This window comes from Amorphus coralli DSM 19760, assembly GCF_000374525.1.
GTDB classification, from domain to species: Bacteria; Pseudomonadota; Alphaproteobacteria; order Rhizobiales; family Amorphaceae; genus Amorphus; species Amorphus coralli.
The window spans coordinates 512860-626823 of sequence record NZ_KB894570.1; the positions used below are offsets into that span (position 1 = coordinate 512860).

General features: G+C 65.8%; 102 protein-coding genes, 2 tRNA genes and 3 pseudogenes (2 of these 107 cut by a window edge). 44 read left to right on the forward strand and 63 right to left on the reverse strand.

Annotated elements, in window-relative coordinates:
* The 5 genes from tgt to coaD form a co-directional block, all read right to left on the reverse strand.
* Positions 1 to 310 carry the 5' portion of a tRNA guanosine(34) transglycosylase Tgt gene (tgt, locus tag C507_RS0102305; protein WP_018698039.1) on the reverse strand. 833 nt of this gene lie to the left of the window's left edge, so 310 of the gene's 1143 nt are visible here — the first part of the coding sequence; the start codon lies at positions 308 to 310; its stop codon lies beyond the left edge, outside the window.
* Positions 307 to 1458 (reverse strand): tRNA preQ1(34) S-adenosylmethionine ribosyltransferase-isomerase QueA, encoded by a 1152-nt coding sequence (queA, locus tag C507_RS23405; RefSeq protein WP_018698040.1) that lies wholly within the window; start codon positions 1456 to 1458, stop codon positions 307 to 309. The genes tgt and queA overlap by 4 nt, the downstream gene beginning before the upstream one ends.
* Entirely contained in the window at positions 1455 to 1922 is a 468-nt protein-coding gene (locus C507_RS0102315; protein WP_018698041.1) for a peptidylprolyl isomerase, read from the reverse strand. The genes queA and C507_RS0102315 overlap by 4 nt, the downstream gene beginning before the upstream one ends.
* 51 nt (positions 1923 to 1973) lie before the next feature.
* The gene (locus C507_RS0102320) at positions 1974 to 2519 is read right to left on the reverse strand and encodes a peptidylprolyl isomerase (RefSeq protein ID WP_018698042.1); all 546 of its coding nucleotides are present in this window, start codon (positions 2517 to 2519) and stop codon (positions 1974 to 1976) included.
* A gap of 116 nt (positions 2520 to 2635) precedes the next feature.
* A complete protein-coding gene (gene coaD, locus C507_RS0102325; protein ID WP_018698043.1) occupies positions 2636 to 3139 on the reverse strand; it encodes a pantetheine-phosphate adenylyltransferase in 504 nt (167 codons plus the stop codon).
* Between the two features lie 183 nt (positions 3140 to 3322).
* Between coaD and C507_RS22965 the strand changes: the two genes are divergently transcribed.
* A complete protein-coding gene (locus C507_RS22965; protein WP_156829124.1) occupies positions 3323 to 3841 on the forward strand; it encodes a hypothetical protein in 519 nt (172 codons plus the stop codon).
* A 158-nt stretch (positions 3842 to 3999) separates the two neighbouring features.
* Here C507_RS22965 and gyrA read toward each other — a convergent pair whose 3' ends face one another.
* A complete protein-coding gene (gene gyrA / locus C507_RS0102335; RefSeq protein WP_245559642.1) occupies positions 4000 to 6729 on the reverse strand; it encodes a DNA gyrase subunit A in 2730 nt (909 codons plus the stop codon).
* 294 nt (positions 6730 to 7023) lie between these two features.
* On the opposite strand from gyrA, the gene C507_RS0102340 reads away from it, so the two are divergent.
* A complete protein-coding gene (locus C507_RS0102340; protein WP_018698046.1) occupies positions 7024 to 7743 on the forward strand; it encodes a MarC family protein in 720 nt (239 codons plus the stop codon).
* A 6-nt stretch (positions 7744 to 7749) separates the two neighbouring features.
* On the opposite strand, the gene C507_RS0102345 is transcribed toward C507_RS0102340, so the two are convergent.
* The 3 genes from C507_RS0102345 to C507_RS0102355 are packed head-to-tail and all read right to left on the reverse strand — an operon-like array spanning position 7750 to position 10386.
* The gene (locus tag C507_RS0102345; protein WP_018698047.1) at positions 7750 to 8595 is read right to left on the reverse strand and encodes a protein phosphatase 2C domain-containing protein; all 846 of its coding nucleotides are present in this window, start codon (positions 8593 to 8595) and stop codon (positions 7750 to 7752) included.
* A gap of 42 nt (positions 8596 to 8637) precedes the next feature.
* Positions 8638 to 9789, reverse strand: a complete 1152-nt coding sequence (locus C507_RS0102350) for an AAA family ATPase (protein ID WP_018698048.1) — start codon at positions 9787 to 9789, stop codon at positions 8638 to 8640.
* A 57-nt stretch (positions 9790 to 9846) separates the two neighbouring features.
* Positions 9847 to 10386 carry a single-stranded DNA-binding protein gene (locus tag C507_RS0102355; RefSeq protein ID WP_018698049.1) on the reverse strand — a complete coding sequence of 180 codons (540 nt, stop codon included), beginning with the start codon at positions 10384 to 10386 and terminating at the stop codon, positions 9847 to 9849.
* A gap of 489 nt (positions 10387 to 10875) precedes the next feature.
* Here C507_RS0102355 and uvrA point away from each other — a divergent pair, with 489 nt between their 5' ends.
* The 3 genes from uvrA (at position 10876) to C507_RS0102370 (ending at position 15529) form a co-directional block, all read left to right on the forward strand.
* On the forward strand, positions 10876 to 13758 hold the full coding sequence (gene uvrA, locus C507_RS0102360) for an excinuclease ABC subunit UvrA (RefSeq protein ID WP_018698050.1): 2883 nt from the start codon (positions 10876 to 10878) through the stop codon (positions 13756 to 13758).
* 237 nt (positions 13759 to 13995) lie between these two features.
* Positions 13996 to 14154, forward strand: coding sequence for a DUF1127 domain-containing protein (locus C507_RS22970; RefSeq protein ID WP_018698051.1), 159 nt, complete (start codon positions 13996 to 13998; stop codon positions 14152 to 14154).
* A 319-nt stretch (positions 14155 to 14473) separates the two neighbouring features.
* On the forward strand, positions 14474 to 15529 hold the full coding sequence (locus tag C507_RS0102370) for an AMP-binding enzyme (RefSeq protein ID WP_018698052.1): 1056 nt from the start codon (positions 14474 to 14476) through the stop codon (positions 15527 to 15529).
* A 69-nt stretch (positions 15530 to 15598) separates the two neighbouring features.
* Here C507_RS0102370 and C507_RS0102375 read toward each other — a convergent pair whose 3' ends face one another.
* A complete protein-coding gene (locus C507_RS0102375) occupies positions 15599 to 16354 on the reverse strand; it encodes a hypothetical protein (protein ID WP_210162072.1) in 756 nt (251 codons plus the stop codon).
* 75 nt (positions 16355 to 16429) lie between these two features.
* Between C507_RS0102375 and trmFO the strand changes: the two genes are divergently transcribed.
* Positions 16430 to 17839 (forward strand): methylenetetrahydrofolate--tRNA-(uracil(54)-C(5))-methyltransferase (FADH(2)-oxidizing) TrmFO, encoded by a 1410-nt coding sequence (gene trmFO, locus C507_RS0102380; protein ID WP_018698054.1) that lies wholly within the window; start codon positions 16430 to 16432, stop codon positions 17837 to 17839.
* 37 nt (positions 17840 to 17876) lie between these two features.
* Here the strand turns inward: trmFO and C507_RS0102385 are convergent, their stop codons facing one another.
* The 5 genes from C507_RS0102385 to yajC all read right to left on the reverse strand — a co-directional run bounded on the left by C507_RS0102385 (position 17877) and on the right by yajC (position 22333).
* On the reverse strand, positions 17877 to 18767 hold the full coding sequence (locus C507_RS0102385; protein WP_018698055.1) for a phytoene/squalene synthase family protein: 891 nt from the start codon (positions 18765 to 18767) through the stop codon (positions 17877 to 17879).
* Positions 18768 to 18890: 123 nt separating this feature from the next.
* Positions 18891 to 19316, reverse strand: a complete 426-nt coding sequence (locus C507_RS0102390) for an Mth938-like domain-containing protein (protein ID WP_018698056.1) — start codon at positions 19314 to 19316, stop codon at positions 18891 to 18893.
* A 2-nt stretch (positions 19317 to 19318) separates the two neighbouring features.
* Positions 19319 to 20263, reverse strand: coding sequence for a protein translocase subunit SecF (gene secF, locus C507_RS23385; RefSeq protein WP_018698057.1), 945 nt, complete (start codon positions 20261 to 20263; stop codon positions 19319 to 19321).
* Positions 20264 to 20288: 25 nt separating this feature from the next.
* Positions 20289 to 21899: a protein translocase subunit SecD gene (gene secD / locus C507_RS23390; RefSeq protein WP_018698058.1), complete on the reverse strand. Its 1611-nt coding sequence runs from the start codon at positions 21897 to 21899 to the stop codon at positions 20289 to 20291.
* A 98-nt stretch (positions 21900 to 21997) separates the two neighbouring features.
* Entirely contained in the window at positions 21998 to 22333 is a 336-nt protein-coding gene (gene yajC, locus C507_RS0102405) for a preprotein translocase subunit YajC (RefSeq protein ID WP_018698059.1), read from the reverse strand.
* Positions 22334 to 22660: 327 nt separating this feature from the next.
* On the opposite strand from yajC, the gene C507_RS0102410 reads away from it, so the two are divergent.
* Entirely contained in the window at positions 22661 to 23530 is an 870-nt protein-coding gene (locus C507_RS0102410; protein WP_018698060.1) for an ATP-binding protein, read from the forward strand.
* Between the two features lie 163 nt (positions 23531 to 23693).
* Here C507_RS0102410 and C507_RS20165 read toward each other — a convergent pair whose 3' ends face one another.
* Complete coding sequence (locus C507_RS20165) at positions 23694 to 24512, reverse strand: EAL domain-containing protein (protein WP_018698061.1); 819 nt, start codon at positions 24510 to 24512, stop codon at positions 23694 to 23696.
* 653 nt (positions 24513 to 25165) lie between these two features.
* Between C507_RS20165 and C507_RS0102420 the strand changes: the two genes are divergently transcribed.
* From C507_RS0102420 to C507_RS0102455, 8 genes are read left to right on the forward strand one after another with little or no spacing between them, the layout of a single operon-like run.
* On the forward strand, positions 25166 to 27601 hold the full coding sequence (locus C507_RS0102420; protein ID WP_018698062.1) for an ATP-binding protein: 2436 nt from the start codon (positions 25166 to 25168) through the stop codon (positions 27599 to 27601).
* Between the two features lie 36 nt (positions 27602 to 27637).
* The gene (locus C507_RS0102425; protein WP_018698063.1) at positions 27638 to 28009 is read left to right on the forward strand and encodes a response regulator; all 372 of its coding nucleotides are present in this window, start codon (positions 27638 to 27640) and stop codon (positions 28007 to 28009) included.
* Positions 28010 to 28055: 46 nt separating this feature from the next.
* Positions 28056 to 28391, forward strand: a complete 336-nt coding sequence (locus tag C507_RS0102430) for an Hpt domain-containing protein (RefSeq protein WP_018698064.1) — start codon at positions 28056 to 28058, stop codon at positions 28389 to 28391.
* Entirely contained in the window at positions 28388 to 30349 is a 1962-nt protein-coding gene (locus tag C507_RS0102435; RefSeq protein WP_156829125.1) for a cellulose biosynthesis cyclic di-GMP-binding regulatory protein BcsB, read from the forward strand. The genes C507_RS0102430 and C507_RS0102435 overlap by 4 nt, the downstream gene beginning before the upstream one ends.
* 4 nt (positions 30350 to 30353) lie before the next feature.
* Positions 30354 to 32246, forward strand: coding sequence for a glycosyltransferase family 2 protein (locus C507_RS0102440; RefSeq protein WP_018698066.1), 1893 nt, complete (start codon positions 30354 to 30356; stop codon positions 32244 to 32246).
* On the forward strand, positions 32243 to 33715 hold the full coding sequence (locus C507_RS0102445) for a hypothetical protein (protein WP_018698067.1): 1473 nt from the start codon (positions 32243 to 32245) through the stop codon (positions 33713 to 33715). Before C507_RS0102440 ends, C507_RS0102445 begins: the two co-directional genes overlap by 4 nt.
* Before the next feature lie 10 nt (positions 33716 to 33725).
* Positions 33726 to 34679 carry a response regulator gene (locus tag C507_RS0102450; RefSeq protein ID WP_018698068.1) on the forward strand — a complete coding sequence of 318 codons (954 nt, stop codon included), beginning with the start codon at positions 33726 to 33728 and terminating at the stop codon, positions 34677 to 34679.
* Positions 34676 to 35470, forward strand: coding sequence for a hypothetical protein (locus tag C507_RS0102455; protein ID WP_018698069.1), 795 nt, complete (start codon positions 34676 to 34678; stop codon positions 35468 to 35470). The genes C507_RS0102450 and C507_RS0102455 overlap by 4 nt, the downstream gene beginning before the upstream one ends.
* Before the next feature lie 130 nt (positions 35471 to 35600).
* On the opposite strand, the gene C507_RS0102460 is transcribed toward C507_RS0102455, so the two are convergent.
* Positions 35601 to 35674, reverse strand: a tRNA-Gln gene (locus tag C507_RS0102460).
* Between the two features lie 193 nt (positions 35675 to 35867).
* Positions 35868 to 36248 carry a gamma-butyrobetaine hydroxylase family protein gene (locus C507_RS0102465; protein WP_018698070.1) on the reverse strand — a complete coding sequence of 127 codons (381 nt, stop codon included), beginning with the start codon at positions 36246 to 36248 and terminating at the stop codon, positions 35868 to 35870.
* Between the two features lie 183 nt (positions 36249 to 36431).
* On the opposite strand from C507_RS0102465, the gene moaA reads away from it, so the two are divergent.
* The gene (gene moaA / locus C507_RS0102470) at positions 36432 to 37469 is read left to right on the forward strand and encodes a GTP 3',8-cyclase MoaA (RefSeq protein WP_018698071.1); all 1038 of its coding nucleotides are present in this window, start codon (positions 36432 to 36434) and stop codon (positions 37467 to 37469) included.
* Between the two features lie 13 nt (positions 37470 to 37482).
* Here the strand turns inward: moaA and pbfA are convergent, their stop codons facing one another.
* A complete protein-coding gene (gene pbfA / locus C507_RS0102475) occupies positions 37483 to 38820 on the reverse strand; it encodes a (R)-1-hydroxy-2-aminoethylphosphonate ammonia-lyase (protein ID WP_018698072.1) in 1338 nt (445 codons plus the stop codon).
* 236 nt (positions 38821 to 39056) lie between these two features.
* Between pbfA and C507_RS20170 the strand changes: the two genes are divergently transcribed.
* The gene (locus tag C507_RS20170) at positions 39057 to 40274 is read left to right on the forward strand and encodes a multidrug effflux MFS transporter (protein ID WP_018698073.1); all 1218 of its coding nucleotides are present in this window, start codon (positions 39057 to 39059) and stop codon (positions 40272 to 40274) included.
* Positions 40275 to 40290: 16 nt separating this feature from the next.
* Here C507_RS20170 and C507_RS0102485 read toward each other — a convergent pair whose 3' ends face one another.
* Positions 40291 to 41445, reverse strand: a complete 1155-nt coding sequence (locus C507_RS0102485) for an Mrp/NBP35 family ATP-binding protein (protein ID WP_018698074.1) — start codon at positions 41443 to 41445, stop codon at positions 40291 to 40293.
* A 107-nt stretch (positions 41446 to 41552) separates the two neighbouring features.
* Between C507_RS0102485 and mobA the strand changes: the two genes are divergently transcribed.
* Complete coding sequence (gene mobA / locus C507_RS0102490) at positions 41553 to 42200, forward strand: molybdenum cofactor guanylyltransferase MobA (protein WP_018698075.1); 648 nt, start codon at positions 41553 to 41555, stop codon at positions 42198 to 42200.
* 12 nt (positions 42201 to 42212) lie between these two features.
* Here the strand turns inward: mobA and cutA are convergent, their stop codons facing one another.
* Positions 42213 to 42542, reverse strand: a complete 330-nt coding sequence (gene cutA, locus C507_RS0102495; protein WP_018698076.1) for a divalent-cation tolerance protein CutA — start codon at positions 42540 to 42542, stop codon at positions 42213 to 42215.
* A gap of 271 nt (positions 42543 to 42813) precedes the next feature.
* On the opposite strand from cutA, the gene C507_RS0102500 reads away from it, so the two are divergent.
* The gene (locus C507_RS0102500; RefSeq protein WP_018698077.1) at positions 42814 to 43593 is read left to right on the forward strand and encodes an NAD kinase; all 780 of its coding nucleotides are present in this window, start codon (positions 42814 to 42816) and stop codon (positions 43591 to 43593) included.
* Positions 43594 to 43623: 30 nt separating this feature from the next.
* Complete coding sequence (locus C507_RS0102505) at positions 43624 to 44511, forward strand: HpcH/HpaI aldolase/citrate lyase family protein (RefSeq protein WP_018698078.1); 888 nt, start codon at positions 43624 to 43626, stop codon at positions 44509 to 44511.
* 7 nt (positions 44512 to 44518) lie between these two features.
* Here the strand turns inward: C507_RS0102505 and C507_RS0102510 are convergent, their stop codons facing one another.
* Entirely contained in the window at positions 44519 to 45094 is a 576-nt protein-coding gene (locus C507_RS0102510; RefSeq protein ID WP_018698079.1) for a nitroreductase family protein, read from the reverse strand.
* A 211-nt stretch (positions 45095 to 45305) separates the two neighbouring features.
* Here C507_RS0102510 and C507_RS0102515 point away from each other — a divergent pair, with 211 nt between their 5' ends.
* Entirely contained in the window at positions 45306 to 46322 is a 1017-nt protein-coding gene (locus C507_RS0102515; protein WP_018698080.1) for a hypothetical protein, read from the forward strand.
* Here the strand turns inward: C507_RS0102515 and C507_RS23645 are convergent.
* The 4 genes and pseudogenes from C507_RS23645 to C507_RS0102535 all read right to left on the reverse strand — a co-directional run bounded on the left by C507_RS23645 (position 46307) and on the right by C507_RS0102535 (position 50193).
* Positions 46307 to 47080 (reverse strand): annotated as a pseudogene (locus C507_RS23645) (GNAT family N-acetyltransferase). The gene C507_RS0102515 and the pseudogene C507_RS23645 sit on opposite strands and share 16 nt — an antisense overlap.
* 117 nt (positions 47081 to 47197) lie before the next feature.
* Positions 47198 to 49192 (reverse strand): threonine--tRNA ligase, encoded by a 1995-nt coding sequence (thrS, locus tag C507_RS0102525; RefSeq protein ID WP_018698083.1) that lies wholly within the window; start codon positions 49190 to 49192, stop codon positions 47198 to 47200.
* Positions 49193 to 49341: 149 nt separating this feature from the next.
* Complete coding sequence (gene yidD, locus C507_RS0102530) at positions 49342 to 49734, reverse strand: membrane protein insertion efficiency factor YidD (RefSeq protein WP_018698084.1); 393 nt, start codon at positions 49732 to 49734, stop codon at positions 49342 to 49344.
* A 9-nt stretch (positions 49735 to 49743) separates the two neighbouring features.
* On the reverse strand, positions 49744 to 50193 hold the full coding sequence (locus C507_RS0102535; protein WP_026318787.1) for an iron-sulfur cluster assembly scaffold protein: 450 nt from the start codon (positions 50191 to 50193) through the stop codon (positions 49744 to 49746).
* Positions 50194 to 50376: 183 nt separating this feature from the next.
* On the opposite strand from C507_RS0102535, the gene folE reads away from it, so the two are divergent.
* Genes folE through C507_RS0102550 form a run of 3 tightly spaced genes read left to right on the forward strand, consistent with a single transcriptional unit; the run spans position 50377 to position 52434 of the window.
* Positions 50377 to 50988, forward strand: coding sequence for a GTP cyclohydrolase I FolE (folE, locus tag C507_RS0102540; protein WP_018698086.1), 612 nt, complete (start codon positions 50377 to 50379; stop codon positions 50986 to 50988).
* A complete protein-coding gene (hisI, locus tag C507_RS0102545) occupies positions 50985 to 51410 on the forward strand; it encodes a phosphoribosyl-AMP cyclohydrolase (RefSeq protein ID WP_018698087.1) in 426 nt (141 codons plus the stop codon). The genes folE and hisI overlap by 4 nt, the downstream gene beginning before the upstream one ends.
* Before the next feature lie 13 nt (positions 51411 to 51423).
* A complete protein-coding gene (locus C507_RS0102550) occupies positions 51424 to 52434 on the forward strand; it encodes a patatin-like phospholipase family protein (protein ID WP_018698088.1) in 1011 nt (336 codons plus the stop codon).
* Positions 52435 to 52558: 124 nt separating this feature from the next.
* On the opposite strand, the gene C507_RS0102555 is transcribed toward C507_RS0102550, so the two are convergent.
* Both C507_RS0102555 and C507_RS0102560 read right to left on the reverse strand, forming a co-directional pair.
* Positions 52559 to 52990 carry a CBS domain-containing protein gene (locus tag C507_RS0102555; protein WP_018698089.1) on the reverse strand — a complete coding sequence of 144 codons (432 nt, stop codon included), beginning with the start codon at positions 52988 to 52990 and terminating at the stop codon, positions 52559 to 52561.
* 239 nt (positions 52991 to 53229) lie between these two features.
* Positions 53230 to 54024 (reverse strand): rhomboid family intramembrane serine protease, encoded by a 795-nt coding sequence (locus C507_RS0102560; protein WP_018698090.1) that lies wholly within the window; start codon positions 54022 to 54024, stop codon positions 53230 to 53232.
* Between the two features lie 378 nt (positions 54025 to 54402).
* On the opposite strand from C507_RS0102560, the gene C507_RS20180 reads away from it, so the two are divergent.
* Complete coding sequence (locus C507_RS20180) at positions 54403 to 55056, forward strand: transglutaminase-like cysteine peptidase (protein WP_018698091.1); 654 nt, start codon at positions 54403 to 54405, stop codon at positions 55054 to 55056.
* A 12-nt stretch (positions 55057 to 55068) separates the two neighbouring features.
* Here the strand turns inward: C507_RS20180 and C507_RS0102570 are convergent, their stop codons facing one another.
* From C507_RS0102570 to C507_RS0102585, 4 genes are all read right to left on the reverse strand, one after another.
* Positions 55069 to 55596: a gamma carbonic anhydrase family protein gene (locus tag C507_RS0102570; RefSeq protein WP_018698092.1), complete on the reverse strand. Its 528-nt coding sequence runs from the start codon at positions 55594 to 55596 to the stop codon at positions 55069 to 55071.
* A gap of 5 nt (positions 55597 to 55601) precedes the next feature.
* Complete coding sequence (locus tag C507_RS0102575; RefSeq protein ID WP_026318788.1) at positions 55602 to 55814, reverse strand: DUF3126 family protein; 213 nt, start codon at positions 55812 to 55814, stop codon at positions 55602 to 55604.
* Positions 55815 to 55888: 74 nt separating this feature from the next.
* On the reverse strand, positions 55889 to 56722 hold the full coding sequence (gene cysE, locus C507_RS0102580) for a serine O-acetyltransferase (RefSeq protein ID WP_018698094.1): 834 nt from the start codon (positions 56720 to 56722) through the stop codon (positions 55889 to 55891).
* Between the two features lie 172 nt (positions 56723 to 56894).
* A complete protein-coding gene (locus C507_RS0102585; protein WP_018698095.1) occupies positions 56895 to 57671 on the reverse strand; it encodes an alpha/beta fold hydrolase in 777 nt (258 codons plus the stop codon).
* A gap of 207 nt (positions 57672 to 57878) precedes the next feature.
* On the opposite strand from C507_RS0102585, the gene C507_RS0102590 reads away from it, so the two are divergent.
* The 4 genes from C507_RS0102590 (at position 57879) to gpt (ending at position 60674) form a co-directional block, all read left to right on the forward strand.
* Positions 57879 to 58124 carry a zinc-finger domain-containing protein gene (locus C507_RS0102590; RefSeq protein WP_018698096.1) on the forward strand — a complete coding sequence of 82 codons (246 nt, stop codon included), beginning with the start codon at positions 57879 to 57881 and terminating at the stop codon, positions 58122 to 58124.
* A gap of 15 nt (positions 58125 to 58139) precedes the next feature.
* Positions 58140 to 59315 (forward strand): FAD-dependent monooxygenase, encoded by a 1176-nt coding sequence (locus C507_RS0102595; protein ID WP_018698097.1) that lies wholly within the window; start codon positions 58140 to 58142, stop codon positions 59313 to 59315.
* A gap of 63 nt (positions 59316 to 59378) precedes the next feature.
* The gene (locus C507_RS0102600) at positions 59379 to 60131 is read left to right on the forward strand and encodes a competence/damage-inducible protein A (protein WP_018698098.1); all 753 of its coding nucleotides are present in this window, start codon (positions 59379 to 59381) and stop codon (positions 60129 to 60131) included.
* Positions 60132 to 60158: 27 nt separating this feature from the next.
* On the forward strand, positions 60159 to 60674 hold the full coding sequence (gene gpt / locus C507_RS0102605) for a xanthine phosphoribosyltransferase (RefSeq protein WP_018698099.1): 516 nt from the start codon (positions 60159 to 60161) through the stop codon (positions 60672 to 60674).
* Between the two features lie 27 nt (positions 60675 to 60701).
* Here gpt and C507_RS0102610 read toward each other — a convergent pair whose 3' ends face one another.
* The 18 genes and pseudogenes from C507_RS0102610 to C507_RS0102690 all read right to left on the reverse strand — a co-directional run bounded on the left by C507_RS0102610 (position 60702) and on the right by C507_RS0102690 (position 82561).
* Positions 60702 to 61730 carry a dipeptide ABC transporter ATP-binding protein gene (locus C507_RS0102610; RefSeq protein ID WP_018698100.1) on the reverse strand — a complete coding sequence of 343 codons (1029 nt, stop codon included), beginning with the start codon at positions 61728 to 61730 and terminating at the stop codon, positions 60702 to 60704.
* Positions 61727 to 62701, reverse strand: a complete 975-nt coding sequence (locus C507_RS0102615; protein ID WP_018698101.1) for an ABC transporter ATP-binding protein — start codon at positions 62699 to 62701, stop codon at positions 61727 to 61729. The genes C507_RS0102610 and C507_RS0102615 overlap by 4 nt, the downstream gene beginning before the upstream one ends.
* 2 nt (positions 62702 to 62703) lie before the next feature.
* A complete protein-coding gene (locus tag C507_RS0102620) occupies positions 62704 to 63612 on the reverse strand; it encodes an ABC transporter permease subunit (protein WP_026318789.1) in 909 nt (302 codons plus the stop codon).
* A gap of 19 nt (positions 63613 to 63631) precedes the next feature.
* Positions 63632 to 64639 (reverse strand): ABC transporter permease subunit, encoded by a 1008-nt coding sequence (locus tag C507_RS0102625; RefSeq protein ID WP_018698103.1) that lies wholly within the window; start codon positions 64637 to 64639, stop codon positions 63632 to 63634.
* Between the two features lie 107 nt (positions 64640 to 64746).
* A complete protein-coding gene (locus C507_RS0102630) occupies positions 64747 to 66345 on the reverse strand; it encodes an ABC transporter substrate-binding protein (protein WP_018698104.1) in 1599 nt (532 codons plus the stop codon).
* Positions 66346 to 66750: 405 nt separating this feature from the next.
* A tRNA-Leu gene (locus tag C507_RS0102635) sits at positions 66751 to 66837 on the reverse strand.
* Between the two features lie 82 nt (positions 66838 to 66919).
* Positions 66920 to 67957, reverse strand: coding sequence for a tyrosine-type recombinase/integrase (locus tag C507_RS20185; RefSeq protein WP_018698105.1), 1038 nt, complete (start codon positions 67955 to 67957; stop codon positions 66920 to 66922).
* Between the two features lie 2 nt (positions 67958 to 67959).
* Positions 67960 to 68322: a MarR family winged helix-turn-helix transcriptional regulator gene (locus tag C507_RS20190; RefSeq protein WP_018698106.1), complete on the reverse strand. Its 363-nt coding sequence runs from the start codon at positions 68320 to 68322 to the stop codon at positions 67960 to 67962.
* Positions 68323 to 68431: 109 nt separating this feature from the next.
* The gene (locus C507_RS20195; RefSeq protein WP_156829127.1) at positions 68432 to 69115 is read right to left on the reverse strand and encodes a hypothetical protein; all 684 of its coding nucleotides are present in this window, start codon (positions 69113 to 69115) and stop codon (positions 68432 to 68434) included.
* 251 nt (positions 69116 to 69366) lie between these two features.
* Positions 69367 to 70683 carry a hypothetical protein gene (locus tag C507_RS0102655; RefSeq protein WP_018698108.1) on the reverse strand — a complete coding sequence of 439 codons (1317 nt, stop codon included), beginning with the start codon at positions 70681 to 70683 and terminating at the stop codon, positions 69367 to 69369.
* Between the two features lie 209 nt (positions 70684 to 70892).
* Positions 70893 to 71450 (reverse strand): recombinase family protein, encoded by a 558-nt coding sequence (locus tag C507_RS0102660; RefSeq protein WP_018698109.1) that lies wholly within the window; start codon positions 71448 to 71450, stop codon positions 70893 to 70895.
* A 532-nt stretch (positions 71451 to 71982) separates the two neighbouring features.
* A complete protein-coding gene (locus C507_RS22660) occupies positions 71983 to 72306 on the reverse strand; it encodes a BRO family protein (RefSeq protein WP_083923340.1) in 324 nt (107 codons plus the stop codon).
* A 36-nt stretch (positions 72307 to 72342) separates the two neighbouring features.
* Positions 72343 to 72630, reverse strand: a pseudogene (locus C507_RS20200) (BRO family protein); the annotation flags it as partial.
* Between the two features lie 21 nt (positions 72631 to 72651).
* On the reverse strand, positions 72652 to 75840 hold the full coding sequence (locus C507_RS0102670) for a type I restriction endonuclease subunit R (protein ID WP_018698111.1): 3189 nt from the start codon (positions 75838 to 75840) through the stop codon (positions 72652 to 72654).
* Positions 75841 to 75866: 26 nt separating this feature from the next.
* Complete coding sequence (locus C507_RS0102675) at positions 75867 to 77999, reverse strand: GmrSD restriction endonuclease domain-containing protein (protein ID WP_018698112.1); 2133 nt, start codon at positions 77997 to 77999, stop codon at positions 75867 to 75869.
* On the reverse strand, positions 77996 to 79381 hold the full coding sequence (locus C507_RS20205) for a restriction endonuclease subunit S (protein WP_083923341.1): 1386 nt from the start codon (positions 79379 to 79381) through the stop codon (positions 77996 to 77998). The genes C507_RS0102675 and C507_RS20205 overlap by 4 nt, the downstream gene beginning before the upstream one ends.
* Positions 79378 to 80934, reverse strand: a complete 1557-nt coding sequence (locus C507_RS0102685) for a class I SAM-dependent DNA methyltransferase (protein ID WP_018698114.1) — start codon at positions 80932 to 80934, stop codon at positions 79378 to 79380. The genes C507_RS20205 and C507_RS0102685 overlap by 4 nt, the downstream gene beginning before the upstream one ends.
* Before the next feature lie 457 nt (positions 80935 to 81391).
* Complete coding sequence (locus C507_RS0102690) at positions 81392 to 82561, reverse strand: GGDEF domain-containing protein (RefSeq protein WP_018698115.1); 1170 nt, start codon at positions 82559 to 82561, stop codon at positions 81392 to 81394.
* Positions 82562 to 82895: 334 nt separating this feature from the next.
* Here C507_RS0102690 and C507_RS0102695 point away from each other — a divergent pair, with 334 nt between their 5' ends.
* The 3 genes from C507_RS0102695 to C507_RS0102705 all read left to right on the forward strand — a co-directional run bounded on the left by C507_RS0102695 (position 82896) and on the right by C507_RS0102705 (position 85317).
* Positions 82896 to 83543: a response regulator transcription factor gene (locus tag C507_RS0102695; protein WP_040400442.1), complete on the forward strand. Its 648-nt coding sequence runs from the start codon at positions 82896 to 82898 to the stop codon at positions 83541 to 83543.
* 116 nt (positions 83544 to 83659) lie between these two features.
* Positions 83660 to 84652: a carbon-nitrogen hydrolase family protein gene (locus tag C507_RS0102700; protein ID WP_018698117.1), complete on the forward strand. Its 993-nt coding sequence runs from the start codon at positions 83660 to 83662 to the stop codon at positions 84650 to 84652.
* Positions 84649 to 85317, forward strand: coding sequence for a pyridoxamine 5'-phosphate oxidase family protein (locus C507_RS0102705; RefSeq protein ID WP_018698118.1), 669 nt, complete (start codon positions 84649 to 84651; stop codon positions 85315 to 85317). Before C507_RS0102700 ends, C507_RS0102705 begins: the two co-directional genes overlap by 4 nt.
* Here C507_RS0102705 and C507_RS20210 read toward each other — a convergent pair.
* Positions 85271 to 86473: a GGDEF domain-containing protein gene (locus tag C507_RS20210; RefSeq protein WP_018698119.1), complete on the reverse strand. Its 1203-nt coding sequence runs from the start codon at positions 86471 to 86473 to the stop codon at positions 85271 to 85273. The two genes, C507_RS0102705 and C507_RS20210, sit on opposite strands and share 47 nt — an antisense overlap.
* 130 nt (positions 86474 to 86603) lie before the next feature.
* Positions 86604 to 87137, reverse strand: coding sequence for a MarR family winged helix-turn-helix transcriptional regulator (locus tag C507_RS0102715; protein ID WP_018698120.1), 534 nt, complete (start codon positions 87135 to 87137; stop codon positions 86604 to 86606).
* Between the two features lie 239 nt (positions 87138 to 87376).
* On the opposite strand from C507_RS0102715, the gene C507_RS0102720 reads away from it, so the two are divergent.
* The 5 genes from C507_RS0102720 (at position 87377) to C507_RS0102740 (ending at position 94977) form a co-directional block, all read left to right on the forward strand.
* Positions 87377 to 89152, forward strand: coding sequence for an N-acetylglutaminylglutamine amidotransferase (locus tag C507_RS0102720; protein ID WP_026318792.1), 1776 nt, complete (start codon positions 87377 to 87379; stop codon positions 89150 to 89152).
* A 206-nt stretch (positions 89153 to 89358) separates the two neighbouring features.
* Positions 89359 to 91164 (forward strand): N-acetylglutaminylglutamine synthetase, encoded by a 1806-nt coding sequence (gene ngg / locus C507_RS0102725; protein WP_018698122.1) that lies wholly within the window; start codon positions 89359 to 89361, stop codon positions 91162 to 91164.
* Positions 91152 to 92306, forward strand: a complete 1155-nt coding sequence (locus C507_RS0102730) for an osmoprotectant NAGGN system M42 family peptidase (RefSeq protein ID WP_018698123.1) — start codon at positions 91152 to 91154, stop codon at positions 92304 to 92306. The genes ngg and C507_RS0102730 overlap by 13 nt, the downstream gene beginning before the upstream one ends.
* A 48-nt stretch (positions 92307 to 92354) precedes the next feature.
* Complete coding sequence (gene rnd, locus C507_RS0102735) at positions 92355 to 93632, forward strand: ribonuclease D (RefSeq protein WP_018698124.1); 1278 nt, start codon at positions 92355 to 92357, stop codon at positions 93630 to 93632.
* A 148-nt stretch (positions 93633 to 93780) separates the two neighbouring features.
* Positions 93781 to 94977: an amidase gene (locus C507_RS0102740; protein ID WP_018698125.1), complete on the forward strand. Its 1197-nt coding sequence runs from the start codon at positions 93781 to 93783 to the stop codon at positions 94975 to 94977.
* 66 nt (positions 94978 to 95043) lie between these two features.
* Here the strand turns inward: C507_RS0102740 and C507_RS0102745 are convergent, their stop codons facing one another.
* The 5 genes from C507_RS0102745 to C507_RS0102765 form a co-directional block, all read right to left on the reverse strand.
* Entirely contained in the window at positions 95044 to 96582 is a 1539-nt protein-coding gene (locus C507_RS0102745; RefSeq protein ID WP_018698126.1) for a Ppx/GppA family phosphatase, read from the reverse strand.
* A 1-nt stretch (position 96583) separates the two neighbouring features.
* Positions 96584 to 98785 carry an RNA degradosome polyphosphate kinase gene (locus C507_RS0102750; RefSeq protein WP_026318793.1) on the reverse strand — a complete coding sequence of 734 codons (2202 nt, stop codon included), beginning with the start codon at positions 98783 to 98785 and terminating at the stop codon, positions 96584 to 96586.
* A gap of 104 nt (positions 98786 to 98889) precedes the next feature.
* On the reverse strand, positions 98890 to 99630 hold the full coding sequence (locus C507_RS0102755; RefSeq protein ID WP_018698128.1) for an HdaA/DnaA family protein: 741 nt from the start codon (positions 99628 to 99630) through the stop codon (positions 98890 to 98892).
* On the reverse strand, positions 99627 to 100781 hold the full coding sequence (locus tag C507_RS0102760; protein ID WP_018698129.1) for an AI-2E family transporter: 1155 nt from the start codon (positions 100779 to 100781) through the stop codon (positions 99627 to 99629). Before C507_RS0102760 ends, C507_RS0102755 begins: the two co-directional genes overlap by 4 nt.
* Positions 100778 to 101383: a CDP-alcohol phosphatidyltransferase family protein gene (locus C507_RS0102765; RefSeq protein WP_018698130.1), complete on the reverse strand. Its 606-nt coding sequence runs from the start codon at positions 101381 to 101383 to the stop codon at positions 100778 to 100780. The genes C507_RS0102760 and C507_RS0102765 overlap by 4 nt, the downstream gene beginning before the upstream one ends.
* Before the next feature lie 126 nt (positions 101384 to 101509).
* Here C507_RS0102765 and purM point away from each other — a divergent pair, with 126 nt between their 5' ends.
* Together purM and purN are read left to right on the forward strand one after the other, a co-directional pair.
* Positions 101510 to 102580: a phosphoribosylformylglycinamidine cyclo-ligase gene (gene purM / locus C507_RS0102770; RefSeq protein WP_018698131.1), complete on the forward strand. Its 1071-nt coding sequence runs from the start codon at positions 101510 to 101512 to the stop codon at positions 102578 to 102580.
* Positions 102580 to 103239, forward strand: a complete 660-nt coding sequence (gene purN / locus C507_RS0102775; protein WP_018698132.1) for a phosphoribosylglycinamide formyltransferase — start codon at positions 102580 to 102582, stop codon at positions 103237 to 103239. Before purM ends, purN begins: the two co-directional genes overlap by 1 nt.
* Before the next feature lie 20 nt (positions 103240 to 103259).
* Here purN and C507_RS0102780 read toward each other — a convergent pair whose 3' ends face one another.
* Positions 103260 to 103574 carry a hypothetical protein gene (locus C507_RS0102780; protein ID WP_018698133.1) on the reverse strand — a complete coding sequence of 105 codons (315 nt, stop codon included), beginning with the start codon at positions 103572 to 103574 and terminating at the stop codon, positions 103260 to 103262.
* 40 nt (positions 103575 to 103614) lie between these two features.
* Entirely contained in the window at positions 103615 to 105705 is a 2091-nt protein-coding gene (locus tag C507_RS0102785; protein WP_018698134.1) for a molybdopterin oxidoreductase family protein, read from the reverse strand.
* 262 nt (positions 105706 to 105967) lie between these two features.
* On the opposite strand from C507_RS0102785, the gene C507_RS0102790 reads away from it, so the two are divergent.
* Positions 105968 to 106990, forward strand: a complete 1023-nt coding sequence (locus tag C507_RS0102790) for a TerC family protein (RefSeq protein ID WP_018698135.1) — start codon at positions 105968 to 105970, stop codon at positions 106988 to 106990.
* A gap of 9 nt (positions 106991 to 106999) precedes the next feature.
* Here the strand turns inward: C507_RS0102790 and C507_RS0102795 are convergent, their stop codons facing one another.
* Together C507_RS0102795 and pcaD are read right to left on the reverse strand one after the other, a co-directional pair.
* A complete protein-coding gene (locus tag C507_RS0102795; RefSeq protein ID WP_026318795.1) occupies positions 107000 to 107494 on the reverse strand; it encodes an Lrp/AsnC family transcriptional regulator in 495 nt (164 codons plus the stop codon).
* 105 nt (positions 107495 to 107599) lie between these two features.
* A complete protein-coding gene (pcaD, locus tag C507_RS0102800; protein WP_018698137.1) occupies positions 107600 to 108388 on the reverse strand; it encodes a 3-oxoadipate enol-lactonase in 789 nt (262 codons plus the stop codon).
* A gap of 225 nt (positions 108389 to 108613) precedes the next feature.
* Here pcaD and C507_RS0102805 point away from each other — a divergent pair, with 225 nt between their 5' ends.
* The 4 genes and pseudogenes from C507_RS0102805 to C507_RS0102820 all read left to right on the forward strand — a co-directional run bounded on the left by C507_RS0102805 (position 108614) and on the right by C507_RS0102820 (position 112037).
* Entirely contained in the window at positions 108614 to 109531 is a 918-nt protein-coding gene (locus C507_RS0102805; RefSeq protein WP_210162088.1) for an AAA family ATPase, read from the forward strand.
* A gap of 10 nt (positions 109532 to 109541) precedes the next feature.
* Entirely contained in the window at positions 109542 to 110762 is a 1221-nt protein-coding gene (locus C507_RS0102810) for a vWA domain-containing protein (protein ID WP_018698139.1), read from the forward strand.
* A gap of 371 nt (positions 110763 to 111133) precedes the next feature.
* Positions 111134 to 111247 (forward strand): annotated as a pseudogene (locus C507_RS23410) (DUF1127 domain-containing protein); the annotation flags it as partial.
* 352 nt (positions 111248 to 111599) lie between these two features.
* The gene (locus tag C507_RS0102820) at positions 111600 to 112037 is read left to right on the forward strand and encodes a DUF1801 domain-containing protein (protein ID WP_026318796.1); all 438 of its coding nucleotides are present in this window, start codon (positions 111600 to 111602) and stop codon (positions 112035 to 112037) included.
* 201 nt (positions 112038 to 112238) lie between these two features.
* On the opposite strand, the gene C507_RS0102825 is transcribed toward C507_RS0102820, so the two are convergent.
* On the reverse strand, positions 112239 to 113255 hold the full coding sequence (locus C507_RS0102825; RefSeq protein ID WP_018698142.1) for an LLM class flavin-dependent oxidoreductase: 1017 nt from the start codon (positions 113253 to 113255) through the stop codon (positions 112239 to 112241).
* A 140-nt stretch (positions 113256 to 113395) separates the two neighbouring features.
* Positions 113396 to 113964, reverse strand: partial view of a serine hydrolase domain-containing protein gene (locus C507_RS20220; protein ID WP_018698143.1) — the 3' portion only. It continues 406 nt past the right edge of the window; the window shows 569 of its 975 coding nt (coding positions 407-975); its start codon lies off the right edge, out of view; it ends in the stop codon at positions 113396 to 113398.

Consider the following 113964-nt stretch of genomic DNA (forward strand, 5'->3'; position numbering starts at 1 on the left):
CCGCCAGCGACATCACCTGGAAGCCTCCGGAGTCGGTGAGAATCGTGTGCGGCCAGTTCATGAAACGGTGCAGCCCGCCGAGCCGTGCCACCCGTCCCGCGCCGGGGCGCAGCATCAGGTGATAGACGTTGCCCAGGACGACGTCAGCGCCGGTCTCGCGCACGTGCTCCGGCAGCATCGTCTTGACGGTCGCCTGGGTCCCCACGGGCATGAATGCCGGCGTTTCGACGAGGCCATGCGCCGTCTTGAGCCGGCCGCGCCGCGCCCGTCCGTCGGTCGCCAGGAGGGAAAAGTCGAAGCGCTCGGTCACCGGTTCGCTTTCGGAAAGAGAAGGCTGGAATCGCCGTAGGAATAAAACCGGTATCCCGTCTCCACGGCGTGGGCGTAGGCCGCCTGCATGGTCTCCAGGCCGGAAAAGGCGGACACCAGCATGAACAGCGTCGATTTCGGCAGGTGGAAGTTGGTCATCAACACGTCGACGGCGCGGAACCGGTAGCCCGGCCGGATGAAGATCGCCGTCTCGTCGGCGAACGCCCCGACAGTCCCATTCTCGTCGGTGGCTGATTCCAGCAGCCTGAGGCTGGTTGTTCCCACGCAGACAATGCGGCCGCCAGCGGCGCGCGCAGCGTTCAACCGCTCCGCTGTCTCGGTGCTCACGGTGCCGAACTCCGCATGCATCTCGTGGGCGTTGAGGTCTTCCGCCTTCACAGGCAGAAAGGTGCCCGCCCCGACATGCAGCGTCACGAACTCCGTGCCGATGCCCCGCTCGCCGAGGCGGCGCAGGAGATCGGGCGTGAAGTGCAGCCCTGCGGTGGGAGCGGCGACGGAGCCCGGAAGGCGGGCGTAGACGGTTTGATAGTCTTCGCGGTCGGCGGCGTCTTCGGGCCGGCGGCGGGCGATGTAAGGCGGCAGCGGCACGTGTCCGACGGCCAGCATCGCTTCTTCGAAGCTGGCCGCGCCGGGATCGAAGCAGAGTGTGGCCTCGCCACCCTCAAGGGCTGTCACGCGAGCCAAGAGGCCACCCTCGACCGGCTCTGCATCGGGACCGGATGCAAACCGGATCGTTTCGCCGACGGCCAGCCGCTTCGCCGGCCGCACGAACGCCTTCCAGGCGCCGTCACCGAGATCCTTGTGCAGCGTCGCCGAAATGCGTGCGACGGCATCGCCGCGAACGCGAACGCCGAAGAGCTGAGCGGGAATGACACGGGTATCGTTGAAGACGAGGACGTCGCCGGGAGCCAGGAGCTCCGGCAGGTCGGAGACGGTGCGGTCGGCCAGTTCCGGCGACGCGCCAGGCGTGACGGCCAGGAGGCGCGCGCTGTCGCGCGGTCGCGCGGGCCTGAGCGCGATCCGATCTCCGGGAAGCTCGAAGTCGTAGTCGGAAAGCGCGCCTCCGGGGGTGGAGGGGAAGCCATCAAGCTCCCCCTCGCCCGCCGGTTCGCGGGTTGGCGCGGTCACGCCGCGTCAGCGGCGATCCAGGCCTTCTCGATCCGGTCGGGATCGACGACGGGCTCGCCACGCTTGATCTGATCGACGGCGTCCATGCCCTCGGTCACCTGACCCCAGACGGTGTACTGCTTGTCCAGGAAGGTGTGGCGATCGAAGCAGATGAAGAACTGGCTGTCGGCGGAGTCCGGATCCGGCGTCCGCGCCATGGAAACGGTGCCGCGCTCGTGCGGGGCGTCGTTGAACTCCTGCTTCAGCTTCTTGCCGGACCCGCCGGTGCCGTTGCCCTTCGGGCAGCCGGTTTGGGCCATGAAGCCCTCGATCACCCGGTGGAACACGATGCCGTCATAGAAGCCGTCACGAACGAGCTCCTTGATACGGGCGACGTGATTGGGAGCGACGTCGGGGCGCAGCTCGATGGTGACGTTGCCCTTGGTCGTCTGCAGCACCAGGGTGTTTTCTGGATCGTTGGCCATCGGCTCTTTCTCCTGTTGAGACGCGGTGCGGGATCGGGTCAGAACCCGCTCTTACTGGTTGGCCTTGATGTAGGCCTTGGTGATCTGGTCGGGGTTGGACATCTGGCCGTTGGCGCTGCGCGAGCCCTTCTTGATGGCATCAACGACATCCATGCCGTCGATGACCTGGCCGAACACGGTGTACTGGCCGTCAAGGCTCGGCGTGCGGCCGAACATGATGAAGAACTGCGAGTTCGCGCTGTTCGGGCTCTGGGCGCGGGCCATGCCGACCGTGCCACGCTCGTAGGGCGTGTTCGTGAACTCCGCCTTCAGGTCCGGGTAGTCGGATCCGCCCGTGCCCGTCCCGGTCGGGTCGCCGGTCTGAGCCATGAACCCGTCGATCACCCGGTGGAACGGCACGCCGTCATAGAAGCCCTCGTTGGCGAGCGTCTTGATCCGCTCCACATGGTTCGGAGCAAGGTCCGGCCGCAGCGCGATCTCGACGGGCCCCTTGCTGGTCTCCAGCACGAGGATGTTGTCGGGGCTCGGGGCCTGCGCGGCGGCGGGGGCCGCAACAGCCAGCACGAGGGCGAAGACAGCAGCAAGACGTGCAATCATGGAAGACCTCTTGGAGAGACCGCCTGCGGCGTCGCGCGGGACGACATCTGGCGGGTGTGGATCGGGGTGCGCCGTCCGATGCCGAAGGACCGCTCGGGCCATCCGCGGGCGACGCGTCAGTCTGCGCGGCCTGTTCTTTCGGCCAGCCGCTGGGCAATGCCGTCCGGCACGAAATCCGCCGTTCGCCCGCCCATCCGCGCGATCTGGCGCACAAGCGTGGCTGTGATGTGACGCACCTCGGGGGATGCGGGAAGAAAGACGGTCTGGACCTCCGGCCGCAACGTGCGGTTCATGCCTGCCATCTGCATCTCGTAATCGAGGTCGGTGCCGTCCCTGAGGCCACGGATCAGGAGGCTCGCTCCGTGATCAACGGCGCAATCGATAACCAGATTGGAGAAGGACACCACCTGAAGCCTGTCCAGCTCATTGGCCGGAAGCAGGGTGCGGCCGACTTCGGCCAGCATCTCGACCCGCTCTTCGAAGGAGAACATCGGGGCCTTGCCCGGATGCACGCCGATGGCCACCACCACCCGATCGGCGATCCCGAGCGCGTGGGAAAGCACGTCGAGGTGCCCGTTGGTCACCGGATCGAACGATCCGGGATAAAGCGCAATTCGCATGTGGTCGCCGCCGTGATCCTGGGAATCGCCTCGCGCCGCGGATTTCCGGGCCAATCATGCAGGGCGCGTTGGTCTAGCCCCGCCCGCTGAATGCCGCAACCCCGCGGCTCGATTAACGCTTTCTATACCAGACCGGAACCGCCGAGGCTCGACTTGCGTTGTTGTGTCAGGAGGACGGCAACAATGCGTATGATCATCAACACTTCCAGTCACGCCGAAGACAACGTCAGCACCGTCGAGCGCGACCGTAGTCATGAGCAAGACGAGACGATCGTTAACAAAGCGTTTGACCGTGACGAGCATCACTCGCAGGCGGCCGAATTTGCCCCATCTCATCATCACCAGGGACGGTTTGCTCAGTCCAAACGGCACAAGGGGCCAGGGATGATGTTTGCGAAGCGCTTTTCCGCACGAATGATTGCCGCGTCTGGCATTGTCGGCATCACCGCCATTGCGGTGTCCGCAGGCGTCAACACCGCCGACGTCGCAACGGCACCGAACAAGACCGACCGGTTTGCCACCGTGGCCGAGCGCCTGTGCGCCGACCAGAACTGGCCGAACATTTCGCCGGGCTGCATCACCTGGCAGTCCGCCACCCCCGGCCCGCGCAAAGTCCGCTTCGTCACCCAGAAGACGACGGACACCGACAATAACGTGACGGTTCTGTCGCGCACCAAGGTCACGCAGATCGCGCAGCGCTGATTTCCATCCGGCTGGTCGGCAGGCCGGAACGCTGCTCACAGACGCCGTGGCAGTTTGCCCCCCTCCTTCCACGGCAAAGCCCCGCAGTGCCAAGCGCTGCGGGGCTTTTTCTTGCTTGGTCGTCGTGGCGGCCGCCGAATTCTGGGCCGGCTCGAGATCTAGTCCTCGGATGGTGCCTCGGGCGTGCCGTCGCCAGCGCCGTCGCGATCCGGGCCAAGATCGGGATCGGCACCGCCCTCACCCTCTCCTGCTTCGAGTTCGTCGAGATCGTCGTCCTCGACGTCACTGACCCGCTCGACTGACACGACCTTTTCCTCCGCGGCGGTGGAGAAGACGATTACGCCCTGGGTGTTGCGGCCGGCGAGCCGGATTCCGTCTACCGGGCAACGGATCAGCTGGCCACCGTTGGTCACCAGCATGATCTGATCGGCGTCCTCGACCGGGAAGGTCGAGACGAGCTGGCCGTTGCGCTCGTTCACCGTCATCGCGACGATGCCTTTGCCGCCGCGTCCGGTGACCCGGTACTCGTAGGCGGAGGTGCGCTTGCCGAAGCCGTTCTCGGAGATCGCCAGGATCACCTGCTCGCGGGCACTAAGTTCGGCGTAGCGGTCCGACCCCAGTTCCACGTCGCCGTTCTCTTCGAGCTCGGCGTCCATGCCGGCATCACCTTCGCCGGCAATGGCGCGGCGCATCTTCAGGTACGCGCTGCGCTCCGCAGGCGTCGCATCGACGTGACCCAGGATCGACATGGAAATGACCCGATCACCGGCTGGCAACGAAATGCCTCGCACGCCAGTCGAATTGCGTCCCGCGAAGACACGCACATCGGTCACCGGGAAACGGATCGCCTGGCCGGTTGCCGTCGTCAGCAGCACGTCGTCGTCGGGCGAACAGATCTGCACGCTGACGATGCCATCGCCCTCGTCGAGCTTCATGGCGATCTTGCCGGCGCGGTTCACCTGAACGAAGTCCGACAGCTTGTTGCGGCGGACCGTGCCCTTCTTGGTGGCGAACATGACGTCCAGCTCGCCCCAGCTCTCCTCGTCGTCGGTGAGCGGCAGGATCGAGGAGATCCCCTCGCCCTGCTCCAACGGCAAAATGTTGATGAGCGCCTTGCCGCGCGCCTGGGGCGCGGCGAGCGGCAGCCGCCAGACCTTCTCCTTGTATACGATGCCGCGCGAGGAGAAGAACAGGACCGGCGTATGGGTGTTGGCGACGAAGAGCCGGGTCACGAAATCCTCGTCGCGGGTCGACATGCCCGATCGGCCCTTGCCGCCGCGGCGCTGCGCCCGGTAGGTGGCCAGCGGCACGCGCTTCACGTACCCGGCATGGCTGACCGTGACGACCATATCCTCGCGCTGGATGAGGTCCTCGTCCTCCAGATCCGCTCCGCCCTCGACGATCTCGGTCCGGCGCGGTGTGGCAAATTCCTCGCGGACGGCCGTCAGTTCGTCCTTGATGATCTCCAGGACGCGGAGGCGCGAGCGCAGGATCTCCAGGTAGTCCTTGATCTCTTCCGCCAGCTTGTTGAGCTCGTCACCGATCTCGTCGCGTCCGAGCGCGGTGAGGCGCTGCAGGCGCAGGTCGAGAATCGCACGGGCCTGCTCTTCGGACAGCCGGCACGTTCCGTCGTCGGCAATCGCGTGGCGCGGATCGTCGATCAGCTGCACAAGCGGGATCATGTCGCGCGCCGGCCAATCGCGCGCCATCAGTTCCGCCCGCGCGGTGGCCGGATCGGGCGCGCTGCGGATGAGACGGATGACTTCGTCGATGTTGGCAACAGCAATGGCGAGACCGACGAGGACGTGGGCTCGGTCGCGCGCCTTGGACAGCAGGTACTTCGTCCGCCGGCTGACGACCTCTTCGCGGAAGCCGATGAAGGCGGTGAGGAAGTCCCGGAGCTGCATCAGCTCCGGCTTGCCGTAGTTGAGCGCGACCATGTTCGCGCCGAACGTCGATTGCAGCGGCGAGAACCTGTAGAGCTGGTTGAGCACCACGTCGGCAACCGCATCGCGCTTGAGCTCGACCACCACGCGCATGCCGTCGCGGTCGGATTCATCGCGCAGGTCGGAGATGCCCTCGATGCGCTTCTCACGGACCAGATCGGCGATCTTCTCCACCATCGAGGCCTTGTTCACCTGATAGGGAATCTCGGTGATGATCAGCGCCTCGCGGTCCCGGCCGGTCGTCTCCACGGCGACCTTGCCGCGCATGGTGACGGAGCCCCGGCCAGTCAGGTACGCGGAGCGGATGCCGGAGCGGCCGAGAATGATGCCCCCGGTCGGGAAGTCTGGCCCGGGCACGTAGTCCCAGAGCGCTTCGGCGGACAGGGCCGGATCGTCGATCAGCGCGACGACCGCATCGATCACTTCGCCGAGATTGTGAGGCGGAATATTGGTGGCCATGCCGACGGCAATGCCGCCGGCGCCATTGACCAGCAGGTTCGGGAAGCGCGCCGGCAGGACGACCGGTTCGCGCTCGGAGTTGTCGTAATTGTCCTGAAAATCGACGGTCTGCTTGTCGATGTCTTCGAGAAGCGCCGTTGCGACCTTCTCAAGCCGCACCTCGGTGTAACGCATCGCGGCCGGCGGATCGCCGTCCACCGAACCGAAGTTGCCCTGCCCGTCGACCAGCGGCAGGCGCATGGAGAAGTCCTGCGCCATGCGCACCAGCGCATCGTAGATCGCCTGGTCGCCGTGCGGGTGGTATTTACCCATGACGTCGCCGACCACGCGCGACGACTTCTTGTACGGCTTGTTCCAGTCGTAACCGTTCTCGTGCATCGTATAGAGGATGCGTCGATGCACCGGCTTCAGACCATCACGGACATCCGGCAGCGCCCGGCTCACGATCACGCTCATGGCGTAATCGAGATAGGACCGCTCCATTTCGTCGGTGATGGAGATGCCGCGCACGCCCTTCGGGTCGTCGCCCGGCGGCGGAACTTGCTCGTCACTCACAGGAAATCACGCTCGCGTCTTGGGTCGATTCTGAAGTCTATAGACGATTCCCGCACCCGGGGCCACTTCAACACCCTGTCGCATGCAGCAATAAGTGGATAGAAATCAATCGCTTAGGTTTGAGATTTCGGCTCGGGGAAAATGCCGTCCTTCCGACCTTCTCCAACCTGCGGAAATGGGGGTTGTGCGCCCCCCTATCAATGACGGCGAAACGCGGCCGAAATGGGGGACGCGACAGTGACGAATTATCTCCTCAACGCGCTCACGACGCTCTTCGTGACGGTCGATCCCATCGGGCTCGCGCCGATCTTTCTTGGCCTCACACCGGGCTGGTCGCGTGCCGCGCGCCGGGTCGCTGCCGTCAAGGCAACGATTGTCGCCTTCTGCATCCTGATCGCCTTCGCCCTCGTCGGCAGCCAGCTTCTCGGCTTCCTCGGTATTTCGCTGGCGGCCTTCCGTGTCGCCGGCGGTCTCCTGTTGTTCTGGATTGCCGCGGAGATGGTTTTCGGCAAGCGCACGGAGCGCAAGGCGACGTTGGCGCATGAAGCCACGCACGAGACCCCGGAGGATGGAGCGGACGATCCGGATTACGACGGCCCGTCGCGCGCCGTCCCGGCCGCGCGTCCGGGCGATGACGAAGAACATTCCGATATCGCCGTGTTTCCGATGGCCATCCCGCTGACTGCCGGACCCGGTGCCATCTCCGCCGTGATCCTGCTGGCCGACCACGCTCCGTCCAACGCTGCCTTCGGCGCGATGATTGCCACAATCGCACTGGTTCTGGGGGCCACGCTTGCGATCTTTCTGGCCGCCCCCCGGGTGGACCGGTTTCTGGGCGCCACGGGTCGGGCGGTGCTGACCCGCCTGCTCGGCGTCATTCTCGCCGCCCTAGCGGTGCAGTTCGTCGCCGATGGCATCATCGCCCTGGCCCAGACGGCATAAGCCGGCTCAGTCGGCGACCGAGACCAGCAGTGCCGTCGCATCGTCGGACGGCTTGAAACGCGGGAAGATCGTGCAGTCAGGGTCCTCGATTTGCTCGATGGCGCGAAGGTCCTCGCCGAGGCTGGCGAGGCCGCGCAGGCGTGCTGCCTCGACCAGCCCGCCCGCGTCGGTGCGGCCGTAATCCTGCACGAGCGCCGCGAAGCCGTCAGTGGCGAGAAGCGCAGTGAAGGGTGCGGCGAGCTCGAGCCGATGGCGGCGCACATGGGCCGCCGCCTCCCGCTCGACCCCGAACAGCCAGGCACCGTCCGGCGTGTTGCGCTTCGCGCGGCTCTCGCGCATCCGCCGGCGGACCTCCGGCGTTTTGAGGGTCGCGCCGTGAGCGATCATCAGCCGGGCCCCCTCGCGCTCCCTCGCCCGCCCTTCGGCATCGCTGCCGATGGTCGCCACCGTTCGATCCGCCGCCACCGCATAGAGCGAGCAGTCGCCAAGTTCGGCAATGTCGATGCCGCCCCCGTCGAAGCGCGCGACCAGCATGGAGGCGGTCGGGAGCTGGAACCGGCCTTCCGGCTGCCGCACGAGATCCCGCGCAAAGGCCTCAGCGGCGGCATCGATTGCGTGCGCGATCAACGCGGCCGGCTCGGTTTCGCCGACCGTGAGGCGCGCCGCGATCGCCATGTCGGCGGTTTCGGCAAGCCACGCCGCATCGCTGGGCCCGTCGAGGCATTCGAAATCGCCCAGCCCCGTGGCCCCGTCGATGACCCAGGCAAAGCACCCCGCTGCCCCGGCCCGATCCTCGTTGGGTCGCCCCTGATCGCCGGGCAGTGACAACCGGCCAAGCAGTTGAGCGTTCATGACGGCCCCTTCCCCGCATGTGCCTGAGGCACAGCAACCCTCTCATCGTTTCGGCCACTCCCACCGTGGCCGATCCTCACAGTCGACCGCGGTTTCGCCCAGCCGCTTCTCGAGCGACAGCAGTCGCGCGCCCTTGACCACCCCGAGCCCGTCGACCAGCGACGCGGCGTGGGTGACCACGATCACCTGCGTGGCGTCACAGGCCCGCGCGATCAGCCGACCCAAAGGGGCGATAAGGTCCGGGTGCAGGCTCGTCTCCGGCTCGTTGAGCACGAGCAGGGATGGTGGGCGCGGCGACAGAAGAGCGGCGACGAGCAGCAGATAGCGCAAGGTGCCGTCGGAAAGCTCGGCGGCGCCCAGCGGCCTCAGGAGGCCTTTCTGATGCATGCGTATCTCGAACAGTCCGCTTGCCTCGGTGACCTCCACCTCGCTGCCGGGAAAGGCATCGTCGATGGCCTCGTCCAGAGCGCCCGGATCACCGATTTCGCGGATGGTGGCGATGGCGGCGGCGAGATCCGCCCCGTCCGCTGCCAGGACCGGGGTACGCGTTCCCACGCGGGCACGGCGGGGCGGACCGTCCGCGTCAACGCGGAAATGATCGTAGAAGCGCCAGCCGCGCATTCGCTCGCGCAGGGCAAGAAGTTCCGGTGCGTGACGCGGGTCGGCCGCATGGGTCATCATGCTTTCGAAGCTCGGCAGGTCGGTCAGCACCGGCACCCGCTCGCCGCCGTCCTCCAGGATCTCGACAAGGGGACCTGTGCGGCGCGCGAGCACGTTGCCCCGCCGCATGACCTCACCGGCCCAGACCGCTTCGCACTTGATCTGCGGATCGCGTCCGAAAATGCCGCGGTCCTGAGGCAAGCCGAGATCGAGGGCGTAACCGTAGTCTTCGCTGGCGAAGCCGAGGCGCAGCTGGATCCGGTTGCGCCGGATCGTGCCCTGAAGCGGAACCTCGCCGATGCGCATGCGCCGGCTGACCTCTTCCGGGCCCGCCCACAGTGTCGATTGCAGGCCGCCCTCGGCGGCGAGCGATCCGATGACACGCCCCTGGGCGGTATCGGCCAAAAGCCGGATCGCCCGGTACAGGCTGGACTTGCCGCTGCCGTTTGGGCCGGTGACGATCGTCAGCCGGTCGAGCGGCAGGACCAGATCGCGCAGCGACCGGTAGCCGGAAACGGCAAGGGTGAGGAGCACGTCATCCCCTCCATCGCCTGACCGCCATCCCGGTCCGGATCAGAAGCCGCCCGTGCGTCAGAACGGGATCTCGTCGTCCAGGTCGCGACCATAACCACCGCCACCGCCGGACGAGCCGCTGCTACCGCCGCCGGAATCCATCGGGCCGGACTGGCCAAAGCCGCCACCACCGCCCGAGCCGCCGCCATAAGAGCCACCGCCGCCACCGCCCCCGAAGGAGCCACCACCGCCACCACCGCCGTCACCGCGGCCGTCGAGCATTGTCAGCGACGAGTTGAAGCCCTGCAGCACGACTTCGGTCGTGTAGCGCTTCTGGCCGGACTGGTCTTCCCACTCGCGGGTCTGCAGCTGGCCCTCGATGTAGACCTTGGAGCCCTTGCGCAGATACTGCTCGGCAATCCGGCAAAGACCTTCGTTGAAGATCACCACCCGGTGCCATTCGGTCCGCTCGCGCCGATCGCCGCTCGTCTTGTCGCGCCAGCTTTCGGAGGTTGCGATACGCAGGTTCCCGACCGGCCGGCCGTCCTGGGTGCGGCGGATTTCCGGGTCGGCACCGAGATTGCCGATCAGGATCACCTTGTTCACGCTGCCGGCCATGTCGTTCTCCTGGTTCGCTCGACCCGACTGTAGGTATCCGTCGCGCTTCAGGTGTGGCGCGGCGGCACGTCTCTCCTGCCCAAACCGGACGCTTGCGAGAGGCCGGGCGACCATAGCCGCCGCCATCGCCCCCGGCCAATGGCCTCGCGCACCCGTCCACCACTTTATCCAGCCAAAGCCACGCGGAATGTCCGGCCAGGCTGCAACGGAACAAGACAGGAACATTGTTAGCCGCTCGACTGACCGCCGACAACCCCTCTGGCAGATCGAGCCACGCTCCCTATGTGTTGTTTCGTTTCGCTCCCCGCCCGCACGCGAGGAGACTTGCATCTCCTCGACTTGCGGAACATAGATAGAACATCAAGAATCGCCGCGCGCGCACGCTCGTCCGGCGCGGGGTTTGCAGCCGATCCCCTTTGGGCGTTAGGTCGACGCACGTTTCTCTGACCTGCTGCCCCGTTGCCACCAGACCGGACCCGTTTTCCGCCCATGCACAAGTCGATCGCGATCAAAGGTGCCCGCGAGCACAATCTGAAGAACGTGGATCTGGAGATCCCGCGGGATTCGCTGGTGGTGTTCACCGGCCTGTCCGGATCCGGCAAATCCTCGCTGGCGTTTGACACCATCTATGCGGAAGGGCAGCGGCGCTACGTTGAAAGCCTGTCGGCCTACGCGCGCCAGTTCCTCGAGATGATGCAGAAGCCGGACGTCGACCAGATCGACGGCCTGTCGCCGGCCATTTCCATCGAGCAGAAGACCACGTCGCGCAACCCGCGCTCAACGGTGGGCACGGTCACCGAGATCTACGACTACATGCGCCTCCTGTGGGCACGCGTCGGCATCCCCTATTCGCCGGCGACCGGACTGCCCATCGAGAGCCAGACCGTCAGTCAGATGGTCGACCGGGTGCTCGCCCTGCCGGAAAAGACCCGGCTCTACCTCCTTGCGCCCATCGTGCGCGGCCGCAAGGGCGAGTACCGCAAGGAACTCGCGGAGCTGCAGAAGAAGGGCTTCCAGCGGGTCAAGATCGACGGCACCTTCCACGAGATCGCCGAGGCTCCGGCACTCGACAAGAAGATCAAGCACGACATCGACGTGGTGGTCGACCGCGTCGTGGTGCGCGAGGACATTGGCACCCGGCTGGCAGATTCGCTGGAAACGGCGCTCCGCCTTGCCGACGGCATCGCCTTCGTCGAGTACGCGGACGAGACGGACGAGACCGGGGCGCCGCGCCGGGTCGTCTTCTCCGAAAAGTTCGCCTGTCCGGTTTCCGGGTTCACGATCCCCGAGATCGAGCCACGGCTGTTTTCGTTCAACAACCCGTTCGGCGCCTGCCCGACCTGCGACGGCCTCGGAACGACCCTGTCCTTCGAGGCCGACCTCGTGGTTCCGGACGACAGCCTGTCGCTCAGGAACGGCGCGATCCTGCCCTGGGCGCGCACCGGCAACACCTCGCCCTACTACACCCAGACCCTCGAGGCGATCTGCAAGCACTACGACGTGCCAATGACCACGCCCTGGCGGGACCTGCCGGACGCGGTGCGCGACACCATTCTCTACGGCACGAGAGAAAAGATCGCTTTCGTCTATGACGACGGCCTCAGAAGCTACCAGACCAAGAAGTCGTTCGAGGGAGTGGTCACCAACATTGAACGGCGCTGGCGGGAGACCGATTCCCAGTGGGTGCGCGAAGAACTCTCGCGCTACCAGTCCGACAAGCCGTGCGAGGCGTGCGGCGGCTACCGGCTAAAGCCAGAAGCTCTGGCAGTGAAGATCGCCGGCAGCCACGTCGGAGAGGCCTCGCAGCTGTCGATCCGTGACGCGCATACCTGGTTCGGGGATCTCGACGCAAAGCTGACCGACAAGCAGAACGAGATCGCGTCGCGGATCCTGAAGGAGATCCGGGAGCGCCTCCGCTTCCTCGTCGATGTCGGGCTCGACTATCTGCAGCTGTCGCGCAATTCCGGCACGCTGTCGGGCGGCGAAAGCCAGCGCATCCGCCTCGCCTCCCAGATCGGGTCCGGTCTGACCGGCGTCCTCTACGTCCTCGATGAACCGTCGATCGGCCTGCACCAGCGCGACAACGCCCGCCTGCTGGAAACGTTGAAGCGCCTGCGCGACCTCGGCAACACGGTCATCGTGGTGGAGCACGACGAGGACGCGGTGCTCTCGGCGGATTACGTGGTCGATGTCGGTCCGGGCGCCGGCGTGCACGGTGGCCAGGTGGTTGCCCAGGGCACGCCCGAGGAGATCGTCGTCGACCCGGCCTCGCTCACGGGTCAGTATCTGTCGGGCGCACGGGAAATCGCTGTGCCCGGCGAGCGCCGCAAGCCGAAGAAGGCGCGCAAGATCAAGCTCAGCGGTGCGCGCGGCAACAACCTGAAAAACGTCTCCTTCGAGCTGCCACTCGGCACCTTCACTGCCGTCACTGGCGTCTCCGGCGGCGGCAAGTCGACATTGCTTCTCGACACCTTCTACAAGGCGGTTGCGCGGCGGCTGAACGGGGCGCGCGACGTCCCCGCCCCGCACGATTCCATCGAGGGCCTGGAACAGATCGACAAGATCATCGATATCGACCAGTCGCCCATCGGGCGCACGCCGCGCTCCAATCCGGCCACCTACACCGGCGCCTTTACGCCGATCCGCGAATGGTTCGCCGGCCTTCCGGAGGCCAAGGCGCGTGGTTATGGCCCGGGGCGCTTTTCCTTCAACGTGAAGGGCGGGCGCTGCGAGGCGTGCCAGGGCGACGGCGTCATCAAGATCGAGATGCACTTCCTGCCCGACGTCTACGTCACCTGCGACGTCTGCGAGGGCAAGCGCTACAACCGCGAGACGCTCGAGGTCACCTTCCGCGACAAGTCCATTTCCGATGTGCTGGAGATGACGGTCGAGGAAGGCTGCAGCTTCTTCGAAGCGGTTCCGCAGGTACGCGACAAGCTGGAGACGCTGAAGCAGGTCGGTCTCAGCTACATCAAGATCGGGCAGCAAGCGACGACGCTGTCGGGTGGCGAGGCCCAGCGCGTCAAGCTCGCGAAGGAACTGTCAAAGCGGGCGACCGGCCGCACCCTCTACATTCTCGACGAGCCCACCACCGGCCTCCACTTCCATGACGTGGCCAAGCTGCTTGAAGTGCTCCACCGTCTCGTGGAGACCGGCAACACGGTTGTCGTGATCGAGCACAATCTCGAAGTCATCAAGACCGCGGACTGGGTGATCGACCTCGGGCCGGAAGGCGGCGACGGGGGCGGCCGCATCGTCGCGATGGGCACGCCCGAGCAGATTGCGGCAAACACTGAAAGCCATACGGGACGCTTCCTGGCCGAGCTTCTGGCACGCCGGCCCAACGCACGGGCAGTCGCTGCTGCGGAATAGGGCAGCGACGCTTTTCCAATTGCGACCCAATCGTGTCGGAACCCGCGTGAAACTGCGGAAAAGGCAATGCATTCCGTGCAGGACTGACATGCCTTTTTATCTGATTACAAAAGGGTCAGGTTCGCACATATAGGGGTCAGTCGACGGTCGCGGCGGGCAGCCCTTCCGTCGGTTTTTTTCGTCCCCATCCACGTGGAAGGTTTGGCAACCGCACGTGCGTTTTCTTGGAGCGCCGCCATGTTCGACATTTTCGTTCGGACGTTTCAGTCCTGGAAGGACAACCGCAATCTCGTCGAGCTCAGCAAGCTCTCGCCCCGCCAGCAGATGGACCTGGGCCTGACTTCGCTGGACATCGAGAAGATCGTCGGCCGCTCCCGGGACTTTCATCGCCCTTGATTTTCCGGCCGGGCGAAACCAGTTGAGCGTCTCGCCCGCCACCCCCTTTCGTTTCGCCCTCGTCCGGAGGGCCGGGACGACACCAGATACGAGCCGGAATGTGCCCCTCACATTCGTCCGGCTCGGTAGCCGCGGCCACCCCCTCCCCTCGGGCCGCGGTGATATGGAACGCCCGCCGGCTCCTCCCTCCGGCGGGCGTTTTCCATTTCGGGACCGGCTTGCGCACGGTTTTCCCCACCAACGGTTTTTGCGACGCCTCAGGCTCCCTTCGGGCCCAAAATGATTTATTGAGGGCGCCAAGATGCCGGAGAGATCCCCCTTGCCCGCAACCGATTCCGCCTTCGAGGCCGATACCGTCCTGAAGAGCGACGTTTTCAGCCGCGTCACCCTGGGGCGGCTGGGCGATGAAACCGTGGTAGAGCGGGACGTGCGCCCGACACCGCTGTGGTCGAAGCCGCTGGCCTACTATCTCTTCTGGCGTGAGCGCCGGGCGTTGGAGCGCCTCTCCGACCTCGACTACGTGCCCCGCCTGGTTGGGACGGGGCAGCGGCGCCTCTACCGGTCCTGGCTGTCCGGGGTCCCGCTGCACATTGCCGAGCCGCATGGCGAGACTGCGTTCTTCCGCGAAGCCAAGCGCTGTCTTTATGCGCTGCACCGGCGCGGCGTGGTCCACAACGATCTCGCCAAGCAGCAGAACTGGTTGCGCCTGTCCGATGGGCGCCCCGCCCTCATCGATTTCCAGCTCGCCAGTGTGCATCCACGCCGCGGGAAGCTCTATCGGGTGCTGGCCTACGAGGATCTCCGCCACCTTCTCAAGCACAAGAAGCGCTACTGTTCCGATGCGCTGACGGCGCGCGAACGCAGGATCCTCGCCACCAAGAGCCTGCCCACCCGGCTGTGGATGGCCACCGGCAAGCGCGTCTACAACTCGGTCACGCGCGGTCTCTTCTCCTGGTCCGACGGCGAAGGCGGACATGACAGGCTCAAGGACTACGGTGCGAAGGTGGAAGAGCGACTTCAGGCCCATCCCGCCGTGCGGCGCTCAGCTGTGGCGAGCTATCCCTATCCGCGCCACGGCGCTGGGCTCTACGCTTTCGTGGAGACCGATGCGGCGGTTGAACCTGCGGAGCTTCAAGCCTGGTGCCGGGAGGAACTGGCCGGTCCGGGCACGCCGGACCTCGTGCAGATCGTCGAGGCACTGCCGGTGGATGCGAGCGGAAAGCCGCGCCGCGACCTCCTGACGCTCATCGCCCGCAACCTGCTGGATGACCTGGAAGCTGCCGACAAGGAGCCCGTCCAGGCCGAGGCGGCGCGCCGGATTGCGGCGGAGCGGCTCAACCTTTCCGACCGGACCTTCTCGGCCGGCGCCGCCTGAACACGAGCCCCTCGAACTTCATCCGGAAAGCCACTGATGTGCCGCCCGGTCGAGGTGTGACTGGCCCGATCAGCCAAACAGAGGATGGGTGTTGAACCAGTCCTCGAGCGACATGATTTCGGGACGCTCACCGTTGGCCTGCGGCCAGGAATCGACGGCGAAAGCCTTACCGGTCTCCGTTTCGCGAACCACCGCCGTTGCATGCGGGTAGCGTCCGTCGAGGAAGAAGCCGCGCGCCACGGGCCGTGCCACGGTGTGGTGCTTCAGGAAGCCGCGCTCTTCGGCAAACAGCAGGTAGCTCGTCGTGTTGGTGGATTCGTCGATGCAATCCATCTGGCCCGCGACGCCGGCATTGCGCAGGTCGAGCCCGGGCACATCGTCGTCGGATCCCACGGAAGGTGCCACGGTCTTTTCCATCCAGGCGATGGCCTCGCCGATGGCCTTGCGCTCGGCCGCCGGCGAAGAGCGTCCGCGCGCCAGCATCGCCTTGAAGGTACGGATGTTGCGCTTGCTCAGCGTCACCGACGTGCGCTGGACACAGCCGAAGCCGTGGCAGACCACAATCTTCGTTGCCGTCGGCGGCACCGCCTGATTCGCCGCATACCACATGGCCGGCTGCCCCTTCTGCTGCTGCATGCAGCCCGAGACGGCAAGGCCCGCGGCCAGGATCAGCGCCAGTTGTTTGAGCACCCGTCTGATTCTCCGCTCCTGCGACTGTCTCCGGTACTCTGGCACCGTCTTCATGACCAGTCCGTTTACGACAAATAAACCGTGATCGCGCCACTCGCCCTCAGCCTGTCGCGACCGTGCCACACCGCCGTCCACCCCGCTTCTGGCTTGTAACCCTCCCGGCCCATCCGCCTGTTGACCGGCAGGCCATCCCGGCCGCATAGGTGAGGCATGGAACCCGTTCACGTCGTCGGTGCCGGCCTAGCCGGAAGCGAAGCCGCCTGGCAGCTCGCCCTCGCGGGCGTGCCCGTCATCCTTCACGAAATGCGCCCGGTGCGCGGAACCCCGGTTCACAAGACCGGCGGCTTCGCCGAGCTTGTCTGCTCGAACTCGTTCCGCTCCGACGATGCGGAGATGAACGCGGTCGGTCTGCTGCACCACGAGATGCGCCGCGCCGGCTCGCTGATCATGCGCGAGGGAGACCGCCACCAGGTGCCGGCCGGTGCCGCCCTGGCTGTCGACCGCGACGGCTTCTCGGCCGCCGTCACCGAAGCGCTGGAGGCCCATCCGCTGGTCACCATCGACCGCACCGAACTCGCCGGCCTGCCGCCGGAGGACTGGAGCTCGGTGATTGTCGCCACGGGCCCGCTGACCTCGCCCTCCCTGGCCGAGGCAATCCTGGCGCTGACCGGCGAAACCTCGCTTGCCTTCTTCGATGCCATCGCGCCGATCGTGCACCTCGATTCCGTCGACATGGACAAGGCCTGGTTCCAGTCGCGCTACGACAAGCCCGGTCCCGGCGGCACCGGCGCCGACTACCTGAACTGCCCCATGTCGAAGGACGACTACGAGACCTTCATCGACGCGCTCATCGCCGCGGACAAGACCGTGTTTCGCGAGTGGGAGCTCGACACCCCCTATTTCGACGGCTGCCTGCCCATCGAGGTGATGGCCGAGCGCGGCCGCGAAACGCTGCGTCACGGCCCGATGAAGCCGGTCGGCCTCACCAATCCGCACGACCCGACCGTCAAGCCGCACGCCATCGTGCAGCTGCGCCAGGACAATGCGCTCGGCACCCTCTTCAACATGGTCGGCTTCCAGACGAAACTGACCTATGGCGAACAGGTCCGTGTCTTCCGCCTCATCCCGGGACTGGAGAACGCCCAATTCGCCCGCCTCGGCGGCCTGCACCGCAACACCTACCTGAACTCGCCGAAGCTCCTGGATGGAACGCTGCGACTGAAGGCGGCCCCTCGGCTCCGTTTTGCCGGCCAGATCACGGGCTGCGAAGGTTACGTGGAGTCGGCCTCCATCGGGCTCCTCGCCGGTCGGCTCGCGGCTGCCGAGCGCCTCGGGCAGACACTCGCGCCGCCGCCACTCACGACGGCGATGGGCGCGCTGCTCAACCACATCACCGGCGGCCATATCGAGGGTGAGGCTGTGGGCGGTGCGCGTTCCTTTCAGCCGATGAACGTCAATTTCGGGCTGTTTCCGCCAATGGAGGCGCCGAAGCATGACGCCGACGGCAAGCGGATCACCGGTACGGCGCGCGGGCAGGCCAAGAAGCGGCTGATGACTGCCCGTGCCCGCGCCGATTTCGATGGCTGGCTGGCCACGTCCGAGGCCGAGGCGGCGGAATAGGCCTCTCGGCCACACCTCGGCGGACCGGTCCTCCGCCCTATCCCTTCAGCCAGTCGGCCGTCGCGACCGTGCCGGATCGCACACCCGCACGCATCCGCCGCGAGCCCTGCCAGAGCCGCCACAAGGCGGAAAGCCGGGGCGTCTCCACGACGCTTGTCCACGGCTCATAGCTGCGCCGTTCCACACTCCGGAGCACTGGAGGCACGAGCACCAGCGGCAGGAAGGCCGGCGCCACGGCGGCAGGAACATGGGTCCCGATCTCGCGGCAACGCTGCAGATGGTGCCGACCGTGCTCGGCGAGCTCCGCCACGGCTGCCCGGGTTCCCGTCTCCTCCGGCTGGGCAACCACGCGATCCGCACTGGTGCCGTGTCGGACCAGCACGTCGGTTGGAAGAAAGACCTGTCCGCGTCTCAGATGATGCGGCAGCGCGCGGACCACAGCGGCGATCGCCTCCGCGACGCCGGCGTGGCCGGCCAGGGTGCCGGTGCCGGGATCCGCACCGTCGTTGAGCACGAGTGCAACGAGCTGGAAGAGCGCACCGTGGGTTTCCCCGGCGTAACCCTCGAACGCGTTCATCTCCGGCATCGGATCGTCGTAGAGGTCGAAGATGCGCGCCTCGGTCATCGCAACGAGCGGTGCCCGAGGCAGCCTGTAGCGCTCGATGGTCATCAAAAGGGCATCGGCGACGGGATGGCCCCGCACATCGCCGTGTCCCGCCCCGTCGAGGAGATCGCGCCACCACTGCAGGCGGATCTCGCCAGGCATCGGATCGTGGACCGTCTCCCTCACCCGGGCGAGCTCGAGGTGGAAGGCGTAGAGCGCCATGACCCCCGGGCGATGCGCCGGATCGCAATAAAGCGAGGCCGCGAACCGGTCCGGGTCGCGGTCCCTCAGGATCGCCTGGCACTGGTTGAACGAGTCGGACATGGCGGACGGAAAGCTAGGGCACTTGTCGAAAGATGGGAGGGGCATCGCAGAACGGCGGACGTTGAGGCTCAATGCGGAGCCTCGCCCGCTGTGAACGCGCGGTGGCGACGGTGGATCCCGAACTCAATCCACCACGATCAGCGCCGCCGCAACCGGCCGGTTCTCCGCCAGAAGCACGTTGAACGTTCTGACTGCGGGACCCGTGGCCATCACCTCGAAGCGCACGCCGGCATCGCGCAGCATCTGCTTGAGAGGCTCGGCAAGCGGATAGGGCAGCGAACCCATCCCGACGAGCAGCAGCTCGATGCCCTCCGCCTCATGAACCACCCGGGCGAGCGCGTCGGCGTCGATCTGATCCGGTGCCGCCGGCGCCCAGGCATAAATGCCCGACGGAACACACAGGATGGAGCCCCGGTGCGACATCTCAGCGAAGCGGAAGCCGCCGCCGCCGTAGGCATCCACCGGTGCCCGGCCCGGATAGTGGGCTTCCTTGAGCACGATACCGGCGGGCCGGGGCTCATCCCTCTCCGGATTGTCCGGCTCCGCCATTCCTAGGACGCGGCGGCTGCGGGTTCAGCCGTCCCGGCGGCGCTGTCATCCGGTGAGGACGGCCGCAGGCCGAACCAGATGAGCAGCGGTGCTGCCACGAAGATCGACGAGTAGGTGCCGATGAGCACGCCCCAGATCATCGCGAACGTGAACGAGCGGATCACCTCGCCGCCGAAGACGAATAGCGCGCCCAACGCAATCAGCGTGGTGATCGAGGTCATCAGAGTGCGCGACAGCATCTGGTTGATCGAGAGGTCGATCATCTCCGGCATCGCCATCTTCTTGTAGCGCCTGAGATTTTCGCGCAACCGATCGTACACGACCACCGTGTCGTTCAGCGAGTAGCCGACGATGGTCAACACGGCCGCAATCGTGGAGAGATTGAACTCCAGTTGCGTGACCGCGAATATCCCGATGGTGAGCAACACGTCGTGGAGCGTGGTGATCACCGCGCCGACGGCAAACTGCCATTCGAAGCGCAGCCAGATGTAGACCATGATGGCCAGCAGCGCGACGACGACAGCAATGATGCCGGCCTGGGCCAGCTCGCCGGAGACGCGCGGCCCGACCACCTCGACGCGGCGGAAGTCCACGGTGTCAGCGAACATGTCGCGCATCAGCTGAACGGCGCGCTGCTGGGCGTCCTCGCCGCCCGGCTGACGAACGACGCGGATCAGCACGGTGTCCGGCGCGCCGAACTGCTGGATCTGGACGTCGCCCAGGTTGAGCTCGCCAATCTCGCTGCGCATCTCGGCGATGTTGGCCGGACCGTCCTTGGTCTGGATCTCGACCAGCGTTCCGCCCTGGAAGTCGATGCCGTAGTTCAGTCCGACCACGAAGAACAGAACGATCGAGAGAACCGAGAGCCCGGTGGAGACAAAGAACCCGGCCTTCCAGAACTTCATGAACCGGAAGTGGGTGTCGCTGGGCAGCTTGATCAATCGCATGAAGGAGGCTCCGCCGATCCTGGCTTCAGAGAGGAACGGACGATGGCCGCTTCATCCGCACCCATTGGGCGACGAGGAAGCGGGTGAAGAAGAAGGCCGAGAACACCGTCGTCAGGATGCCGATCGCCAGCGTGACGGCGAACCCGCGAACGGGGCCGGAGCCGAGCTGGAACAGGATCACCGCAGCGATCAGGGTCGTGATGTTCGCGTCCAAGATGGTGCCGATGGCACGCGAGAAGCCGGCATCGATGGCCGTGATGGCCGAACGGCCGGCCTTCGCCTCCTCGCGTATGCGTTCATAGATCAGCACGTTGGCGTCCACGGCCATGCCCATGGTGAGCACGATGCCGGCAATGCCTGGCAGCGTCAGTGTGGCCCCCAGCAACGACAGCAGGCCCAGGATCAGGACGATGTTCACCACCAGCGCGACATTCGCGAAGATGCCGAACAGTCCATAGACCAGCAGCATGGCCACCGCGACGCCGATCGCCGCGATCACCGCCGCGGTCTCGCCGGCGGCAATGGAGTCCTCGCCGAGGCCCGGACCGACGGTGCGTTCTTCCACGATCGTCAGCTTGGCCGGCAGCGCACCGGCACGTAGCAGGATCGACAGGTCGTTCGCGGTCTGGACGGTGAAGTTGCCGGAGATCTGCCCCGACCCCTGCGTGATCGGCTCCCGGATGACCGGGGCGGAAATGACCTCGTTGTCGAGCACGATGGCAAACGGCCGGCCGACATTGGTCGTGGTCACATTGGCAAAGGTCCGCGCGCCGCCGGTGGACAGACGGAAGGTGACGATCGGTTCGTTGGTCTGCTGCTGGAACCCGGCCCGCGCGTCGACCAGGTCCTCGCCGGTCATCAACGGCGATTCCTCGACCACATAGGGCTGCGGCGGATCGTCCATCGAGTAGAGCAACATCTCGCCGGGAGGCGCGCGCGTTTCCAGGACCTGCTGCGGGTTGATCGACGTGTTGACCAGGTGGAAAGTCAGCTGAGCGGTCTGGCCAACGAGCGCCTTCAGGCGTTCGGGGTCATCCAGGCCGGGCGCCTCGACGAGGATCCGGTCCTCGCCCTGTCGCTGAATGTTCGGCTCGGTGGTACCGAGTTCGTCGACGCGTCGGCGGATCACCTCGATCGACTGCTGGACGATAGAGCGGATGCGCTGCGACAGGCCCTCGTCGGTGAAGGTGAGCCGGATGAGACCGTCGTCGCCGGTGGTCATCTCGAACTCGTCGACGGCGCCCTGCCCGAACAGCGTGGACTGCAGCGGCGTCACGAGCTCCCCGAGCCGCTCCTGCGCGGCGGTGAACTGGGCCTGGTCCCGGATGCGCACCTGGGCGCCATCGTCGGCCACGCCGAGGCCGGTGTAGCCGATCCGCGGCTCTTCGCGCAGCGCAGCCCGCATTTCGCCGACTACGCTCTTCAGGCGCTTGTCGATGTAGTCCTCGCGATCGACCTGATAGAGCAGGTAGGCACCGCCCTGCAGGTCGAGACCAAGCACGATCTGGCGATGAGGAATCCAGGACGGCCAATCCTCGACCTGGCTTTTGGGAAAGAGGTTCGGCAGGGCCGCCAGGATTCCGAGCACGGCGGCTCCGAGAATCAGGACGATCTTCCAGCGGGCGAAATACAGCATCTAGAGCCTATCGATCTTCACCGCGCCGGGCACTCGTTGCGAGTGTCCCGGCCACGGTGAGTGCGCGCCGCGTCAATTATCGAAGCGACGACGTCGCCTTACGCGTTGTCGTTGACCGGTTCGCCCTTGGAGCGGACTTCCGTCACGGTGTTGCGCATCAGCCGAACCTTGACGCCCTCGGCGAGTTCGACCTGCACCTCGTTCTCGTCCACCACCTTGGAGATCTTGCCGATCAGGCCGCCGGCGGTGACCACGGTATCACCGCGGCGCAAGGCGGAAACCATCTCCTGGTGCGCCTTCATGCGCTGGCGCTGCGGGCGCAGCACCAGGAAGTACATGATGACGAAGATGAGGATGAACGGGAGCAGCGAGACGATCAGCTCGCTGCCGCCGCCACCGCCGAATCCCTGGGCATAAGCTGGGGTAACGAACATGAACGGTTCTCTGCTCCGTGTGTACGGTCCGGCGGGCGGGATTTGCCCCTCGCCCCGGATATCCGCATTGATCCTGAAAAGCGGCGCGGACTATAGCTGCCGTGTGCGCCATTGCAAATGAAACCGGCGGGAGCATCGGGACCCGCCGGAGGGCCGCGCAGCGCGCCGGTTTCGGCGCCAACCCGACGCCCCGCTCCTGTAGCACACATTAGCGGTAACGGCGGCGAATTGCGGGAGCCGGCGCAATCGTCGATCTTGGCCCTCCGCTGGCGCGATTCTGTCGCACGCACACGGGCATCGCTGCCTTCGCCTCAAAGGAGACCATCGTTGGCCAATCCGGATTTCGACGCCCTCGCCGCGCGCCTCGACAGCCTGATCGCGCTTGTCGAGCGGGCCGTCCCGCCCGCCGCCGGCGAACCCGATTTCGACACAGCCGACGCCTTCGTCTGGCATCCCCGCCCGGCCCGGCTGGAGCCGGTCGCAAAGGTCAATCGCGTCGATATCGCTCTGCTACAGGGGGTCGACCGCATGCGCGACCAGCTGGTCGACAACACCGAACGCTTTGCACGCGGACTGCCCGCCAACAACGTGCTTCTTTGGGGCGCGCGCGGGATGGGCAAGTCGTCGCTGGTGAAGGCGGCCCACGCGGCGGTGAACCAATCGGCTGCCTCGCCGCTCAAATTGGTCGAGATCCATCGCGAAGACATCGAATCGCTGCCGGCCCTGATGGCGCTTGTGCGCGCCTCGACCCACCGCTTCCTTGTCTTTTGCGATGACCTGTCCTTCGACGGCAACGACGCGTCCTACAAGTCGCTGAAGGCCGTTCTGGAAGGCGGGATCGAGGGGCGGCCGGAGAATGTCCTCTTCTACGCCACGTCCAACCGCCGTCATCTCCTGCCCCGGGACATGATGGAGAACGAGCGCGCAACTGCCATCAATCCCGGCGAGGCCGTGGAGGAAAAGGTTTCCCTCTCCGACCGGTTCGGCCTCTGGCTCGGCTTTCACAAGTGCAGCCAGGATGAGTATCTCGCGATGGTCTCCGCTTATGCAGATCATTTCGATCTGGCTGTCGATGCGGATTCGCTCCGCGCGGAGGCGCTTGAATGGGCCACCACGCGTGGCGCTCGATCCGGCCGCGTGGCGTGGCAGTTCATCCAGGATCTGGCTGGTCGGCTCGAAACGCGCCTTGAAGGCTGAGGCCCCACGGCGTCTGCGACACGCGCTTTCCGTGTGACATCGCTCCGCAACCCCACGTCACCCGAACCACGCAGGCATAAACGCGCCCGACCCGCCGCCAGGTGATGCGCCGGGAGGGCGGACTGTGGTCCATTGCTCGGAACCGGAGACGAGGTCTGCGACCTCAGACGAGTTCGTCGATTTCCGACGCGGGCTGCGGGAAGAAGAAGTGATGGCCCTGGGCAAACTGGCAGCCGGCCTCGCGCAGCCAGACGAGCTGCGCCTCGGTCTCGATGCCCTCGGCGACCGTGGCCAGCTCGAAATCCTCGGCCAGCCGCAGGATGGAGCGCACGATCTTGCGGTTCTCGTCGCGCTCGGTGAGTGCCGAGACGAACGAGCGGTCGACCTTGAGCGAATCGAACGGAAGCTCGCGGAGATGGCTGAGATTGGCGTAGCCGGTACCGAAGTCGTCGAGCGCAAAGCTTACGCCCTCGGCACGCAGGTCCTGCAACGTCCGTGAGGCGCGCGCCCAGTCGCGCAGCGGCATGCCCTCGGTAATCTCGATCTCCAGGCGCGCCGGATCGAAGCCGGTACCGCCCAAGACGGACAGGATCTTGGAGGCCAGGAAAGGGTCGTGGAACTGTGCCGGCGAAACGTTGACGGAGACCTTGATATCCGTCCAGCGCAGGGCATCGACGCAGACCCGGCGCAGGATCTGGAAGAACAGGTCGCCGATGAAGCCACCGGTCTCGGCGGCCGGGATGAAGCGGTCCGGCCCGATCAGGCCGTTCGTGTCATCGATCCAGCGCGCCAGGGCTTCCACGCCGACAATGTCGCCGGTCGCGATGTCCACTATGGGCTGGTAGTGGGGAATCAGTTTGTCGCGACGGACCGCATCCCGAACCTGGCCGCTGAAGTCGACCGGCACCTCGCCGGGGCGCACGTGCAGCCCCTCGCCGTGCCGGACATCAGCACCGAGTTCGGTGATCTTGCTGGGATCCATATGCGAACCACCTTCGAACGCGCCAATTCCGGCTGCCCTGACCGCGTTGCCTGACACGCGGATCGGACGGTCCGGTGCTCTCACGAGCGTTTCCCCAAGTTTTCAGGTACGGCCCGCCCACTCGCGCGATCCAGACCGAAAGGCCAGCCGCGCGGGCGCTTGTTCAGGCGCGCCCTGCCCGGATGGGACGACTCCCAATACCAAAAAAGGGTGAACGGAAGACGTACAAATGCAAATGTGCGCACATCCCCAACGATTGCAAGCGAAACCCATTCCGAAACGGAGTGGTTGCTAAAAATTCTGAAGCAGACCGGCGAGACGACAGCGCATGCGAGGCCGGGCTTCACTGAGGTATCGCAGCCGCTGGTCGATGCGCCCCCGATCCCTTTCGGCGCGGCTGCTTAGAACGGGTCGGAAAGCGTCCTCCCGCGAAGCATCGTCCAGCGCACGCGCAAGCGGAACCTGACCGCGCTGCCCTGTCGTATTGCGATGAGCGCCCGTCGATTCGTGCAGCGAACGACAGCCCCGCGACATCTCCCTCCGATAAAGCTTGGCCCGGTCGACCGGGCGGATCGACAGCAGGACCGGGGTGGACACGCCGCCGGACCTCGCGCCGAGCCCGGTCAGTGGGCCCAAGGAGTGACAAGGTTGCCATGCTCGCAGTGATCGACTTGGTGGAAAGCGCGGCGGTGATCGTCCTGGCCGTGCTGTTCCTCGCCCTCCTCGGCAATCGCCTCGAAAACCGCCCGCTGGCACGCGGCGTTGCCATTGGGCTGGCGTTCGGTGCGGTCGGTATCGTCACAATGTTCTCGCCGGTCGAACTGGCACCTGGCTTCCGCGTCGATGCGCGCAACGTGGTGGTCGCGATGGCGGTGGCTGTTGGCGGTCCGGTGGCGGGCGCGATCACGGCCGTCGCCACGTCTCTGACGCGCGCCTACTTCGGCGGCGCCGGAGCCGTCCCGGGCACCGTCAGTATTTGGCTCGTGGCCATCTTCTCGACCTTGCTGTGGCTCTGGCAGAACCACAGCAGGCAGCGGCTCTCACCGGCCGTCGTCGCGGGCTACGCCGCCATCGCCGCCGCGGTGCCACTGATCAGCGTCCATTTCCTGACGCCCACCGCGAGCCCCGATCTGGCCCGCGCCATCCTCACCTACATCATGCCAACCAACTTCTTCGGCACCTTGTTTGCAGGCGCGCTGATCCTCGGAGAAATGCAACGGCGCTGGGCCGTTTCCGCACTGAAGGAGAGCCAGGCACAGCTGCAGACCATCGCCAACAACGCGCCCGGAGTCCTGTTTCAGCTCACTCTCGGGCGGTCGGGTTACGGTCGCTTCAAGTATGTGTCCGGCAGTTCCCGGCGTATTCTCGGCGTGGAGCCCGATGAGCTGACCGGCAACCCGGAAGCCATTCTGAGCATGATGTCGGCGGAGGACGTCGACACGGTGAACCAGCTCCTCCAGGAAACCGCGCGAACCGGCGAACCCTGGTCGATCGAGGCCCAGTTCCAACGGTCGGACGGACGGCACCTCTGGATGCTCGCCTCCGCCGAACCCCGCACCGATTCCGACGGGCGGCTTGTGTGGGACGGGTCTCTCTTCGACATCAGCGAGCGCAGGCAGAGCGAGCAGATGAAGACGGAGTTCATCTCAACTGTCAGCCATGAATTGCGCACGCCATTGACCTCAATCCGCGGATCGCTCGGCTTGATCTCATCCGGGGCTGCGGGCGTGCTTCCGGCCAAGGCGGAGCGGCTGATTGCGATTGCACACTCCAACAGCGAGCGGCTCGTTCGGCTGATCAACGACATTCTGGACATCGAGAAGATCGAATCCGGGCGAATGGTCTTCGACATTCGCCCACATGAGCTCGCGCCGGTCATCGCCCAGGCCATCGAGGCGAGCCGCAGCTACATGGTCGAACGGCAGGTCACCATCGAATTCGATGACGCGGCCCCCGGCGCAGTTGCAGCGGTCGATCCCGACCGGGTCAATCAGGTCATGCTCAACCTGCTGTCCAACGCCATCAAGCACGCCCCTCAGGCCAGCACTGTCTCGGTGGACCTGTTGCGAACCCAGGCCGGGGTGCGACTGTCGGTGCGCGACCGCGGACCGGGCATTCCGCTGGAGTTTCGAGACCGGATCTTCGGCCGGTTCGAGCAGGCCGACAGCACGGATGCGCGGTCGAAAGGCGGAACGGGTCTTGGGCTCAGCATCGTCAAGGCGATCGTTGGCCGGCTCGGAGGTACGGTCGGCTTTGAAACCGAGCTGGGCGCAGGAACCGTCTTTCACGTCGATCTTCCCGAGATCCGATCGGAACCGGCCGGCCTGAACCCATTCGCCGGAGGCGACGAAGCCGACGTCGCACCACGCGTCCTCATCTGCGAAGACGAGCCGGACATCGCCCAGCTGATCGCCATGACCCTCGCCGATGAGGGGCTGCAATCCGACATCGCTTTGGACGTCGACACGGCCAGAGCCATGCTTGCGAAGACGGCCTACACCGCGATGACCCTGGACATCCGTCTGGCGGGCGAATCCGGTCTCGCGCTGATGCGCGAAGTGCGCAAGACGGAGGCCGGAGCGCACCTTCCCGTGATCATCGTCTCGGCCCATCTCGACGATGCGAAAACCAGCCTCAACGGCTCTGCCCTCGGTGTCGTCGACTGGATCGAGAAACCCGTCGAGGCTGACCGGCTGAAAGCGGTGCTGGCAAACCTTCGCAAGGGAACCTTCGCCCGCGCTCCCTCTGTTCTGCACGTGGAGGACGACGAGGATGTCCTCGATGTCGTCGCCACCGCCCTCGGCCCTGACCTTGACGTGACCCCCGCGCGGACCGCTCGCGAAGCGCGCCGTCTTCTCGCAACGCGCCACTACGACATCGTCATTCTCGACCTCGACCTGCCGGACGGAGCTGGGCAGAACCTTCTGGAGTCAGTCCCGAGCAAGGCTGCCGTGGTCATCTTCTCCGCCTATGACATCGAGCAACAGCTAGCGGCGCGTGTCCGAGCCGCGATGACCAAGACCCGGTCATCCGAGCTGGCCATCGCCGAACTTGTGAGAACGCTGGTCCTACCGGCCACTGGTGAGTAAGGCCCCCGAGCGGGCGCCGCAGGAGTAGCACCGAGAATGGCCCCCTATCGCGTCCTCTACATCGACGACGATCCCGACATCCGGGAAGTGGCCCAGATGTCGCTCGAACTCGATCCGCAGTTCGACGTGCGCGCCGGTGTCTCCGGCCGGGACGGTCTGGCGATTGCCGCCGAATGGAAGCCGCACCTCATTCTTCTGGACGTGATGATGCCTGAAATGGATGGGCCGGAGACGCTGCGGCGACTGAAGGCGACCCCTGCCCTGAACGACGTCCCGGTCGTGTTCATCACCGCCCGGGCCCAGACGCACGAGGTGAGCGGCCTGCTGGAGCTGGGCGCTCACGGCTTCATCGCCAAGCCCTTCGATCCGCTGACACTTGCCCAACTCGCTCGTGGCTACCTGGAGTGAACGAGGCGCCCGTCGCCTGCGAAGCAGCCAACAACGGGATCCGGCCGTGAACCAGACCGCCTATCTCAATCGCATCGCGGAGGTGCGGCGCCGCTTCCTGCTGCGCCTGGACGAGCCGATGGCCGCACTCAACGAGGCGCTGTCTCTTCCCCGCGGGAAGGACTCCATGACGCGCATGCGCGGCATCCTGCATGAATGGGCCGGAACGGCGCCTACACTCGGTCTCGAGACGTTCGGTGCGGAAGCGCGAGATCTCGAAAGCGTGATCGCCGACGCACTGGCTTCGGGCCGCCCCCTCAGCGACACGGAGGTCGAGCAGCTCAGGGCCGGCTTCGCAAGGCTCGCTGCCCATGCCGACCAAGCCAGGGAAATGAACCGGTGACATCGCTCCGCAAGATCCTGCTGCTCGTCCTCGCTTCGAGCTGCCTGGCAATACCAGTGTCGGCGCAGGAGCAGACTGGCATGGCCGTGTCTCGCGCCGATGCTAGCTTTGGCACGGTGCGGCGCGAGATCTCGATCGACGAGCTTGGCTTCCGGCGAGGGCTGGAGTTCACCGGATTCGGCGGCAGCCAGACGCTCTATTTCCCCATTCCCGAGACCGGTCTGCTATCGGCCACGCTGAAGCTGCGGTTGCGCTCCGGCAGCGCGTTCCGGAGCCGCCGGAGCGTCCAGATTCGCATCGCCGACAGCATCGCCACCACCCGCGCGCTCTCCCAGCAGGACGAGGAGATGGCGATCGAACTTGCCGTCGACCTGACGACCGTGGAAGGCCGCTTCCTTGAAGTGACGATCGCCTACTCCGGCGCCGTCACCGAGGACCGGTGTCTGGATGAGCGCGTGTCCGGCGACTTTGTCGCTGTCCTGCCCGACAGCGGCCTCTCCCTGGAGTTGGCCCCCGCGGCGATCGCGGACGTGCGCAGCGTCCTGGCGCTGATGCCGCAGGACGTGACGATCCTGGCGCCCGGCGAGGCCCTCACCGAGACCGAGAGCGCGGCGATCCTGCGCATCGCGTCCATGCTTCTCGCCCGCAACGCCTCCGTCTCCTACGCGACCTACGAGCGCGGCGGGCTGGAGGAGGTCTCCCCCGGCCGGGACTGGGCGGAGGGGCGCATCATCGTGGCAACGGGCGTCGATGCGCCTGCTAACCCGGAGGATGGGACCAGCACCGTTTCGGTATTCGACACCGCCGACGGCCCTGCCCTTCTGGTGGACGGGTCCGACCCTGCCCCCGGCGCGGCCTTCCTCGCCTCGCGCTGGGAGGCGCTGGCATCGGCCTCCCGCCTCTCGGTGGAGACGGTGACCGAAAGCCGACCGGAGGGGACCGATCTGAGCTTTGCAGATCTCGGCATGAACCTGGCAACCCAGTCGCTGGTGGATCGGGCGGTGTTCGACGTGGGCTTCAAGGCCACCAACCTGCCCGCCGGGATGCAGCCGGCGCGTCTCGATCTCGACCTCGCCATCGGCGACGATTTCGAGGAGACCAACGCCACCATTGCGGCGTTCATGAATGGTAGCCTCCTTGCCACGACGGTGACGCCGGGCGCGGTCCCCGCCACTCTGTCTGCGACGATTCCGACCGGCCTCTTCCATCAGGCCAACTCGATCCGTGTCGTGGTGCAGCGGCAACCGCTGACCGGCGACTGTGCCAACCCTCCGCAGAGCTTCCCGGTCCTGCTGTTGCCCTCCAGCAGCCTGTCCCTGCGCGAAGGCAACGCCCGGCCGCGGGACTTTTTCGAGCTTACCTCCGCCTTCGGCAACGGCGTGACCATCTTCCTCGCGCGCGAAACCGATGACCGCACCGTTCTGTGGCCCGGTCTTGCCCGCATCGTCGCCGACCTCGTCCCGCCCGCAGCCGCGGTGGATGTCCGGTTCGGCCTTCCTGCGGAGAACGAGACACAGCCCTTCATTCTGGTCTCTCCGACACTTCCGGAGGCGATCAGCGCGCCTGTCCGTCTAGACGCTGGTCGCATCCTCGTCACCGGCCCCGGCGACACAACGCTCCTGGACGCCGACGGGCTGACCCGGCAGGGCCTCGCGGAGATCGTCCATACCTCCGAGACGACCGGCCTGTGGATCCACCCCGGCAGCGACGGCCTTGCCGCCGGACCGGGCACGGCTGGGCTCGATCGCGGCAACGTTGCCTTCCTTGAACAGGGAGCGGTGACCTTTGCCTTCTCTACCGAGCGCGACCGTCTCGTCGAGGTGATCTATCCGGAGCGGACGTCCTACCTGGCGCTGGCACGCCAGTACCGGCCCTGGCTGATCGGCGCCGGCTGGCTGATCCTGACGGTCGTCTTCGTTCTCGGCCTATCGCGCTACTACCGCCGCCGGTCCGGCTGAGGTCATGGCTCTCTCGTCCACCGACATCGCCACCGGCGACCTGCTGGTCGAGCGCCGGCTGATCTCCCTCGTCCAGCTTGACGAGGCGAAGGAGCTGGCGGTGGCCTGGAACGTGCGGCTGGGGGACGTGCTGCTTGCCCGGTCCTGGCTGAAGCCACGGCAGTTCTACGAGACGCTGGCGGGCAATTTCGACCTTCCGTTCGTGGACCTGCTCAAGCAGCCGCCCGACGAGACGCTCATGGAGGAGAGCGATGCTGAGACCTTCGCGCGCCACCTCATCGTGCCGTGGATGCGACGCAATGGACGGCTCGTTGTCGCCACCGCCGACCCCGGACCCGACGCGATCCTGTTCGCGCGCCGGCGTTGGGGGGGCGCATTCGATCTGGTGGTGACGTCGAAGTTCGACATCATCTGGTCGCTGCAAAGCCGCTTCCGCGAGCAGCAGTCCCACGACGCCGTCTACCAGCTGGCCGAGATCGACCCGGACATGTCGGCGCAGCGGGTGGTGACCGTTGCCCAGCTGATCGCGATCTATGCCTGTCTCAGCCTGGTGGCCGTTGGACTTGCTTTCGCACCAATTGCCACGCTGATCGGCATCAACCTCGTGATGACGCTCTTCTACTTGGGCAACTTCGCCTTCAAGGCGCTGCTCGTGTGGGCTGGAGGGGTAGGCCAGGCGCGTTCCACTCAGGCGCTGGAGGCCGAGGCAAGACTGCTGCACGATCGGGAATTGCCGACTTACACGATCCTCGTGCCGATGTTCCGCGAACCGGAGGTCTTGCCGATCCTCGCCAATGCGCTGCGCCGGCTCGACTATCCCCTCGCCAAGCTCGACATCAAGCTGGTGCTGGAAGAAGGCGACCACGAGACGATCGACGCGGCGAAGGCGCTCGCACTTGAGGGAATCTTCGAGATCATTCGCGTCCCGGCCTCGCAGCCGCAGACCAAGCCGAAGGCGTGCAACTACGCCCTGAAGTTTGCCCGGGGCGAGTTCCTGGTCATCTACGACGCGGAAGACAAGCCCGAGCCGGATCAGTTGAAGAAGGTCGTGGCCGCCTTCCGCAGCTCGCCTGACAACACCGCCTGCATCCAGTGTCGCCTGAACTACTACAACGCGCGCGAGAACTGGCTGACGCGGATGTTCACGCTCGATTACTCGCTGTGGTTCGACATGATGCTGCCCGGCCTGGAACGGCTCAAGGTGCCGATTCCGCTGGGCGGCACCTCCAATCATTTCCGCATCGACGTGCTGCGCGAGCTGCACGCCTGGGACCCGTTCAATGTCACCGAAGATGCCGACCTCGGCATTCGCATGACCCAGAAGGGCTACAGGGTCGGCGTCATCGATTCCACGACGTTCGAGGAGGCCAACTGCGCCACCGGCAACTGGATCCGGCAACGCTCGCGCTGGATCAAGGGCTACATGCAGACCTTCCTGGTCCATACGCGCCGCCCGGTGCACCTGGTGCGCTCCATCGGTGTCCTCGGCGTCATCGGCTTCCTGTTCTTCATTGGCGGAACGATGCTGTCGGGCCTGCTGAACCCGCTGTTCTGGCTGATCTTCGTGGCCTGGCTGGTGACCAGCACCAGCGGCTTCGACATCCTGTTCCCGCCGCTCCTGCTCTATTTCGCATTGTTCAACCTGTTGGCCGGAAACGGGCTGTTCATCTATCTGACCATGGTGGCGCCGTTCCGCCGGGGCTGGCTGGAACTGGTCCCCTACGGCCTATCCGTCTTTTGGTACTGGATGCTGACCTCGGTGGCCGCCTACAAGGCGCTCTGGCAGCTGATCTCGAATCCGTTCTATTGGGAGAAGACCCAGCACGGAATTTCCAAGCACACCGCCATCGAGCTCGCCAAGGCGAAGGCGGAGAGCGCGGCGGAGCAAGGCGCATGAGGCGCGCCGCGGGGTTCTTGCTGGTCGGAACGGGCTGCTTCGCGCTTTGCGTCGCCTACCTGCTCTGGCTTCAGGTCAACGACTACCAGTCCGCCTCGATGCTGGCGCTTTCCGGCGATGTCGTTCTGGCTGCCGAAGGCAGGACCGGCGTGACCGCGTTCGCGACCGCTTACCCGCCCCTCCCGCATCTCCTGTCCTTCTTGGTGGCTTACAGCGACCTGGGAACGGCCATGCCCGCCGCCGTTGCCGCCGCCCTGGGCGGCGGCTTCTTCGGGGCGTCCCTCTACGGCATCAGCCGGCAGGCGGGTATCGGTGTGGGTGCGAGCCTGCTCGTGACCGCGTTGCTGATGGCCAACCCGCTCTTCCTTCGGGCGCTGGCAGAAGGGCCGGACATCGTGCTGCTCCTCTGCGGCATGCTGATGTTCGCCCACGGGCTCTTCGGCCTAACCCGTGACGGGACGGTCCAGCACGCCATGGCGGTGGCCTTCGCGCTCGTGCTGCTGGTGTTTTCGCATCATTACGGGGTCCTGATCGTCTTCGCCGCCCTCCCCTTCCTTGCCCTTTCCGCGCCCCGGGAACTCCTCGCCCGGGCCCCGGGCGGCTTGTTCCTGGCCCTTCTGTTTCCCATCGCCTTCGCGATGCTCGGTTTTGCCTATATCGGCTGGCTGTTTGCCGGTGCTCCCTGGGCCTTCCTGTCCGATCCCGACGCCGCGGTGATCGGGTCGCCCGAGCGGACCGCCGGCCTGGTCTCGCTTCTGGCGGTCGCCCTTTCATTCGCCGTGGCCTGCCCGCAGTTGCCGGTGCTTGCCGCGCGATCGACCAGGCGCCGCATCCTGCTGGTGCCGACACTGGCGCTTGGAGGCACCCTGTTGGCCGCAATTGTATTGGCTACGGCGAGCGGCTCGAGCCTGTCCCCATTCCTGCTGCTGTCGCCTGCGGTGGCCCTTGCCGGCGCCTGCACCCTGCACTGGCCGTCGGCCCATGTTCGCGGCACGGTCGGGATCGTGCTCGCCGTGGTCGGGCTGTTGGGCGCCGGCGCAGCCGCGACCAGGACGACGGATAGGGCGGACCGCACGTGGCGGGCGGACCGCACGTGGCGGGAGGCTGTCCTCGGAGCACCACGGTCCGCAGATGAGCATCCCTCCCGCGCTGTCGCCCGCTATCTCGGTGACAGCGACGGAGTACTGCTCGACGCTCTCGCCCATCCGGAACTCGTCGCGCTGCGCCAGACCGCCCGCGGCCTCGTGGTGCCCAGTGACCCGCGCTTCTCGCTGGCACTCCTCTCCGTACGCCCGAGCGAACCGCTGATCGCGGTGCCGGCGCCGTCCGACGCACCGGTGACACGCGACCGGATCCGGCAGGCGTTCTCAGACTTTTTCGAAGAAGGTGCACCGGGATACCGCGTCGTCTACAGTGACGCGAACTGGCAGGTCTACCGGTCCCAGACAATCACAACCGGCGGGAACTGACGTGCGGATATTGGTCGTCGACGATTCAGAAGATGCCCGCGACGTTCTCGCCGCGACGTTGATGTCGGGCGGCTACGATGACGTCGTGTGCGCCACATCCGGGGCAGATGCCCTCGCACGTCTGGCGGCCACCGAAGAGGCGCCCACCGAGCCTGTCGACGTGATCCTTCTCGACGTCATGATGCCCGAAATGGACGGGATCGAAGTCTGCGCCTCCATCCGTGCGGATGCACGCTATCAGGACGTGCCGATCCTCATGGTCACGGCGGCTACCGACAAGAACCTCCTGTCGCACGCGTTCGTGGCAGGTGCCAGCGACTACGTAACGAAGCCGTACGACCGGACCGAATTGCTGACCCGCATCCGCACGGCGCTCAAGCTGAAGGGCGAGCTCGATCGCCGGAGGGCTCGCGAGGTGGAACTCTCCACACGGGGCCCCGTCGGCGAGGTGCCGCACCCCGTTGCCGACGTTCCCATCGACGCGCCGACGGGCCTGTTCGGCTACCAGTCGGTGGATACGCTGCTGCGCTCAGACCGGCCGGCGCGCATTGCGGGCGTCGTTGTCTTCCGGATCGACGGAATGGCGCGGTTCAGAACGCGTTACGGTCAGGCGGGCGAAGACGAGCTTGCGCGACGGATCGCTGATGGCCTGCGCACGCTGCCGGCGCGGCTCGGAGACCAGTTCGCGCGCTACGGAAACGACCTTTTCGTTGCGCTCTTGTGCAGCGCCGATGCCGCGTCCCTGCGTGCGCTCGCCGATGAAGCCCGGCGCCTGGTGTCCAGCCTCAAGATTGCCAATCCGGATTCGCCGGTCTCGCCCTACGTGACCCTGAGCGTCGGGGCAGCGCTCTGCGATGGCGGGAGCGGCGATGTACGCAGCACGTTCGCCAAGGCGCTTGGGGCGGCCGACAGCGCCAGTACCAAGGGCGACACGGTCGTCATTGAAGAAGGTTCCGGCGCATGATCGCACGGCTCGCGCTTGCCCTCGGCCTGATTGCCGCAGGATTGCCGACGGTCGCCCGGGCCGGAGCATGGATGCAGCCCGAAGGACACGGCCAGGTGATCGTGTCGGGCACTTATACGAACAGCGACAAGGGCTTCGACGACAGCGGGTCGGCGGTCGATATTCCCGACTACGGCAAGTTCGAGCTGAACGCCTATTTCGAGTACGGCATCACCGACCGGGTGACCGCGATCGTCCAGCCGCAATTGCGCTCGGTGACCATCGGCGCGCCAACCGACGCGGATTCGTTCGGCCTCGGCTATACGGACCTCGGCGCGCGTATGCGGTTCTGGTCGGACGAGAAATCCATCCTGTCCGGCCAGGCCGTTGCGCGCATTCCCGGCAGCACCGACGACAACAACCCGGCCCAGGTCGGCAGCACCGGTTTCGAGACGGACCTCCGCATCCTCTACGGCCGCGCGTTCGCCCTCGGCACCTGGGCCTCCTTTCTCGATGCCCAGCTGGCCTATCGGATCCGCACGGGCGATCCCTCCGACGAGGTGCGTGCCGATTTCACCGTCGGCACACGCCCGGTGCCGAAGGTTCTGCTCTTGGCGCAGTCCTTCAACACCTTCTCCACGGGCTCCGCCCAGGGGGTCTTCTCCGATGTCCGCGAGCACAAGGTGCAGCTGAGCGTCGTCTGGGACTTCGCCAAGGACTGGTCGTTGCAGGCCGGCACCATCGCCACCGTCGCCGGCGAGGAAACGCTGCAGGAGCGCGGCATCGTCCTCGGCGTCTGGCGAGTGTTCTGAACCCGAAAAGCCCGTCCGAATGCTTGCGCCGTCGGCTGGGCGTCGGAGTTCGGCGGTTCGGGGAAAGGTGTCTCTAAGACACATGCCAGACCGCTGGGCGCCGTGCGGCGGGGTCATTCGGCTAGAAAGGTGGCTGGGGGACCAGGATTCGAACCTGGACTAACGGAGTCAGAGTCCGCTGTTCTACCGTTAAACTATCCCCCACCGGAGGAGCGTCGCCTGGCCGAACCGTGTCGGCCGTTGTGCGTCGCACGCCGGATGTAACGAGGTCGCGTTCCTAAAACAAGTCCGCATCGTTGGAAACCGGCTTTGCGCATTTTTTTGCCGTCTCCTGTGGATGAGCCACGGATCCGCCGGCGGTCCGGCAGCAGGAGAGGCCCCGCCTGCCCTCGCCGCCTCAGGCCTGGCCGGGCCGGTCGCGCGACAGGCCTTTGGCCTCCAGCTCGCCGAGATAGTCCGCCCAGATTCGCTCCCGATCGGCATCCAGCGACTTGAGATAGCGATAGGTGTAGATCCCGGTCGAGTGACCGTCGTCGAAGGTCAGGCGCACCGCGTAGTTGCCCACCGGCTCGACGCCGGTGAGCGTCACGGACCGCTTGCCGCCCACGGTCTTCCGGTCCGCCGGCGTGTGCCCCTTCACTTCGGCCGATGGAGACTGCACCCGCAGATACTCCGCATCGAGGGCGCTTTCCGCCCCGTCGTTCCAGGTCACGACCAGAACCTGGCGGCCGCTCTTCAGGCGGATTTCCGTCGGCCACGCCGCCGCGTCGTCGTTCATCTGGCACCCCCGATTCGTCTGGCTGCGTCCGGCCCTGTCGCATCCGGCCCTTGTCGGCACCGATACAGACCGTCATATTCGCTCGTATATGGCGGTCGGCACAACCGGGCGAAAGTCCCCGGCGCCCGTCACCGGTCGCAAGCGACCGGAAAGCAACAAGGGTTGAGGAAAGGCGCGCACGGCATGGGCACTCCGTCCCCCCATTTCTCCGCGACGCAGGCACGCCCGCAGCTCGTCGATCCGTTCGGCCGCGAGATCACCTATCTGCGCATCTCCGTCACCGACCGCTGCGACTTCCGCTGCGTTTATTGCATGGCCGAGAACATGACGTTCCTGCCCAAGCGCGACCTGCTCACGCTGGAGGAACTCGATCGGCTGTGCTCCGCCTTCGTCGCACGCGGCGTCCGCAAGCTCCGTCTCACCGGCGGCGAACCGCTCGTTCGGCGCAACCTGATGGACCTCGTTCGGTCGCTGTCGCGCCACCTGGATGCCGGAACGCTGGAAGAGATCACCCTGACCACCAATGGATCGCAGCTGTCGCGCTTCGCCGACGAGCTACGCGCCGCCGGGGTGCGCCGGGTGAACATTTCGCTCGACACGCTCGACCCGGACCGGTTCAAGTCGATCACCCGCTGGGGCGATCTGGGCAAGGTGATGGACGGCCTGCGCGCGGCCGAGGAAGCTGGTCTGAACGTCAAGATCAACATGGTGGCCCTGCGCGACGTCAACGCCGAAGAGATCGAGCCGATGATGCGCTTCTGTCATGAGCGCGGTCACGATCTGACCCTCATCGAGACCATGCCGCTCGGCGACATCGAGGGCGACCGCACCGACCAGTTCCTGGCGCTCTCCGAGGTGCGGCGGCGCCTGGAGGAGACCTACACCCTGGAGCCCCTGCCCGACCGGACAGGCGGCCCGGCCCGCTATGTCCGGGTGCGCGAGACCGGCGGGCGCCTCGGCTTCATCACGCCGCTCACCCATAATTTCTGCGAATCGTGCAACCGCGTCCGCCTCACCTGCACCGGCACGCTCTACATGTGCCTCGGCCAGGAGGATGCCGCGGACCTGCGTGCGCCGCTGCGGGCGTCGGAAGCCGACGACCTCCTGCACGAGGAGATCGACCGTGCCATCGCGCGCAAGCCCAAGGGGCATGATTTCATCATCGACCGCCGGGGACAGGCGCCAGCCCTCACCCGGCACATGTCGGTGACCGGCGGCTGAGACCGCCCCGACGTCAGGCGGTGCGCACGGCGTCCTCGATCACTTCGAGGCCGAAGGCCAGGTCATCCTCCGTGATGGTCAGCGGCGGTGTCAGCACAAGCCCCTTGCCACCGCCCACCTTGAAGCTGACACCGGCGTCCAGCGCCGCGTAGAGGATGCGTTCCGCCCGTGCGGCGCTATCAACCTCCACCGCGATCGCCAGACCACGCCCCCGCACCTCCACAACCGGCTCCAGCCCTCCGAGACTGTCGCCAAGGCGTTCGAGCGCGTCGTTTCCGAGGCGGGCGGTACGGGCCACCAGGCCGCCGTCCTCAATGACGCGAAGCGTGGCATGGCCGGCGGCACAGGCGACCGGGCTCTTCTCATGAGTGTAGTGCCCGATGGCGCCGGCGCCGGCGACGTCAAGCTCGCCTCGGGCAAGCAGGGCCGCCAGCGGCATGATCCCGCCTCCCAGCCCCTTGCCGAGGACCAGCATGTCCGGCACTGCTCCCACCTGTTCGCAGAAGAAGAGCGTGCCTGTCCGGCCGAGGCAGCTCGGGATCTCGTCGAAGATCAGCAGAGCGCCATGCCGGTCGCACGCGTCTCGCACCCGCGGCCAGAAGCCGGGTTCGGGCGGCTCGATCGTGGTCCAGCGCATCGGTTCGGCGACGACCGCCGCCACGTCGCCCTGAACCTCCAGAACGTAGTCGATATAGTCGGCCAGGCGATCCTGGGCATGGCCGTCCTCGCCGAAGAAGCGCCTGGCGAGCCCCAGCGGCGGCACGTGTTCCGTCCCCGGCAGAAGTGGCCCCGCGTCGCGCCGGAAAAGCGCCTCTCCGCCCACCGAGATGGCATCGAGATTGGCACCGTGAAACGCGTCCCACATGGACAGGGTTTTGTGCCGGCCCGTGACTTTCCTGGCGAGCTTCAGCGCCATTCCGATTGCGGCCGACCCGCTGGGCGCGAACAGGATCTTGGAGAGGCCTTCCGGGGCGCTCGCCACCAGCGCCTCGGCGAACTCCACCGCGATCCGGTTGGTGTAGCGCCGCGGCGAGAATGGCAGCCGCCGCATCGCCTCCGTGATTGCGGCAACCACGGCCGGATGTCCGTACCCAACCTGGTGCACCGCGTTGCCATGGAGATCGAGGATACGTCGCCCCGCATCGTCGACCAGCCACGCCCCCTCGGCACGCTCGACGACGTTGAGGCAGGGCGTGGACAGGCTCTGATGAAGGAACACGGCCGCGTCGCGGGCCAACAGGTCCGATGTGGCCCTATCGATGTGGCGGCGTGACCAGGCCTGCCGCTCCGGCGAAGTGTTGAGGTCCCCCTCGGCGCTCCGCGTCGCCCTGTCCTGTCGCACGCTGTCCATCGTTCCTGATCCGACCGGGCGGTGTTCCGCCAGCCCAGCCCTCATAGGCGACTCGGACGATGCTCCGATGACAAAGGCTCGCCACTGCCTCACACACGATCAACAACGTCTGCGGCGAAAAGACTGTAAAGATCAGTCACCTGCCGCGACGCAGCATCATTGGGCGCCCTCCGGCGTTCATCCGGCTCGAGAAATTCGCTTGCCAGACCGGCTTCCACCCTGCCAAAGCCAAAGCCATGATCCTTCGCAAGACCGCCCACATCCGGTCGCGACCGCCGGCTCTGACAGTGCTGATCGCGGTCTCGATGCTGCAGCCGGTGGCGATCAACATGTACGTTCCTTCCCTGCCGGGGATGGAGCGCGCACTGTCCACCGACGCCACCAGCGTCCAGCTCACCATCACCGTCTATCTGATCGCCACCGCCATCGGTCAGATCATCATGGGGCCGCTGTCCGACCGTTTCGGCCGGCGGCCGGTGCTGCTTACCGGCTTGGCCCTTTTCGTCGTGGGCAGCATCGCCTGCGCCATGGCGACCACCATCGAAATGCTGCTGGCCGCTCGGATGCTGCAGGCCTTCGGCGCCTGCGCCGGACTGTCCCTCGCCCGGGCTATCGTGCGCGACACCTCCGCTGCCAAGTCGTCGGCCGGACGCATCGGCTATCTCAACATGGGCATGGCCACCGCACCGGTGATCGCACCGGCCATCGGCGGGCTCCTCGATCAGGCGTATGGCTGGCGCGCGAGCTTCGAGCTGATGACGGCCTTCGGTGGACTGGTGATGCTCTACGCGGTGTTGGCCCTGGGCGAAACGAGGCCCGAGTCCGCCGCGGCGTCTTCGTTCCGGGCCTGGCTGTCGAGCAGCGGCCGGCTCCTGACGCTGCGGTCCTTCTGGGTGTTCGCCGGCACGCTGATGCTCCTGTCGAGCATGTTTTTCGCCATGGTGGCCGGCGGCCCCTATGTCGGCATCAAGGTGCTGGGCATAAGTCCGGGCGCATTCGGCTTCTATCTGATGCCCATGGTGCTCGGATACATCTTCGGCAACTTCGTCACCGGCCGGTTCGGAGCGGCCATCGGCATCGGCCGCATGATTACCCTCGGGAACGGGCTGACACTCTTCGGGATCTTCCTGGCCGTCGGGCTCTACCTTGCCGGGTTCAACCATCCGATCGCACTGTTCGGCCCGATGGTGTTCACTGGCATCGGCAACGGCTTCGCGCTGCCGAACGCTATCGCCGGCGCGGTGAGCGTCGATCCGGACCTGGCCGGTGCCGCGTCCGGTGTGGCGGGAGCGCTGCAGGTGGGCGGCGGTGCCATCGCCACTGTCATCGTCGGCCGCCTGTTCGACACCCCCTCCCTGTCGGAGACGCCGTGGCCGATGTTCATTCCGATGATCGCCGGCGGCGCGTCGGCCATGCTGGTCGGCTTCTTCGCCAACGCCCGCCTGCTCCGGTAGCGATCGCGCCCCGAGCCTAGTCCTCGATCACGATGGACGGCTGCGCGCGCGCGGCGGCTGCGGCCTGTCCGAGCCCGTCCATTACCCCCTCGGCCACCGTGAAGTAGCCGCGCGCCTGCGGGCTGTCGGGGTCGGCGACGACGATCGGCGTGCCGCCGTCGGAGCGTTCGCGGATCGCCATGTGCAGCGGGATCTCGCCGAGGAACGGCGCGCCCAGCCGCTCGGCTTCCTGTCGCGCGCCGCCGGTTCCGAACACGTCAGACCGCTCGCCGCAATGCGGACAGACGAAGTGGCTCATGTTTTCGACGATGCCCAGGATCGGGACGTCGACCTTCTGGAACATGGCAAGGCCCTTGCGCGCATCGATCAGCGCCAGGTCCTGTGGCGTCGAGACGATGACAGCACCTGCGAGCGGCACGTTCTGGGCCAGTGTCAGCTGGGTGTCGCCGGTCCCCGGCGGCATATCGACCACCAGTACATCCAGCGCGCCCCACGCCACGTCGCGCAGCATCTGGGTCAGCGCCGACACGACCATCGGTCCGCGCCAGATCATCGGTGCTTCCGGATCGACCAGGAAGCCGATCGACATCACCTTTACCCCATGCGCCTCCAGCGGCCGGATCTGATTGCCGCCCACGGTCTCCGGCTTTTGGGAAAGCCCCAATAGACGGGGCATCGATGGTCCGTAGATGTCCGCGTCCAGGATGCCGACGGAAAGCCCCAGGCGGGCCAGCGCGAAGGCCAGATTCGCTGCCGTCGTCGATTTGCCCACGCCGCCCTTGCCCGACGCAACCGCCACGACCGCACCAATGCCCGGAAGTGGTCCCGAGCGCCCGCCCTGTGGCGGCGCGGCGCGTCCCGGTTGCTGCTGCGGCGAAGCCTTGCGGGGCGGCGCGGCGCCCGCAGAGGCCTCGCCCGGCGTCTTTTCCGCCGTCAGCGCCACCATGACCCGCTCCACACCGGGTATCGCGCGCACGGCCTCTTCGGCTCGTTTGCGCATGGGCTCCAGCGCATGCGCCCGATCGGCTGGTACCGTAATGGAAAAGGCGACACGCCCATCAGACGCGTAGATCTCTGACACCAGGTTCAGCGACACGAGGTCCCCGGTCCCGTCCGGTCCCGGCACGCGCGCCAGCTCGTCGCGGACCATTTCCTTCGTGGGCGTTGCCATTTCCGTCTTCCTGATCTTGTGTGGAGCCCGTAAGCGCCCGGACCCTAGTCCCTTTATGGACGAGGAGGAAACCGGTTCCACCGCTAGCTGGGATCGCAACAGGGGCCATGGGTGTCGTGGTGGAGACCGCAATCCGTTTAGAGCCAGCCGTCATTCTCTGCGGAGGACGTGGGAGCCGGATCGGCGGAGACAAGGGCTTCCGGACGCTTGGCGGCCGTCCCCTCCTGGCGCACGTCATCGATCGGCTCGGGCCACAGGTCGGGCTGCTGGCGATCAACGCTCCGGCGGGCGACTCACGGTTCGCGCATTTCGGATTGCCGGTCATCCCGGATCGTGCAGCCGGCTATCCGGGACCGCTCGCGGGCATTGCAGCCGCTCTCGCATGGGCGCGCGACCTCGGCGAGAAGCACGTGATTGTCGCCCCGGTCGACACGCCCTTTCTGCCTGTCGATTTCGTCTCGCGTCTCGCCACGGTGAAAGGTGCGGTCGTGTCGGTGGCCCGGACAGGGGACCGGGTTCATCCCGTTGCCGGGCGCTTCAGCGTCGATCTGCTGGAGGACGCGGAAGCGGAGCTTGTCGGCGACCAGCGGCGTTCGATGATGGCCTGGCTTGAGCGGCACGACGCGCGGCACACGGTGTTCGAACCGGTCCGTCTCGGCGCGAACGAAATCGATCCGCTTCTCAACATCAACACGCCGGACGACCTCGCCCGTGCCGAACGGCTGCTTGCCGGATCGACCACCGGCATCGCCTGAACCGGTTCCCACTCAGGACCCGCCGGTCTCGCTGCGAATCCACGCCAGGAACGGCTCCGAGCCTCCGGTGACGGGAACCGCGACAACGGCCGGCGTATCGTAGGGATGCGCCTCGACAATCGCCGCCGTGACATCGGCCACAAGGGCCGTCCGGGTCTTGGCGATCATGGACACTTCGGTGTCCTGCTCGATCCGGCCTTTCCAGCGGTAGATCGAAATCATGTTCGGCAGGATGTTGGCACAGGCAACGAGTTCGCGCTCGACCAGCATGCCTGCAACGGATTCCGCGACGCCGATGTCCGGGAAGGTCGCGTAGACCAGTGTCAGTTCGTCGTCGGTCATGTCGGCTCCTGCTTGCGTGACTGGCGTGTTCCGGCGCGCATCGAACCGCGATCGCCGAGGGAAGCCAACCCCTCTTCAAGCCGGAGAAAACGATCTCCGCGCCCGCTCCGGCGTTGGCACATCCGGGCCACCGTGCTAGATCAGTTTGCCTCGCACGGCCTTGGCCGACCAAGTGAAAACCTAAGGCGTTTCAAATCACTAGCGTGATTTCCGAAACCACGCCGACGATCGGGCCGCCGGGCGGTCACGGGTGCGCGGCCGGATCGAGCCAATGATAAGTTCCACCACCCCTGTTTCGATCGCCTTCGTCGCGAGCCCCTCCGAGGAGGCCGAAGGCGCCCGCGACGAGCTGGTTGCGGTCTACGGCGACATTCCGGCCGAGGAAGCCGACGTCATCGTCGCGCTCGGCGGTGACGGATTGATGCTCTCTACGTTGCACCGGTTCATGAACACGGGGAAGCCGATCTACGGGATGAACCGTGGCTCCGTCGGCTTTTTGATGAACGAGTTTCGGGTGGAGGACCTGCAGGAGCGGATCGACAAGGCCGTCACCACCGCGATTCGTCCGCTCCTCATGACGGCCAGGGACGTGCACGGCAGCGAGCATACGGCCCGGGCCATCAACGAGGTCTCGCTGCTGCGGCAGACGCACCAGGCAGCGAAGCTCAGGATCTCGATCGACGGCCGCGAACGGCTTGAGGAACTGGTCTGCGACGGCATTCTGGTGTCCACGCCGGCCGGCTCGACCGCCTACAATCTCTCCGCTCACGGCCCGATCCTGCCGATCTACGCGCCGCTCCTGGCGCTGACCCCGATCAGCGCGTTCCGGCCGCGCAACTGGCGCGGTGCATTGCTGCCCAACCATGTGACGGTGCGCCTCGACATCTGCGAGGCCGCCAAGCGGCCGGTAGCGGCGGCGGCCGATCATGTCGAGATCCGTTCGGTCGTCCAGGTCGAAGTGGCGGAGGACCGCAAGTCGCGCAGTCTCGTCATGTTCGACCCGGATCACAGCTGGGACGAGCGGATCCTCACCGAGCAGTTCCGCTACTGAGGCGGACGGCCTGCGGCGGAGAAGCACGCAATGCGATCCTGGCTGTTCGTCCCCGGTGACAGCGACCGCAAACTCGCCCGCGCGGTCGATGCCGGTGCGGATGTCGTGATCCTGGATCTTGAGGATTCCGTTGCGCTGCCGGCCAAGGAGGCTGCGCGCGATCGCGTGCGCGATTTCATCGAATCGTCGTGCGCAGATCTGCGCAGATCTGCGCTATTCGTGCGCATCAATGCGCAGGACAGCGGCCTTGCGCGGGCCGATCTCGACGCCGTCGTCCGGCCCGGCCTCGCCGGCATCCTGCTGCCCAAGTCGCGCGACGGTCGCGACATCGCCCGCCTCGATGCCATGCTCGCCGTGTGCGAGGCGGAGGCCGGCCTGCCCGACCTCTCCATCCGGGTCGCGGCCATCGCGACGGAGAGCACAGAGGCCCTGTTCGGGCTGGCGTCTTACCGCGGCGCGAGCCCGAGGCTGGAGGCGCTTGCGTGGGGCGGCGAGGATCTCGCCGCCGATCTCGGCGCAGCATCGAACCGCGGGGAGGATGGCAGTCTCACCGACCCGTTCCAGCTCGCCCGGTCGCTGTGCCTTGCCGGGGCGGTGGCAGCCGGTGTCCAGCCCGTCGATACGGTGTTCACCGATTACCGCGACCTCGACAGGCTTCGGGCCGAAGCGGAGTCCGCCGCCCGCGACGGCTTCACCGGCAAGCTCGCCATCCACCCGGACCAGGTGCCGGTGATCAACGCCGCCTTCACGCCCTCCGCGGATGCCGTGGCCGAGGCACGCCGCATCGTGGCGGCGTTCGAAGCCGACCCGAATGCGGGTGTCGTGGCGCTGGACGGCCGGATGGTGGATCGCCCCCACCTGCTCAGGGCGACCCGGCTCCTTGCCCGGGCAGACCGGACGGTCGGCCCGAAGGGCTGAAGGCCTGCTACGCCTTCGGCTCCCAGTGGCTGGTGATCGCCTCGAGCGTCGGCCGCGGCCGATCGGACGGCACGCCCTCTGCGGTGCCGATGTGGACGAAGCCCGCAACCTGCTCGCTGGTTTCCAGGCCGAGGAGCTCCAGCGCCTCGGGATCGAACGCGTACCACTCGCTGATCCACTGCGCCGCGAAACCGTGGCCGTAGGCGGCATGGATGAGGTTCATGCAGACCGCCCCGGCCGACAGGATCTGCTCCCACTCCGGAATCTTCGGATGGGCGCTGGCGCAGCTCACCACGCCGACGACGAGCGGCGCCCGGTCGAACCGTCGCCGCTCGGCTTCCAGTCGTTCCTCGTCGATGTCCGGATTGCGGCGTTTCACCAGCTTCGCCAGCGCCGCGCCGAAAGCGGTGCGCGATTCGCCCTCGAACACGATGAAACGCCAGGGCGCCAGCTTGCCGTGATCGGGGACGCGTGCCGCGATCGTCAGCATGTCCCGCAGCGTTTCCGCGTCGGGCCCGGGGCCGGTCATGCCGGCGGCCGGAACGGAGCGGCGGGTGCGCAGATGCTCAAGAAGATCCGTCATCGGATGGGAGTGTCCTTGCGATTCAGTGGAGGTGACCTGGCCCGCCGCCTAGCGACCGATCGGGGCGACCGGAAGGCGGAAGGCCTTGTGGCCATGATATCGACATCGTATTCAGCATCTAAAGGCATGTGCGCGAGGCGCAAAGTCGCGCGCGCCGCGGCAGGGATTGCGGACCGGGCAGCGCCGACGCAAGCAAAGGGATACGGACGGAATGAAGTGGACGGCGATCGGACGGATCTTGGCAGCCGGGGCATTCGCCCTGTCGCTGGCCGGCCATGCCGTCGCGGCCGACGTCCCGATCCCCCGCGCCAAGCCCGATCCCACCGTGACGATCGACCGGGACGTGCCGGACTTTTCCACCGTCTCCAACTTCCCGACACTCGCCGGTCCGGCCTTCACCTCGCCGCTGTCGCAGTACGCGTCTCCGTCCGACTTCGACACCGGGACACCGTCCGACAAGGAAATCGCGCTCTACCTCGTTGCGAAGCTGGTCGACGAAGGCCGACCGCTGGACCAGGGCGTGCACTGGCGGGTGTTCGCCGCGACGCCGCAGGACGATGGCCGGCTTCCGCTCGTCACCGAGCGCGAAGGCGGCGACGCGGAGTTCCGCCTCAAGCCGGGGCGCTACCTCATCCATGCCGCCTTCGGTCGGGCGACCGCCAGCAAGCGCATCGACCTCTTCCGCGACGTGCAGACCGAAACCTTCGTGCTGAACGCCGGCGGTCTCAAGCTCGACGCAGTCATCGGTTCCGACGACCAGACACCGAGGGAGCCACTGACCTTCGCCATCTACCAGGCGAACGACGGATTTCCCGACGGCCGCCGGCTGATTGCCGACGCCTCGCCCAACGAGGTCGTCCCTCTCCCCATCGGCACCTACCATGTGGTCAGCCACTACGGCGCGGTGAACGCGGTTCGGCGGGCCGATCTGGAGGTGAAGCCGGGCAAGGTGGTCGAGGCGACAATGCGACACCGGGCGGCGTCCGTGACGCTCAAGCTGGTCGCGGAAACCGGCGGCGAGGCGCTCGCCGACACCGCCTGGACCGTCTACACGCCCGGCGGCGATGTCGTGGTGGAAAGCGTCGGCGCATTCCCGAGCTTCGTTCTGGCGGCCGGCGACTATTCGGTGGTGGCCAAGAACCGCGACCAGATCTACAGCCGCAACTTCAAGGTCGAAAGCGGCTCCGACCGCGAGGTCGAGGTCGTTGCAGCTCACTCGCCGGAGTAGGCGCGGCGTCCGCAGCGCCCGGTCGACGGCAGCCGGTAGTGGTAGCGGTAGAGCGTCCGGAAGCCCAATCGGTCGTAGAGCCCGATCGCAGCCGCGTTGGCCTCCGCCACCTGGAGATAGGCGGTCTCGGCGCCATGCCCCGCGCCCCAGGCCGCGAGGGCCTCGATCATCGTCCGACCGAGCCCCCTGCCTCTCAGCCTTTCGTCTACCACGAGATCGAACAGACCGACCGCGCCGCGCTCGGTGACGGCAAGGCCGTATCAGACCTCCTTGCCCTGGTGACGGACCGTCGCGAACGCCGCCTGCTGCAGGATCGCGCCGACGATGAAGCCATGGGCGGCAGCATTCCCCTCCGACAGGCCCGTCAGACGGGCGAAACCGGCAAGCCACTCCTCGGACGGGTGCGTCTCGATGGAGATGTCCGGCGCCGCCGCGACCGTGGCGATGGGCGCGGTCATCACCACGGTCGGGCTGTAGGCGGTATAGCCGGCGTGCTCCAGCGCGGCGTCGGCCTGCGGCGGAGCCAGCGGCGACAGGCGGAAGACCGGCGGCAGCCGGTTCTCTCCGTAGAGCGCTTCGGCGAATTGCAGGACGCCTTCGAAGGACGGTCGCTGCGCAATCGCGTTGATGGAGTTAGCGCGGTTGGTGTAGCCGTCGCCGAGCCGGTAGAGCCAACCGCCCGCAAGCAGGCTGCGCCGGGTCGGCCAAGCGTTGAAGCTGCGCTCCTCAAAGGCCTGGATGGTGTCGAGATCGGCCATCGCCGATATCTACAGCCGGCACCGTGGCGGGGCAAAGCGGGCTACCGCCGCCCCTGACAGAAAGGGCCGCGCCCCTTTCCGGAGCGCGGCCCAATCGATTGACGGCGGGTCGGTGTCTCAGGCGGCTTCGACGGCCGCCAGAGCCCGCTTCAGGTCCGGCGGGGTCGCCTCGTCGGTCAGTGCCGCGACCGCCTGCTCGAGGCTCATGGACGTCTGGTCTCGCGAGCCGAGCCGGCGCATGTTGACCGAACCCTCGTCGGCTTCGCGCTGACCGACGACCAGGATCACCGGCACCTTGGCGTGGCTGTGCTCACGGACCTTGTAGTTGATCTTCTCGTTGCGCAGATCGGCCTGGACCTGGAGGCCCGCCGCCTTCAGCCGATCGGCCACCCGGGTGGCATAGTCGTCGGCGTCGGACGTGATCGTGGCCACCACCACCTGCAGCGGTGCGAACCAGAGCGGCATGTGGCCGGCGAAGTTCTCGATCAGGATGCCGAGAAAACGCTCCATGGAGCCACAGATGGCCCGGTGGATCATCACCGGCTGCTTCTTCTCCGAATCCTTGTCGATGTAGAAGGCGCCGAACCGCTCCGGCAGGTTGAAGTCCACCTGGGTGGTGCCGCACTGCCACTCACGGCCGATGGCATCCTTCAGCGTGTACTCGAACTTCGGGCCATAGAAGGCGCCCTCGCCTTCCAGAATACCGGTCTTGATCCGACCGTCTGACCGTGCCTCGATCTCCTCCAGCACCTTCGCCATGATGGCTTCGGCATGGTCCCAGTTCTCGTCGGAGCCGACACGCTTCTCCGGGCGGGTGGAGAGCTTGACGGTGATCTCGTCGAATCCGAAATCGGAATAGGTCGACAGGATCAGGTCGTTGATCCGGAGACACTCGGCCGCGAGCTGGTCCTCGGTGCAGAAGACGTGAGCATCGTCCTGGGTGAATCCGCGCACGCGCATCAGCCCGTGCAGCGCACCCGAGGGCTCGTAGCGGTGCACGACGCCGAACTCGGCGTAGCGGATCGGCAGGTCGCGATAGCTCTTGAGACCGTGCTTGAAGATCTGCACGTGGCCCGGGCAGTTCATCGGCTTGATGGCGAAGACGCGGTGGTCCGCCTCCTCGTCGTCCGGGTGGGTGAAGGCGTGGGCCGACTTCACCGCAAACATGTTCTCCTGGTACCAGCCCCAGTGGCCCGAGGTCTCCCAGAGCGACTTGTCGAGGATCTGCGGCGCGTTGACCTCGTCGTAGGTGCCCTCCAGGCGGCGGCGCATGTAGGACACCAGAGACTGGAACATGCGCCAGCCCTTGGCGTGCCAGAAGACGACGCCCGGCCCCTCCTCCTGGAAGTGGAACAGATCCATCTCGCGACCCAGGCGACGGTGGTCGCGCTTCTCCGCCTCCTCCAGCATGTGGAGGTACGCGGCGAGCTGCTGCTTCGAGGCCCAGGCGGTCCCGTAGATGCGGGTCAGCATCGGGTTGTTGGAATCGCCGCGCCAATATGCGCCCGCCACCTTCATCAGTTTGAAGGCGTCACCCACCTTGCCGGTGGAGGTCATGTGCGGACCGCGGCAGAGATCGAACCATTCGCCCTGCTTGTAGATCTTGACGTCCTGATCCTCCGGGATCGCGTCGACCAGCTCGACCTTGTAGGCCTCGCCCTTCTCGGAGAAGACGCGCTTGGCCTCGTCGCGCGACCAGACCTCCCTGGTGAAGGGAGCGTCGCGCGCGATGATCTCCTTCATCTTCGCCTCGATGCCGGCGAGATCGTCCGGGGTGAACGGCTCGTTGCGGGCGAAGTCGTAGTAGAAACCGTTTTCGATCACCGGACCGATGGTCACCTGGGTGCCGGGATAGAGCTCCTGCACCGCCTCGGCCATCACGTGGGCGGCGTCGTGGCGGATCAGTTCCAGGGCACGCGGATCGTCGCGGGTGACGATCTCGATGCCGGCGTCGGACCCGATCGGCTCGGTCAGGTCCGCCAGCTCGCCATCGAGGGCGACCGCTACCGCCTTCTTGGACAGGGATTTGGAGATGGAGGCTGCGACGTCCGCACCGGTCACGCCGGGCTGAAATTCGCGCACGGATCCATCGGGGAATGTGAGATTCACCATCAGTCTTCTCCTTGCTCACTCACTGCCAACGAGCGCAGGTAAGCGTGTTGTCATGGGCCCCGCTGTCCGGGGCAGTCGAGGCACAGCTTTTGGCGGCGCGCGGGCGCGCGGTCAACACCCCGGATGCCGCACCGACGCAGTCCGGCGGTTCATCGATCGAGCCGCGTTGCCGGATCGATATGACGGCCCGACCAGCGGCCATAGTCCCAGGGCCGGTACCAGCGACCGCCCGAGTGGTCAGCCCGATCCGGGACGGGATCGAAGCCCGATGCGCCGAAAGGCTGGCACCGGCACAGCCGCGCCAGTGTCATCCAGCCGCCGGCCCAGAAGCCATGCCGGCCGATGGCTTCGTCCGCATAGTGCGAACAGGTGGGCAGGTAGCGACACTGGCGACCGATGAAGGGCGAAAGCGTCAGCTGGTAGAGCCGGATCGCGCCGCGACCGATGAAGATCCCGGGGCCCCGGCGCGCCGGGGCGGCGGTATCGGCGTCGGCCGCGCCCTCACCCTGGTGTTTCGCCGGATGGCAGGCCGCCTCGCACATGGCTGCCCCTCAGGCGCTCGCCTTCTCGCCCGTCCGCGCCTCGATCTGGCCGAGCGCATCAACCACGGCATCGAAGGTCAGCATGGTCGAAGCATGGCGGGCCTTGTGGGCGCGCACCGGCTCGAGATAGCGCAGATCGGACCAGCGACCCTCCGGCGGCTGGCCGTTCTCCTTGAGCATCCGGCGCATGGCGTCGCGCACGTCGCGCAGCTCCTGCGGAGTGGAGCCGACCACCGTGCGCGCCATCACCGATGACGAGGCCTGGCCAAGCGCGCAGGCCTTCACGTCGTGGGCGAAATCGCTGACCACGCCGTCTTCCATCTTCAGGTCCACCGTCACCGTCGAGCCGCAGAGGCGGGAATGAGCGGTTGCGGTTGCGTCCGGCTCCTCCAGGCGGCCGAGCCGCGGAATGTTGCCGGCGAAGTCGAGGATCTTCTCGTTGTAGAGGTCGTCGATCATGACCGTCCCGTGAAGCACTGGAGTCGGGCGCGCATGGCGTCTGGCGTGTCGTTCCTTATATGGTCCTTGAGGCGAATTCTCCAAAGAAGGGGTCGCATGGCTGGCCTGCAGCGGCTACCTCTTCGCATTCGACCGCAAAAGCGGCCACACGCCAACGCGCCCGAAGCACTCGAAAGCCTGGACATGGACGCAATAGCCGACACCGAAGACCGTCGCGACAAGGCCGTTCGCCCGTCGCGCGAAGAAGCCGAGGCGGCGGTGAAGACGCTGATCGCCTGGGCCGGCGACGATCCAGCGCGCGAGGGCCTTCTGGAGACGCCGGCGCGCGTCGCCAGGGCCTACGCCGAGCTGTTTTCCGGCTACGACGGCGACCCGCAACTCGTGCTCGACCGGGTGTTCGAGGACGTGGCGGGCTACGCCGACCCCGTGCTGGTCAAGGACATCGCGTTCCATTCCCACTGCGAGCACCACATGCTGCCCTTCTACGGCAAGGCGCACGTCGCCTATTTCCCGGAAGGCGGGGTGGTCGGACTGTCCAAGATCGCGCGCCTGGTCGACATCTACGCACGGCGCCTGCAGACGCAGGAAACCATGACGGCGCAGATCGCGGACGCCATGGAATCGGCGCTGGGCACGGGCGGCGTGGCAATCATGATCGAGGCGGAGCACCTGTGCATGTCGATGCGCGGCATCGCCAAGGCCGGCGCCCAAACCATCACCTCGCGCTTTACCGGCGCATTCAAGGACAACGCGACCGAACAGGCGCGGTTCTGGACCATGGTGCGCGGGCGATGAGCGAGACGAATTTCGGCGAGCCGCTGGCAAACAAGGCGGAGCAGGACGAGGCCGCTGCGTTGCGCCCGCGCTTCGATGCGAACGGGCTCGTCACCTGCGTGGTGACGGACGCCGACACCGGCCTGCCGCTGATGGTCGCCTACATGAACGCCGATGCGCTGGCGAAGACCATCGAGACCGGCATCGCCCACTACTGGAGCCGCTCGCGCGGCGAACCCTGGCGCAAGGGCGACACGTCCGGCTCCGTGCAGAGCGTGGTGGAAATGCGGGTCGACTGCGATCAGGACGCCGTCTGGATCAGGGTGCGCGTGGCCGGCTCCGGCGCGAGCTGCCACACCGGCCGCGTCTCCTGCTTCTACCGGCGCGTAGCCGTGGGGCCGGACGACGCGCAAGCCGGCACCGTCACCTTCGTCGAGGACTGAGCACCGAAGACCGATGCCAGCCACCGAAAGCGCGCCCGGCCCGCACGCCCTTCCCACCGATGCGCCCGTCTGGTCGAAGGACTTCACGCCGCGGATCGGGCTGGCGCTGGGCGGCGGGGCGGCGCGCGGCTGGGCCCATATTGGCGCACTCAGGGTTCTGGAAGAGGCCGGGATCCGGCCCGATATCGTCACCGGCACCTCCATCGGCGCCGTCGTCGGGGCCGCCTACCTGGAAGGCAAGCTCGACCAGATCGAGGATTTTGCCCGCTCGCTCAACCGCCGCAAGGTCCTGGGCCTCATCGATCCGATGCTTGGCAGCGCCGGGCTGATGGGTGGGCGGCGGCTGGTACGGCTCCTCAAGCGCGATCTCGGCTCCGTTCGCATCGACGAGATGGAGCGGGCCTTTCTGTGCGTCTCCACCGAACTCGGCACCGGCCACGAGATCTGGCTGCGCTCCGGCGACCTGGTGGACGCGCTAAGGGCCTCGTTTGCCTTGCCGGGGGTGTTCCAGCCGGTGGAGATCGGCGGCCGCTGGCTGGTGGACGGGGCGCTGGTCAATCCGGTGCCGGTGTCGGCCTGCCGGGCACTGGGGGCGCGCGTCGTCATCGCGGTGAACCTGCACTCCGACGTGTTCGGGCGCGGCACGACGGTGGTCCACGCCATGCCGCCGGGTCCGGTGGACGCCCTGCCTGAAGCGGCAGCGGCGCACGCGGCCCGGGAGACCGACGACGAGCCGGGATTCTTCCAGGCGCTGCGTGAGCGGTTCCGCCTGCGCATGTTCGGCGACGATGACGTCGGCCTGCCGGGGATGATGGGTGTGATGATGGAGTCCTACAACATCATGCAGGACCGGCTGACGCGGGCCCGCATGGCGGGCGATCCGCCGGACTACGCGGTGGGACCGCGCGTCGGCGATATCGGCCTCTACGACTTCCACCGGGCCGACGAGGCCATCGAGCGCGGCGCCGAGGCCACCCGGCGTGGCCTCGACGACATCCTGCATCTCATCGAGACGCTGCGGTAAGCGCGCGTCGCTGCCGGATAAGGCCACCCAGCCGGAGCCGGTGAGCAAAGCGAACTCGGCGTGAGGGATATCCTTAAGCCGCAACGCCGGACGGAAAACCGGTTCCCACTTTTCCTGGCGATGCTCACGCCGTCGCGATGTAGCTCCGCATTTCCTCCGCCTCGCGCTCGGCCTGGGCGATGCGGTGCTTCACCACGTCGCCGATGGAAATCACGCCGATCACCGCGCCGTCCTTGAGAACGGGCATGTGGCGGAAGCGGCCGGACGTCATGCGCTCCATGACGGTGCCGATGGCATCGTCCGGCGTGACGGTGATGACGTCGCGGGTCATCAGCTCGGCCGCCTTCGACTTCAGCGCGTCCGGACCGTGCGCGGCACAGGCCTTCACGATGTCGCGCTCGGAGAGGATGCCGTCGATGCGGCCGTCCGACCCGGTGATGAGGATCGCGCCGATACGGTGCTCCGTCAGCACCCGGCAGATGTCGGCGACGGTCTCGTCACCGGTGGCGGTCACGATGTCACGGCCCTTGTCGGCCAGGATGGATGCCACGCTCATAGTCGCCTCCCTGGAGCCTGCCCCCAAACCGGCCGAAGCGATCCGGCCGCGCCGGGGGTGCTCGCTACTCGTTTCCGCCACCATCCGGAGATGGCGGCCGTTCAGCTCGCAGACCGGCGAAGACGGCCGGCCAGAACCCCGGATGATGGCACGATCAGGCCGGGGCACAAGCTGGAATTGATCGAGACAGCGGAGTGTGGCCCCAGAGGGGCATCGCGATGCGCGGCCGGCGACCGGTCTCAGGCGGACCAGGGATCGCCGGACGGACGCGAGCGGCCGGTGCCGACCGGGTCGAACACCGGGAACAGGAACAGCCCCGCCAGGAAGCCGCCGATGTGGGCCTCCCAGGCGATCACGCCCCCCTCCCCGAGAATGGACGATGACCCCAGCCCGACCAGCAGGTTGATGCCGAACCAGACGCCGAGGAAGATCATCGCGCGGGAATTGCGGACGGTCTCGGCGAGCGTCAGCGCCGGCACCCGGTAGGCGCGCTCGTCGGCGACGCGGAACGCGCCGAGTGGTGCCCCCATCTGGAAGACGAAGCGGGCTGCGGCGGCCATCTGGGCCGAGATCGCGGCCGAGGCGCCGATGACGGGCACCATGTCGCCGAAGTGAAGCGCCAGATGGATCGCCGCGCCGGCCACGGCTCCGGCAGCGGAGAAGGCCAGGAAGCGCACGGTGCCGAAGCGGCGGGCGAGCGCGCTTCCGAAGGCGACGAGCCACAGGCAGTTGACGAGGAGGTGGGTGAAATTGCCGTGCAGGAACGCGTAGGTCAGGAAGGTCCAGAGCGAGGCGCCGGTATTGAGAACGGCCCACAAGGGTGCATCGGCGCCGAGCGGCAGACCCGCCGCCAGCAGGTCGCCGGCATAGCGCGCGGGAATGAAGGCGAACAGAAGCAGCACCTCCACATCCCCCTCGTAGGAGAGGAGCTGGGTGCGGATCAGGTGGATGACTGCCAGGACCGCCACGAGCACGACGACCGTCTGCGGGATCGTGAACATCGGTTCGCCGCGCGGGCGATCGGGAAAGCTCATGAAGCGGAACGCATGTGGACCATCGGTTGCCGGGCCGTCACGGGTACAGGGGAAATCTCCGCGGGACAATGCGCGCCGCCGCCGCAACGCCGCTGCCCGGGAGGTCGCGCCCCGCCCTTCTGGTGTAGGGCCGCGACCACCCGCGAACAAGGCGCAAGCCTCTCGACCGGCCCACCGGCATCGTTACCCAATGGTAGCCGGGCTCGTGTCGGGTCTAATCAATTTCAAGCCGTCCGTTTCATCGCGCGGCAAGCGGCCGCGTGCCAGTATCCGGCCATGATCGGAGCTGCACGGCCATTGCGAGGCCGAACGGGGATCCGGTCGCGACCGTCGCCGCTCCGGCAATCGAGCCTCCCATCAGAAGGCCAGGATTGATCGATGAAACGACCGCACCGGATCGCCTGGCCTAGCCTGGCCACCACCCTCCTCGCGGGAGCCATGGTGGCGTCGGCGAACGGCGTGGCGGCGGAAACCAACCGTTTCATGCCGCTGACCTCGCCGACGGAGGCTCCCGAGGGCTTCGTGGAATTCTGCACGCGCTTTCCGGTGGATTGCCGCCAGTCGGGGGCTGCGTCACGGGCCGTCGTGCTGACCAACGCGCGCTGGCTGGAGCTCGTCGAGGTTAACCGGCGGATCAACGCGATGATCGAGCCCACGACGGACGAGGCGTTCTACGGGCGCGAGGAGTTCTGGACGTTTCCCCAGACCGCCGGCGACTGCGAGGACTATGTGCTGCTCAAGCGGCACGAGCTGATCGAGAAAGGCTGGCCGTCGAGCGTTCTTCTGATCACCGTGGTGCGCGACGAGCACGGCGAGGGCCATGCGGTCCTGTCGGTGGGCACCGACCGCGGCGATCTCATCCTCGACAACCGGACCAACGTCGTCCTGCCGTGGATCAACACGCCCTACCACTACGTCAAGCGGCAGGGGGTCGGCGACCCGCGGGGCTGGGTCCGGGTGCTGGACATGCGCACCACCACCGCCGTGGGGTCGATCCGCCCGCGTGACGCGGACACCCTCCCCCACGACTGAAACTGGTTCTGTTCAGATTAGCTCGAGGCCGCTCGCGTAGCGCTTCCAGTTGGCGACATAGTGCGCCGCGCTGTGGGTCAGCGCCTTCTCGGCCTCCGCATCCAGCGTGCGGATCACCTTGCCCGGCATGCCCACCACCAGCGAGTTGTCGGGAATCTCCTTGCCCTCGGGAATGAGGGCATTGGCACCGACAATGCAATTGCGCCCGATGCGGGCGTGGTTGAGCACGGTGGCGCCCATGCCGATCAGCGAATTGTCGCCGATCGTGCAGCCATGCAGGATCGCCTTGTGGCCGATCGTGCAGTCGGCACCGATGGTCAGCGGAGCGTCCATGTCGGTGTGGAAGACCGACCCGTCCTGGACGTTGGAGCGCTCGCCGATCTCGATCCACTCGTTGTCGCCGCGCAGCACGGCGCCCCACCAGACGCTTGCGTCCTTGAGGAGCCGAACGCGGCCGATGAGGACCGCGGTCGGGGCAACCCAGTGGTCCCCCTCGCCCGGCAAATCGGGGCGCGCGCCCTCCAGAGCGTAAAGCGGCACGGTGCCTACTCTTCCACGTCGATCTCGAGGATCGACATGGTGAAGGTCCACGACAGGTCCTCGTCCTCGTCGTCGCGGAACAGGACGCCGATGAACTCGTCGCCGAGATAGACCTCGGAGGAATCCGTCTTCTTCGGGCGGGCCCGAACGGTCAGCGTCGGGCAATTAAATTTCCGCTGCAAGTAGTTCTGTACCTTAGCGATTTCCGCCTTATCCAAGAAATCCTCCAGTTGGGAATCTGAGGTGAGAAGAAGGCGAAGGCCACCGGCCTCCGCACGGTTTGCGACGGCGCTCAGGCGCGCTCGTCGAAATCTGCGAGGATCTGGTCCATGGAACGCGACGGCTCCGCGCACCCCGCCGCCCCGACGACCCGGGCCGGCACGCCCGCGACGGTCGACTTGGGCGGAACCGGCTTCAAGACCACCGACCCAGCGGCCACGCGCGCACACTGTCCGACTTCGATGTTGCCGAGGATCGCCGCATGAGCGCCAATCAGTACGCCGCGCCGGATCTTCGGATGACGGTCGCCATCTTCCTTGCCGGTGCCGCCGAGCGTGACGCCCTGCAGGATGGAGACATCGTCCTCGATGACCGCCGTCTCGCCGACCACGACGCCGGTCGCGTGATCGATGAAAATGCCCTTGCCCATCCGCACGGCGGGATGAATGTCGACCTGGAACTGAGCAGACGCCCGGCTCTGCAGATAGAGCGCGAAGTCGCGCCGCCCCTCTTGCCAGAGCCAATGGGCGAGACGCTGGGTCTGGATCGCCTGGAAGCCCTTGAAGTAGAGGACCGGGTCGATCAGCCGGTGGCAGGCCGGATCGCGGTCATAGACGGACACGATGTCGACCCGGAGCGTGTCGGCAAGATCGGGCTGCGCGTCGAACGCCTGTCGGAAGGCATGCCGGATATGGGTCGGGCCCACGGCCGGATCGCCCAGCCGGTCGGCGAGACGCTGGCCCACCACGTCTTCCAGGCAGGACTGGTCGAGAACGGTTGCGTGCATGAAGCCGGCGAGCGCCGGCTCCGACTGCGCGATCCGGCGCGCGTCCTCACGAATCCGCTCCCAGACCGGATCGTGACTGACCAGCGGAGCGACGGTTTCGCGCTCGGTAATCGAAGCCATGGCCGCGTGTCCTTTCGTGGTGTCGCGATCCGTGGGGTGAAAGATAGTGCCTCGGCGCGCCGGAGGCAAAGCCACGGAGCCATCGCAGTCTCGTGAGCGCGAGATTGCGCAATCGGCACCGAAGGTCAAATGCCCAGGCCGCAGATCGGTTTCGCGGTCCGTCCGCCAGCGGTCAGGGACGCTCGGCCAGGAACGCCAGCACGCCGGCCTTGTAGGCCTTGTCGCCGACGGCCAGCATGTGGTCGCGGCCGGGAATGATGCACACCTTCGCACCCGGAATGATCGCGGCGAGCTCATCCGCAGACCCGGCGATGTCGTCGGTCGTTCCGACAGCGATCAGGGCGGGCGGCTGAAGTTCGGCGATGGCTTCCTCGGTGATCTTGTTGTTGGAGGCCCGCATGCAGAGCGCCAGCGCCTTCAGGTCGCTTTTCGTCTGCTGGGCAAAGAGGCGGAAGCGCCGCCCGAGTGACGTCTGTACGTCGTCCAGCGTCGGTGCCTCCAGCGCCGAGGCGATCTCCTCCTGGCCGCCGACACCGCGGATCATGCCGTAGCCGAGACCGCCGAAGGTCACGCTGCGCACCCTTTCGGGATGGGAAAGCGACAGGAAGGCGGAGATCCGCGCGCCCATCGAGTAGCCCATCACGTCGGCGCGCTCGAGACCGAGATGATCGATCAGCCGAGCCGCGTCGCCCGCCATGACATGGGCTCCGTAAGCTTCCTTTTCGTAGGTCTTCTCGCTTTCGCCGTGGCCGCGATTGTCCAGCGCGATGACGCGCCGGCCATCCTTCAGAAGCGTATCGACCCAGCCGGGCGTCACCCAGTTCATCTCCGTGGAGGAGGCAAAGCCATGGATGAGCAGGATCGGGTCGCCCTCGCCCTCGTCGAAGTAGGCGATGGACAGGCCGTCGGAGGTGAAGGTCTTGGTCTGGTAGGGGGAAGCCACGGTCACTCGCAGGACAGGAGTCGGTGTCGGATCGGAACGGTGCGAACCTTAGGGTTTCGCCGCCGGTCAGGAAAGGGCACCCCTGGCTGCGCCTGCGGCAAAGCGAGCGGCCTCCCCCTTTGGCATTCGTGCTGCATTGCGCTAGGTATCGGCCGGATTGCGCGATATCGTCCGCGCGAAATCGAGTCCGACCAGATTTGCGGAGCGCCGGCCATGGCGGAGAATGTCATTCCCCATTTCCAGAACGATCCCGGCGTGGATCGGATTCGGGTCGGGGCGAAGGAATTCATGTGCGTGGGCGCGCGCCCGCCGTTCGATCACCCGCACGTCTTCCTGGACATGGGCGACGAGGGCGAGATCGTCTGCCCCTATTGCTCCACCCACTATATCTACGATGCCTCACTCAATCCGCACGATGCCGATCCGTCGGCCTGCGAGTTCAAGGAAGCGGCGGCCTGAGCAGGTCGCTCCGTCATGACTGAGGCTGGATCGATTGCCGTCGCCGGCGCGGGCATTGCCGGACTGACGAGCGCGATCCAGCTTGCTCGTCGCGGCCACACCGTCGACATCTACGAACGCGCTGCCGCGCTGAGCGAGGTGGGCGCGGGCATCCAGCTTTCCCCCAATGTCGGCCGCGTGCTGTCCGCGCTCGGCCTCGACGACGCGCTCGACGCGGTGGCCGTGCGACCACGGTCGGTGGAGATGCGGTCGGCAGCGACCGGTCGGCTCATTGCCCGGGTGCCGCTGGGACAGGCAGCGGAGGCGCGGTTCGGGGCGCCCTACCGCGTCATCCATCGCGCCGATCTTCAGCGGGTCCTGCTGGACGCCGCCCTTGCCTCTCCCTCGATCCGCCTGCACCTCGACCGTTGCGTCACCGATGTCAGCCAGACCGACGATGCGGTGTCGATCGATCTCAGCGGCGAACAGCGGGCCGCGGCGCTGCTTCTGGCGTGCGACGGAGTCTGGTCGGCCCTGCGTCCGGCCGTGAGCCAGGCGAGAGCGAAACCGACCGGACAAACCGCATGGCGAACCGTGATCGACGAGCCGGGCAACGCAGCCGAGCCGGTCACGGAGCTTTGGCTCGGGCCGGATGTCCACATCGTGCGCTATCCCGTGGCCGGCGGCGCCGGGTCGAACATCGTCGTGGTGATGGCGGACGCAGGCAGCTCGCCGGCGCCAGGCGCGACGGAGACGCCGGGACGGTTGCCCGAGAACAGGCTGTCCCGCCTCGACCCGAGCCTGCGCGAGACGCTGCTGTCGGTTTCCACCTGGACCCGGTGGCCGCTCTTCGGCGTTGATCCGCGCGCGCCCTGGACGAAGGGCCGAATCGGACTTCTCGGCGATGCCGCCCACGCCATGCTGCCCTTTTTGGCGCAGGGCGGCGCCATGGCCATCGAGGATGCCACGGAGCTGGCCATTGCAGTCGAAGAGCATGGCGCAACGCCCCAGGCGCTGGTCGCCTATGAACGCAGACGCAAGCCGCGCGTCGGCCCGATCTGGCGCGAGGCCGGGCGGCTTGCCCGGGTCTATCATCTCGGCGTACCGGCCTCGCTGGCGCGCGACATGGCGCTCGCCGCGCTGGGTCCGGAGAGGCTCCTGCGGCGCATGGACCACATCTACGGCTGGCAGCCAACGACGCTGCCGACTTGAGGCCGTGCCCGGCTCGGGGTAGACGAGCGCACCGAATTCCCGTCACCGACAGCGGTTTTCCCGATGACAGACGACGATCTCACCGCCTCCCCCTCCCAGTCGGTCACCGCCGGAATCGTGGTGATCGGCGACGAGATCCTGTCCGGCCGGACCAAGGACACCAATGCCGGCTACATTGCGGAATATCTCACCGAGCACGGCATCGAGGCCTGCGAGATCCGCATGGTGCCGGACGTGACGTCGATGATCGTAGAAGCGGTCGACACGCTGCGGGCGCGCTACACCTACGTGTTCACCACCGGCGGCATCGGCCCGACCCATGACGACATCACGGCCGACGCGATCGCCACGGCCTTTGGCGTCGGCATCGAGATCGACCAGCGCGCCGTGGCAATGCTGCGCCAGCGCTATCCCGAGATGGACCTGACGCCGGCGCGGCTGCGCATGGCGCGCATCCCGCACGGGGCGGAACTGATCGAGAACACCGTATCGGGCGCCCCGGGCTTCCAGATCGGCAACGTGTTCGTGATGGCCGGCGTGCCCAAGATCATGCAGGGCATGCTCGGCGGCATCGGTCCGCGCCTGCGCTCCGGCCGCAAGATTCTCAGCGACAGCGTCACCGCGCTCCTGCCGGAGGGCAAGATCGCCGAGCCGCTGTCGGAGATCGCCAAGACGTTTCCGGACGTGAGCATCGGCTCCTATCCGCATTTCGACGGCGAGGGATTCCGCACCCAGATCGTGATGCGCAGTCGCGACGCGGACCGGATCGCCACGGTGAAGACCGCCGTGGAAGCCGCGATCCGGGACCTCGGCTGACTTCAGACGACCAGCAAGGACACCAGAATGGCCGAGCCCACCGCCGCCCCGCCGGATAAGGCATTTCCCGTTTCCTGGGACCAGTTTCACCGCGACGCGCGTGCGCTGGCCTGGCGCCTCGCCGGTCAGGGTGATTTCAAGGGGATCGCCTGCATCACCCGCGGCGGGCTGGTGCCGGCCGCCATCGTGGCCCGGGAGCTGGGCATCCGGCTCATCGATACCTTCTGCGTAGCCTCCTATCACGAGTACAAGACGCAGGGGAATCTCACGGTGCTCAAGGGCGTCAGCCAGGCGCTGACCGAGGTCGGCGGCGAGGACGGCGAGCACGTCCTCATCATCGACGACCTGGTGGACACCGGCGCCACGGCGAAGGTGGTGCGCAGCTTCCTGCCGAAGGCGCATTTCGCCACCGTCTACGCCAAGCCCCAGGGCCGGCCGCTGGTGGACACCTTCATCACCGAGGTGTCCCAGGACACCTGGATCTACTTCCCGTGGGATCTGGGCCTGTCGTTCCAGGCACCCATCTCCGGCCACAAGGCCTGAGCAGACGGATCGGGGCGCGCGCCCCGATCAGCCCGCCGGAACCTCGTCGTGGCTGGCGCCCCAGTCCGCGTCCAGGTCGATCCAGCCCTGTGCGATGCCGTGGCAGGCAACCTGCGCACCGTCAACGTCGTAGAGCGGCGGCCGCTCGGCAATGCACACATCCCGTGCGTAGGGGCACCGCGGATGGAAGGCGCAGCCGCTCGGCGGGCTGATCGGCGAAGGAATTTCGCCGGTGAGCTTGATGTTCTGCCGCTTGCGGCGGGGATCGGCCACCGGCGTCGCCGACAGCAGTGCCCGCGAATAGGGATGCAGCGGCCGCTGGAAGATCGCCTCGGACGTGGTGATCTCCACCGGACGGCCGAGATAGAGAACCAGCACGTCATCTGCAACGAAGCGGACCACCGACAGATCGTGGCTGATGAACAGGTAGGTCAGCCCGAACTCTTCCTGGAGGTCGGCGAGAAGGTTGAGCACCTGGGCCTGGATGGAGACGTCGAGCGCGGAGACCGGCTCGTCGAGGACGAGGATCTTCGGGTCGAGCATCAGGGCGCGGGCGATGGCGATGCGCTGGCGCTGGCCGCCGGAGAACATGTGCGGATAGCGGCCGTAGTGCTCCGGCCTGAGGCCGACCCGCTGCAGCATGGAGAGCGCCTTCTCGCGGCGCTGCGCTGCGGACAGCTTTGTGTTGATGACCAGCGGCTCTTCCAGGATGGTGCCGATCTTCTGGCGCGGATTGAGCGAACCGTACGGGTTCTGGAAGACGATCTGGACCGTGCGGCGCAGCTCCTCCATCTGGCCCGACCGCGCCCCCGTCTCCTCGCCCACCGTGTGGCCATCGATCACCAGCCGGCCGCCCGTCGGCGGCTCGATCATGGTGACGAGCCGGGCGAGCGTCGACTTGCCGGAGCCGGATTCGCCGACCACGGCGAGCGTCGAGCCGGCCTCGACGGAGAAGCTGGCGCCGGCGACTGCGCGCAGGGTCGCGCTGCCGCCGAACCAGCCCCGGCCGACCTCGTAGTGGCGGGTCACGTCGTCTGCCTCGATGATGCCGGTCATGCCGCGGCCTCGCCGGTGTGAAGGGGATAGTGGCAGAGCGCCTCGCCCAGCTCCGGCGGCTGGCGCGGCGGCTCCACGGTGCGGCAGCGCTCGTCGGCGAAGGCGCAGCGCGGGTTGAACAGGCAGCCTGTCGGCCGGTCGCCCTGCCCCGGCACCACGCCGGGGATCGCGGGAAGCCGGTCGCCGGTGGCGCGGTCCGGCAGCGCGTCGAGAAGCGCCGCCGTATAGGGATGGTGCGGCGCGTCGAAGAGGCCGGTGACGTCCTGCCGCTCCACCTGCTTGCCGGCATACTGGACGACCACGCGCTGGGCGGTTTCCGCCACCACGCCCATGTCGTGGGTGATCAGCACCAGCCCCATCTCCGTCTCCTTCTGGAGATCGACGAGCAGGTCGAGGATCTGGGCCTGGATGGTCACGTCGAGCGCCGTCGTCGGCTCGTCGGCGATGAGCAGCTTGGGCCGGCAGGAGATCGCCATGGCGATCATCACGCGCTGGCTCATGCCGCCGGAGAGCTGGTGCGGAAACGCCGACAGGCGCTTTTCGGGCTCCGGGATGCCGACCAGCGAAAGAAGCTCGATGGCGCGCTTCTTCCGCTCCGACCGGCCGAGGCCGAGATGGGTCTTCAGGGCTTCGCCGATCTGGAATCCCACCGTGAAGCACGGGTTCAGGCTCGACATCGGCTCCTGGAAGATCATCGAGATGTCGCGCCCGATGATCTCGCGCCGGCGGCGCTTCGAGGCCGTCTTCAGGTCGACGCCGTCGAACTCCATGTGAGCGGCGGTTACGGTGGCCGTGGGCGGCAGCAGTCCCATCACGGCGAGCATCGCCACGGACTTGCCCGAGCCGGATTCGCCGACGATGGACAGCACCTCGCCGGCATCGACGGAGATGTCGACGCCATCGACGGCCTTGAAGGCGCCGGTGGAGGTGGCGAAGGTGACCGAGAGGTCGCGGATGTCGAGAAGGGGCATCCTCAGCTCCGCTTGAGTTTCGGGTCGAGGGTGTCGCGCAGCCCGTCGCCGACGAGGTTGATCGCCAGCACGGTGACCAGGATGGCGACGCCCGGCAGCGTGACCAGCCACGGCGCGCGGGTGATGAACTCGCGGCTGTCGGCGAGCATCGTGCCCCACTCCGGCGTCGGAGGCTGGGCGCCCATGCCGAGGAAGCCGAGGGCGGCGACGTCGAGGATGGCGGTGGAGAAGGACAGCGTTGCCTGCACGATCAGCGGGGCGAGGCAGTTCGGCAGAATGGTCCTGGTCATCAGCCGGACCTTGCCGGCACCGGCGACGCGGGCGGAGACCACGTAGTCCTTGTTCTTCTCCGACAGCACCGAGGCGCGCGTCAGCCGGACGAAATGCGGCTGCAGGACGAGCGCGATGGCAATCATGGCGTTGCGCAGGCCCGGACCGAGAATGGCCACCAGGACGAGGGCCAGGAGCAACGACGGGAACGCCAGGATCACGTCCATCAGCCGCATGATGACGGTGTCGACCCAGCCCCGGAAGAAGCCGGCGACGAGGCCGAGCAGGATGCCGCTGACGAGCGCCAGCGTGACCACGACGAGGCCGATGACGAGCGAGTAGCGCGCGCCATAGATAAGCCGGGAAAGAACATCGCGGCCGACGGCATCCGTTCCCAGAAGGAAGGCGGCCTTGCCATCGGCGTCCCAAACCGGCGGAACGAGCAGCGAGTCGCGGAACTGCTGGTCGGGCGAGTACGGCGCCAGGAGCGGCGCAAGCAGCGCCACGATCACCAGCGTCAGGAAGACGAAGAGGCCGGCGACGGCGCCCTTGTTCTCCGAGAAATAGTACCAGAACTCCTTCAGCATCGCCCGGCGGGCGGAGCGGCTGGAGCGCGTGGTGTCGGCGGCGGTTTCGGTCACGGTCTGATCGGTCATGGCCTCACCCCTGCCTGATGCGCGGATTGATGAAGCCGTAGAGCAGGTCAACCATGAGGTTCACGACCATGACCACTGCGGCGATCAGCAGGAGGCCGCCCTGCACCACCGGGTAATCCCGCTTGAAGACGGAATCGAGCATCCACTTGCCGACCCCCGGCCAGGAAAAGATCGTCTCGGTGAGGATGGCACCCGCCATCATCACGCCGACCTGCAGGCCGATCACGGTGACCACCGGGATAAGGGCGTTGCGCAAGGCATGCAGCCCGACAATACGACCGGACGACAGGCCCTTGGCGCGGGCGGTCCGGACATAGTCCTCGCCGAGCACCTCCAGCATGGCCGAACGCGTCTGGCGCGCGATGACCGCAAGCGGGATCGTCCCCAAGACGATGGACGGCAGGATCAGGTGGCTGACGGCGGAGGCGAAGGCCCCCTTCTCGCCGGATAGCAGCGAGTCGATCAGCATGAAGCCGGTGACCTGCGGGAAGTAGTACATCAGCGAGATGCGGCCGGAGACCGGCGTCCATCCCAGCGTGACGGAGAACAGGATGATGAGCAGCAGGCCCCACCAGAAGATCGGCATGGAGTAGCCGACAAGGGCCGTCGTCATGATCGACTGGTCGTAGATGGAGCCGCGCTTCACGGCGGCGATGACGCCGGCCGGAATGCCGATGATGACGGCAAGAAACATGGCGCAGAGGGAGAGTTCGAGCGTCGCCGGGAAGCGCGCCAGGAACTCGTCGAGAACCGGCTGCTTGCTGACCAGCGAGGTGCCGAAATCGCCGTGCAGGATCGCCCAGAGATAGTCCCAGTACTGGACCACCAGCGGCCGATCGAAGCCAAGAAGCTCCTGCAGCTGGGCGTAGCGCTCGGGCGTAACGCCGCGCTCGCCGGCAAGCAGCAGGATCGGATCACCCGGCAGCACGCGGATGAAGGCGAACGTGACGATCGAGACGCCGATAAAGGTCGGGATCAGGATCCCGAACCGATGGAGAAGAAATCGGAGCATGGTGCCTCTGGCGAACGGGCTCGCGGGAAAGGGGGCAAGACGCCGCCCCTCCCCGCGACATCACCCGGAACGGGGCGGCGCGAGGCCGCCCCGACCGTCGGGCGGACTTACTCGGAGATGTCCACGCCGTAGAAGATGTGACCGCCGAACGGGTCAATCTTGTAGTCCTGGACCTTGTCGCTCATCGCCTCGCTGACGACGGAGTGCGCGATGGTGGCCCACGGCGCCTGCTCCTTGAAGACGACCTGCGCCTCCTCGTAGAGCTTGGCGCGCTCGGCCTGGTCGGACACGACCTTCGCCTTCTGGATCAGGTCGTTGAACGGCTCGTGGCACCACTGAGCGCGGTTGGAACCGCCGACGGCGTCACAGCCGAGCAGCACGGCGAGGAAGTTGTCCGGGTCGCCGTTGTCGCCCGTCCAGCCCAGCAGCACCGCACCGTCGCGGTCCTCGGCCTTGGAGCGCTCGAGATACTCGCCCCACTCGTAGGACACGACCTCGGTGTTGACGCCGATCTTCTCGAAGTCAGCCTGGATGAGCTCGGCCATGCGGCGGGCGTTCGGGTTGTACGGACGCTGCACCGGCATCGCCCACACCTTCATGGACAGGTCGGTGACGCCTTCGTCCTCGAGCATCTTCCTGGCCGCATCCGGATCGTACGGATCGTCCTCGAGCTGGTCGTTGTAGGACCAGATCGTCGGCGGAATCGGCGCCTTGGCGACCTTGCCGGAGCCCTGGAACACGACGTCCAGGATTGCCTGCTTGTTGATCGCCATGTTCAGGGCCTTGCGGACCTTCGGATTGTCGAAGGGCTCGACCTGGGTGTTGTAGGCGAGATAGCCGACGTTCAGGCCTTCCTGCTGCTTCAGCTGCAGACCGTCGGTCGACTTGATCTCTTCAAGGTCGGCCGGGTTCGGATACGGGTCGAGATGACACTCGCCGGCCTTCAGCTTCTGAAGGCGCACCGCCTGGTCGGGGGTGATGGCAAAGACCAGGTTCTCGATTGCCGCCGGGTCGGTCCAGTACTCCTGGTTCGCCTTGTAGCGGATCACGGCGTCCGGCTGGTAGGCGACGAACTGGAACGGGCCCGTGCCGACCGGCTTCTGGTTGAGCTGCGCCTCGTTGCCGGCCTCGGCCAGCTGGTCGGCGTACTCCTTCGACTGGATCGAGGCGAAGTCCATGGCCAGGTTCGCGATCATCGGCGCCTCGGGGCGCTTCAGCACGAACTTCACAGTCATGTCGTCGACCTTCTCGATGGACTCGATCAGGTCTGGCATGGACATGCCGTTGAAATATTCCCAGGACGCGCCTTCGACGTACTGGTGATACGGGTTCTCCGGATCGAGCTGGCGCTCGAAGGAGAAGATCACGTCGTCGGCGTTCAGGTCGCGGCTCGGCGTGAAATAGTCGGTGGTGTGGAACTTTACGCCCGGGCGGAGATGGAAGGTGTACTCCAGACCGTCGTCGGAGACCTCGTAGCTCTCGGCCACGCCCGGAACCACGTTGGTGGTGCCGCGCTCGAACTCGACGAGCTTGTTGAAGACGGCGCGCGACGAGGCATCGAAGGTCGTGCCCGCGGTGTAGAGCGCCGGGTCGAAGCCTTCCGGCGAGCCCTCGGAGCAGTAGACGAAGGTCTTTGCCTGCGCCGCACCCGCGAACGCCATCAGCCCGGCCACCGCAACGGCCGTCAGTCCGTGTTTGAAGATCATCTAAATCTCCCTCTGGTTGACGCGGATCGTTGCCGCGCCCTGTGACGCAGCAAAAGCCTAAAACAACTCCAAATCAATCCGGGGGTAGCAATTTCGACCGAACGGTCAATCACGTAACGGCGACAGCGGCTTAGCACGCACTCGTTCAGCTACACCGTACAGGACGACAAAGCCGGCCGGTCGAATTCTGCCGGAAGGCGCGGCACGCCTGGAAAAACGCCAGGACGGCACCCCTTTCCGACTTGCGGCGTCGGGCTGCGGCAATCATCCACAGCTTCTTTTGCGAATTGGGGAGCTTGACCCCGCAAGCGGAAGGTGCCTGACGCTTGCGGAAGGGGTGGTACGGGCGGCGGGACTCGAACCCGCACGGCCAAAGGCCTCAGGATTTTAAGTCTAAATCACGGCTGGTGCGGGCGACGGGGATCGAACCCGTAAGTCACTGAGGACACTGAATTTTAAGTCCAGCGCGTTTACCAGTTTCGCCACGCCCGCAGTGGTAAATCGCCACGAATTTACCCCGAATTACCACCGATTTGACACCGGGGTCGAGGCTTCGCGCCACCAGAGTTTCGTGTCAGAAATCCTGTAGCTCTGGTGCTTCCGTCTTCTCGACGGGAGTCTCCAGGACAGCGAGGGCATCGTTCAGATGCTCGGGCGCCAAGTGAGCGTACCGGAGCGTCGTAGCGAGGGCCTTGTGGCCCATCCAGATCTGAACGCGGCGGATGTCGACGCCACGCTGGACCAGTCGGGATGCACAGGTGTGCCGAAGGGTGTGGATAGTCACCCCTTCGATCTTGAGGGTCTGGCACAGGCGGTCGAAGCGACGCCGGATGGACGTGTAGTCGTACCGGTGGAACGGTCCGGCCTCCCCTAGCCCCTTCCGGCGCTTGAGGATGTCCTGGCACCGCCGAGTAAGCGGGATCATGCGCGGCTGGTTCGCCTTGGTGATCCAGATGGACCACTTGTCGAACCCCTCGTGAAACCACGACCAGGGCGACTTAAGCACTTCCGAGACCCGAGCCCCGCTGTCGACACCAAACACGATCAGGTCAGCAAGCTCCTGGTCTCCCCAGGACACGGCCGTCCGGACCATCCGTTGCTCCTCGTCCTCCGTCAGATACCGCACGACGTGGGCGTGTTCCTTGAAGAACGGGATCTCCGGGCGCTCCTTGATTGCCCCGAGCCGCTTGGCGAACCTCATCGACTTGGACAGGACGGCCATCTTCCGGTTCACCGTGGCGAGCGTGTTGCCGTGCTCGGTTTGGAAATGGTCGACCATCTCGTCGATCTTCCTGCCGTCCAGCTCGTCAACCGGGAACTCAGTCCCGGTGAAGCCGAGGATGTGGTTGGCGATCCTCTGAGCGCTCGTCGATGAAGCCGGCAGCTTCGCGTAGTGGTGCTTCATCGTGTATTCCATGAGCTGGCCCATGGTCTGCACCTTGCCCTTACGGGAAGGCTTGGCCGTTGGGATCGGCTTGCCGAGACGACACGCCTCGCGAACCTTCGCCTCCCATTTCTCGGCTTCTTCCGAGGTCGGGAACGTTTCTCGATAACGCTCCCCCTTGATCATGAAGGAAGCCTGAAAGCTCCCTCCTCGGGGATAGACTGCCATCGTCAAACCTCCTCGTCTGCTGCGGCCTCGTTGTCGCCGCCGATGATGAACTGAACCGACCGGTAAATCGCCCGGCCCTTCGGAGTGAGCGTTATGATGCGCGACCGCCGATCCTCGGGGTCGATCTGCTGCGCGACCAAGTCGTGCCCCTCGCGGCCACGTCCGCCGATCTCTGAAAGGATCGCCATGTTCCGAGAGACGGTCGTGCGCGTGTAGCCGGAGAGCTTCGTCAGGTAGTTCTGAGAGCACGGCTCGTACTTGGCGGCGAGGAGGAAGAGCCAGACGGTCTGGAGTTGCATTTCCGGGTCGACTTTCCGGAACTCCTCAACCAGGGCGATTGCCCTGTCGGTTGGTTGTAGTCGCATGATTGCTCCTTTGTGAGCGTGGGTTGGACCGGCCCAATAGGACCAGCAGGCTCACCGAATCACGTCGCCAAACCGATTGCAACCTATTGGTTACTGACACCCTATAGTATCAAATAAGGTCAACTGCTTGCTGCAAATCCGCACCGATGTGCCTGAGGACCCTGCCGCGGCTTCTCGGGTAGACGTGCATTTCGGTGGTGGCAGTCCGCCGCCGTCCCGGCCGGTTCGGGTCGGGTTCTTCGCGGGTCCAGCGCTTGTGGGTGCCGGACGCCATCCGATGAACGAGCTTCGCGGCCTGGACGCGACGGTACTCGGGATCGTCCCGGATCTGCGGATTGGCCGCGATGGCCATGTCGACGGCAAGCCACGCCGCGATTACCCTGAGAGGGTCCACACAGCGCTCTCTGAGCCTTGCCCAGGCGGCTTTCGCCCTGTCGGCGGGTGATAGGCCCCGCAGGCGAAACGCCTCCACATGAGGCCCTGCGCGGCGATAGAGGCCCTCCACGCGAGCGACCGCGTTATCGACGAACCGGTCGTCTCTGTTCTCCTGCAGCCTGTCGAGCGCCTGCTGGCGGAACGGTTCGATCTCGGCGGCGGTGAAGCTTCCCCGGTAGGGACTACCATGACGCTGGTAGTGGTCGGCATGGGACCGGCAGAACTTCCGGTCGAGGCCGTCGGCCGTTCCAGCCCGCGCCGGGTTGGGGCAGCCGATCACCCGGCAGTAGGTGTGCATGTGGTCGGGCCTGGAGGCTCGCGATCTGGCGTCTTCGCGACGCTTTTGTCTGTATTTCATCGTGTCCTTGTTCTTGTTGGTGTTGGCCGTCTTTCGGTCAGCGGCGAGCGGGGGAAGAATTTACGCCCCCCCATAAGGGTTGGTTCGATTAAAGTTTCCCCTTTTAGGGATAGTAGAGGGTGACCATTAGGTCCCTCGGTAGGTCTTTAAGACCTAGGGTTTCCCTAGGTTAGGGAGGGGCTAGAGCCCCGCTCCCCTCCCACCTGCAAGAGATACCTTAAGGCACTCGAAGGAGATCTCGGCGCTTAGGGTCAAGGAGCAAGCTCGACGCTTCCCTCGACGCCCGTGAGGCGCTCGAAGGTCTCCAGCATTACCGTTCGGGTCTCCTCCGCTCTCGACTCAGGCACCATGACGGCATCGTGGATCGGCAGGGCGGCGATCCCTCGGGCCTTCAGGTCCAAGAGAGCCTCAACCAGGATGGTGCTCTCATGGAACATGACCTCGTGGCCAATCCCCCGGAAGAACGCATCTCGAATCTCTGGGTGCGCCGCCTCGATGGCTGAGACGATCTCCTCGACGGTCTCCCCGCCGGGGAAGAGCTTGCGGGTACCCTTGGGCATCTGGGTTAACCGATGCTCGGCGAATAGCATGGCGTTCATGACCTTCTTGATGCCGGCGCGGCGGTGTTCGAAGCCTGGGATGGCATAGAGGTCGGTGCTCGGCGGCAAGCTCCCACAGAGCCCGTAGACGATCCGGGGGCAGACCTGGCCATAGTCCAGCTCTACGGCCTCCTCTCCGTCGATCAGAAGACCGTCTCGGCGCTCCTCCTTCCTCATGTGCTGCCAGAAGCCTCCGAAGAGGCGCCCTCCCCGTTCGAAGCTGCCAAGGGTGAAATGACGGCAGAGTGTCCGGTCCTCGAAATCGACCGTGCCGAGCCGGTCCCAGGTCAGGGCCACATTGAGATCCGCCGCTTCGAGCCAGTCGTTGATCTCCGCCATCTCGGCTCGGAGAGCACGGGTCCTGTCGGTGTCGACGTAGTCGAGCCGCCCGCCCTTGTCCCAGCGATCCTCTTTGGTGCGCTTGAGGATGATGGTCTCACAGCCCTTCCGGGCGACGGTCAGGTCCCGCAGGGTAATTCCGCGGTCGCTGATCCACTGCCGCAGCCGGGGAGTCGCACGGATGACGGTCTGCAGGCCTGTGCGGATCTCGGGGCGGTTTGGCGCGACGTCCTGCTGGATAAGCTCTGCCGAGGAGAGCGCGTCGAGGATGTCCGGGAAGGTCTTGCCGATGAAGGCGGGCCGGTAGCGGCTTGCGGCTGTCAGCTGGCGTTTGGAGCGGGTGACCGAAAGCCCCCCCGGGTGGCCATCGAGAACATGATGCATGACGTCGGCCAGGAGGGCCGCAACGGCCTTCTCGAAGTTAACCCCGTCCTGGGGGCGACGCTTGCGTTGGCGCTTGCCGGCTCGGCACTCTTCGTCTTGGAGGATGGCGATGGCCTCAGCCACAAGGGCCTTTGCCGTGTCGGTCTTTAGGCAGCGCCAGGGGTTGAAGGGTCGGTCTCTGGGGACGTCCTCTTCGGGACGGATATCGTCGGGCGCTTCACGCGCCGCGTTGGCAGTGTCGAGCAAGGGGCTCCTCTATTGTCGAAAGCGGCTTTATTCCTAAGAAGTGCAACAGAATATGACCACCCCGTCATCGAACACAGAGAGGCACACACAGGCGCGAGCAATTTCAGGTGGGTTTGATCCTAGCGAGACCTGAAGGCGCTGAGTGAAGCTCTCTGTCGCCTGTACGATTCCTTAAGAAGCACGACCGGCCGGTGCTCTTCTCAGCTGGCCTATGCCGGGGCAGAGGTCTCCTTGAGGCACCGGTAGACACTGGCACGGCCGATCCCGAGACGCTCGGCAATGGCCGTTGCCCCGAGCCCTTCGGCCTTGAGCCGGGCGACCTCCGCCGTGTCAATCGACGGCTTGCGGCCCTTGTAGACACCACGGGCCTTCGCCTTGGCGATACCCTCCAGCTGCCGTTCCTTCCGGAGGTTGGTCTCGAACTCGGCGAACACCCCGAGCATGTCCAGGAAGGCCTTGCCAGCGGCGGTCCTGGTATCGATGGGCTGCTCCGTGGCCTTCAGCTCGACGCCGTTGTCCCGAAGCTTGCGCACGATATCCTGAAGGTCCCCGATGGACCGGGCGAGACGGTCGACGCGCGTGACCATGAGGGTGTCGCCCTCCTTCAGGAAGTCCATGAGGATGGCCAGCTCGGTGCGGTCCTTCCGGCTGGTGCCGCTCCGCTTCTCTTCCCGAACGCACTCACAGCCGTGCGCCTTGAGGGTTTCCACCTGAGAGGACAGGTCCTGATCGGTGGTGCTGACGCGGGCGTATCCGTAGGTCGACATGAGAAGGCTCCAGGTGTCTCGCATGGCTCTAGACCATCCGCACCTAGCGTCTCAGAATCCCGAAATCAACCCTTATGGGACGCGAAAAGTGTCTCGCGGCGATGTCTCGCAGGGGTATACTTGAATTGGACAGCCGATACGTCCCGCTGGCGGACGTGGCTGTGTGTCTTCACAGTGCCGGCGCGACCGCGCGGCGACCCCGCAAGCCAATTCGGACGGCGGCCATCAACCAGCTTTTGGAAGCCCACCGCCGCGACGTGCTGTGTTACTGGAAGTCAGTAGGCCGTTCGTGCCTCAACAGAGGCCGGCACCCCCTCCCCACCGGGGAAAACTGGTCTCGGCATATAGTCAGATTGGCCGCTCAGAAATTTGCGCCAAACATTCCGGGACCCCACAGGGTCGGACCCCGAGAATCTGAGCGCTCTGATTGACGATGATGGCGCTCGGATTTCCGCTTCGGGGAATTGCCTCGACAATACCGACCTTATTCCGCTCATCGGGATCAAGGCAGGCAACCGTATCCCGAGATGCTTCAAGTTTGAATGACCCTCCGAAACGAACCGAGACAAAAAGAACGATAACCCGCTGAAACTCCTTTGTTAATCAGTTTTGATTTATCTCCATAGAGAGATGGAACCAACTGCCGGAGGCGGTGGTAGCCGCCGGTCTTCCGGATGGACGGAATGATTTCCGGCGTGATCCACTTTCTAAATCGATGCGGGGCCGGCTTGCGGCAAATCAGGACCAGCGAATAAAGGCCGCTCTCATTGAGTGTGCTCAAGATCTGCCGTCCCCCTAAGGGTGTCCATAGTGTGGACCCCCTTTTCATCATTGTCGGGCCGTCCTTGGTCACCATGACGTGGGACACACTCTGTCCGGTTAAGTCATTGATTTAGAAAGGCGCAAAATTGCGCTTCTGAAAATCATCCGAACAGGGAAGCTCCCGGATAGTGCCGAGAACGTCGCGATGGTTCTTCCCGAAAAAGGCGGCGACGTCCCGGCTTCTTGACAGGGTGTCTTCGCTAATTTCCTCGAACCGCTCGGCGGCGGGGAGCTTGGACCGCATGACCAGTCGGTAGACGTCCCGCTCGGGGATGATCGTCATGTCCTGCGCACCGCCACCCGAAAGGATGCGGTGAAACACCGCCCCCTTGCAGTGAGCCGCCACGGCATCGCGCGGCCGGGCATATCCGTGGAGGGATCACCTCGCGCTGGAGATCTCGCTAAGGAGCAGTTCCGCCTGTGCCAGGACTGTCTGGACGGCCTCCTGCTCCAAGTCAGGCGGATAGCCAAACTTCTTGAGGATACGCTTGACAAGAACGCGCATTTTGGCCCGAGCGCTCGCTTTGTGTTGCCAGTCCACCGTGACGGAACCGCGCATCTGGTTGACCAGCTCTTGAGCGATGACGCGAAGCTTGCTGCTTCCCATCGCCTCGATGGCACTCTCGTTCACTGCCAGGGCGGAATAGAACGCTGCCTCTTCTGCTGAAAGGCCCAGCTCTTCTCCACGGTCGGTAGCTTCTTTCATGTCCTTGGCGAGCTTGATCAGCTCCTGGATCATCTCCACCGTCGAGATCGCGTTGGCGTGATACCGCGCAACCGCCTCTTCCAGCCGCTTGGAGAAGGCCTTCGCCTCCACCACGTTGCTCTTGGAGCGACTCACGATCTCGCCATTGAGAAGCTTCTTCAGCGCCTCTAGAGCGAGGTTCTTCCTCTCCATACGCTGAACGTCGGCCAGGAACTCGTCGGAGAGCACCGATATATCAGGCGACTTCAGCCCAGCCGCACTGAGGATGTCCACGATCTCCGCATTGGCGACCGCTTGGTTCAGAAGCTGATCAACAGCAAGAGACCTGGCCTTGTCGGAGACCTTGCCCGCTGCCGTCGTCTTGGTCAGCGCAGCGCGGACGGCCTGAAAGAAACCGACCTCGTCCCTGATCTCTGCGGCCTCATCGCTTGACGACGCCAGTGCATAGGCCTTGCTGAGTTCCAGCACCGCATCCTGAAAACGGCGATGAGCCCGCTTCTTGTCATTAGCGGTCTTTGCCCTCTCCGCTTCGGCTTGCTGCCATTTCAATATCCAGTCGATGGCGTCCCCGAGCGCCCTGAGCCGCTGCTGAGGCTCCCCCTCCAGGCCAAGGCTGTAGTCGTGCCCGGCGAACATGCCCCGGACGACCTCATACTTCTGCAGGAGGACCGCGACAGCCTGCTCCTCATCGATGCCCGTCTTGTCGCGGTCGGACTGAGAGTATTGCGCAAGCGCCTTCTGCAGGTTCGAAGCGACACCGATATAGTCAACGACGAGCCCGCCCGGCTTGTCCTTGAACACCCGGTTGACCCGGGCGATCGCCTGCATCAGCCCGTGGCCGCGCATCGGCTTGTCGATGTACATCGTGTGCATGCACGGGGCGTCGAAGCCGGTCAGCCACATATCGCGAACAAGAACTAGCTTGAGCGGGTCGTCGATCTTCCGTGCCCGCTTGGCGAGCAGATCGCGGCGCCTCTTCCCGCCGATGTGCGGCTGCCAGTCGAGGGGATCGGAGGCCGAACCGGTCATCACGATCTTGATGGCGCCCGCATCGTCGTCGTCGGAATGCCACTCGGGCCGCAGCGCGACGATCTCGTTGTAGAGGTCCACACAAATGCGGCGGCTCATACACACGGCCATCGCCTTGCCGGGAAGGCCCTCGATGCGCTTCTCCAGGTGCTCGACCATGTCGGCGGCGATCAACGAAAGGCGCTTCTTCGATCCGACGAGCCGCTCAACGGACGACCATTTCGCCTTCTGCTTCTCCTGCTCGCTCAGCGTGTCATCTTCGAGCATCGCCTCGATCTCGGCATCGATCTTCGGCGTCTCGTCGTTGTCCAGCTCGATCCGCGCCAGTCGGCTCTCATAGTAGATCGGGACGGTAGCCCCATCCTCGACCGCCCGGCTGATGTCGTAGATGTCGATATATTCGCCGAAGATCGCCGGCGTGTTGACGTCGTCCGCCTCGATCGGCGTTCCCGTGAACCCCATGAAGGACGCATTCGGGAGCGCCTGCCGGATGTAGTGGGCGAAACCATAGCGCCGCTTGCCGGTGGCGCGGTCGAGCTTTGCATCGAACCCGTACTGGCTCCGGTGGGCCTCGTCCGCCATCACGATCACATTGTGACGCTCGGTCAGCGCCGGGAAACGGTCCTCATCTGCCTCAGGGGTGAACTTCTGCACGGTCGTGAAGATCACGCCCCCGGATGCTCGGTTGAGAAGTCGGCGCAGATCCTCCCGACTGTCGGCCTGCTCAGGTGTCTGGCGGATCAGATCCTTGCAGAGGCTGAAGGTGCCGAAGAGCTGATCGTCGAGATCGTTGCGGTCCGTCAGCACGACCAGTGTCGGGTTTTCCAGCTCGCGCGAGCGAACGATAAGCCCGCCCAGGAACGCCATCAGAAGGCTCTTACCCGAGCCCTGGGTATGCCAGATCACGCCGATCCTCCGATCCCCGTCGGGACCTGAAGCTGAAATGGCGCTCTGTAGCGCCTTCCGGGCACCATGGAATTGGTGGTAGCCGGCAATGATCTTGAAAGGACCGTCACCCTGGTCACCGAACACCGTGAAGTCGCGGATCAGAGCCAGAAAGCGTTCCTTGTCGAACACGCCGCGCAACAGCGTGTCCATCTCGTAAGGCCCATGCGGAGTGAAGTCGTCCGCCACCCCGGTAACCGAACGCCAGGGCATGAAGCGCTCTTCGTCGGCCGTCAGCGAGCCGATGCGGGCGAGCATTCCGTCGGACGCGACCAACACTGCGTTGGTTCGAAACAGCGACGGGATCTGCGCCTTGTAGGTCTGCAACTGGTTGAACGCGTGGTCGACCGTAGCGGTCTCGCTGGCAGCGTTCTTCAATTCGATGATCCCGAGCGGCATCCCGTTGACGAACACCACCACATCCGGCCGGCGAGTGAACTTGCCTTCCGCAACGGTGAACTGGCTCGTCACCAGGAAGTCATTGGCCTCCGATTGATCGAAATCGATCAGCCAGACCTTGTCGCTTTTCACCTCGCCATCGCCGGCGCTGAACTCGACGTCCACGCCTTCACTGATCAAGCGGTGGACACGGCGGTTCTCTTCGACAAGCGAAGGCGTCTCCGTGGTGGCGAGCTGACGGATGGCTTGCTCGCGGGCGTCGACCGGAATTGTCGGGTTCAACCGCTCGACGGCAGCCAGAAGACGATCCCGCAACAGAATATCGCCATAGGCGGACCTTGCCGGAGCGGTGCCATCCGGGGAGATGACACTGGATGGTTCGTAGGCGTACCCGAGCGCCTGGAACGTTGCGATGACGGCATCTTCGACCAGGCCCTCGTTGAACCCCGTCGGCTGCGCCGAGACTTGCTCGTAGATTACGTCGTCCATATCACCCGCCCCTCCTTGGCGAGTTGTCAGACGAAGCGCTCCTTGATGAAGGAAATCGCCTGATCTCCGGTCATTTCCCGGGACGAATTGCCGTTCCGCACATAGAAGCGGTCTTGTGGATTGCCGCCTTTGTCCGCCTGCTTGATGTAGATCGGTTTGTTGGCCTGGGAGATCTCCACACGGCAGATCTCCTTCTCGTCGATTTGGGGGAACGTCAGGTTCACCTTGGTTGCGGCAAAAGCCTCTCCAAAGGCATTAATGATCAGGCTCCTGAAGTGCAGCTCGAACTTGTCGCGATCGCCACCATTGAGCGTCTTGTAGTCGCTATCCAGCCCGCAGATCTCGCCGTCATCGGCAACACCGATCAAAAGCCGTCCGCCATAGGCATTCGCGAAGGCGGCAATGGTCTTCATGATCACGCCTTCCAGTTCCTTGTTCACGCTCCCCTGCCTGATGTCCCAGCGCAGGGTTTGCTTGAACTCGACATCTTCGTTCTCACCTTCCGCGATCATGTCTTCGAGGGAGATCTCTTCGGCGACCGAATGCGTCTCCGCCAGCCCCTCGAGCCAGGCGTTCATGCTGTCCGCCAGCTTCTTGCGGCGGGTTTTCAGAAACAGCTCATAATTCTCGATCTGCCAGAGCTCGCGATCCTCAGGAATGAGCTGCAAGGCAAGCGCCTTGGGCTGGTTCTCCGCAACGCTGGAGAGGTAGGCCTCGGTCTCCTTGGCCCCTTTGGCGCGATTGGCGGTTTGCGTCAGGATCGCCCGGTTCGTCAGCTCCTGCGCCAACTGATACTTCAGGCGGTTCTCCATCCCATATCCCGCCGCCTTCAAGTTGGCGAAGGCGAATATGTGGTCGTACTCGAGCTGGTACTTCGCCCCCATCGGCTGATGGATCGAAACGCCGGTCGTCAGGCACTTGGCTCCCCGGCTTTTCAGGTGCCAGCGTAACAAGCCGAACAGTGGATTCTGAACGGCACTTCCGACAAACTCCTCGGGAGAGATCGCGATCGCCCCACCCCGGTCTTCCCGGATTACATCGAGCAGGCGATCGAACGGCGTTTCGGAGTTGGCGACGATCTTCAGATCATGGTCGAGCTTCTGCGGAAGCTGGCTCACGTATCGCCGACGGATCTGCGAATAATAGAACCACTTCACCACCTTCTGGATCTCTGTGTGGCTCAGGTTGCAGTCCATACGGTAGCAATAGGCAACGATGGGAATGAGCGCGTAGATCGAGTTGATCTCGTCCGTGTGATCGACGAAGGCATGGCCGCGCAGCAAATTCGCCACATAATCCAGCACCTTGCCGTCGAGCGTCCGCCAGACATCCCGCACGGCTTCGTTGTTATCGGCCGCGTGAAGCTTACGCATATCCGAGCCGCTCTGATAGATGATGGCGAGCAGCGCAAAGACGACGAAATCGAGCTTGAAGATGAACCCATTCTTCTTGAGCGCATCCAGCTTGGCCTTAAAAGCCTCCCGAGCCTGGGGCCAGTAGCCTGAGATCTGCGCCAGCGCGAGTTCGGCATCGGTCAGTGAAATGCCACCGGCGTTGACGATGTAAAAGATGTCGATCGCTTCGCGCAGGCTGGCACGAATGGGAATGTTCTGCTCAGGGAATTCACGATCGAGGATGGCGTGCACTGCGGCAAATCGATCATCGATCTCGTCGTCCTCTTCCTTCGTCACCACCCGGCCCGAACTCTCGAGAACGCGCACGACATCCCTTGCTCGAACGCTCTTCTTGAAGATGTCAGTGATATTGAGCCACCGCGGGTCGGCTTCCATTCGCTTCCGGTGGTAATCGACCTCCCCGGTTTGCACATGGATGTAGAGCCCTCGGGTATCTTCGGTGATTTCCTCCAAAGAGTAATAGGGCGGTAGCTCCCCCCGAATCAGCATGTAGAGCGTGGTGATCCGCTGCTGGCCGTCGAGCAGGATCTTGATGGCACCCTGCTTTGGATCGTAAACGTGATCGCCCTTCAGCTCCGGCGGATTGTTGGTATCCCATGTGAGCATGGTGCCGGTGGGATACTCCTTGAGCAGCGAGTCGACGAGCAGCTTCGCGTCCTTCTTCTTCCAGACATACTCGCGCTGGAAGGCCGGCACGAAAAGCTGACGCTCGTCGATCTTCTCAAGGATGCTGCTGATTTTCATGAGGCTCTCGATACAGCGGGGGAAAGGTCGAGCTCTTCGGAGTCGCCCAAGCGGATCTCACCGGACATGAGTTTGGGCAGGAGGAGGTCACGGGTTGCGGCAAGAGTACGTATCTCTTTGAGACGCACTCGAATAAGTTCAAACAGTGGTGATACCAGTTTGTCGAACCCTGCCTCTACAGTGTTCGGCATGTCATAAAAATTTATAGATTTAATACTCTTCGAGTTTACTGCATTCGCTATTGATGAGGTGCTCCCCAATTGGCTGTAGTCGTAGCTTTTCATCCACAAATAGGCGAACCAAGGGGACCGTTTTTTCGTACCCTTTGCCAATTGGGCAATCGCCTCATTTGAAATCATCGGTCGATCCGCAATCGCTACCCTTCCCACGGTCAGCTTAAAGCTGACTACGACCGTGTCCGGCTCAATAAGTGGAACTCGAAAGTGAGCTGCTGCCTCTTCGGTCAAGCTTTCCGATGATTCAGAAATGAACGTCCCACATATACCCAGGTCTCGAATGGAGATCCAGGGGACATCGCTTAAGCTGCCACCGAAGTGTTGTTTCTCCTTCCTCGGCGGAGTTCTTCCAATCTTCACGATGAATGCGTCACCTAACTTGGTGAAGCTCCACCCCGTCGGCAGCCCATTGTCTCCGAAACTGTCCGGAAAGAGATCCGCGAGCTCTCTTGCCCGCTCGGCATCCTTGACCACACCGCCCATGATCTCGACCGGGTCGGTGGCGCCTTCCAGCTTGCGGCGGGTGGGGCCGAAATCCACGAACCAGTCGCGGAAGATCGCCTGCGCCATCGCCTCCAGCGTCTCGTTCATCCGCCGGTTCAGTTCGATCTTGTCGTCAAGATCATCCAGTATCGCCGCTATTTGCTCTTGCTGCTCTATGCCCGGCACCGGCACCGCAAGCCGCTTGATGATGCCTTCGTTTAAGTTCGGCATCGTCGCGCCAATCGCTTGCGCCCTGATCCATGCAATTGCTTCCGGCGACGACAGAAAATGAGAAAGAAAGGATGGCGAGACTTTCGACTGCTTTTGACTTACTCGCAGCCGGATAGCACCCGTTCCACATATGGCTCCAACATCAGCACTGCGGACGATTGCCGTTTGCCCGGTGGCCTGTGCGCCTCTCCTGGCGAATAGGATGTCGTTCAAAACCAGCTTGTGTTTTGATAGGCGGCTTGCGGTCTCTTCAGTCACCTTCGGCAGGTCTTGAGAGGCTATTCGGCGCTCCTTGATCGCTTCTGTCGGAACAACCGGAATACCATCCGCCACGTAGTCGTATGAGTGAAGCTGTGAGCCGAAGGGTCCAGTTTGCAATTCGACCACACCGTTCCCGCAAAGCTCCCCAATAAGCATTGTGGGGTAGCTCACGGCAGTATTCCCAACATGTTTCGGATCCGCCCCTCAAGCTTCCGTCCTTCGTCGAACTGCCCCAGCAACGTTTCCCTCAACTCCTCAAACTTCTCCGAAAATGACACACCATCATCCTTGGCATCCGCAGCGCCGACAAAGCGTCCCGGCGTGAGGACATATCCGTGGCTGCGGATCTCCTCCAAGGTAGCCGCCTTGGCAAAGCCGGGCTCGTCGGCGTAGTCCGCCCAGCCGTTTCGCTGCCGCGTCTCTGGCTTCGCCCGCCAGCGGTGGTAAGTGCCGGCAATCTTGTCGATGTCCTCGGCGGTGAACTCGCGCCGCACACGATCCGCCATGAAGCCGAGTTTGCGGGCATCGATGAACAGGGTCTCGCCGCGCCGGTTGCGGTGGCCGTTGGCGCTCTTGTTGCGGGCAAGAATCCACAGACAGGCTGGGATCTGGGTGGAGTAGAAAAGCTGCCCCGGCAGGGCGACCATGCAGTCCACCACGTCCGCTTCGATCATCGCCTTGCGGATCTCGCCTTCCCCGGATTGCTGGGACGACATGGAGCCGTTGGCGAGCACCACCCCGGCCGTGCCGCGCGGGGCGAGATGGTGGAGGATGTGCTGCAGCCAGGCGAAGTTGGCGTTGCCCTTGGGTGGCGTCCCGAATGTCCAGCGGAGATCTTCGGCCAATCGTTCGCCGCCCCAATCGGAGACGTTGAACGGCGGATTGGCGAGGATGAAGTCGGCCTTCAGGTCCGGCAGTTCGTCGCGATGAAAGCTGCCTTCGTTGTTCCAGCGGATGTCCGCGTCGATCCCCTGAATCGCGAGGTTCATCTTCGCCAGCCGCCAGGTGGTGTGGTTGACCTCCTGGCCATAGACCGCGATGTCGTTGCGCCGCCCGCCGTGCTCCTCGATGAACTTCTCCGACTGGACGAACATGCCGCCCGAGCCGCAGCAGGGGTCGTAGACGCGGCCCTGGTAAGGCTCCAGCATTTCCACCAAAGTGCGCACGACTGACCGGGGCGTGAAGAACTCACCGCCGCGCTTGCCCTCCGAGCTTGCGAACCCGGAAAGAAAGTACTCGTAGACGCGGCCGAGCAGGTCCTTCGCCTTATCGGTGCTGTCGTGCATGCCGATGTTGGAAAAGAGGTCGATCAGCTCGCCCAGCATCGTCTTGTTGAGCGTCGGGCGGGCATAGTTCTTCGGCAGAACGCCCTTGAGACCCTCGTTGGAGGGAAACTTCTCGATCGCCTCCATGGCGTCGTCGATCAGCTTGCCGATCTCCGGCCTCTTTGCGTTGGCCTGCAGATGCCGCCAGCGGGCCTCCTTGGGGACCCAGAAGACGTTTTCCGCCAGATACTCTTCAGGATCCTCCGCATCGGCGTATTCGTCAGCTTCGAGCTGGGCGTGAAGCCCGTCAAACGCGTCGGAAATGTACTTCAGGAAGATCAGGCCGAGCGCGACGTGCTTGTACTCCGAGGGCTCCAGATTGCCCCGGAGCTTGTCGGCCGCCTTGAAGAGGTTCGCCGCAAAATTAAGGTCGCCGCCGTTCGATGTCGCCGATGCCATGTGGTCCCCCGAATCCAGAAGGAGACCATAGAAAGCGGGCGGCTGTCCGTAAACGATAGACGCTGCCTCCTGCAGACAAGCCGGGGTTGAGCACTCACGGGTTTGTCACATTGGGCGCAGCGCACCCTCGGCAGTTCGATCAAATCTCCTCCTTTGCCACCGTTGCCACAGGCTTCCGCCATTTGTGGCATTCACACGCAATCTAGTAACGCTAGGGCAACAAGGCGCTACAACGAGAAACGGCCCGGAAATCCGCAGAAATCCGGGCCGAATTGACATTGTGTCTCAGTGGAGATTACCGGTCAGCCGATTTTAAGTCCTGTGTGTCTACCATTCCACCACGCCCGCATGGCGCCGCAGGGCGGCACCCGACCAGCGATCGTAAGATCCCGGACCAAGCTGGATCTAGCACAGGCGCCGGCACCACCGGTAGGCCGTCTGCCTCACTCCGGTCCGGTTATCCCGGCTGCTGGCTCCCGGCGAAGATCGCCCGGCTCCGGCCCTCCGACTTGGCTTGGTAGAGCGCGGCGTCGGCGCGCTTGAAGCAGTCCAGGTAGGATTCGCCAGCCCCCCGCACCGCGACTCCGAAACTGCCGGCGATCGAGGGTGCGGCGGCAGGAAGGTCGAAATCAGCAGCTGCAATGGCGTGTTCAAGACGCGCAACAAGGATCTGTGCGAGGTCGCGGCCGCCATCGGGGATCAGAATGGCGAACTCCTCGCCGCCGATGCGTCCAAGCACCTCAGACTGGCGAAGGCTCGATCGCATCAGCGCGCCGACGGCTCGCAACACCTCGTCGCCGGCGGCATGGCCACAGGTATCGTTGACCAGCTTGAAGTGATCGAGATCGAGAAGGACCAACGCCGGCTGTCGCCCCTCGGCCTGCTCGAAAAGCTGACCGGCCCGATCCTCGAAGCCGCGCCGATTGAGCACGCCGGTCAGCTGGTCGAGATCACGCTCGGTACGCAGCCGATCGATCATCTCGGACAGCTCTGCGATCAGGATCGCAAGCAGAAGCGCTGTCCCGAGAACGGCGTTGGTCAGCTGCAGCACCGGCCAGAAGGCGGATTGTCCGAAGTTCTCGATCGACGGATCCGGCAGCATCGCAAGGGTGATGAAGGTGCGGGGAAAGAACTGGATCGCGAAGACCAGCAGGATCCAGAAGACCGCGCGTTCCGAATAGGGCCCACGCGCCAGGTGCGAAAGCCGCAGCGCCGTGTAGAGGAAGATCATGCCCGGCAGCAGGTTCTGGATGTAGACCCGCGCAACGAAGGAGGGATCCACGTAAACGAACCACAGCGCCAGGCCAGTGAACGCGGCCAGGATGAACGCATCAGCGGCGATCCCGATCCGGTGGCCGAAGCGGCGCAGGATGCCCTCGCAACCGGCCAGCGTCGCGCTGATGTAGAAGAGGCTGGATATGAAAATGTGGACCCCGACCGGGCTCGGCCAGCCGACGATGAGCCGGAAAATGCCGCCGACGGAGGACAGCAGGCAGCATGCCGCAATGAGAAGCAGATAGTTGCGCCCGTCCGAGATCGCCCAGGCCCACAGGAAGGCGACGGCGAAGACGACAAAGGTGCTCGGCCCCACCAGGTTCAGAACCAGGCTGTCGGCTTGCCCGCCCATCGATATGCCCCTGCCCCCGGCCCTGTTCCCCCGTGCCGGACGCACCCGGCGGTACGCTCCGATTCCCGTTCGCGGAGTTCCTTCCAAGGCATCAAGCACATGCGCGTGGCGAAGTCCTCTTCTTTTGCGCTCCTTGCGAAGATCTGGGGGATAGCGACCCTCGCATTGCACCGGCATGCGCCCGGCTGATCTCTGCCCGCAAAGTAAACAGGAGACGCTGCTCCGGTCGTCACCGGTGCGGATAATGACGCCATGCGCGGCGGACCGACGGTTGCTGTATTGCCCCTCATGACGAAAGCGCCCTAGTCTGTCCAGATACTCGGAGGGCGATCGCATGGAATGTGCCCGGGATCTCGAACCCATCGCTGAGCGGGCGTTAAGGGCCGCGGCGATGGAATCCGTCGGGCTCTACCTGTTCGACGACGAGGGGCGTTTCGAGCGCGGCATTATTCTCGGCATGCCGGACGCCTTCGTGAAGGCCTACGAGATCAGCGGCATTCCCATTGATCCGGTGCTCGCCCAGGTGCGCCAGCGCGGCACGCCCACGTCCACGGTCACCTGCCTCGGCGACCGGTGGAGTTCGAGCGAGCTCTACCGCCGAGTGTCGGGCCGCTTCGGGCTGAAGGGGTTCGCCACCCTCCCGCTCTATAACAGCACGCGGCTCGCGGGCGTGCTCTATCTCGGCTCCATGACCGACGCCAGTTTCGCCCGGCTGACGACGAACGGCCTCTGCGAAATGAGCGTTCATGCCACCAGCGTCTCCACCGAGCTTCTGACGCTGCCCCGCCGTCACCCGCGCCTCAGCCCGCGCCAGGACGCCGTGGCGCGGCTCGCCGCCCAGGGGCTCGCCAACCGGGAGATCGCCGAGGAGCTCGGCACCGGCGAGGCTGCGGTGCGCAAGCACCTGAAAGCGCTGAACCACATCTTCGGCACCAGCAACCGGACCGCCATGGCCGCCGTCTGGCGCGAAGGCCTTCTCTAGCTCGCTCCCCTCAGACAAGCGTGCGGCCGATGCGCTCCGGGGTCCCCGAACGGGGACTGTGACGGTTTGGCGTGTGGCCTCAGACTTTCCCGGTTCCCGCAATCCGGAGAGGTCTCATGGTCAAGGTTGCCGCCGTTCAAGCTGCCCCCGTCTGGATGGATGCCAAGGGCACCCTGGACAAAACCATCGCGCTGATCGAAGAGGCCGGGCGCCAGGACATCGAGCTTCTCGCCTTCGGCGAGGTCTGGCTGCCCGGATACCCGTTCACCATCTGGCTGACCCCGCCCATGGCCGCCATGGACGTGGTGATGGCGCACAGGATGAACGCCATCACGCTCGACGGCGCCGAGCTGAAAGCCATCGGCGAAGCCGCCGCGCGGGCAGGCACCTGGGTGGTGATGGGCTTTGCCGAGCGCGACCGCGGCAGCATCTATTGCAGCCAGGTTCTCATCGACGACCGCGGCCGCATCGTCATGAGCCGGCGCAAGCTGCGCCCGACGCACATGGAACGGACCGTGTGGGGCGAGGGTCCGGTCACCGACATCACGGTAGCCGACACGCCGCTCGGCAAGATCGGCGCGCTGTGCTGCTGGGAGAACATCCAGCCCATCAACCGCCAGGGCATGTACCAGCTGGGCGAGCAGATCCACGTCGCGTCGTGGCCGAGCTTCGGCATGTTCAAGGGCGTCCGCCAGGCCTATGCGCTGTCGGCAGAGGCAAACCTGGTGGAAAGCCAGAGCTACGCCCTGCAGGGCGGCTGCTTCGTGCTGGCGGCGACCTCCATCATCTCCGAGGACAGCCTCGACGCCATCACCCAGGGCAACGAGCAACTGCGGCAGCTGGTGTCGGCCGGTGGAGGCGCGGCAGCGGTGTTCGGGCCCGACGGCTACCGGTTGACCGACCCGATCGACGAGTTCACCGACGGGTTCGCCACCGCCGACATCGACCTGGCGATGATCGAGGGCGCCAAGGTCTTCGCCGACCCGGCCGGACACTACTACCGGCCGGACCTCGCCCGGCACGTGCTGGAGGGCTTTGCCGGCCCCGTCGATGCCAACCCGAAGCCGGCGTCCGCCAGGTCGGATGCCGTCAGAGAGGCGGCGGAATGAGCTACGGCTTCGACGATTTCTACACTCCCGCGCAGAGGGCACTGCAGGCGGACCTCGGAACGGAAAAACTCGCCGAGACCGTCTTCAACGCCATTGTCTGGGACACGCTCGACGAGCAGGCCGCCGGCTTCATCGAGAGCCGCGACTTCTTCTTCCTCGCCACCGTCGACGGCGAGGGCCGCCCCACGGTGAGCTACAAGGGCGGCCCGCCGGGCGTCTGCCACGTGGTCGACGAGAGGACCCTCGTCTTTCCGGCCTACGACGGCAACGGCATGTACAAGAGCATGGGCAACGCCGCGGAGACCGGGAAGGTCGGCCTCCTGTTCATCGACTTCGAGACGCCGAACCGGATCCGGGTGCAGGGCTCGGTGCGCGTAACCGACGACGATCCCGAGATGCACCGCTATCCTGGCGCGAAACTCGTTGCCCGGGTGGATGTCGAGTGCTGCTTCCTCAACTGCGCCCGCTACATCCACAAGCATCGCCGCGTGGAGACCAGCCCCTATGTGCCGGACGCGGCGGGCGAGCAGCCGCACCCCTCGTGGAAGCGCATCGACCTGGTCCAGGATGCTCTGCCGGAGCGCGAGCGCCGACGGACCGAGGCCGAAGGCGGCGTCATCACGATGGACGACTATGCGGAGAAGCTGATGGCCGGGCAGTCGTGAGGGAAGCTGCGTCAGGCTCGCAGTTTCCGTCGGCGCTGCCGTCCCGCTCGCCCGGCGCGACGCCATCGAACACCGCACGGTTGCGCCCCCCGGTCTTTGCCCGGTAGAGCGCGGCGTCGGCCCGGTCGAAAAGCGCGAGAAAGGACTCCCCCCGGGTCCGCTCGGCTATGCCCAGGCTGGCTGCGATCGGGGCGGCGGCGGGCGGCAGCGGAAAGCGGGTCGCCGCGAGTGCCTTCTGCAGCCGCCTGACGAGGCGCCCCGCCTCGTCCGTGCCGCCGTCGGGGAGCATTACCGCGAACTCCTCGCCCCCAATCCGGCCGACGAGGTCCTGCTCCCGGGCCGTCGCCCTGAGGATGCCGCCCACGATGCCGAGCACCCGGTCACCCATGCTGTGGCCATAGGTGTCGTTGATGCGCTTGAAGTGATCGAGATCGCACAAAACGAGCGTGCAGCCCGTCCCCTGCGCACGCATGAGCGCCTCGGTTCGCTCCTCGAATCCGCGCCGGTTGAGCACTCCGGTCAGGCGATCGAGATCGCGGTCGCGCCGCAGGTCTTCAACATGGTCGAACAGCGCCGCAACGACCACGGAAAGAACGAACCCGGCCGCGACCACGGTGCTCGAATATTGCAGGATCTGCCAATAGACCGGATCCGCGAAGGCGCTCATCGTGTCGGCCGGCACGTGACGGGACGACAGGATCGCGCGGGGAAAGAACTCCAGCGCGTAGAGCACCGCCGCCCAGAAGAGCACGCGCTCCCACACGGGCCCGAGCCTGAGACCCCGCAGGGCATAGGCGACGCCGAGGAACAGCAAGCCGGCGGACAGATGCGTTGCGTAGACGCGCGCCTGAAAATTCGGGATGACGAAGTAGAAATAGGTCACCACCGCGCCGACACCGGCGACGTACAGCACGTTCCACGGCATCCCGATTCGCAAGGCGGAGCGGCGCAGAACGCTCTCCGCGCCGATCATCACGGCGGTCGCGTACAGGATGTTGGACAGGACGATGCTGGCGCCGAAGCTTGGCAGCCACGGGAGAACCTGGGTCACGCCCGCAACAACTGCGAGCAGGCAGGATAGAGCCAGCCCGAGCATGTAGCCGTGCCGCGTGATAATCCACATGGCGACGCACACGACGACGACCATCAGCGCCATCGCCGGCCCCAAAAGGTTCGCTGCAAGCTCTGCCGCCGAACTGTTCAATCATCCCTCCGCGCTCCTTCTTTCCCCGGGGAAAGCGGCCCTGTCGAGTACTTTTGCGTGTGGAGGGAGCGCGTTCGGCAGCTCAGACTTCGTCTTGAGCCCGTTCTGGACCGAGGAGCCAGGCTCCCTCGTCCCCGGTTCCCGCATCCATCATCGTCGCGATGTCTTCGAGCGCCGAAAGCAGCGCCTCCTGCCGTTCGGGCTTCAGCCCTTCGAAGCGGCTGACAAAGGCCTCCTGAAGGAGCGGCGGTGCCTTTCGCAGTGCCGCATCGCCTTCCCGCGTGAGACGGGTGTGCACCACCCGCCGATCGCTGGAGCTGCGATAACGCTCGACGAGCGCCCGCCCCTCCAGCTTGTCGAGGATGGTGGTGACGGTCGCGGGGCTGAGGGAGACGTGAGCCGAGAGCGTCGTGGACGTGACCTCGCCCAGATCACGCACCGCCTGCAGCACGATAAGTTGCGGAATCGTCAGGCCGACGGTTCGGGCGACGTGGCGGGACTGGAGATCAACGGATCGAATGATGCGGCGAACCACGATCAAGACCGCACGGCTCCGGTCGCCGGGCGCTCCCTGGCGCCCGTCCGATCCATCCCGTTGCGTGCGCTGCTTCTGCATGATCGCGGTTCCATCGAGCGGTAGCCAAGGGTCTCGCCGGCGGGACGCTCGACACTTTCCGCTTCCCGGCGGGCGCCGGTGGTCCCGAGCTTGCAAGGCGACGGGACGCCGGCCGGCGCCGATCATGATGGAACTTAATTTGACCCCAAATCTTTTGAATTGTAAATATTTCGCGATCGAACCGGACGGCGGCTGACGAGTTTCCCGCCTGTAACGATGGATTTCTGGAGGACTGGCGGATGTGTGGAATTTGCGGCGAACTGACGTTTGACGGGACGATGGCGTCTTCTGCCGCACTGGGCCGTATGACCGAGGCGATGGCACCGAGAGGCCCCGACGCGGAGGGCATCGTCGGTCGCGGACGGGTGATGTTCGGTCACCGCCGCCTGTCCATCATCGACCTGTCGCCGCGCGCCGAACAGCCGATGGTCGACACCAATCTCGGCCTGACCATCGCCTTCAACGGCTGCATCTACAACTATCCCGAGCTGCGTCAGACGCTGGAGGCGGAGGGATATTCCTTCTTCGCCAATTCCGACACCGAGGTGATCCTCAAGGCCTACCATGCGTGGGGTCCGACCTGCGTGGAGCGCTTCCACGGCATGTTCGCGTTCGCCATCCTCGAGCGTGATACGGGCCGCGTCGTGATGGCCCGCGACCGGTTCGGCATCAAGCCGCTCTACATCGCCGAAACGCCGAGCAAGCTGCGCTTCGCCTCGTCCCTTCCCGCCATCCTGGCCGGCGGCGGCGTCGATACCGACATCGACCGCGTGGCCCTGCACAACTACATGTCGTTTCATGCCGTGGTGCCGGCACCGCGCACGATCCTGAAGGGCATCCGCAAGCTGCCGCCCGCCACCGTGCGCACCATCGAGCCCGATGGCGGCATCAAGGACCACGTCTACTGGAAGGTCAGCTACGAGCGCACCGACGACGAGATGACCATGTCGGCGGACCTGTGGCGCGAACGGTTGCTCGCGGCACTGCGGCGCGCCGTCGACCGTCGCATGGTCGCCGACGTCCCCGTGGGCGTGCTGCTTTCAGGCGGCGTGGATTCCAGCCTCATCGTGGCGCTGCTCGCCCAGGCCGGCCAGAAGGACCTCAAGACCTTTTCCATCGGCTTCGAGGATGCGCATGGCGAGGTCGGCAACGAGTTCGTCTATTCCGACATCATCGCCAAGGAGTTCGAGACCGACCACCACCAGATCCACGTGCCGTCGGCGCGCATGATGGAGGCCCTGCCCGGCACCATCGCGGCCATGAACGAGCCGATGGTCTCCTACGACAATGTCGGCTTCTACCTTCTGTCCCAGGAGGTGGCGAAGCACATCAAGGTGGTGCAGTCCGGCCAGGGGGCCGACGAGGTCTTCGGCGGCTACCACTGGTATCCGCCCATGCAGCAGACCGACGATCCGCTGGCGGAGTACGCGAGCGTCTTCTTCGACCGCAGCCACGCCAAGATGGCGGAGCACCTTTCGCCGGACTACATGCTCGACGAGGATCCGAGCTTCGCCTACGTGCGCGATCATTTCGCCCTGCCCGGTGCCAACGATCCCGTCGACAAGGCGCTGCGCATCGATTCCACCGTCATGCTGGTGGACGATCCGGTGAAGCGGGTCGATTCCATGACCATGGCCTGGGGCCTGGAAGCGCGGGTGCCGTTCCTCGATCACGAGCTTGTCGAGCTGGCGGCCCGCATCCCGGCGGACCACAAGCTCCGCGAGGGCGGCAAGGGCATCCTGAAGGACGTCGCGCGGCTCGTCGTTCCCTCTGAGGTCATCGATCGCAAGAAGGGGTACTTCCCGGTCCCGGCGCTGAAGTACATCTCCGGTCCGGCCCTCGATCTGTGCCGCGAGGTACTGACCACGGATGCGGCCCGCCAGCGCGGCCTGTTCCGCCAGGATTATCTCGACAGACTGTTCGCCGATCCCTCGGCGCACATCACGCCGCTGCGCGGCAACGAACTCTGGCAGGTCGCGCTACTGGAAATGTGGCTGCAGACCAACAACGTGTAGGGCCTGTCCCGCTACCGCCGCACGGTCGGTGGACGGGGAGCACACCACCCGCCTGGAGGCTCTCGCGATCGGGCACGACGATGCGATCGAGAGAGACTTCGGGACATGCCGCCCCGGTTACCCGGGCCGGATTTCGCGATCGAACCCCTCCCGCGCGGCGCGTCCGGGGAGCGAGACATGACGTTCGACGACGGAGACAAAGCTTCATGACCACCCAGCCCGGCCATCGCCGCGAGCGCGGCTACTCCCAACGCCTGCGCCGGATGCGAGAACAGGGTGCCAAGCCCCTGCCCGGTCGCGACGGAACACCGACGCACCGAAACGACGGCACCGGCATCTCGATCGATTGCGGCTGGGGCAACCTGCATTTCGCGCAGACCTTCGAGAGCCTCAACGCCCTTGCAGAGCGCATGCGCAAGGAAGGTCCGGGCCGGCGCGACATCGCGTTCTACGTCCGGGAGCCGCACGTGGCGCTTGCCGCAGCACCGCAGGAACTCTTTCTCGACCCCTCGCACACCTATCGGCTGGAACTCTCCACATATCGGTCGTCGAGGCGCAAGCTTCAGGGCTTCACCGTCCGGCGCATGACCAACGAGGAGGACGCGGAGGCGGTGAACCGCATCTATGCGGCCCGACACATGGTCACCGTCCGTCCGGACTTCTTCTGGCATCGCAAGGACCGGGCGCTCGTCTATCTGATCGCCGAAGATAACGCGACGGGCGCCGTGGTCGGCACCGTCACCGGCGTCGATCACATGCGCGCCATCGACGACCCCGAGCGCGGCGCATCGCTGTGGTGTCTCGCCGTCGACCCGCAGGCACGCCATCCCGGCATCGGCGAAGCCCTGGTGCGGCGGCTTGCAGAAGTCTTCCAGGCGCGCGGCAACGCCTATCTGGACCTCTCCGTGCTGCACGACAACGAGCAGGCCATCGCACTCTACGAGAAGCTCGGCTTCTTCCAGATTCCGGTCTACGCGCTCAAGCGCAAGAACCCGATCAACGAGCGCCTTTTCGCGGGCCCGCGCCCCGAGACCGATCTGAACCCCTACGCCCGCATCATCGTCGACGAGGCGCGGCGGCGCGGAATCGACGTCAGCGTCATTGACGCCGATGGCGGGTTTTTCCGTCTGACCTATGGCGGCCGGTCGGTGCTGTGCCGGGAATCGCTCAGCGAGATGACCTCGGCGGTTGCCATGTCCATCTGCGACGACAAGGCGGTGACCCGTCGCGCCGTCGAGCGCGCGGACATCCGGGTGCCGGCGGAGATGGAGACGGCGAGCGCCGACGACGTCGCCGACTTCCTGGCCGAGCACGGGAAGATCGTGATCAAACCGGCGCGCGGCGAACAGGGTCGCGGCGTCGCCGTGGGGCTCACCGCGGAGGACGACGTCGCCGGCGCCATCGAACGCGCCAAACAGATCTCGGACCGTGTGCTCGTAGAGGAATTCGTCGAGGGCGACGATCTGCGCCTGATCGTCATCGACTACCGGCTGGTCGCCGCCGCGGTGCGCCGGCCGGCCAGGATCGTCGGCGACGGCAAGTCGACTGCCCGCGAGCTGATCGAGCGGCTGAGCCGACGCCGCGCCGCGGCGACGGGCGGCGAATCCCAGATCCCGCTGGACTCCGAGACCGAGCGGGCGCTGCGCGAAGCCGGTTACACCCTCGACGACGTGGTCGAGGATGGCCAGGAAGTGCCGGTCCGACGCACGGCGAACCTGCACACCGGCGGCACGATCCACGATGTCACCGACCATGTTCATCCGACCCTCGTCGAAGCGGCGGTGAAGGCGGCGCGGGCGATCGAGATCCCGGTGGTGGGAATCGATCTTCTGGTGAAATCCCACCTGAAGCCGGACTACGTGTTCATCGAGGCCAACGAGCGGCCCGGTCTGGCCAACCACGAACCGCAGCCCACCGCGGAACGCTTCGTGGACCTTCTCTTTCCGCTCTCAATCCCCCATGCTGCCCGCCAAGCCAAACGAACAGAACCGGAGGAGCCGTGCCCCGCCTGACCATCGACACCGAGTATCTCAAGGATACGCTTGCCGAGTTCCTGTCGATTGCCAGCCCGAGCGGCTACACCGACACCATCGTCCGGGCGGCCGTGACAGAGCTTCGCCGCCTCGGACTGGAAACGCAGATCACCCGCCGTGGCGCCATCCGGGCGCGAATCCCCGGCCAGAAGCGCCAGCCGGCACGCGCCATGATCGCGCATCTCGACACGCTCGGCGCCCAGGTGAAGATGCTCAAGGACAACGGCCGTCTGGAGCTGGTCGCCGTGGGTCACTGGTCCGCGCGGTTCGCCGAGGGCGCGCGCTGCACGATCTTCACCGAGCGCGGCGCCTACCGCGGCACCATCCTGCCCCTGAAGGCGTCCGGCCACACCTTTGGCGACGAGGTTGACGAACTGCCGGTCGGTTGGCGCTACGTGGAGCTGCGCGTCGATGCCATGGCCAGCACCGCGCGCGATCTGGAGCGCCTGGGCTTCTCCGTCGGCGACATCGTGGCGGTGGACCCGCAGCCGGAATTTATCGACAACGGCTTTATCGTGTCCCGCCATCTCGACGACAAGGCAGGCGTCGCGGTCCTCTTCGCCACCATCGAGGCGCTGGTGCGCGAGAAGCCGGAACTGCCCGTCGATACGCTGTTCCTGTTCTCCATCGCGGAGGAGGTGGGCAACGGCGGCTCGTCGATCCTGACCCACGACATTGCCTCCATGGTCACCATCGACAACGGCACCACGGCACCGGGCCAGAATTCCAGCGAGTTCGGCGTGACGGTCGCCATGGCGGACCAGACCGGCCCCTTCGACTGGCACCTCACCAACAAGCTGGTGCGGCTGTGCCGCGAGCACGATATCCGCTACCAGAAGGACGTCTTCCGCTACTACCGCTCTGACAGCGCGGCGGCCCTGGAAGCCGGCGCGGACGTGCGCACCGCGCTCGTCACCTTCGGCGTGGATGCCTCGCACGGCTACGAGCGCATTCATCTGCACGCGCTTCGCTCGCTGGCGGAGCTGTCGACGGCCTATGTCACGAGCCCCGTCGAGATCCAGCGGGATGCGGAACCGGCCGGCTCGCTGCTCGGCTTTCCCTCCCAACCCATGGAAGATGCCGCACCGACCAGTTCGGACCCCAGCAACCCAATGGTCTGACCGCCCGGCCCTCCCCCGTCCCAGCCCTCCAGTGTACCGTCCCGCTTGATGAACCTGATCACCACCACCGACGAGCTGTCCGCCGCCTGCCAGCGCCTTGCCAAGGCCGACTTCGTGACGGTCGATACGGAATTCATGCGGGAAACGACCTTCTGGCCGAAGCTCTGCCTGATCCAGATGGCCAGCCCCGAAGAGGCGGTGATCGTCGATCCCATCGCCGGCGCGGACATGGACCTGGCGCCGTTCTTCGCGCTGATGGGCGATGAGAGCGTCACCAAGGTCTTTCACGCCGCCCGCCAGGACATCGAGATCGTGTTCCACCAGGGCAACCTGGTTCCGCATCCGGTGTTCGACACCCAGGTGGCGGCGATGGTGTGCGGCTTTGGCGATTCCATCTCCTACGATCAGCTCGTGTTCCGGGTGACGGGCGCGAAGATCGACAAGTCGCATCGCTTCACCGACTGGGCGCGTCGCCCGCTGTCGGAGCACCAGCTCTCCTACGCACTCGCCGACGTGACGCATCTTCGCGATGTGTACGCCTACCTGAGCGAGGCCCTGGCCGACCAGGGACGCACGGACTGGGTACGCGAGGAGATGGTGACCCTCACCTCACCCTCCACCTACCAGCTCGACCCCGAGCGCGCCTGGACCCGCCTGAAGCTGCGCGTACGCCAGCCGCAGGACCTTGCCGTGCTGCGTGGCATCGCCGCCTGGCGCGAGCGCGAGGCCCAGAGCCGCGATATCCCGCGTGGACGGGTGCTCAAGGACGATGCGATCTACGAGATCGCCACGCAGAAGCCGAAGGACGAGGCCGCGCTGGCCCGGCTGCGGACCATTCCGCGTGGCTTCGAGCGCTCCAAGTCCGGGCGCGAGATCGTGGTGGCAGTCCAGGAGGCTCTGAACAGTCCGAAGGAAAGCTGGCCGAGCGTGCCCCGGCCACGCCAGGCGCCGGACGGATCCACTGCCGCGACCGAACTGTTGAAGGTGCTGCTCAAGCAGGTCGCCGAGCAGAACGGTGTCGCGGCCAAGGTGATCGCCACGTCCGACGATCTGGAACGGCTGGCCTGCAACGATCTCGACGGGCTGGCGACCATGTCAGGCTGGCGGCGCGAGCTGTTCGGCGACAAGGCGCTCGCCCTCAAGGAAGGCCGTGTGGCGCTGAGTTTCGACGGCCGAAAGGTGGTGGCATTCGAATCCGACGAGCCGTTCGTGGCCGCCCCCGCAAAGAAGAAGAAGCCCCGGCGGCGGATCAAGAAGGCAGCCGCAGACGGCGCCAGTGGCGATGCCGTCCCGGAACAGGCGGACGCGGAGGAAACGAAAGCCTGAGCTGGCGCGTTAAGGTCTCGGCGCCAGCGCGGCGACAGGGCCCTGCGATGCGAAGGCATGGTAGGGCAGACGGGACGCCGGATTCTTGCCGGCGCGCGGACGCAAGGCACATCCCCAATTTCATGACGGACGTCGGAGAGTTGCTCGAATGACGGCCGACCCCACCCTTTCTGCAGCCGACTATCGCTGCTACTGCGACTATCCTTTCGTCGACGTTCCGCACGCAGCCGAAGGGCCCCTCGCCGGCCGGCGCTTCGCCGTGAAGGACCTTTTCGACGTGGCCGGATACCCGACCGGATGCGGGCATCCGGACTGGCCGGCGCGCGCCCACCCCGCAAGCGAAACCGCATCGGCGGTGACGGCTCTGCTGGATGCCGGCGCGCAATGCGTAGCCAAGACCGTGACCGACGAAATCGCCTACGCGCTCAACGGCCGCAACGCCCACTACGGAACGCCGGTCAATCCCGCTGCCCCCGACCGCGTTCCGGGCGGCTCGTCGAGTGGCTCAGCGGTCGCCACGGCCGCTGGTCTCGTCGACTTCGCGCTCGGCACCGACACCGGCGGTTCGATCCGTGTTCCCGCCAGCTATTGCGGCCTATACGGCTTCCGGCCGACCCACGGGCGCATCGCCATCGACCATTGCATGCCGCTTGCTGCGTCCTACGACACGGTGGGCTGGTTCGCCCGAACCGGCGCCGATCTCCAAGCCGTGGGAGAGGTGCTGCTGGACGAGGAGCCGGGCGCGGATGCGCCCTTCTGTCTGGTGGTATCCACAGCAGTGGACTATCTTGACGCCGACACCCGTCCTGGCTTCAACGCCGCGATCGAGCGGGTCACGCCGCACTTCCGGCGCGTGTTCAGTGCCGTCGACATGCTGCTCATGGAGGAGGACTGGGGCCTGACGTTCCGGGTTACCCAGGCGGCGGAAATCTGGCAGGCAATGGCTCCGTGGGTGGAGGCGCGCAACCCGAGTTTCGGACCGGGCGTGAAGGAGCGTATGGCCTGGGCCCGCTCATTGGGCGCCGAGGAAATTGCCTTTCATCAAGACCGGCGCGCCACCATCCAGAGCCAGCTGCGCGCACGCATCGGCCTGGACACAGTTCTGCTCGTTCCAACCGCCCCGTCCGCTGCACCGCTGCTCAGCGTCGATGACGCGGACCTGGAAGACTTTCGCAAGCGGCTGATCGCATTGTCCTGCCTGGCCGGCCTGGCCGGTCTGCCCCAGGTGACCCTGCCGCTCGCGCGCTGCCGCGACGGTGCCCCGGTGGGGCTGTCGCTCATCGGTTCGCCCGGCGCCGATCGGACGCTTCTGGCCCTGGCCGCCGCGATCGACGGCGCGACCTGACGGGCATTTCCATACTCTTTGCAGAGGCTTGCAAGAGAAAGCTCAGCTGCTTCCGCAGCGGCTCGGTCAGACGATGACCACCGCGCTTGCCTGATCGCCGAGGTCGGCGAGCTGATCCAGACGGCGGCGGATCGCGCCGCCGTCGAGGGCCTGCAGGTCGCGCGGAATGTGCAGCACGATGCGCTCGCCTTCCCGCACCACTTCGGTGCGCGGAATGATGCCGGGCATCGCGGCGGACAGGCTGTAGGCGAGCCGCATGGCGGCGCCAAGCATCCGTGCACGATACTTCAACCGGGCCGGCATGAGCCGCTGGATCGCGGGCAGTTTCGCCTCAGAGACTGTGCCGGCATAGCGATGGAAGATCGCGAGCGCGAGATAGCCGCGGCCGGGATGGTCGACGCCGGTAAAGGCCCCATTGGCGATCATCGCGACCGCCTGGTCTCCCCGGTAGTCGGGATGCGCCCGCCAGGCGACATCGGCCAGCAAACAGGCCGCAACGCGCAGGCGCTTCTCCGCCTCGGTCTCGTGGATGCCCAACGCCTCGAAGACCCCGGCCGTCCACGGTGCGAGTTCGCGGCTGTGCCTGGGTGACCGGGACCGCAGGTCGGCCAGTTCGGCGGCCGCGACGAGCAGCGGGTCTTCGGCGCGCGCCTCGGGCGAAAGCTTCTCGTAGAGGTGGCCCTCACGCAGGCCGAGCGCGGACAGCACGACGGCCTCTGGCCGGCCGATCTTCAGCACCTGCTCCAGCACCGCCGCGCCGAATGGCAGCAGCGCGCGACGCGAGCGGGACACGACGTCGATCCCGTCGATCGCGGCGATCTCCGATCGCACCACCATCCGGCAGAGCTCGAACGCCTCATCGGCGGGGATGGTGTAGTGGTGCATGATGTGCAGCGGGTAGTTCGTCCGCTGCATGTGGAGGTTCGCGAGCGCCCGCCAGGTGCCGCCGACGGCGTAGAACACCCGGCCTTCAGAGGCCTTCAGACAATCCGACGACTGCAGCAGATCCGCCGCCATCTTGCCCGCCTTGCGGGCCGATCCGCTGGCCGTTTCCGACAGCCGCAATCCGCCGAGCGGAAAGGTTTCCCCCGCTCCGAGCGAATCTCCATTGATATCGATGAGTTCGAGGCTGCCGCCCCCCAGATCGCCGACGACGCCGTCCGGCTGCCAGAAGCTCGACGCCACGCCGAGCGCCGATACCTTGGCCTCTTCCTGACCGGACAGGACCTGCAGGCCGCCACCGGTGATCGCCGTGACCGCATCGATGAAGGCCGCGCCATTCTCCGCGTCGCGCACAGCAGCGGTCGCGATGACGTCGAGCTTCGTCGCTCCGCTCTGGTCGGCCAGCTGGCGGAACCGGCGGATGGCAACGAGCGCCGCCTCGACCGATTCGTCGGCAAGCCGGCCGTTCTCGGCGAGGCCCTTGCCAAGGCCGGCGAGGACCTTCTCGTTGAACAGGGGCGTCAGCGCTCGGGAGAGGCGTTCGTAGAGAACCAGGCGGACGGAGTTGGAGCCGATGTCGATGACGCCAACCGGTCCATAGCCCGGGAGGCGGCCGGGAGCGAAAGCCGCACTCGTGCCGGAGTCGGAGGTCTTTGTGACCACGTCAGCCTTGCCGCTGCATCGGTGTGGCGAAGGTGCGCGGGGAATCGGTCTGGATCGACTGTCCACGACCGGAAAGCGACGGGTTCGTCATGAAATACTCGTGCGCGTTGAAGGGCTCTTCGCCCTCCGCCGGGATGATGCGGCGATGCCCACCGTTCGCCAGCAATTCCCAGCTCTGCTGGTTGTCCGTGATGTTCGCGACCATGATCTGATCGAGGATCTGGGCGTGAACCGTCGGGTTGTCGATCGGCGCCATGGCCTCGACACGACGGTCGAGGTTGCGCGGCATCAGATCGGCCGAGCCGATATAGACGATCGCCTGCGGCGACGGAAGGCCGAAGCCGTTGCCGAAGCAGAAGATGCGGCTGTGCTCCAGGAAGCGGCCGACGATCGACTTCACCCGGATGTTGTCGGACAGGCCCGGCACTCCGGGGCGCAGGCAGCAGATGCCGCGCACCACCAGGTCGATCTCAACGCCCTCCTGGCTGGCGGCGTAGAGCGCGTCGATGATCCGCGCATCGACCAGCGAGTTCATCTTCATCCACACCTGCGCCGGGCGCCCGGCCCGGGCGTGCTCGATCTCGCCCTCGATGTGTTCCAGCAGCCGGTTGCGCAGCGTGACCGGCGAAACGGCCATCCGCGACAGCTCCGCCGGACGGGCGTAACCGGTGATGAAATTGAAGATGCGCGCAACGTCCTGCGCCATCACCGGGTCGGCGGTAAAGAAGGACAGGTCGGTGTAGATCTTCGCGGTGATCGGGTGATAGTTGCCGGTGCCGATGTGGCAATAGGTGGCGAGCTGGCCGCCCTCCCGGCGCACCACCATCGACAGCTTCGAGTGGGTTTTCAGCTCGATGAAGCCGAACACCACCTGCACGCCGGAGCGCTCCAGATCGCGGGACCAGCGGATGTTGGCCTCTTCGTCGAAGCGCGCCTTCAGCTCGACCAGCGCCGTCACCGACTTACCGGCTTCCGCCGCCTCGCCCAGCGCCTTCACGATCGGGGAATCGTTGGAGGTGCGGTAGAGCGTCTGCTTGATCGCCACCACGTCAGGATCGCGGGCCGCCTGCGACAGGAACTGCACCACCGCGTCGAAGGATTCGTAGGGGTGATGGACGACGATGTCCTTCTGGCGGATGGCCGCCAGGCAGTCGCCGCCGTGTTCGCGGATACGCTCCGGGAAGCGGGGCGTGTACGGCTTGAACTTCAGGTCGGGCCGGTCGAGCCCGACGAGCTGCGACAGATCCTTGAGGGCCAGCCGGCCCTTGACGAGGAACATCTCGTCGCCGGACACGCCGAGCGCGGAAGCCACGAACTGGCGCAGCGTCTCGGGAGTGGAGGCTTCGATTTCCAGCCGGATCACCGACCCGCGCCGGCGGCGCTTCAGCGCGCTCTCGAAGGTGCGGACAAGATCCTCCGCCTCTTCCTCGATTTCCAGATCGGAATCGCGCAGCACGCGGAACGCGCCCTTGCCCTTGACCTGGTAGGCGGGGAACAGCCGGCCAATGAACAGCGCAATGACGTTTTCCAGCGCCACGAAGCGGGCCGAGCTGTCGGTTTCGGAGACCGGGATGCGGATGAACCGCTCCACCTGGGCCGGAACGCGGATCAGCGCGATCATCGGCTCGGCGCCCGGCGCATCGAGATGGAAGACCAGCGAGAAGCCCAGATTCGGGATGAACGGGAACGGATGCGCGGGGTCGATGGCGAGCGGCGTCAGGACCGGGAAGATGTGGCCGAGGAAGTAGCGCTCGAGCCATTCCTGATCGTCGCGCGTCAGCGTCTCGGGATCGCAGAGATAGATGTCGCTGTCTTCGAGCTCGCGCGACAGTTCAGCCCAGCGGCGCTGCTGGGCGCTCTGAAGCTTGCCGACCGCCTCGCCGATCCGGGCGAGCTGTTCCGACGGGGTCAGCCCGTCGTCGCTGCGCGTCTCCACCTTCTCGCGCTGCATCCCCTTCAGGCCCGCGACGCGCACCATGAAGAATTCGTCGAGATTGTTGGCCGAAATGGAGAGAAAGCGCAGCCGCTCAAGCAGCGGATGGTTCGGATTTTCCGATTCCTCCAGGACGCGCACGTTGAACTGGAGCCAGGACAGCTCACGATTCACGAAGCGCTCGGGCTGCGTGCGCAGCTCCTCGCCCGACATACCCTCAACGCTGACGCTCTCCGCCGTCGCTGATACCTGTTCAGTGGTCGCGTCCATCGGCCCCTCCAGTGTTCATCGCGCGGTCCTACACCCCGAGTATGACGGAATTTTCTCTCTCCCACGAAGTGGATGGGGAGAGTGTCGGGCCCTGCCCGGCCGGTTCAGCCCGCGCCGTCGCCCTCATCGTCCTCGCCGGCCTCGCCGACCAGGTCGCCAAGCCCCTCCTGGACCAGCACCTCGGCCGCCATCGGACGGGTGATTGGACGGCGGCGGGCCAGTCCCTCGCGGTCCAGCGCATCAACGACCCGAAGTGCTGCCTGAAAGGACCGTTCCATCCGGCGCACCAGATAGGCGACCACGGCGGAATCGACCGAAAGCTGGCGGTCGCGGAACAGCTTGCTGAGAACCCGCTGCAGAAGCGCGTCCTCTGGCTCGCCGATCACGGTCGGAGGAATTGCGCGCAGCCGCGAGGCGAGATCGCGGGTGCTGATGGTCCACTCCGAGGCGGGCACCCGCGCGGTGAGCAACAGGAACCCGCCCGCGGAAACGACAGCGTTGACAAGGTGAAACAGGACAGCTTCGTCGAGCGGCTCGCGGTCGCAGTCCTCGACCACCAGAGTTCCGCCCCGGATCAGCGCGACGGGATCGCCATCGGCCAGGTCTGACGCGCGAACGATCGGAGCGTGTGCCTTTTCCGCCCAGAGCGAAGCAAGATGGCTCTTGCCGGTGCCCTCCCCGCCGATGAGCAACGCGACATGATGCGGCCAGTCCGGCCAGCGCTCCAGCATCGTCCAGGCAGCCCCGTTGGAGGCGCCGACAACGAAATCCTCGCGTCGATAGGACGGCGACAGCGCGAGATGAAGCGGCAGTTGCCGCGGCCGCCCGTCTCCGCCGCCGCTCACGGCTGCCCTTTGTGGGGCGGCGGCGCCATGGCTCCGCTGGACGGCGACAAAGGCACGCCGGCTGGCCCGGGGGGACGCGGCCGATCGTCCTCGTCCCCGTGATAGATGCGGCTCTCCTGGTAGCGCTTGATGAAGAACCGCACCAGAACGCCCACGGCGGCCGAAGCCGGTACGGCGATCAGCATGCCGGCAAAGCCGAACAGGTAGCCGAAGGCGAACAGCGCGAAGATCAGCCAAACCGGGTGCAGGCCGACACGTCCCCCGACAAGCTTCGGCTGCAGCACGTTGCCTTCGAGGAACTGGCCGAACAGGAAGATCGCAATGACGATGCCGATCATCACGGAGTCCGGCCAAAACTGGTTAAGCGCGACGCCGACCGAGACCGCGAAGCCGAGACCGGACCCGAGATAGGGCACGAAGGAGATGAGGCCGGCCATCAGGCCGATCATCAGCCCGTGATGCAGGCCGACCGCGACCAGCGCCACGGCATAGAACAGGCCCAGGATCAGGCAGAGCGAGACCTGGCCATGGATGAAGCCGGAAACCGCCCGGTCCATCTCGCGGAACAGCTCGCGGATGGTGTCGGCGTGCTCCCGCGGCAGCAGGCTGTCGAGCGAGGCGACCATCCGGTCCCAGTCGATCAGCAGGTAGAAGGCGATCACGGGGGTGACCACGACCAGCGAAAACACCGAGATGATCGCCTGGCTGCCCGACCAGACCGATTTCACGACGCTGCCGGCCCAACTCGCCCCCTGGCTGGCGAGGTTGGTTACCGCCGACTGTAGCTCGCGGGCATCCATGCCGAGCATCTCGGCCAGCCGGTTCGTCTCCGCGTGCTCGCTCAGGAAGGCCTGCAGCTGGGCGATGTAGCCCGGCACCTTTTCCAGGAAACCGGCGATCTGGTTGCCGATGGCCGGGACGATGACGATCAAGCCGATGATGCCGACCATCAGGAAGACGATCAGGATGATGGACGTGGCGAGGATGCGGTTGATCCCGCGGCGCTGCATCCAGCGCGCGATCGGATTCAGGAGATAGGCAAGGAACATGCCCGCGACGAACGGCAGCAGGATGCCCTGAAACAGCCGCAGCAGGAGCAGGAATCCGATGGCCGCGACGACCCAGAAGACAATCTGGCGGCCCAGGGTCACGGTTTCGTATCCTTTTGCGGAAGGTCGGCCATGCTGCGCTCGCTCATGTAGCGGAGCCACACGACGAGATAGGCGGCGGCGGAGGCGGCCGTCAAGGCGGCGACCACCAGCACCATGACGGCACGCGGGCGCGCCAGTTCCAGCGGAAAGGCAAGGTCGGCCAGCACCAGCGCCGCCAGGAGGATCTGGGCAACGGTGTTGATCTTGCTAACGAATAGCGGGCGAATCGGAACCGTCTGACCGAGCAGGCTGGACACGACGACGGCGGCGAGAATCAACACGTCCCGCGCCACCACCGCGGCGACCAGCCAGATCGGGATCTGCCCCACGATGCCGAGGCTGACGAAGATAGAAACCAGCAGCGCCTTGTCCGCCAACGGATCAAGATAGGCGCCCAAACGACTGGACAGGTTCCACTTTTTTGCAATGAAGCCGTCCAGTCCATCGGTCAAGCCGGCGACGATGAAGACGGCGAACGCGACATCGTCGTAGCGTTCGATGATGGCCCAGACCACGACCGGGACCAGAAGAAAGCGCAACACCGTTAGGAGGTTGGGGATCGTCACGATGCGGACCACGCCTTCGCTGCTGTATTTGTGCACGATTTATGACATGCGTCCCGCGACCGTGCATCTGCCGATCGCGACCGGCAGCGATGTCAAAAGCCGATTGCATTCACCGGGCCATGCGGATTGGATGCGGCCAACGCCAACGGAGCCTGCCCTGAAATGACCAATTCCCCGGACCGTCCGTCCGTCACCTATGCCGATGCCGGCGTCGACATCTCGGCGGGCAACGCCTTCGTGCGGGCCATCGCGCCGCTTGCGAAGGCCACTGCCCGGGCGGGCGCGGACGCCTCGCTCGGCGGGTTCGGCGGCCTCTTCGATCTGAAGGCGGCCGGGTTCGACGATCCGCTTCTGGTGGCGGCAACCGACGGCGTTGGCACCAAGCTCAAGCTCGCCGGCGACACCGGCATCCACGACACGATCGGCATCGATCTCGTGGCGATGTGCGTCAACGACCTGATCGTGCAGGGTGCCGAACCGCTGCTGTTCCTCGACTATTTCGGCTGTGGCCGCCTCGAGGTGGGAGTGGCCAGCGACGTGGTGAAGGGCATTGCCGAGGGATGCCGCCAGGCCGGTGCGGCGCTGATCGGTGGCGAGACCGCCGAAATGCCGGGCATGTACGCCCCCGGCGACTACGACCTGGCCGGCTTTGCCGTCGGTGCGGTGGAGCGCGGCCAGGTGCTGCCGCGCCCGGACGTCGCGCACGGCGACAGGTTGATCGGCCTCGCCTCCTCCGGTGTGCACTCCAACGGCTATTCGCTTGTGCGCCGGATCGTGGAGCAGTCGGGGCTTTCGCTCGACGGCCCCGCCCCGTTCGATGACGGCCGCACGCTTGGCTCGGCACTCCTGGAGCCCACCCGCATCTACGTCGAGGCGCTCAAGCGGGTGTTTGCGCAACATCCCGGGGCGGTGAAGGCGCTGGCCCACGTCACCGGTGGCGGCATCACCGAGAACGTTCCGCGCGTGCTGCCGAAAACCTGTTCGGCCGCCATCGATCTTCCGCGGATCACGGTCCCGCCGGTGTTTGCATGGCTGGCGGCAAGCGGTCCCGTCGATCCGTCCGAGATGCTGCGCACCTTCAACTGCGGGGTGGGCATGGTGGTCATCACGTCCGCCGACGATTTCGTAGCGGTTTCGGAGACACTCGCCGAGGCCGGCGAGACCGTCTTCGCGCTGGGCGAGATCGTCGAGGGTGACGGCGAGGTCGCGTATCGCGGCGCGCTTGCCCTGTGATGGCCGCGTCCCGCACCCGGGTCGCCGTGCTCGTCTCCGGGCGCGGCTCCAACATGGCGGCGCTGATCGAGGCGGCGAAGGCCCCCGGCTACCCGGCCGAGATCGCGCTCGTCGTCTCCAACCGGCCGGACGCCGGGGCGCTCAAGACCGCCGCCGATGCGGGCATCGAGACCGCCGTCATCGATCACAAGGCATTCGGCTCAAAGGCCGACTTCGAGGCGGCCGTTGCGGAGCGGATCGAAGCGGCAGACATCACGCTCATCTGCCTTGCGGGCTTCATGCGGGTCCTGAGCGCGTCCTTCGTGGAACGGTTCGCGGGCCGGATCGTCAACATCCATCCGTCGCTGCTGCCGTCCTACAAGGGGCTCGATACGCACGAGCGGGCGCTTGCCGACGGCGTGCGGCTCCACGGCTGCAGCGTGCACATCGTGAGCGCGGAGCTCGACGCCGGGCCCATCGTGATGCAGGCGGCGGTGCCGGTCCTTTCCGACGACACACCGCAAACCCTTGCCGCGCGGGTGCTCCGATCCGAGCACGTGATCTATCCGCGCGCGCTCGCCGCGCTGGCCGACGGATCGGCGCGGCTGGTGGACGGAAAGGTGCTGTTCGATACGCAGGCTGCCCCGGCCGAGCCGCTCATATGGCCGACAATCGGCTGAACCGACCCCTATCGCTCGTCCTAGCGGGTGCAGGCGGCAATCGCCTTGTACATGGCATCGCGCACCGCACCGGTAAGCGGGGGCCCGATCGTCAGGGCTGAGATCTGCCCCGCTGTCAGCGACGGCCCCGCCTTGCGCGCCGCGCATTGGCAACGCTTGGCAATCCCCTTGCTGTCGCCCTGCTTGCGATACTGATCGTAGATGCACACGTCGACCAGCTTGCGCGACAGCGCCGCGTTGCTCTGCGCACTTGCCGGAGTGGCCATGACAAGGCCGCCAAGAACGCATGCCGCCACCGCCAGATGCGTTGCCGACGCCGATACCCTGATCCCCATACCCGACTCCCGAAACACCCTCACCCAGATCCTTTTCGGATTAGGTCAACGACCCGGCCGCTTCAAGGGCAACCCGGGTGTCGTGGAAGGCGGCACCGCCATAAGGAGCGATCGGCTCTGCAGAGGTGAGCGTGTTGATGCCGCGCCCGCCCGCAAACGCGTCGTTCGGCCAGAGGCCTTCCGAGATCACCACGCCGCGTTGAACGCCGGGGAAGATCCTGGCCGCGACAATCACCGATCCCTTCCGGTTGGAAATGCGGACGGGGGTGCCCTCCTCCAGCCCGAGAAGGGCGGCATCGTCGGGATGAATCATCACCGCAGGCTGCTTCTCCTTGGCGGTAGAGCCCTGCGTCTCGTTGAAGGTCGAGTTTAGGAAGGATCGCGCGGGCGCCGTGACCAGGCGGAACGGATGCTCGTCCGTGCCACCCTCGATGATCCCCCAATGGTCGGGCAGCGCCGGCAGGGCCTCCCACGGCCCCATCGGACCGTTGTTGCTGGCCTTGACCTTCGTCCAGTCCGGCCGGAAGCGGAACCGGCCATCGGCATAGGAAAAGCCGTTCAGATAGTGCGCCTCCTCGAAGGGCGGCTGACAATCGATCCAGCCTGCCTCTTCCAGTTCCGCCAGCGTGCCACGATTGGAATTGCGCAGCATCCAGTCGATGTGCTCGCGCGCGTCCATCTCCACGCCCTTGTGCGTCACGCCGAGACGGCGGGCGAGAGCGTTGTTGACCTCGTGGTTCGACCGGCATTCGCCGGGCGGGTCGATCAGTTTCGGACCGAGGAGAATGTATTGGTGCCCCCCGCCGCGATAGATGTCGTCGTGTTCGACGAACATCGTCGCCGGCAGCACCACGTCCGCCATCTTGGCGGTTTCCGTCATGAACTGCTCATGCACGCAGACGAAAAGATCGTCTCGCTCGAAGCCGCGCTTCACCAGCTCCTGCTCCGGGCAGACCGACACGGGATTGGTGTTCTGGATCAGCATCGCGGTGACGGGCGGACCGTCGAAGAGTGCCTCGCGGTCACCGGTCAGGATCTGGCCGAGGCGCGACTGGTCGAGCCGGCGCGTGGAATGGTCGACAGCGTCCGCCGCCATAACCATCGAGCTGTTGAGCTGGAAGATGGCCCCGTTGTTGTGGAACGCGCCACCACCCTCGTGCTGCCAGAGACCGGCAACGGTCGCGATGCAGGACGCCGCGTGCATGGCCACGACACCGTTGCGCTGGCGGGTAAAGCCGTAGCCGAGGCGCAGGAAGGTGCGCGGCGTGGTGCCCACCAGCCGTGCGAAGGCCTCGATGTCCTCCACCGAAAGGCCGGTGATGGCGGATGCCCATTTGGGCGACCTCTCCGCAAGGTGCGCTTCCAGCTCGTCGGGACAGTCGGCATAGCGCGCCATGTACGCCCGGTCGGCATGGCCATCGCGGAACAGGACATGCATGACCGCGCAGGCAAGCGCCGCATCGGTGCCTGGCCGCAGGATCAGCTTCAAGTCGGCCTGGCGCATCGTCTCCGTCTCGTAGACGTCGACCGCGACGATGGTCGCGCCGCGCTTCTTCCGGGCCGTGATGGCGTGGGTCATGACGTTGACCTGGGTGGAAGCGGCATTGGTGCCCCAGATCACCACGCAGTCGGCAACATCCATCTCCCGGGGATCGGGCCCGGCGAGCCGCCCCGTGCCTGCCGCGAACCCGGCGGACGAGGCCGTACTGCAGATCGTGTCGTACTGGCGGGAATAGCCCTTCAGATGGCGCAGCCGATGGATGCCGTCGCGCTGGATGAGCCCCATGGTGCCCGCATAGAAGTACGGGAACACGCTCTGCGCCCCATGGCGGGCCTCAGCCTCCATGAAGGCTTCGGCCACCCGGTCCAGCGCCTCGTCCCAGCCGATCTCGGCGAACTGGCCGCTCCCTTTCGGGCCGGTGCGCAGGAGCGGCTTCGTCAGCCGGTCGGGGTGATGAGCGCGCTCGGCATACCGGGCCACCTTCGCGCAGATCACACCGGCGGTGTAGGCGTTGGCCTTCGATCCGCGAACCCGGCCGATGGTGTGCCGGTCGAGGACATCCACCTCCAGCGCGCAGGTGGACGGACAGTCGTGCGGGCAGGCGGAACGGAGGACGACGGGCTTGTTCATGAAAGACCGTTGAGGTTGGAACGCATCGTGTTGCGCCCGCCCGCTACCGATCCGCGCGAACGGCGGACCATGACGGCGGCTACGCAGGACCCGGGCCTGGCACACCCAGGTCCGAGACCTTCCAATCTACGCGCCCGCGCAGCGCCTGTCGCCCCCAGGCCTTGCATATCGCACGGCATATACCGATCTTCCGGGACAGTCCGCGGTGTGATCCGCGTCAGAGATTCGCGACCGGGCGGCCGACCCGCCCAGACGGACAATCATGATTTCCAATTCCGACATGATCGGCGCATCGCCCACCTTCTGGGCCATCTTTTTCACGCTCGTTGCCATCGTGCTGATCATCGATCTCGGTGTCCTGCACCGCCGAGCGCACGTCGTCGGAATGAAGGAAAGCCTGTACCTGGCGTCTTTCTATGCCGGCCTCGCCGTCCTCTTCGGCATCGGCGTATGGGCAATGGCGGGCGTCGACGCGGGAGCGAAGTTCTTCACTGCCTACATCGTCGAACAAAGCCTGTCCTTCGACAACGTGTTCGTGATGTCGGTGATCTTCGTCTATTTCGGCATCCCGCGCGAACACCGGCACAGGGTGCTGTTCTGGGGCATTCTCGGCGCGATGGTGTTCCGGGCGATCCTCATCGGCACCGGCTCGGCCATGCTGCACGAGTTCGAATGGCTGCTGCTCTTCTTCTCGGCGATCCTGATCTTCACCGGCGTGAAGCTCATGCTTCACGACGAGGAAGACACCATCGACATCGCCAACAACCGGATCTTCCGCTTCCTCGCCCGGCACATCCCGATGACCTCGCAGATCCATGGCTCGCGCTTCGTCGTGCGCGAGAAGGATCCCGTGACCGGGCGCATGGCGCTGGTTGCGACGCCGCTCCTGTTCGCCCTCATCGTGGTGGAAATTTCAGACCTGATCTTCGCCGTGGATTCCATCCCGGCGGTGCTGGCCATCAGCCACGACCCGTTCATCGTCTACACCTCGAACGTGTTCGCGATCCTGAACCTGCGGGCCCTCTACTTCGTCATCGACGCGCTGGTGGCCCGGTGCTGCTATCTGAAGCCCGCCCTCTCGGCCGTCCTGATCTTCATCGGCGGCAAGATCCTCTGGGACGCCTTCATCGGCGAGACGGAGGCGCTGGTCAGCCTCGCCGTCACCGTCGGCCTGATCGGCGGCGCGATCGCGCTCTCTTTCATCTACCCGAAACAGCCGGCACCGCAGTCCGACACCGAGATCGAGCCCCTGCCCGTTGCCAACGACCGGTCCGACTTCCGCTAGAGGCCGGCCTCAGCCGGAGGCGCGGCCCTTGTCCTTGTCGAGCGCGATGAAGGACAGCGGCAGTTCGGTGGTCGACTTGATCCGCTCCATGGCGAAGGTGGTCGACACGTCGGCCACCTCGATCTTCGAGATCAGCTTCTTGTAGAAGATGTCGTAGGCCTCAATGTCGGCCACGACGACGCGCAGCAGGTAGTCGACCGAGCCCGCCATCCGGTAGAACTCGACGACCTCCGGCAGCTCCTTGATCGCCTTGGCAAAGCGCTCCAGCCAGTCTTCGGTGTGCTGGTTGGTGGTGATCGCGACGAAGGCCGTGACCTTCGCGTTCACCTTCGCAGGATCGAGGACCGCAACCCGCCGGGTGATGACCCCCTCCTCTTCCAGGCGCTGGATGCGGCGCCAGCAGGGAGTGGTCGACAGGCCGACCTTCCGGCCGATCTCGGCCACGGGAAGGGTGCAGTCCTCCTGGAGAATGCCCAGGATCTTCTTGTCGGTGCGATCGAGCATGGTCATTGGGGTATCCGATTGCGCATAAGGGCGACGCCGCCCGATATTGCGCAATCTCCTACTACCGATTTCGGAATATGGAAATCAGATTCCCGAAGACGGCGATCAGCCAGCCGTGAGGAATGGCACCACCCGCGCGTTGAACCGCTCGGTCTGCTCGATGTTGGAGAGATGCGCGCAGTCGGGAATGACTTCCAGTTCCGCGCCCCTGATCGCCGAGGCGATCGCCTCCCCCGCCGACGGCGGCGTCGCCGGGTCGTCGGCGCCGGCCACCACCAGCGTCGGCACCGTGATGGCGGAAATGTCGGAGCGCTGGTCCATGTCCCGGATGGCGGCACAGCATCCGGCATACCCGACAGGTGGCGTATCAAGGAGCATGCCGCGAACACGCGCCACTTTCTCCGGCTCGTCGCGGATGAAGGGGTCGGTGAACCAGCGCGCCACCACTGCATCGGTGATTGCCTGCATACCATTGGTCAGCACCGTGTCGATGCGCTGCTGCCACGCGTCCTTTGGCGCCATCTGTGCCGCGGTGTTGCAGAGCGCGAGCCGCGTCACCCGCCCCGGCGCGTGAACGCCGAGCCACATGCCGACCATGCCGCCCATGGAGACGCCGCAGTAGGCGGCGTGCTCGATACCCAATCCGCGCAGCACCGCCACCGCGTCCTTGCCGAGCCGTTCGATGCTGTAATCCCCGTCCGGCGCCTCGCTCTTGCCGTGCCCACGCACGTCGTAGCGAACGACCTGGAAGTGCTCGACCAGTTCGGAGATCTGGTCGTCCCACATGGAGAGATCGGTGCCAAGCGAGTTGGAAAGCAGCACGGAAGGCTTGCAAGGATCGCCGTCGAGCCGGACGTTCAGCCGGACGCCGTCGTCGGTGGTGATGGTGGTCATCGCTCTTGCCTCCCGCGCAAATCGATCGGCCCGTTACGGGCGCGCGGCACGGTAGTCCGGCGTTGGCCCGGAGGAAAGATGTCACCCCGCCGAAACCGTAGGACGGCTGGGCCGCTTGAAGCCGACGCTCCGGACCGGCATGGTGCGCGCAAGATGCCGGACGCCGACGCCCGACAGTGTCAGGGGCACCGGACGACACCCCGCCGCTGGAGTACCCGCATGACGATGACGCCCGTCCCCGGATCGATCGACGACACGCTCGCCCTTCTGAAGGCAGCCGACTATGTCGCCGATCGGCCGCTCGCGACGGTCCTGTACCTGGCGCTGAAGATGCAGCGGCCGCTGTTCCTCGAGGGCGAAGCAGGCGTCGGCAAGACTGAGATCGCCAAGGTCCTCGCCGCCGGGCTGAATCGCAAGCTGATCCGCCTGCAGTGCTACGAGGGGCTCGACGTTTCCACCGCCGTCTACGAGTGGAACTACCCGGCGCAGATGGTGGAAATCCGCATCGCCGAAGCCGCCGGCCAGACCGACCGATCCGAGCTCGCCTCCGACATCTTTTCCGAGCGGTTCCTCGTGAAGCGCCCTGTCCTGGAGGCGCTGGAACCCGATCTCGCCGGGCCGCCGGTGCTGCTGATCGACGAGTTGGACCGGGCCGATGAAGCCTTCGAAGCGTTTCTGCTCGAGGTCCTGTCCGACAGCCAGGTGACGATTCCGGAGATCGGCACCATCCGCGCCGATGCGCCCCCGATCGTCATCATCACCACCAACCGCACCCGCGAGATCCATGACGCGCTGAAGCGGCGCTGCCTTTATCACTGGGTCGACTATCCGAGCGCCGAGCGCGAGCTGGACATCGTGCACTTGAAGGTGCCGGGCGCCGGCGCGGCCCTGGCGCAGGAGGTGGTGGCTTTCGTTCAGGCGCTGCGCGCCCAGGAGGACCTTTTCAAGGCGCCCGGCGTGGCGGAGACGCTCGACTGGGCAACGGCACTCTGCGAACTCGACCAGATCGCCCTCGACCCGGCGACCGTTGCCGACACGCTCGGCGTGCTCCTGAAGTACCAGGACGATATTGCCCGGGTGCAGGCGAGCGAACTGACGAAGCTTCTCGACCAGACCAAGACCAAGACGGCCGCCAAGCTGTGAGTGCCGTGCGATGATCGCGACCGAAACGGCCGATCCGGGCGGCAAGCTGGTCGATAACGTCGTGCATTTCGCGCGCCTGTTGCGCTCCGCCGGCATGCCGGTCGGCCCGGCCCGGGTGGTCGACGCGGTGCAGGCGGTCGAGGCGGCCGGAATCAGCCGGCGCGACGACTTCTACTGGACGCTCCATGCCACGCTGGTCTCCCGGCGCGAGCATGACGTGGTCTTCCAAGAGGCCTTCGAGCAGTTCTGGCGGCCACGCGGCCTTCTGGAGAAGATGATCGAGCTGATGTCGCCCGTGGCACCGCCACGCGACACCGAACCGAAGGCGAAGGCCGGATCGCTGCGGGTTGCCCAGGCCCTGAATGCCGGGCGCGAACGCACCAGCGAAACCGAACGCCCGGAGATCGAGATCGACGCGCGGCAGACCGTCTCCGGCTCGGAAGTGCTGCAGCAGAAGGACTTCGCGCAGATGTCGGCGGACGAGATTGCGGCGGCAAAGGTCGCGCTGCGCTCGCTGGTGCTGCCGCTCGACACGGTGAAGACGCGCCGCTTCGTCCCTGCCGGACGCGGTCGGCGCATCGACATGCGCCGCTCCATCCGCCAGAGCCTGCGCGGCGGCGGTCAGTCGATGACGCTGGCCTTCAAGAAGCGCGCCGAGGTGGCCCCACCCATCGTGGCGCTGTTCGACATTTCCGGCTCCATGAGCCCCTACAGCCGGCTTCTGCTGCATTTCCTGCACGCGCTGGGCGAACGGCGCCGGGTGACCACATTCCTGTTCGGTACGCGGCTCACCAACGTCACGCGGCAGCTCAGGATGAAGGATCCGGACGAGGCGCTTGCGGCCTGCGCCGGCTCCGTGGAGGACTGGTCGGGCGGCACGCGCATCGCCGCGGCGCTGAAGGACTTCAACAAGAAATGGTCGCGCCGGGTCATGCACGGCGGGCCCATCGTGCTTCTGGTAACGGACGGTCTCGAGCGGGAGTCCGACGAGGATCTCGCCCACGAGATGGATCGGCTGCACCGCTCGTGCCGCCGCCTCGTCTGGCTCAACCCGTTGCTGCGCTACGACCGCTTCGAGGCGAAGGCGCGCGGCATTCGCGCCATGCTGCCGCATGTCGACGAGTTCCGCTCGATACACTCCCTCGACACCATCGCCGATCTGGTCGAGGCCCTTGGTCGCGACGGCAGCACCGCCGAGACCGATCCGCGCAAGTGGATCCGGGCCGCCTGACGCCACGCCCGCGTCCCGCACCGCACCGCACCGTTCATCCTTGATTCACCCGCTGCGCGCTTGAAGCAGAGCTTCTATGCATTTGGCGAGCAACGCGTCTCATGCATTGCTGCGTTGCAACAATACCCGGTACTGCATGGCTGCGGGGAGGACTATCTGAAGCTCCAGAAGGGACGCACCCCTTGTCCGGTCCGCACGACGCGGACGCCCCAATATAAAGACACACGACCATGACCACGATCACGAAGCAGACCATCGACACCGCCCGCATCGAGGCTGAAGCCCGTACGCTGCGCTCGCAGGAAGTTGCGCGCGTCGGAGGCCTCGTCGGCCGCTTGATCGCCAACGCGGTCCGGAACTTCTTCGACAGCATCGCAGAAGCCCGCCGCATCCACATCACCTACAACGAGCTGTCGGTCCTCTCCGACCGCGAGCTGCGTGACATCGGCCTGAACCGCTCCGAGATCGGCGCCGCCGCCGCCGGCGTCCTGCGCCGCCCGGTGGAGCTCACGGCCATCGACGGCCGCAAGACCGAGACGACCCCGGCTCCGGTCGCTGCTCACGACGACATTCGCCTCGCGGCCTGATCGGCCTCGCGGCATCCGGTTTCCATCGCGCTGCGGTTCACGGCTACTCCTCCCGGCCGTCGATCCACGTGGTGGACCGCCCTCTCCTCTGGAGATGGGTACATTGGGCGCACCCTTGGGTGCGCCCCTTTTTTTGTCCGGATGCGGTGTCGGCTTGCATCGCCGCGCCCTTGCTGTGATCCTCTTACCGGATCGGCTCGGCATCACCTCCGTGCCGACGAGGCTCATGTGAGACCGAAGGGTCGAGGCCATGGCAGCATCGAATGCGGCAAAGCCCGATAGCGGTTCGCCAGTGCTCCTGTCCGGCGGTAATCCGCAGATCCCGAAAGGCGATGGCGAAGCCCCCGTGGCGGCCTACCTGAAGGCAATGCCCGGCTGGAAAAGCGCGGCCGGTCAGCGGATCGACGCACTGGTCGTTGAGACAGTGCCCGACGTCCAGAAGGGCGTGCGGTGGAACTCGCCCATGTATCGCAAGGCGGGGGGCGGCTGGGTCCTAAGCTTTCACTGCTTCACCAAATACATCAAGCTTACCTTCTTCGACGGAACGTCCCTCGAACCGCTCCCGCCGGTCGGCTCGAAAGATCCGAAAGCACGCTATGTTCACATCCACGAAGACGAGCCAATCGATGAGGACCAGCTGGCCAGCTGGATCCGGCAGGCGTCAAATCTTCCGGGCTGGACACCCTGACCGAGGCCGCGGGACGCCCCACTCGCGGCGTCCCCGATTGTTGATACGCCTTGCAGTCATGACTTGAGCCATCCCACCGTGCCAGACAGGAGGGTCAGCAACGCTGTCGGACGGAAAACCGGTTCCCACTTTTCCTGGCAGCGGAGCTACCCGTCGCGCTGCCGGACGGAAAACCGCAAGAGCACTTTTCCTGACAGCGCTTTAGCGCCAGCCGAGCGCTGGAGCGACGTGGGTGAGGATCGCCTCCAGAACGTGGGCATTGTACTCGACGCCCAGCTGGTTCGGGACGGTGAGGAGCAACGTGTCGGCCTCGGCGATGGCCTCGTCAGACCTGAGCTGTTCAACGAGGCGGTCCGGCTCGGCCGCGTAGGAGCGACCGAAGACCGCCCGCATGTTGTCGATCAGGCCGACGTGGTCGCTGTCCTCGCCCCGGCCGAAATAGGCCCGGTCCCGATCGTCAATCAGCGCGAAGATCGACCGGGACACCGAAACCCGTGGCGTGCGGGCGTGGCCGGCGGCCGCCCATGTCTCGCGATAGGCCCGGATCTGACGGGCTTGCTGAACGTGGAAGGGTTCGCCGGTCTCGTCCTCCTTCAGCGTGGACGACTGAAGGTTCATACCCTTCTCCGCCGCCCAGACGGCCGTGACGTTCGAGGCCGATCCCCACCAGATGCGCTCGCGCAGCCCCTCCGAATGCGGCTCAAGGCGCAACAATCCGGGCGGGTTCGGGAACATGGGCTGCGGATGCGGTTCGGCGAAGCCCTCGCCCTTCAAAGCCTCCAGCAGGACCTCGGTGTGGCGGCGCGCCATGTCGGCGTCGCTTTCACCCTCGGCCGGCTGATAGCCGAAATAGCGCCAGCCCTCGATCACCTGTTCAGGCGAGCCGCGCGATATGCCGAGCTGCAGCCGGCCACCGGCAATCAGGTCGGCCGAGCCAGCGTCCTCGACCATGTAGAACGGGTTCTCGTAGCGCATGTCGATGACGCCGGTGCCGATCTCGATCCGCGACGTCTTCGCGCCGATCGCCGCCAGAAGCGGGAACGGCGAGGCCAACTGCCGAGCGAAGTGATGGACGCGGAAATAGGCGCCATCGACACCGAGTTTCTCGGCCGCGACGGCGAGGTCGATTGACTGGAGCAGCGTATCGGCACCGGAGCGGGTGGCCGAATGCGGCGACGGCGACCAGTGGCCGAAGGAGAGAAAGCCGATCTTTTTCATGAGACTGCACGCTCAAGGAGGATGTGGGGAGGCGCGCGGCACGCGACGCATCCGGTTGCCCCTGAGATAAGGCTCCATCCCTGTCCATGCACGCCGATGGGCGTTGCCGCATAACGAACGGAGTGTTCACCGGTTCGGATCTAGCGCGTTGCGGCCAGGAAAAGCGCCCGGTCCAGTTGCCGCAAGGAGGCCGGGTCGGCGAGGCACGCGCCGATCAACACCACCACCGTCAACCCGTTGCCATAGCTTGCAGCATAGCCACCGTCGCCGTCGCCCTGCCAGCAAAGCGTGCCCATCGACCATGTCACGGTCCGCTCGGGCGTGGCCCTCCAGAGCGCGCCCATCCCGTAGTGCGCGCCGCCGCCCACCTCGATGTTCGGCCACTCGCCGGGCGCCGACCCGATTGCGCTGTCCGGCCCCAGTGCCGAGGCTACGAGCCTGCCGAAATCTGCGGCGGACATCGACCATCCACCCCAAGACCCCTGAGAGGCCCACCGTCCCTTCATTGCGGCCGTTTCGATTCCAAGCGGCTCCAGCACTTTTTCGCCGCAGATATCGCCATAGTCCGAACCGGTGGCCTTTTCGACGAGAGCGCCCAGGACCGCATAATTCTCGTTGTTGTAGGCAAACTGGCCGCGTTCGCCTTCCGGCGTGCGCTCAAGGGCCCGGCGGGCAACCGCGGTAATCTGCGGTGTGCGCTCGGCCATCA

Excerpts from the sequence above, each read along its gene's own strand:
- C507_RS0102315 (WP_018698041.1), bottom strand. The coding sequence starts at position 1,922 with ATGGCCAACGATCCAGAAAACACCCTGGTGCTGCAGACGACCAAGGGC.
- C507_RS0102320 (WP_018698042.1), bottom strand. The coding sequence starts at position 2,519 with ATGATTGCACGTCTTGCTGCTGTCTTCGCCCTCGTGCTGGCTGTTGCG.
- coaD (WP_018698043.1), bottom strand. The coding sequence starts at position 3,139 with ATGCGAATTGCGCTTTATCCCGGATCGTTCGATCCGGTGACCAACGGG.
- C507_RS22965 (WP_156829124.1), top strand. The coding sequence starts at position 3,323 with ATGCGTATGATCATCAACACTTCCAGTCACGCCGAAGACAACGTCAGC.
- gyrA (WP_245559642.1), bottom strand. The coding sequence starts at position 6,729 with ATGGAGCGGTCCTATCTCGATTACGCCATGAGCGTGATCGTGAGCCGG.
- C507_RS0102340 (WP_018698046.1), top strand. The coding sequence starts at position 7,024 with ATGGGGGACGCGACAGTGACGAATTATCTCCTCAACGCGCTCACGACG.
- C507_RS0102345 (WP_018698047.1), bottom strand. The coding sequence starts at position 8,595 with ATGAACGCTCAACTGCTTGGCCGGTTGTCACTGCCCGGCGATCAGGGG.
- C507_RS0102355 (WP_018698049.1), bottom strand. The coding sequence starts at position 10,386 with ATGGCCGGCAGCGTGAACAAGGTGATCCTGATCGGCAATCTCGGTGCC.
- uvrA (WP_018698050.1), top strand. The coding sequence starts at position 10,876 with ATGCACAAGTCGATCGCGATCAAAGGTGCCCGCGAGCACAATCTGAAG.
- C507_RS22970 (WP_018698051.1), top strand. The coding sequence starts at position 13,996 with ATGTTCGACATTTTCGTTCGGACGTTTCAGTCCTGGAAGGACAACCGC.
- trmFO (WP_018698054.1), top strand. The coding sequence starts at position 16,430 with ATGGAACCCGTTCACGTCGTCGGTGCCGGCCTAGCCGGAAGCGAAGCC.
- C507_RS0102385 (WP_018698055.1), bottom strand. The coding sequence starts at position 18,767 with ATGTCCGACTCGTTCAACCAGTGCCAGGCGATCCTGAGGGACCGCGAC.
- C507_RS0102390 (WP_018698056.1), bottom strand. The coding sequence starts at position 19,316 with ATGGCGGAGCCGGACAATCCGGAGAGGGATGAGCCCCGGCCCGCCGGT.
- secF (WP_018698057.1), bottom strand. The coding sequence starts at position 20,263 with ATGCGATTGATCAAGCTGCCCAGCGACACCCACTTCCGGTTCATGAAG.
- secD (WP_018698058.1), bottom strand. The coding sequence starts at position 21,899 with ATGCTGTATTTCGCCCGCTGGAAGATCGTCCTGATTCTCGGAGCCGCC.
- yajC (WP_018698059.1), bottom strand. The coding sequence starts at position 22,333 with ATGTTCGTTACCCCAGCTTATGCCCAGGGATTCGGCGGTGGCGGCGGC.
- C507_RS20165 (WP_018698061.1), bottom strand. The coding sequence starts at position 24,512 with ATGGATCCCAGCAAGATCACCGAACTCGGTGCTGATGTCCGGCACGGC.
- C507_RS0102420 (WP_018698062.1), top strand. The coding sequence starts at position 25,166 with ATGCTCGCAGTGATCGACTTGGTGGAAAGCGCGGCGGTGATCGTCCTG.
- C507_RS0102425 (WP_018698063.1), top strand. The coding sequence starts at position 27,638 with ATGGCCCCCTATCGCGTCCTCTACATCGACGACGATCCCGACATCCGG.
- C507_RS0102440 (WP_018698066.1), top strand. The coding sequence starts at position 30,354 with ATGGCTCTCTCGTCCACCGACATCGCCACCGGCGACCTGCTGGTCGAG.
- C507_RS0102445 (WP_018698067.1), top strand. The coding sequence starts at position 32,243 with ATGAGGCGCGCCGCGGGGTTCTTGCTGGTCGGAACGGGCTGCTTCGCG.
- C507_RS0102455 (WP_018698069.1), top strand. The coding sequence starts at position 34,676 with ATGATCGCACGGCTCGCGCTTGCCCTCGGCCTGATTGCCGCAGGATTG.
- C507_RS0102465 (WP_018698070.1), bottom strand. The coding sequence starts at position 36,248 with ATGAACGACGACGCGGCGGCGTGGCCGACGGAAATCCGCCTGAAGAGC.
- moaA (WP_018698071.1), top strand. The coding sequence starts at position 36,432 with ATGGGCACTCCGTCCCCCCATTTCTCCGCGACGCAGGCACGCCCGCAG.
- pbfA (WP_018698072.1), bottom strand. The coding sequence starts at position 38,820 with ATGGACAGCGTGCGACAGGACAGGGCGACGCGGAGCGCCGAGGGGGAC.
- C507_RS20170 (WP_018698073.1), top strand. The coding sequence starts at position 39,057 with ATGATCCTTCGCAAGACCGCCCACATCCGGTCGCGACCGCCGGCTCTG.
- C507_RS0102485 (WP_018698074.1), bottom strand. The coding sequence starts at position 41,445 with ATGGCAACGCCCACGAAGGAAATGGTCCGCGACGAGCTGGCGCGCGTG.
- mobA (WP_018698075.1), top strand. The coding sequence starts at position 41,553 with ATGGGTGTCGTGGTGGAGACCGCAATCCGTTTAGAGCCAGCCGTCATT.
- cutA (WP_018698076.1), bottom strand. The coding sequence starts at position 42,542 with ATGACCGACGACGAACTGACACTGGTCTACGCGACCTTCCCGGACATC.
- C507_RS0102500 (WP_018698077.1), top strand. The coding sequence starts at position 42,814 with ATGATAAGTTCCACCACCCCTGTTTCGATCGCCTTCGTCGCGAGCCCC.
- C507_RS0102505 (WP_018698078.1), top strand. The coding sequence starts at position 43,624 with ATGCGATCCTGGCTGTTCGTCCCCGGTGACAGCGACCGCAAACTCGCC.
- C507_RS0102510 (WP_018698079.1), bottom strand. The coding sequence starts at position 45,094 with ATGACGGATCTTCTTGAGCATCTGCGCACCCGCCGCTCCGTTCCGGCC.
- C507_RS0102515 (WP_018698080.1), top strand. The coding sequence starts at position 45,306 with ATGAAGTGGACGGCGATCGGACGGATCTTGGCAGCCGGGGCATTCGCC.
- thrS (WP_018698083.1), bottom strand. The coding sequence starts at position 49,192 with ATGGTGAATCTCACATTCCCCGATGGATCCGTGCGCGAATTTCAGCCC.
- yidD (WP_018698084.1), bottom strand. The coding sequence starts at position 49,734 with ATGTGCGAGGCGGCCTGCCATCCGGCGAAACACCAGGGTGAGGGCGCG.
- C507_RS0102535 (WP_026318787.1), bottom strand. The coding sequence starts at position 50,193 with ATGATCGACGACCTCTACAACGAGAAGATCCTCGACTTCGCCGGCAAC.
- folE (WP_018698086.1), top strand. The coding sequence starts at position 50,377 with ATGGACGCAATAGCCGACACCGAAGACCGTCGCGACAAGGCCGTTCGC.
- hisI (WP_018698087.1), top strand. The coding sequence starts at position 50,985 with ATGAGCGAGACGAATTTCGGCGAGCCGCTGGCAAACAAGGCGGAGCAG.
- C507_RS0102550 (WP_018698088.1), top strand. The coding sequence starts at position 51,424 with ATGCCAGCCACCGAAAGCGCGCCCGGCCCGCACGCCCTTCCCACCGAT.
- C507_RS0102555 (WP_018698089.1), bottom strand. The coding sequence starts at position 52,990 with ATGAGCGTGGCATCCATCCTGGCCGACAAGGGCCGTGACATCGTGACC.
- C507_RS0102560 (WP_018698090.1), bottom strand. The coding sequence starts at position 54,024 with ATGAGCTTTCCCGATCGCCCGCGCGGCGAACCGATGTTCACGATCCCG.
- C507_RS20180 (WP_018698091.1), top strand. The coding sequence starts at position 54,403 with ATGAAACGACCGCACCGGATCGCCTGGCCTAGCCTGGCCACCACCCTC.
- cysE (WP_018698094.1), bottom strand. The coding sequence starts at position 56,722 with ATGGCTTCGATTACCGAGCGCGAAACCGTCGCTCCGCTGGTCAGTCAC.
- C507_RS0102590 (WP_018698096.1), top strand. The coding sequence starts at position 57,879 with ATGGCGGAGAATGTCATTCCCCATTTCCAGAACGATCCCGGCGTGGAT.
- C507_RS0102595 (WP_018698097.1), top strand. The coding sequence starts at position 58,140 with ATGACTGAGGCTGGATCGATTGCCGTCGCCGGCGCGGGCATTGCCGGA.
- C507_RS0102600 (WP_018698098.1), top strand. The coding sequence starts at position 59,379 with ATGACAGACGACGATCTCACCGCCTCCCCCTCCCAGTCGGTCACCGCC.
- gpt (WP_018698099.1), top strand. The coding sequence starts at position 60,159 with ATGGCCGAGCCCACCGCCGCCCCGCCGGATAAGGCATTTCCCGTTTCC.
- C507_RS0102610 (WP_018698100.1), bottom strand. The coding sequence starts at position 61,730 with ATGACCGGCATCATCGAGGCAGACGACGTGACCCGCCACTACGAGGTC.
- C507_RS0102615 (WP_018698101.1), bottom strand. The coding sequence starts at position 62,701 with ATGCCCCTTCTCGACATCCGCGACCTCTCGGTCACCTTCGCCACCTCC.
- C507_RS0102625 (WP_018698103.1), bottom strand. The coding sequence starts at position 64,639 with ATGCTCCGATTTCTTCTCCATCGGTTCGGGATCCTGATCCCGACCTTT.
- C507_RS0102630 (WP_018698104.1), bottom strand. The coding sequence starts at position 66,345 with ATGATCTTCAAACACGGACTGACGGCCGTTGCGGTGGCCGGGCTGATG.
- C507_RS20185 (WP_018698105.1), bottom strand. The coding sequence starts at position 67,957 with ATGGCAGTCTATCCCCGAGGAGGGAGCTTTCAGGCTTCCTTCATGATC.
- C507_RS20190 (WP_018698106.1), bottom strand. The coding sequence starts at position 68,322 with ATGCGACTACAACCAACCGACAGGGCAATCGCCCTGGTTGAGGAGTTC.
- C507_RS20195 (WP_156829127.1), bottom strand. The coding sequence starts at position 69,115 with ATGAAATACAGACAAAAGCGTCGCGAAGACGCCAGATCGCGAGCCTCC.
- C507_RS0102660 (WP_018698109.1), bottom strand. The coding sequence starts at position 71,450 with ATGTCGACCTACGGATACGCCCGCGTCAGCACCACCGATCAGGACCTG.
- C507_RS22660 (WP_083923340.1), bottom strand. The coding sequence starts at position 72,306 with ATGGTGACCAAGGACGGCCCGACAATGATGAAAAGGGGGTCCACACTA.
- C507_RS0102670 (WP_018698111.1), bottom strand. The coding sequence starts at position 75,840 with ATGGACGACGTAATCTACGAGCAAGTCTCGGCGCAGCCGACGGGGTTC.
- C507_RS0102675 (WP_018698112.1), bottom strand. The coding sequence starts at position 77,999 with ATGAAAATCAGCAGCATCCTTGAGAAGATCGACGAGCGTCAGCTTTTC.
- C507_RS0102685 (WP_018698114.1), bottom strand. The coding sequence starts at position 80,934 with ATGGCATCGGCGACATCGAACGGCGGCGACCTTAATTTTGCGGCGAAC.
- C507_RS0102690 (WP_018698115.1), bottom strand. The coding sequence starts at position 82,561 with ATGGGCGGGCAAGCCGACAGCCTGGTTCTGAACCTGGTGGGGCCGAGC.
- C507_RS0102695 (WP_040400442.1), top strand. The coding sequence starts at position 82,896 with ATGGAATGTGCCCGGGATCTCGAACCCATCGCTGAGCGGGCGTTAAGG.
- C507_RS0102700 (WP_018698117.1), top strand. The coding sequence starts at position 83,660 with ATGGTCAAGGTTGCCGCCGTTCAAGCTGCCCCCGTCTGGATGGATGCC.
- C507_RS0102705 (WP_018698118.1), top strand. The coding sequence starts at position 84,649 with ATGAGCTACGGCTTCGACGATTTCTACACTCCCGCGCAGAGGGCACTG.
- C507_RS20210 (WP_018698119.1), bottom strand. The coding sequence starts at position 86,473 with ATGGCGCTGATGGTCGTCGTCGTGTGCGTCGCCATGTGGATTATCACG.
- C507_RS0102715 (WP_018698120.1), bottom strand. The coding sequence starts at position 87,137 with ATGCAGAAGCAGCGCACGCAACGGGATGGATCGGACGGGCGCCAGGGA.
- C507_RS0102720 (WP_026318792.1), top strand. The coding sequence starts at position 87,377 with ATGTGTGGAATTTGCGGCGAACTGACGTTTGACGGGACGATGGCGTCT.
- ngg (WP_018698122.1), top strand. The coding sequence starts at position 89,359 with ATGACCACCCAGCCCGGCCATCGCCGCGAGCGCGGCTACTCCCAACGC.
- rnd (WP_018698124.1), top strand. The coding sequence starts at position 92,355 with ATGAACCTGATCACCACCACCGACGAGCTGTCCGCCGCCTGCCAGCGC.
- C507_RS0102740 (WP_018698125.1), top strand. The coding sequence starts at position 93,781 with ATGACGGCCGACCCCACCCTTTCTGCAGCCGACTATCGCTGCTACTGC.
- C507_RS0102750 (WP_026318793.1), bottom strand. The coding sequence starts at position 98,785 with ATGGACGCGACCACTGAACAGGTATCAGCGACGGCGGAGAGCGTCAGC.
- purM (WP_018698131.1), top strand. The coding sequence starts at position 101,510 with ATGACCAATTCCCCGGACCGTCCGTCCGTCACCTATGCCGATGCCGGC.
- purN (WP_018698132.1), top strand. The coding sequence starts at position 102,580 with ATGGCCGCGTCCCGCACCCGGGTCGCCGTGCTCGTCTCCGGGCGCGGC.
- C507_RS0102780 (WP_018698133.1), bottom strand. The coding sequence starts at position 103,574 with ATGGGGATCAGGGTATCGGCGTCGGCAACGCATCTGGCGGTGGCGGCA.
- C507_RS0102785 (WP_018698134.1), bottom strand. The coding sequence starts at position 105,705 with ATGAACAAGCCCGTCGTCCTCCGTTCCGCCTGCCCGCACGACTGTCCG.
- C507_RS0102790 (WP_018698135.1), top strand. The coding sequence starts at position 105,968 with ATGATTTCCAATTCCGACATGATCGGCGCATCGCCCACCTTCTGGGCC.
- C507_RS0102795 (WP_026318795.1), bottom strand. The coding sequence starts at position 107,494 with ATGCTCGATCGCACCGACAAGAAGATCCTGGGCATTCTCCAGGAGGAC.
- pcaD (WP_018698137.1), bottom strand. The coding sequence starts at position 108,388 with ATGACCACCATCACCACCGACGACGGCGTCCGGCTGAACGTCCGGCTC.
- C507_RS0102805 (WP_210162088.1), top strand. The coding sequence starts at position 108,614 with ATGACGCCCGTCCCCGGATCGATCGACGACACGCTCGCCCTTCTGAAG.
- C507_RS0102810 (WP_018698139.1), top strand. The coding sequence starts at position 109,542 with ATGATCGCGACCGAAACGGCCGATCCGGGCGGCAAGCTGGTCGATAAC.
- C507_RS0102820 (WP_026318796.1), top strand. The coding sequence starts at position 111,600 with ATGGCAGCATCGAATGCGGCAAAGCCCGATAGCGGTTCGCCAGTGCTC.
- C507_RS0102825 (WP_018698142.1), bottom strand. The coding sequence starts at position 113,255 with ATGAAAAAGATCGGCTTTCTCTCCTTCGGCCACTGGTCGCCGTCGCCG.